Origin of the sequence: Chitinophaga sp. LS1, from assembly GCF_034274695.1 — a bacterium.
Classification (GTDB): Bacteria; Bacteroidota; Bacteroidia; order Chitinophagales; family Chitinophagaceae; genus Chitinophaga.
Genome location: NZ_CP128362.1, coordinates 7979612 through 8094954 on the forward strand (window position 1 = coordinate 7979612; position 115343 = coordinate 8094954).

96 protein-coding genes (2 of these 96 running past the window's edge) are annotated in these 115343 nt (G+C 44.6%); 49 read left to right on the forward strand and 47 right to left on the reverse strand.

Going from position 1 to position 115343, the window contains the following annotated elements; translation table 11 throughout:
• Both QQL36_RS32690 and QQL36_RS32695 read left to right on the forward strand, forming a co-directional pair.
• Positions 1-1104, forward strand: the 3' portion of a protein-coding gene (locus QQL36_RS32690; RefSeq protein ID WP_321568146.1) for a sulfatase-like hydrolase/transferase. The gene continues 243 nt to the left of window position 1, outside the view; 1104 of the gene's 1347 nt are visible here — the last part of the coding sequence; its start codon lies beyond the left edge, outside the window; it ends in the stop codon at positions 1102-1104.
• Between the two features lie 136 nt (positions 1105-1240).
• The gene (locus tag QQL36_RS32695; RefSeq protein ID WP_321568147.1) at positions 1241-2200 is read left to right on the forward strand and encodes a hypothetical protein; all 960 of its coding nucleotides are present in this window, start codon (positions 1241-1243) and stop codon (positions 2198-2200) included.
• 141 nt (positions 2201-2341) lie between these two features.
• Here QQL36_RS32695 and QQL36_RS32700 read toward each other — a convergent pair whose 3' ends face one another.
• Positions 2342-2821: a DUF4157 domain-containing protein gene (locus tag QQL36_RS32700; protein WP_083729939.1), complete on the reverse strand. Its 480-nt coding sequence runs from the start codon at positions 2819-2821 to the stop codon at positions 2342-2344.
• Positions 2822-3045: 224 nt separating this feature from the next.
• Here QQL36_RS32700 and QQL36_RS32705 point away from each other — a divergent pair, with 224 nt between their 5' ends.
• The 7 genes from QQL36_RS32705 to QQL36_RS32735 all read left to right on the forward strand — a co-directional run bounded on the left by QQL36_RS32705 (position 3046) and on the right by QQL36_RS32735 (position 13215).
• On the forward strand, positions 3046-3714 hold the full coding sequence (locus QQL36_RS32705; protein WP_321568148.1) for an FAD-binding oxidoreductase: 669 nt from the start codon (positions 3046-3048) through the stop codon (positions 3712-3714).
• Between the two features lie 65 nt (positions 3715-3779).
• A complete protein-coding gene (gene tkt / locus QQL36_RS32710; protein WP_321568149.1) occupies positions 3780-5801 on the forward strand; it encodes a transketolase in 2022 nt (673 codons plus the stop codon).
• A 199-nt stretch (positions 5802-6000) separates the two neighbouring features.
• Positions 6001-6600: an RNA polymerase sigma factor gene (locus QQL36_RS32715; protein ID WP_320576403.1), complete on the forward strand. Its 600-nt coding sequence runs from the start codon at positions 6001-6003 to the stop codon at positions 6598-6600.
• A 63-nt stretch (positions 6601-6663) separates the two neighbouring features.
• The gene (locus QQL36_RS32720) at positions 6664-7671 is read left to right on the forward strand and encodes a FecR family protein (RefSeq protein WP_321568150.1); all 1008 of its coding nucleotides are present in this window, start codon (positions 6664-6666) and stop codon (positions 7669-7671) included.
• 128 nt (positions 7672-7799) lie between these two features.
• Positions 7800-10919 (forward strand): SusC/RagA family TonB-linked outer membrane protein, encoded by a 3120-nt coding sequence (locus QQL36_RS32725; protein WP_179091354.1) that lies wholly within the window; start codon positions 7800-7802, stop codon positions 10917-10919.
• A gap of 9 nt (positions 10920-10928) precedes the next feature.
• Positions 10929-12326, forward strand: a complete 1398-nt coding sequence (locus QQL36_RS32730; RefSeq protein ID WP_321568151.1) for a RagB/SusD family nutrient uptake outer membrane protein — start codon at positions 10929-10931, stop codon at positions 12324-12326.
• 4 nt (positions 12327-12330) lie between these two features.
• On the forward strand, positions 12331-13215 hold the full coding sequence (locus QQL36_RS32735) for a glycerophosphodiester phosphodiesterase family protein (protein WP_083729945.1): 885 nt from the start codon (positions 12331-12333) through the stop codon (positions 13213-13215).
• A 701-nt stretch (positions 13216-13916) separates the two neighbouring features.
• Here the strand turns inward: QQL36_RS32735 and QQL36_RS32740 are convergent.
• The 6 genes from QQL36_RS32740 to QQL36_RS32765 form a co-directional block, all read right to left on the reverse strand.
• Positions 13917-16472, reverse strand: a complete 2556-nt coding sequence (locus QQL36_RS32740) for a prolyl oligopeptidase family serine peptidase (RefSeq protein ID WP_321568152.1) — start codon at positions 16470-16472, stop codon at positions 13917-13919.
• On the reverse strand, positions 16472-18469 hold the full coding sequence (locus QQL36_RS32745) for a TlpA disulfide reductase family protein (protein ID WP_321568153.1): 1998 nt from the start codon (positions 18467-18469) through the stop codon (positions 16472-16474). The genes QQL36_RS32740 and QQL36_RS32745 overlap by 1 nt, the downstream gene beginning before the upstream one ends.
• Before the next feature lie 75 nt (positions 18470-18544).
• Positions 18545-19903 (reverse strand): RagB/SusD family nutrient uptake outer membrane protein, encoded by a 1359-nt coding sequence (locus QQL36_RS32750; RefSeq protein WP_321568154.1) that lies wholly within the window; start codon positions 19901-19903, stop codon positions 18545-18547.
• Positions 19903-23439 (reverse strand): SusC/RagA family TonB-linked outer membrane protein, encoded by a 3537-nt coding sequence (locus QQL36_RS32755; protein WP_321568155.1) that lies wholly within the window; start codon positions 23437-23439, stop codon positions 19903-19905. The genes QQL36_RS32750 and QQL36_RS32755 overlap by 1 nt, the downstream gene beginning before the upstream one ends.
• Before the next feature lie 248 nt (positions 23440-23687).
• Complete coding sequence (locus tag QQL36_RS32760; RefSeq protein ID WP_083722030.1) at positions 23688-24821, reverse strand: FecR family protein; 1134 nt, start codon at positions 24819-24821, stop codon at positions 23688-23690.
• Between the two features lie 54 nt (positions 24822-24875).
• The gene (locus QQL36_RS32765; RefSeq protein WP_321568156.1) at positions 24876-25460 is read right to left on the reverse strand and encodes an RNA polymerase sigma factor; all 585 of its coding nucleotides are present in this window, start codon (positions 25458-25460) and stop codon (positions 24876-24878) included.
• A 210-nt stretch (positions 25461-25670) separates the two neighbouring features.
• On the opposite strand from QQL36_RS32765, the gene QQL36_RS32770 reads away from it, so the two are divergent.
• The 3 genes from QQL36_RS32770 (at position 25671) to QQL36_RS32780 (ending at position 27626) form a co-directional block, all read left to right on the forward strand.
• Positions 25671-26465: a HipA family kinase gene (locus QQL36_RS32770; RefSeq protein ID WP_321568157.1), complete on the forward strand. Its 795-nt coding sequence runs from the start codon at positions 25671-25673 to the stop codon at positions 26463-26465.
• Positions 26443-26826, forward strand: a complete 384-nt coding sequence (locus tag QQL36_RS32775; protein WP_321568158.1) for a DUF3037 domain-containing protein — start codon at positions 26443-26445, stop codon at positions 26824-26826. The genes QQL36_RS32770 and QQL36_RS32775 overlap by 23 nt, the downstream gene beginning before the upstream one ends.
• 68 nt (positions 26827-26894) lie before the next feature.
• Complete coding sequence (locus QQL36_RS32780; protein ID WP_083722034.1) at positions 26895-27626, forward strand: T9SS type A sorting domain-containing protein; 732 nt, start codon at positions 26895-26897, stop codon at positions 27624-27626.
• On the opposite strand, the gene QQL36_RS32785 is transcribed toward QQL36_RS32780, so the two are convergent.
• Positions 27612-29972: a GAF domain-containing protein gene (locus tag QQL36_RS32785; RefSeq protein ID WP_321568159.1), complete on the reverse strand. Its 2361-nt coding sequence runs from the start codon at positions 29970-29972 to the stop codon at positions 27612-27614. The two genes, QQL36_RS32780 and QQL36_RS32785, sit on opposite strands and share 15 nt — an antisense overlap.
• A 79-nt stretch (positions 29973-30051) precedes the next feature.
• On the opposite strand from QQL36_RS32785, the gene QQL36_RS32790 reads away from it, so the two are divergent.
• A complete protein-coding gene (locus QQL36_RS32790) occupies positions 30052-31227 on the forward strand; it encodes a serine hydrolase (protein WP_321568160.1) in 1176 nt (391 codons plus the stop codon).
• On the opposite strand, the gene QQL36_RS32795 is transcribed toward QQL36_RS32790, so the two are convergent.
• Entirely contained in the window at positions 31213-32460 is a 1248-nt protein-coding gene (locus QQL36_RS32795; protein WP_321568161.1) for an ectonucleotide pyrophosphatase/phosphodiesterase, read from the reverse strand. The two genes, QQL36_RS32790 and QQL36_RS32795, sit on opposite strands and share 15 nt — an antisense overlap.
• A 224-nt stretch (positions 32461-32684) precedes the next feature.
• Between QQL36_RS32795 and QQL36_RS32800 the strand changes: the two genes are divergently transcribed.
• Entirely contained in the window at positions 32685-34682 is a 1998-nt protein-coding gene (locus QQL36_RS32800) for a glycosyl hydrolase family 8 (RefSeq protein ID WP_321568162.1), read from the forward strand.
• A gap of 45 nt (positions 34683-34727) precedes the next feature.
• On the opposite strand, the gene QQL36_RS32805 is transcribed toward QQL36_RS32800, so the two are convergent.
• From QQL36_RS32805 to QQL36_RS32885, 17 genes are all read right to left on the reverse strand, one after another.
• A complete protein-coding gene (locus QQL36_RS32805) occupies positions 34728-37163 on the reverse strand; it encodes a hypothetical protein (RefSeq protein WP_321568163.1) in 2436 nt (811 codons plus the stop codon).
• 16 nt (positions 37164-37179) lie between these two features.
• Entirely contained in the window at positions 37180-37638 is a 459-nt protein-coding gene (locus tag QQL36_RS32810; protein ID WP_083722040.1) for a hypothetical protein, read from the reverse strand.
• Position 37639: 1 nt separating this feature from the next.
• Positions 37640-38494, reverse strand: coding sequence for a hypothetical protein (locus QQL36_RS32815; protein ID WP_321568164.1), 855 nt, complete (start codon positions 38492-38494; stop codon positions 37640-37642).
• Complete coding sequence (locus QQL36_RS32820; protein ID WP_321568165.1) at positions 38491-38976, reverse strand: hypothetical protein; 486 nt, start codon at positions 38974-38976, stop codon at positions 38491-38493. The genes QQL36_RS32815 and QQL36_RS32820 overlap by 4 nt, the downstream gene beginning before the upstream one ends.
• On the reverse strand, positions 38973-39815 hold the full coding sequence (locus QQL36_RS32825; protein ID WP_321568166.1) for a hypothetical protein: 843 nt from the start codon (positions 39813-39815) through the stop codon (positions 38973-38975). The genes QQL36_RS32820 and QQL36_RS32825 overlap by 4 nt, the downstream gene beginning before the upstream one ends.
• A gap of 14 nt (positions 39816-39829) precedes the next feature.
• Positions 39830-40126: a hypothetical protein gene (locus tag QQL36_RS32830; RefSeq protein ID WP_143708782.1), complete on the reverse strand. Its 297-nt coding sequence runs from the start codon at positions 40124-40126 to the stop codon at positions 39830-39832.
• A complete protein-coding gene (locus QQL36_RS32835; protein ID WP_321568167.1) occupies positions 40113-40406 on the reverse strand; it encodes a hypothetical protein in 294 nt (97 codons plus the stop codon). The genes QQL36_RS32830 and QQL36_RS32835 overlap by 14 nt, the downstream gene beginning before the upstream one ends.
• Positions 40403-40627, reverse strand: coding sequence for a hypothetical protein (locus QQL36_RS32840; protein WP_083722046.1), 225 nt, complete (start codon positions 40625-40627; stop codon positions 40403-40405). Before QQL36_RS32840 ends, QQL36_RS32835 begins: the two co-directional genes overlap by 4 nt.
• 4 nt (positions 40628-40631) lie before the next feature.
• Complete coding sequence (locus QQL36_RS32845) at positions 40632-41096, reverse strand: hypothetical protein (protein WP_083722047.1); 465 nt, start codon at positions 41094-41096, stop codon at positions 40632-40634.
• Between the two features lie 6 nt (positions 41097-41102).
• Positions 41103-42140, reverse strand: coding sequence for a hypothetical protein (locus QQL36_RS32850; protein ID WP_321568168.1), 1038 nt, complete (start codon positions 42138-42140; stop codon positions 41103-41105).
• Positions 42141-42671, reverse strand: a complete 531-nt coding sequence (locus QQL36_RS32855) for a DUF6046 domain-containing protein (RefSeq protein WP_321568169.1) — start codon at positions 42669-42671, stop codon at positions 42141-42143.
• A 2-nt stretch (positions 42672-42673) separates the two neighbouring features.
• Entirely contained in the window at positions 42674-44533 is a 1860-nt protein-coding gene (locus tag QQL36_RS32860; RefSeq protein WP_321568170.1) for a tape measure protein, read from the reverse strand.
• A 200-nt stretch (positions 44534-44733) separates the two neighbouring features.
• Entirely contained in the window at positions 44734-45045 is a 312-nt protein-coding gene (locus QQL36_RS32865; protein ID WP_083722051.1) for a hypothetical protein, read from the reverse strand.
• A 36-nt stretch (positions 45046-45081) separates the two neighbouring features.
• Positions 45082-45504, reverse strand: a complete 423-nt coding sequence (locus QQL36_RS32870; protein ID WP_083722052.1) for a hypothetical protein — start codon at positions 45502-45504, stop codon at positions 45082-45084.
• 34 nt (positions 45505-45538) lie between these two features.
• Positions 45539-46708 carry a DUF2586 family protein gene (locus QQL36_RS32875; RefSeq protein WP_321568171.1) on the reverse strand — a complete coding sequence of 390 codons (1170 nt, stop codon included), beginning with the start codon at positions 46706-46708 and terminating at the stop codon, positions 45539-45541.
• 39 nt (positions 46709-46747) lie between these two features.
• Positions 46748-47179, reverse strand: coding sequence for a hypothetical protein (locus QQL36_RS32880; protein WP_083722054.1), 432 nt, complete (start codon positions 47177-47179; stop codon positions 46748-46750).
• Positions 47180-47264: 85 nt separating this feature from the next.
• Positions 47265-47507 (reverse strand): hypothetical protein, encoded by a 243-nt coding sequence (locus QQL36_RS32885; protein ID WP_321568172.1) that lies wholly within the window; start codon positions 47505-47507, stop codon positions 47265-47267.
• Positions 47508-47744: 237 nt separating this feature from the next.
• Here QQL36_RS32885 and QQL36_RS32890 point away from each other — a divergent pair, with 237 nt between their 5' ends.
• Positions 47745-48233, forward strand: coding sequence for a hypothetical protein (locus QQL36_RS32890; protein ID WP_143708783.1), 489 nt, complete (start codon positions 47745-47747; stop codon positions 48231-48233).
• A gap of 203 nt (positions 48234-48436) precedes the next feature.
• On the opposite strand, the gene QQL36_RS32895 is transcribed toward QQL36_RS32890, so the two are convergent.
• From QQL36_RS32895 to QQL36_RS32905, 3 genes are all read right to left on the reverse strand, one after another.
• Positions 48437-48748, reverse strand: coding sequence for a hypothetical protein (locus QQL36_RS32895; protein WP_083722057.1), 312 nt, complete (start codon positions 48746-48748; stop codon positions 48437-48439).
• A 190-nt stretch (positions 48749-48938) separates the two neighbouring features.
• A complete protein-coding gene (locus QQL36_RS32900) occupies positions 48939-49940 on the reverse strand; it encodes a type IX secretion system membrane protein PorP/SprF (protein ID WP_321568173.1) in 1002 nt (333 codons plus the stop codon).
• Positions 49941-49944: 4 nt separating this feature from the next.
• Complete coding sequence (locus tag QQL36_RS32905) at positions 49945-52536, reverse strand: gliding motility-associated C-terminal domain-containing protein (protein ID WP_321568174.1); 2592 nt, start codon at positions 52534-52536, stop codon at positions 49945-49947.
• Positions 52537-52765: 229 nt separating this feature from the next.
• Here QQL36_RS32905 and QQL36_RS32910 point away from each other — a divergent pair, with 229 nt between their 5' ends.
• The 5 genes from QQL36_RS32910 to QQL36_RS32930 all read left to right on the forward strand — a co-directional run bounded on the left by QQL36_RS32910 (position 52766) and on the right by QQL36_RS32930 (position 59283).
• Positions 52766-53326 (forward strand): Crp/Fnr family transcriptional regulator, encoded by a 561-nt coding sequence (locus QQL36_RS32910; protein WP_083722060.1) that lies wholly within the window; start codon positions 52766-52768, stop codon positions 53324-53326.
• Positions 53327-53422: 96 nt separating this feature from the next.
• Positions 53423-54457 carry an efflux RND transporter periplasmic adaptor subunit gene (locus tag QQL36_RS32915; protein WP_321568175.1) on the forward strand — a complete coding sequence of 345 codons (1035 nt, stop codon included), beginning with the start codon at positions 53423-53425 and terminating at the stop codon, positions 54455-54457.
• A gap of 8 nt (positions 54458-54465) precedes the next feature.
• Positions 54466-57525, forward strand: coding sequence for an efflux RND transporter permease subunit (locus tag QQL36_RS32920; RefSeq protein ID WP_083722094.1), 3060 nt, complete (start codon positions 54466-54468; stop codon positions 57523-57525).
• The gene (locus tag QQL36_RS32925) at positions 57515-58837 is read left to right on the forward strand and encodes a TolC family protein (RefSeq protein WP_321568176.1); all 1323 of its coding nucleotides are present in this window, start codon (positions 57515-57517) and stop codon (positions 58835-58837) included. Before QQL36_RS32920 ends, QQL36_RS32925 begins: the two co-directional genes overlap by 11 nt.
• 11 nt (positions 58838-58848) lie before the next feature.
• Complete coding sequence (locus tag QQL36_RS32930) at positions 58849-59283, forward strand: DUF2147 domain-containing protein (RefSeq protein ID WP_083722063.1); 435 nt, start codon at positions 58849-58851, stop codon at positions 59281-59283.
• A gap of 152 nt (positions 59284-59435) precedes the next feature.
• Here QQL36_RS32930 and QQL36_RS32935 read toward each other — a convergent pair whose 3' ends face one another.
• The 7 genes from QQL36_RS32935 to QQL36_RS32965 form a co-directional block, all read right to left on the reverse strand.
• Positions 59436-60731, reverse strand: coding sequence for an HTTM domain-containing protein (locus QQL36_RS32935; protein ID WP_321568177.1), 1296 nt, complete (start codon positions 60729-60731; stop codon positions 59436-59438).
• Positions 60732-60928: 197 nt separating this feature from the next.
• Positions 60929-61810, reverse strand: coding sequence for a DUF5777 family beta-barrel protein (locus QQL36_RS32940; protein WP_321568178.1), 882 nt, complete (start codon positions 61808-61810; stop codon positions 60929-60931).
• A gap of 5 nt (positions 61811-61815) precedes the next feature.
• The gene (locus tag QQL36_RS32945; protein WP_321568179.1) at positions 61816-62358 is read right to left on the reverse strand and encodes a YceI family protein; all 543 of its coding nucleotides are present in this window, start codon (positions 62356-62358) and stop codon (positions 61816-61818) included.
• 11 nt (positions 62359-62369) lie between these two features.
• Complete coding sequence (locus QQL36_RS32950) at positions 62370-62777, reverse strand: cytochrome c (RefSeq protein ID WP_321568180.1); 408 nt, start codon at positions 62775-62777, stop codon at positions 62370-62372.
• A gap of 11 nt (positions 62778-62788) precedes the next feature.
• Entirely contained in the window at positions 62789-63208 is a 420-nt protein-coding gene (locus QQL36_RS32955; protein WP_321568181.1) for an OB-fold protein, read from the reverse strand.
• Between the two features lie 34 nt (positions 63209-63242).
• Positions 63243-64736: a hypothetical protein gene (locus QQL36_RS32960; RefSeq protein ID WP_321568182.1), complete on the reverse strand. Its 1494-nt coding sequence runs from the start codon at positions 64734-64736 to the stop codon at positions 63243-63245.
• Positions 64724-65266 (reverse strand): RNA polymerase sigma factor, encoded by a 543-nt coding sequence (locus QQL36_RS32965; protein WP_235643557.1) that lies wholly within the window; start codon positions 65264-65266, stop codon positions 64724-64726. The genes QQL36_RS32960 and QQL36_RS32965 overlap by 13 nt, the downstream gene beginning before the upstream one ends.
• 193 nt (positions 65267-65459) lie before the next feature.
• On the opposite strand from QQL36_RS32965, the gene QQL36_RS32970 reads away from it, so the two are divergent.
• From QQL36_RS32970 to QQL36_RS32980, 3 genes are all read left to right on the forward strand, one after another.
• A complete protein-coding gene (locus tag QQL36_RS32970; protein ID WP_083722071.1) occupies positions 65460-66275 on the forward strand; it encodes a hypothetical protein in 816 nt (271 codons plus the stop codon).
• 18 nt (positions 66276-66293) lie between these two features.
• On the forward strand, positions 66294-66509 hold the full coding sequence (locus QQL36_RS32975; protein WP_083722072.1) for a DUF6965 family protein: 216 nt from the start codon (positions 66294-66296) through the stop codon (positions 66507-66509).
• A gap of 131 nt (positions 66510-66640) precedes the next feature.
• Complete coding sequence (locus QQL36_RS32980) at positions 66641-67573, forward strand: helix-turn-helix domain-containing protein (protein ID WP_083722073.1); 933 nt, start codon at positions 66641-66643, stop codon at positions 67571-67573.
• A gap of 66 nt (positions 67574-67639) precedes the next feature.
• Here the strand turns inward: QQL36_RS32980 and QQL36_RS32985 are convergent, their stop codons facing one another.
• The 8 genes from QQL36_RS32985 to QQL36_RS33020 form a co-directional block, all read right to left on the reverse strand.
• Positions 67640-68218: a hypothetical protein gene (locus QQL36_RS32985; RefSeq protein WP_321568183.1), complete on the reverse strand. Its 579-nt coding sequence runs from the start codon at positions 68216-68218 to the stop codon at positions 67640-67642.
• Between the two features lie 329 nt (positions 68219-68547).
• On the reverse strand, positions 68548-69081 hold the full coding sequence (locus QQL36_RS32990; protein WP_083722075.1) for a YceI family protein: 534 nt from the start codon (positions 69079-69081) through the stop codon (positions 68548-68550).
• A 256-nt stretch (positions 69082-69337) separates the two neighbouring features.
• Positions 69338-69964: a hypothetical protein gene (locus QQL36_RS32995; RefSeq protein WP_083722076.1), complete on the reverse strand. Its 627-nt coding sequence runs from the start codon at positions 69962-69964 to the stop codon at positions 69338-69340.
• 26 nt (positions 69965-69990) lie between these two features.
• Positions 69991-72399 (reverse strand): beta-galactosidase GalA, encoded by a 2409-nt coding sequence (galA, locus tag QQL36_RS33000; RefSeq protein ID WP_083722077.1) that lies wholly within the window; start codon positions 72397-72399, stop codon positions 69991-69993.
• Between the two features lie 216 nt (positions 72400-72615).
• Entirely contained in the window at positions 72616-74814 is a 2199-nt protein-coding gene (locus QQL36_RS33005; protein WP_321568184.1) for a multicopper oxidase domain-containing protein, read from the reverse strand.
• Positions 74815-74870: 56 nt separating this feature from the next.
• Positions 74871-75185: a hypothetical protein gene (locus tag QQL36_RS33010; protein ID WP_321568185.1), complete on the reverse strand. Its 315-nt coding sequence runs from the start codon at positions 75183-75185 to the stop codon at positions 74871-74873.
• A gap of 8 nt (positions 75186-75193) precedes the next feature.
• Positions 75194-75574 carry a LytR/AlgR family response regulator transcription factor gene (locus QQL36_RS33015; RefSeq protein WP_321568186.1) on the reverse strand — a complete coding sequence of 127 codons (381 nt, stop codon included), beginning with the start codon at positions 75572-75574 and terminating at the stop codon, positions 75194-75196.
• On the reverse strand, positions 75571-76566 hold the full coding sequence (locus QQL36_RS33020; protein WP_179091044.1) for a sensor histidine kinase: 996 nt from the start codon (positions 76564-76566) through the stop codon (positions 75571-75573). Before QQL36_RS33020 ends, QQL36_RS33015 begins: the two co-directional genes overlap by 4 nt.
• Positions 76567-77206: 640 nt before the next feature.
• Between QQL36_RS33020 and QQL36_RS33025 the strand changes: the two genes are divergently transcribed.
• From QQL36_RS33025 to QQL36_RS33130, 22 genes are all read left to right on the forward strand, one after another.
• Positions 77207-77797: a DUF4255 domain-containing protein gene (locus QQL36_RS33025; RefSeq protein ID WP_083722082.1), complete on the forward strand. Its 591-nt coding sequence runs from the start codon at positions 77207-77209 to the stop codon at positions 77795-77797.
• 7 nt (positions 77798-77804) lie between these two features.
• Positions 77805-79082 (forward strand): hypothetical protein, encoded by a 1278-nt coding sequence (locus tag QQL36_RS33030; RefSeq protein WP_083722083.1) that lies wholly within the window; start codon positions 77805-77807, stop codon positions 79080-79082.
• 35 nt (positions 79083-79117) lie between these two features.
• Complete coding sequence (locus tag QQL36_RS33035; protein ID WP_321568187.1) at positions 79118-80524, forward strand: phage tail sheath family protein; 1407 nt, start codon at positions 79118-79120, stop codon at positions 80522-80524.
• Positions 80525-80549: 25 nt separating this feature from the next.
• Positions 80550-81548, forward strand: coding sequence for a hypothetical protein (locus QQL36_RS33040; protein ID WP_321568188.1), 999 nt, complete (start codon positions 80550-80552; stop codon positions 81546-81548).
• A gap of 17 nt (positions 81549-81565) precedes the next feature.
• Positions 81566-82618, forward strand: coding sequence for a hypothetical protein (locus QQL36_RS33045; protein WP_321568189.1), 1053 nt, complete (start codon positions 81566-81568; stop codon positions 82616-82618).
• Positions 82619-82652: 34 nt separating this feature from the next.
• The gene (locus tag QQL36_RS33050; RefSeq protein WP_083722095.1) at positions 82653-83123 is read left to right on the forward strand and encodes a phage tail protein; all 471 of its coding nucleotides are present in this window, start codon (positions 82653-82655) and stop codon (positions 83121-83123) included.
• Positions 83124-83125: 2 nt separating this feature from the next.
• The gene (locus QQL36_RS33055) at positions 83126-83590 is read left to right on the forward strand and encodes a phage tail protein (RefSeq protein WP_083722087.1); all 465 of its coding nucleotides are present in this window, start codon (positions 83126-83128) and stop codon (positions 83588-83590) included.
• Between the two features lies 1 nt (position 83591).
• Complete coding sequence (locus QQL36_RS33060) at positions 83592-83774, forward strand: DUF5908 family protein (RefSeq protein ID WP_083722088.1); 183 nt, start codon at positions 83592-83594, stop codon at positions 83772-83774.
• Complete coding sequence (locus QQL36_RS33065; protein ID WP_083722089.1) at positions 83764-84459, forward strand: hypothetical protein; 696 nt, start codon at positions 83764-83766, stop codon at positions 84457-84459. Before QQL36_RS33060 ends, QQL36_RS33065 begins: the two co-directional genes overlap by 11 nt.
• Positions 84459-86231, forward strand: a complete 1773-nt coding sequence (vgrG, locus tag QQL36_RS33070; RefSeq protein ID WP_321568190.1) for a type VI secretion system tip protein VgrG — start codon at positions 84459-84461, stop codon at positions 86229-86231. Before QQL36_RS33065 ends, vgrG begins: the two co-directional genes overlap by 1 nt.
• A 1-nt stretch (position 86232) precedes the next feature.
• Entirely contained in the window at positions 86233-86526 is a 294-nt protein-coding gene (locus QQL36_RS33075) for a PAAR domain-containing protein (protein WP_083722091.1), read from the forward strand.
• A 15-nt stretch (positions 86527-86541) separates the two neighbouring features.
• Entirely contained in the window at positions 86542-86967 is a 426-nt protein-coding gene (locus QQL36_RS33080; RefSeq protein WP_083722092.1) for a GPW/gp25 family protein, read from the forward strand.
• 13 nt (positions 86968-86980) lie between these two features.
• Complete coding sequence (locus QQL36_RS33085; protein ID WP_321568191.1) at positions 86981-91300, forward strand: hypothetical protein; 4320 nt, start codon at positions 86981-86983, stop codon at positions 91298-91300.
• Positions 91301-91310: 10 nt separating this feature from the next.
• On the forward strand, positions 91311-97589 hold the full coding sequence (locus tag QQL36_RS33090) for a hypothetical protein (protein WP_321568192.1): 6279 nt from the start codon (positions 91311-91313) through the stop codon (positions 97587-97589).
• A 3-nt stretch (positions 97590-97592) separates the two neighbouring features.
• Complete coding sequence (locus tag QQL36_RS33095) at positions 97593-99047, forward strand: contractile injection system tape measure protein (protein ID WP_321568193.1); 1455 nt, start codon at positions 97593-97595, stop codon at positions 99045-99047.
• Entirely contained in the window at positions 99038-100225 is a 1188-nt protein-coding gene (locus QQL36_RS33100) for a hypothetical protein (RefSeq protein WP_321568194.1), read from the forward strand. Before QQL36_RS33095 ends, QQL36_RS33100 begins: the two co-directional genes overlap by 10 nt.
• Entirely contained in the window at positions 100225-104310 is a 4086-nt protein-coding gene (locus tag QQL36_RS33105) for an eCIS core domain-containing protein (RefSeq protein ID WP_321568195.1), read from the forward strand. Before QQL36_RS33100 ends, QQL36_RS33105 begins: the two co-directional genes overlap by 1 nt.
• 11 nt (positions 104311-104321) lie before the next feature.
• Positions 104322-104744: an SMI1/KNR4 family protein gene (locus QQL36_RS33110; RefSeq protein WP_179091045.1), complete on the forward strand. Its 423-nt coding sequence runs from the start codon at positions 104322-104324 to the stop codon at positions 104742-104744.
• A complete protein-coding gene (locus QQL36_RS33115) occupies positions 104744-105511 on the forward strand; it encodes a ParA family protein (protein WP_083722100.1) in 768 nt (255 codons plus the stop codon). Before QQL36_RS33110 ends, QQL36_RS33115 begins: the two co-directional genes overlap by 1 nt.
• A gap of 10 nt (positions 105512-105521) precedes the next feature.
• The gene (locus tag QQL36_RS33120) at positions 105522-105773 is read left to right on the forward strand and encodes a hypothetical protein (protein ID WP_083722101.1); all 252 of its coding nucleotides are present in this window, start codon (positions 105522-105524) and stop codon (positions 105771-105773) included.
• Positions 105774-105791: 18 nt separating this feature from the next.
• Positions 105792-107108 carry an ATP-binding protein gene (locus QQL36_RS33125; protein WP_321568196.1) on the forward strand — a complete coding sequence of 439 codons (1317 nt, stop codon included), beginning with the start codon at positions 105792-105794 and terminating at the stop codon, positions 107106-107108.
• A 104-nt stretch (positions 107109-107212) separates the two neighbouring features.
• Positions 107213-108166 (forward strand): DUF3829 domain-containing protein, encoded by a 954-nt coding sequence (locus tag QQL36_RS33130; RefSeq protein WP_179091046.1) that lies wholly within the window; start codon positions 107213-107215, stop codon positions 108164-108166.
• A 96-nt stretch (positions 108167-108262) separates the two neighbouring features.
• Here QQL36_RS33130 and QQL36_RS33135 read toward each other — a convergent pair whose 3' ends face one another.
• Positions 108263-109678, reverse strand: coding sequence for an RtcB family protein (locus QQL36_RS33135; RefSeq protein ID WP_321568197.1), 1416 nt, complete (start codon positions 109676-109678; stop codon positions 108263-108265).
• Between the two features lie 185 nt (positions 109679-109863).
• Between QQL36_RS33135 and QQL36_RS33140 the strand changes: the two genes are divergently transcribed.
• Both QQL36_RS33140 and QQL36_RS33145 read left to right on the forward strand, forming a co-directional pair.
• Entirely contained in the window at positions 109864-110214 is a 351-nt protein-coding gene (locus tag QQL36_RS33140) for a DUF6799 domain-containing protein (RefSeq protein WP_321568198.1), read from the forward strand.
• A gap of 583 nt (positions 110215-110797) precedes the next feature.
• The gene (locus QQL36_RS33145; protein WP_083722106.1) at positions 110798-111436 is read left to right on the forward strand and encodes a class I SAM-dependent methyltransferase; all 639 of its coding nucleotides are present in this window, start codon (positions 110798-110800) and stop codon (positions 111434-111436) included.
• Between the two features lie 123 nt (positions 111437-111559).
• Here QQL36_RS33145 and QQL36_RS33150 read toward each other — a convergent pair whose 3' ends face one another.
• The gene (locus QQL36_RS33150; protein ID WP_083722107.1) at positions 111560-112360 is read right to left on the reverse strand and encodes an FkbM family methyltransferase; all 801 of its coding nucleotides are present in this window, start codon (positions 112358-112360) and stop codon (positions 111560-111562) included.
• A 27-nt stretch (positions 112361-112387) separates the two neighbouring features.
• Entirely contained in the window at positions 112388-113263 is an 876-nt protein-coding gene (locus tag QQL36_RS33155; RefSeq protein WP_321568199.1) for a hypothetical protein, read from the reverse strand.
• Between the two features lie 402 nt (positions 113264-113665).
• Here QQL36_RS33155 and QQL36_RS33160 point away from each other — a divergent pair, with 402 nt between their 5' ends.
• Positions 113666-114895, forward strand: a complete 1230-nt coding sequence (locus QQL36_RS33160) for an acyltransferase (RefSeq protein WP_321568200.1) — start codon at positions 113666-113668, stop codon at positions 114893-114895.
• Positions 114896-114939: 44 nt separating this feature from the next.
• Positions 114940-115343: the 5' portion of a polysaccharide biosynthesis/export family protein gene (locus tag QQL36_RS33165; RefSeq protein WP_083722109.1), read on the forward strand. Its footprint extends 361 nt past the window's final position; 404 of the gene's 765 nt are visible here — the first part of the coding sequence; the start codon lies at positions 114940-114942; its stop codon lies off the right edge, out of view.

Genomic DNA, 115343 nt, shown 5'->3' on the forward strand with positions numbered 1-115343 from the left:
CGTGCTTCGCTGTTGACCGGCCGTTATCCTCAACGGGCAGGTCTGGCTGGCAATGCCAGTAGCAGTCATGGCGAAGAAGGCATGCCGGGTAGCCAGTTTACCATGGCAGAATTGTTTAAAAAAGGGGGATATAAAACCGCGCATATCGGTAAATGGCACCTGGGGTATGCCACTGAAAGCATGCCGAATCAACAGGGATTCGATTATTCGTTCGGGTTTATGGGTGGTTGTATCGATAGCTACTCTCATTACTTTTACTGGAATGGGCCGAATAGACATGACCTGTGGCGCAATGGTACGGAGATATGGGAACCGGGGCAATACTTCCCTGACCTGATGGTGGCCGAAGCAGGTAAATTCCTCGAAGACAACAGGAACACCCCATTCTTTATGTACTTCGCCATCAATATGCCACACTACCCTTTGCAGGGAGAAACCAAATGGCTGGAATACTACAAAGACCTCTCCAATCCAAGAAGGATGTATGCCGCTTCCATCTCTACCATGGATGAAAAAATCGGCCTGTTGTTGAAAAAAGTAGATGACCTTGGACTGAGAGAGAATACCATCATTGTATTCCAGTCAGATCAGGGGCATTCGCAGGAAGATCGCACCTTTGGTGGTGGTGGATATGCAGGACCTTACAGAGGTTCAAAATTCAGTGTATTTGAAGGTGGCGTGCGGGTGCCGGCTATCATCAGCTGGCCGGGGCATATACCTGTTAATACGGTACGTAATCAGTTTGCTGCAAACATTGACTGGTTCCCTACACTGGCAGAATACTGTCATCTTACATTGCCATCCAATAAATTAGATGGTCTGAGCATCGTAAAGGTCATCGCAGGCGCAAATCAGAATTCCCCTCATAAAATCTTCTTCTGGCAAAGCCAGGGAACCAAAACCGATCCTCAATGGGCAGTGAGAGAAGGCGACTGGAAACTGCTGCATAGCCCCTTTCAGGGGAAAGAAAATGAAAAGCTGATGCTGGTGAATATGAAGACAGACAGTTCAGAAACGACCAATGTGGCGGCACAACATCCTGAAATTGTACGTAGCCTGCAAGCGAAGTACGATGCATGGATCAAAGAAGTAGAACAACAGTAATGATCATATTCGTACAGACTGTTATGTTTTCGCACAGGCACTATCCAAACTACCTTCCAGATTAAATCATTGCCTTACCTAATTAAATACAAATAATATTTAATATCTGTACCTTTGCTCCCTATTTAATATCCCTATGCTAACAACTAAAGAGAACACCACACCTCTCTCTGAGGAGGCTATTATCAAAATTAAAGAGTTCCGCTACGACTTCTGGAAATTCTTCCTGGGCACCTTCATCATCGGAGTAGCCGGCATTATCACCACCTGTATTTATAAAGGCTATGAGCTAAAGATCTCTTCCCGCCAAACGGAGAATGAATACCTGAACTCCTACATCACTCAATACAATAACCTGTATACCTCCGACTCTCTCGGTAAATACGACAAGATCGCCGAGATGTTCGAAGTACTGTCTATCGCCACCACCGATGCTGATATGCAACAGCGATGGGATTCACTAAGACGTTATTTTCAGGGAAAGATCCAGTTGATCACTGATTCTATCGGCAGGTACAAAGATTCTGTTGCGGTGGCGTCTATCAAGGTAGATAGCTTTAAACAGGTGCAGCAGGACCTGGAAGTAAAGATCAATACCCTCGCCAAAACGAAGTCAGAAGGGAATAATGAAAAGATCGTAAAACTACAGGTACAACAGGAACAGTTAAGAGACAGTGTTTCGACCAGGCAATTACAACTCAACAGGTTTGCAAATATCAAACTGAATGCGGAGAAGTATGCCCAGGAACGCATGATCCATCCACCTACGTCCTTACCTGCTGCTGAAAAGAATTATGAAATTGTATATGACCTGGATCGATATACTGCACTGGGTAATACAAGTGAGATCATTGAAGGGATTGCAGTGAAGATAAATAGTATCAATGAGCAGACAGGCGCTATTTCAGTAACGGTGGATAAGAATGATCACAATGCACAGACACTGGAATTGAAACCCGGAAGTAGTACGCCTATGCTGACGTTCGGAGATGATACCTTCCAGGTGAAGATTACGATGAAGAGTTGTGAGGCACACATTATGCCCGGAAAGAAAGTAGCGAAGTACCAGATTATTGTACAGAAGCTGAAAGCGTAATTACCATGAACGCATATTAGCCGGATACCAGATTATTATATAAAAACTGAAAGCCTGTCACACAAAGGCTAAAGCCACAACCTTTCACACAAAAGCTACAACCATCAATACCATAAATGCATCAATACTCCCTTGGTGCATTTACTCCTTCTCCTCCTCCAATTTAAATTGCATCGCCTTATCCGCTTCATCCTCCAACTTAAACTGCATCGCCTCAGCCCCCATCTTATCAGCCTCTTCTTCCAACCCCGCATCATCATTCACCGGCACCCCAGCCTTCATCTGCATGGTAGCCTCTACCCTGCCCTGCTTCTGCTGTGCTACATGCCACGCCTCATGTGGCAAATGCCTTTCCTGCCCGGGTGCAATATGAATATCAGTTCCCTGTGCATAAGCATGGGCCTGCAACTGTGCAGGCTCTGAAGAGTTATAATGCACATTCACATCATCCATAGAAATACCAGATAGATTTTCTACCCCTGCCTTCAGGTTATCGGGTAAACCAGTATTATTTTCTTTTAGTTGAAAAGGCTGCACCGCCTCGCGGGATATACCAGATGAACCCTGGCGATCTTCTGTAACAGTAGGATTGTGATGCGTTATTTGAGGTTCGTATGCCATATAAAAAGAATGTAAAGTAATGTACTAAAAATTCTCTGAATTCCATAATAACATATACTACTATAGGGTATTCTTCACTTCAAAAAAAATTACTAATTTAATAAAAACATTACTGATCAGTGCGAAAGAACCCATTTGTTGTAATTTCCAACCAATTTCTTGTATAATCTATTGTTAATGAATTTGTGGCATCCTATATGCTGCCAATTCCCCAAATAGGAATTATGGAATCACATGCCGTTAAGATCATCGAAATCCTCGATGTTACACACGATGTAAAATGCTTCAGACTGGAAAAGCCCACAGGATACAACTTCATCCCGGGACAAGCTACTGAGATCTCCCTTTCCATCCCCGGCTGGGAAGAAGAACGCCGACCGTTCACCTTCACTGCACTGAACGAAGCACCCTACCTGGAATTCACCATTAAGGGATATCCGGATCAAGATGGTGTCACAAAACGCCTACATGAGCTAAAACCGGGAGACACAATCAATATACACGATGTATGGGGCGCTATCTCCTACAAAGGTCCCGGCTACTTTATCGCCGGTGGTGCTGGTATCACTCCTTTCATCGCCATCCTGCGACAACTGTACAAGGATCAAAAAATAACCGATAATTATCTTTTCTTTTCGAACAAAACAGCCGCTGATATCATTTATGAATCAGAGCTGAACCAGATCCTTGGCAAAAACATCCGCCACACCCTGACGAAAGAAAAGAAAGATGGCTTTGACAACAGGAAGATAGACGCCAGCTACTTAAAAGAACAGATCAAAGATTTCAATAAACACTTTTATGTATGCGGTCCTGACCAGATGGTAAAAGACATCAGTGCCGCACTGGAAGAACTGGGCGCCCAGACAGATGCCGTCGTATTTGAAAAATAATGACGCCCTTTTTTACCAACCTGTAGATAAACTACACATACACTCACTCACAATTAATTAATTTTATGACTGACACTTCAGCAACAGTAAAGTCTACCTCCATAGACGCTCTTTCTGTTAATACCATTCGCTTTTTATCCATTGATGCTGTTCAAAAAGCCAATTCCGGCCACCCCGGCCTGCCATTAGGCGCCGCACCTATGGCGTATGTATTATTTAACCGTATCATGCGTTACAATTCCAGTGACCCGAAATGGTTTAACAGGGATAGATTTGTACTCTCTGCAGGACATGGTTCTGCTTTATTATACAGCATGCTTCACCTCACCGGCTATGACCTTTCGCTCGATGACCTGAAACATTTCAGACAGATCGGTTCTAAAACACCCGGTCACCCTGAAAGCATGCTTACCCCTGGTATTGAAGTGACCACAGGTCCATTAGGACAAGGCCTCGGCAATGCCATCGGTATTGCGATGGCCGAAGCACACCTCGCCGCTAAGTATAACCGGCCTGATCATAAAATTATAGATCACTTTACCTACGTAATCGCCAGCGATGGTGATATGATGGAAGGAGTGGCCTCTGAAGCTTCCTCTCTGGCAGGCCACCTGAAATTAGGCAAGCTCATATGCCTGTATGATGATAACAAGATCTCACTGGATGGTCCTACCAGCCTCGCCTTCACTGAAGATGTGCTGAAAAGATATGAAGCATACGACTGGCATGTGCAAATCGTTGAAGATGGAAATGACCTGAATGCCATCGAAGCTGCTGTGCAAAAAGCACAACAGGTCACTGACAAACCTTCTATCATCGCCGTACGTACTATCATTGGTTATGGTAGCCCGCTGGCAGATTCCAATAAAGTACATGGTAGCGCCATGGGCGAAGAAAACGTGCGCAAAACAAAAGAGTTCTATGGCGCAGACCCCGACAAACAATTCTATGTGCCTGCCGAAGTAAAAGAGCACATGCTGTTCCGCACTAAAGAAGGAGCAAAACTCCAACAGGAATGGAACAAACAATTCGATGCATATAAATCCGCTTTCCCTGCCGAAGGCAAAGAACTGGTTTTAAGCTCCCATGATGAATTACCAGAAGGATGGCAAAAGAGCCTGCCTGTGTTCACAGAAAAAGACGGCGCATTGGCTACCCGCCAGGCGCATGGCAAGGCGCTGCTGGCCTTAAAAAAGGCCATTCCTTACATTTTTGGAGGTAGTGCAGACCTTGCTTCTTCCAATGACATGCCGCTGGATTCAAAACTGAGTTTCCAGCCTGATCATTATGAGGAAACAAACATCTGGTTTGGTGTTCGTGAACATGGAATGGGATCTATCCTGAACGGAATGGCAGCACACAAAGGTGTTCGTGTATATGGCGGTACCTTCCTCACCTTCTCCGATTATATGAAAGGCTCCATTCGTTTAGCTGCCCTCACTAAAGCACCTGTCATTTATATTTTCACCCACGACAGCGTTGGCCTTGGTGAAGATGGTCCTACCCACCAGCCTGTCGAACAGGTAGCTGCACTGCGTGTTGTGCCCAATCTCGTGACTATCCGTCCCGGTGACGCGAATGAAACGGTACACGCATGGCGACTGGCACTGGAAAGAAAAGAAGGCCCTGTTGCGCTGATCTTAAGCCGTCAGAAATTACCGGTATTGGATCAGTCAAAATTCCCTTCTGCCGAAAATGTGAAGAAAGGCGCTTATGTACTGCAGGATAATGGGGAGGAATTACAACTGATTTTGATCGCTACCGGCTCTGAAGTGTCTCTGGCACTGGCTGCTCAGGAACAACTCAGTAAAGAAGGTATAAGCAGCAGAGTTGTAAGCATGCCTTCATGGGAACTGTTCGAAGAACAGGATGCCGCTTACAAAGAAAGTGTACTGCCTAAAAAATTAGTAAAAAGAATATCTATCGAAGCCCTCACACCTTTTGGATGGGATAAATACGTGGGTACGGAAGGAAAAGTGTTAGGCATCAATCGCTTTGGTGAATCCGGACCGGGAGAAGAAGTGCTGAAAGAACTGGGATTCTCTGTTGAGAATGTGGTCGCTGAAGCAAAGAAACTGATCGGTTAATGGCAAGCATATGAAAAAGGGAAGGCGCCTCATGGCTGCCTTCCCTTAATTTATTTAACCACATACTTCACCTCTGCCTTTTTTTAAAAATCGTAAAGCGTCAGCTTACGGATTGTGAAATATGGGAAGGCCCGGATGTAATATAAATTTACAATTTCATAACTTACAACCCATATTCCAATCTGTACTTTTGCAGTATATGGATGGGGCCAAAACAGAAATATCTTTACTCCATGATCTTGCCAGCGGAAGTTTTGCTGCTTTTGAAATATTGTATCATCAGTACAAGCAGGCTGTATATGCGAATATATATAAGATGATAAAGCAGCCGGCAGCAGCAGAAGATATCTTACAGGAAGTATTCCTGGCTCTCTGGCAGAACCGGGAAAAGATTCATCAGGATAAATCTGCAGGGGGATGGCTTTTTGTGGTGAGTTATAATAAGGCAGCTACTTATCTTAAACAGCAATTAAAATCGGCTATAATACTGGATGAATATCCTGAAAACCTTCCGCAGGAGGAACAGGATGATGATGAGCTTTACAATATACAGCTTTCTATAGTAGAAGATGCCATCAACCATTTACCCGCCCGTAAGAAAGAAGTATTTCGTTTATGCCGCCTGGAAGGCAGGCCCTATGAAGAAGTAGCAGAAATAGTAGGTATCTCAGTGCCATCTGTAAAAGACTACCTGAAACAGTCCACACGTTTTATTAAAAGTTATGTACAGGACGAATATACTACCGCCAGAAGTCTTACTTCCTTATCCCTGCTGATTATTTTCCTCGAAAATTACTGAGTTAACAATCTGGTAACATTAGAATCATCCCCTTTTATCCTCTCCGGGAGTATTTACTATTGAATGGAAGATATCCAACATCTAATAGAAAGATTCTGGGCAGGTAAGCTTACCGCCGTAGAAAAAAAACAATTGTTCGAGTATATGAACAGTGATGAAACTGCGTGGAAAGAATATATGGAGCAGGCATATACCGACAATCATGAAGAACTGCTAAGTGAGCCGGCAGGAGAAAGAGTATTACAGGGAATACGTGAGCACCTGATAGTCCCTAAGAAGGTAGGCATTATAACTATGTGGAGCCGTTGGGCAGCAGCGGCGATGATTATTATTATAGCAGGATGGGGATTCTTTTATGTAAATAGGGATACTCATTTGCCCGTGAAGCAGACAGCATCTGTAGCGCAATTATTGAAGTACAGTAATACCGGCAGACATATGGAGGCACTCTCACTATCAGATGGTACTGAAGTGCAGTTACAACCAGGCAGTACACTTCGCTATTATCCATTATTTGATAGCCTGGAACGTAATATATTGTTAGAGGGAACTGCGTTGTTTAAAGTAGCAAAAGATAATAAACGTCCTTTCAGTGTTACCGCGAAAGGATTTACTACTACAGCTTTAGGAACAGTTTTTTCTGTAAGTACTTCACAGCCGGATAAACTGTTAGTAAAGCTACTGGAAGGAAAGGTAGTTGTAAAGGCCGCAAGGGGCAGTGATCTTGTAATGAAAGAAATGTATTTAACACCAGGACAGGAATTCGTTGTTAACACGGTACTGAAACAATTTCATGTTGATAATACGATACTGCCCAAAGACGTACATGCAAGAGAGCATATCATTATCATGTCATTTAATAAATCGAAGTTGCAGGAGGTATTTGCTCAACTGGGCAGCTATTATCATGTACAGTTTGATTTAGATACTGCAGCAATAGAAGGATTGTCATTCACAGGAAAATTTGAAAAGTCAGACTCCCTGCAGGTGGTATTAGCAGCCATATGCAATATGAATGATCTTACATTCAGTAAAGAGGGAAGGAAAATAATCATCAGCAAACCACAGTAAATCCGGATTTATAAGCATACTGTAACCGCTTCATGGGCGGAACAGAATACCTATTGTCAAAATTATAAAAGAAAAAAATGCAACATCACAGGTTTTTTCGACATTTTATAACACTCTGTCTATTATTAATGAGTCTTAGCGTACAGGCACAGCAAACTGCCAGGATCAAGGGAATGGTGGTGAATGAAAAAGGAGAGAGTATGCCTGGCGTTACTGTTCAGATGAATGAAACCGGCAGTAAGGATATCAAAGCTACTATGACCAATGAGAAAGGGATTTATACATTTGATCATTTAACAGTAGGTAGTAAATACGATTTTATTTTCACTGCTGTTGGGTATGCAAAATATATTTCCAATGCTTATCTGATCAATGACAGTGATAATAACTCCTTACTGGTAAGAATGAGTATTGCTACAAAAGCATTGGGAGATGTAGTGGTGATTGGTTACGGGCAACAATCAAGGGCTAGAGTAACCGGCGCTATCTCTCAAGTGAAGTCGAAAGAACTCAGTAGATATAACGGGAGTAGCTTTGCGCAGCAACTGGCAGGTAAGGCGGCTGGTGTAGTTATCAATGATGCATCCGCACAACCAGGTACAGATCCCCAGATAGTAATCCGTGGTATAGGTACATTAACGGCAGGAAGAAGTCCGTTAATAGTAGTAGATGGATTTCCATTATCAGAAGGATCTTCTTTTAATTCCATCAATCCACAGGATATTGAATCAGTAGATATCCTGAAAGATCCTGCTTCCGCTGCCATCTATGGTTCCAGGGCCGCTAACGGCGTGATCTTAGTAACAACAAAAAAAGGAAAAGCAGATCAGTTTAAAGTATCATTGGATGTATATGCCGGTACACAGCAAAGAGCAGATCGTGTTAAATATGCAGATGCTTATGAAGCGGCTACCTTTTTTACAGAGGCAAGAGACTGGGGATATGTGTCAAAAAATCCGGCTAACAGAAGCATTAACGACGACAGGGCTACACGTATTGCAAAAGGTGGTAGTTTGCGTGAACTACGCCTGAATTACCTGGATCCCTACCTGGCAAAACAACCAGGGCTTACTAATACTAACTGGCAGGATGAGGTATTCAGAGATGCGCAGATGAGCAGTTACAACCTGGCTATCTCCGGTGGATCTTCAAAGACAAATTATTATGTGGCGGGTAATTATTTAAATCAGCAGGGAATTGTAATCAGTAACGGATTAAAACGCTATAGTGGTACCATCAAACTGGATACTAAATTATCTGACCGTTTTGATATGGGGGTAAGCATCAATCCTTCCTGGAATTCACAAAATTACTTTGATAATAACACTAACTGGTCTAATGATCCGATAGCTGATATCTACATTATGTATCCGTTTTTCAGTCCGCGTAATGCAGACGGATCATTAGCGATTAGTAAACAGATTATCGCCAATACACCTGAAGATGGTGCATTGGGAGAAAATGCAGTAGCACTGGCTACAAAGATTAAGAATAAGAGAGATTTTTTCAGAACATTTGGTAATGGATATCTTTCATATAAATTACTGGATGGGCTGAAACTAAAAACAATGGTGGGTGCAGATGTTGTCAGTAATCTGTTCGACTTTTATAATCCCTCCGATATAGGACAATACAGAGGTGCTGCACCTAAACCAGCAAGTGCGATAGAGACAAGAAACATGAATGTGAATTACCTCTGGGAAAATACATTGAATTATTCAAAAGGCTGGGGATCTCATAACCTGGATGTACTGGCAGGTTATACTTTCCAGAAAGAAACAGGATCAACTACCATTGTAACAGGTTCAGGTATTGCAGATAATAATATTACTAACATAGGAGGTGCTAGTGCATTTACGGCAGTCGCAACCCGTTATACATGGGTACAGATTTCCTACCTGGCCCGCGCACAGTATGCTTACCGGGATAAATACCTTTTATCTGCCACAATAAGAAGGGATGGTTCTTCCCGTTTTGGTGATGACAGAAAATGGGGGAATTTCCCCTCTGTAACAGCAGGCTGGATATTGAGTAGGGAACGATTTTTCCCGCAATCAAATGTACTGACCTTTACCAAACTGCGTGCTACATATGGGCAATCCGGTAATAACCAGATAGGATCATACAGCTCAAAAGCACTTGTAAACGCTTCTAATTACGTATACGGTAATACACTCGGAGCTGGGTTTGCTGCCACTACTACTCCCAATCCTAATCTATCCTGGGAAACAAAGACATCCACCAACCTGGGTATTGATCTGGGCTTATGGAATCATTTTAATATTACAGCAGACTATTATAGTGCTATTACAAAAGATCTGCTGCTGAATGTACCCGTTCCAGATGCTTCCGGCTTCAGTAACTCTATACAAAACCTTGGGAAGGTTAAAAACTCAGGTTTTGAAGTGGAGTTATCTGGCACAGAGATAGGCCTGGGGCCGGTAAAATGGAGCTTTAGCGGAAACCTTGCTACTAACAGGAATGAAGTAATGGCATTGGCGCCAGGTCAGCAACAGATTATTTCAGGCGCTGAAAGTAATTTCCTTACAAGAGTAGGCGGACCAATAGCTGAATTATATGGATATAAAGTAACGGGCGTGTATAAGACACAGGCAGATATCGATAACACCCCTCACATGACAGGCACACTTACAGGAGACTATAAAGTGGAAGATATTAATCATGATGGTAAGATTGATACAAATGACCGTATGGGGTTTGGTACCTACAATCCTAAATTCACCTATGGGTTCTCAAATAATTTCTCTTATAAGGGACTTGAATTGAGTGTTGCTTTTCAGGGAGTTCAGGGTAGAAAGATATATGACAGGCAGATAGCTTTGTTTGATGAAGCAGGAGAAGGATTTTCTGTACCTAGTAAATATTATTATGATAACCGTTATCATCCTGTTGATAATCCTAACGGATTCTTAGCCCAGCCTAATCTTGGTAATTTATCCAGCAACAGGAAGTTGACACGCGCATCCAATATGTTCTTTAAGAAAGCAGATTATCTGCGACTGCGCAATATTCAGCTGGCATATAACCTGCCGGCAGCATGGACTTACAGGGTAAAAATGTCTGCTGTAAGAGTATATGTTACCGCCAACAATCTATTCACTATTACCGATTTCAGAGGCTACAATCCGGATGCAACGTCTACAGACAATGTATTAACTAATGGATTGTCAATGGCCAATTATCCTGTAGCAAAATCATTCATCGCAGGCTTTAACGTCACCTTTTAATTACTTATCATGAAGAAGATCAGCTTTATTATATTATTGTTCTTATGCAGTTCCTGTACAAAGGAATTATTTCAGAACCCTTCTACTGACAAAGAGTCAGGAAGTTTTCTAAGTACCGAAACAGAGGTAGAGGAGTATGTGAATGCAGTATATGCCAACTTACAGTTCAACGGGTTATATGGCCTGTATATGCCTGCGCTTACAGAGATCCCTTCTGATAATACTTTTGATGAAGTACCTGCCAATGATGATGGTATTTACGGACAATTGGACCAGTTTACCCTGATCCCTTCCAATGCTATTATTACGGCTGCCTGGCAGGACTCTTACAAGGCTATCCAGAAGGCTAATGTAGTACTGAACCGTATTGATAATATTCCATATGCAATACCTGCTACTAAAGAAGCCCGTAAAGGAGAAATGAAGTTCATTCGTGCATTGCTCTATTTTAACCTGGTAAGATTATATGGAAATGTACCTTTAGCACTGAAAGAAACAACAGATCCTAATGTATATTTCGGACAGGGTCGCACTCCGGCAGCAGATGTATATATTCAGATAAAAAAAGATCTTACAGAAGCAATTGATGAACTGCCGGTTTCTTCCACACAGCCAGGGAAAGTAATCAAAACGGCTGCACAGTCATTACTGGGGAAAGTATACCTGACACTGAAAGAATATACCAATGCGGAAACAGTGCTGATGGCAGTCGTTAACTCAGGTAAACACCACCTGATAACAAATCCGGCAGATGTTTTCAGTATCAGTAATGAGAACAATGCAGAGATTATATTTGCAGTGCAGTTTGCATCGGGGATAAATGGAAATACCGAAGGAAGTACGATGTTTCAGCAGTTTAGCCCTTCCGGTACTCAGTCAGGAGCAAAAGGACACAATCTGCCAACAAAAAGTTTATACAATCTATATACCCCTACTGATAAAAGAAAAGGAACATATATTGATGTTACTGCTTCAGGAGTACCTTATTGTAAAAAACTTTCCTTGCCAGTGACTGTTATTACAGATGGAGGCAGTGATGTGGTTGTATTACGCTATGCCGATGTATTGCTGATGCTGGCAGAAACAGAGAATGAACTGGAGAAAACCGCTGCCGCTATCTCTTATCTGGACTCCATCAGAACAAGGGCGGGCCTTACTGCCACCAATGCTATCACGCAGGTCGATGTAAGGAGCGCCATAGACCTGGAAAGAAGACTTGAACTGGTAGGAGAAGGGCAACGCTGGTTCGATCTGGTACGCACAGGTACTGCCATAACAGTAATGAATAAATGGTTTAGTGATAATGGCATACTGACCACAATTGACGCACATAATCTTTTAATGCCTGTACCACAGGGACAAATAAACACAGATCCTACAGTAAAACAAAATGAAGGTTATAATTAATCATATGAAACAACTGCTCACTTTTTTATTATTGTTATCCGCACTGTCGGGCAAGTCACAGGTGAATGCTATTATCAGTGAATTTAAGAACCCGGCAGGGAAAGAAGTACTGGTAGCCGCTCATAGAGGAGACTGGCGCGATGCTCCGGAGAATTCTGTTGCAGCTATTAAACTGGCCATCGCAATAGGCGTGGATATAGTAGAATTAGATGTACAGAAAACCGCAGATGGTCAGCTAATCATTATGCACGATGAGAAAATAGACAGAACCACTACCGGTAAGGGAAAAGTGGGAGATTTTACACTCGACTCCCTGAAGAAACTGTATTTAAGAAACGGATGCGGTGTTCCTACTCAACACAGGATTCCTACACTGGAAGAAGCAATGCTGGCTGTAAAAGGAAAAGTAATGGTGAACCTGGATAAATCTTACAGGTATATCAATGAATGTTATGTAGTACTTGAAAAAACAGGTACTGTTGAACAAGCTATTTTTAAAGGAGATGCACTGGCAGCTAAAGTGAAAGATGATTACGCTGCTGTATTGAAAAAGATATATTACATGTCTATTGTATCACTGGATGATGCAGAAGCATTCAACACCATCCACGACGCAATAACACAGATAAAACCAACCGCTTTTGAATTGCTATTTAAAAGAGATACTTCTGCTGTTTTATCCCATCTGAAAGAAATCAAACAATCAAGATTATGGGTAAATGCCTTATGGCCTAGCCTGAATGGCGGTCATTACGATGATATGGCTTTTGATGATGGCAATATAAAAGATAGCTGGCAATGGCTGCTGGATAAAGGCTTTAATATTATTCAAACAGACAGACCTGCTTTATTACTCGCCTATTTAAGAAAAAAGGGACTACATAAGTAATCTTCGAATTATCCAACTATTAGTTGAAAATCTCTTTATTCCTCCATCATTACAGATATACCTTTGTTTTTATAGAAAGCCTCAGACGAAGGGTCTGAGGCTTTCTTCATTATTTAATTATAAACTCATTGTTATGCATTTTCAATTTTAATTTTGTAAGAACTTTATGGAGGTAAATTAAAAAGATAATCATAAAATTGTATAAAAAAAGTGCGGAAAATGCACGTAAATTCTATACCAGGCCTCATGGCGCTACACTACAATCAACACGTCCATAAATCTTCTCTCAGTAAGTAGGACACAGTATAGGCGACAAACAAACTTTTAAAAATTTCGCCGAACAAATTCTACGCTACAGTATCAATGTTGGGTCGGATCCTGGTCTTTACTTCAATTAAACATACAATAATTCTATATAAAAAAAATTATCACCTAATTTTTACTGAAATTATTTTTCATTCAATAAAAAAAGCCACTACCTTGAAAGGTAGCGGCGGATCATTTTATCAACCAAAATCAAATATTTAAAATTAATCTCCTATTAAAATGAATTATCCATTTACCTATCTAGAACTCATTTCACAAATAGGCATTTGTAATTGATAATCAATACTTAAATGGTAATTTTGAAATGAGTTCTAATTGTATTATTCAGGTATCTGCATAATTCCTTTTCCGTCAGATCAATCATTTTTCCTCCCTTAATATTTCTGATCTACATTTCTCTCATCCACACTTATCCCCTCACTCATCCATCCCGGCATTGCCGTCTTCTTCAAATAATGATCAAAGAAACCTTGCATACGAATCGTAAAATCCTTCTGCGCCGGCAAATCTTCCAACGTATGATTACCACCTTTATAATTCAGTAACCACGCCGGACGCTGCAACCTACGCATACTCAGGAACAGATCCAGTCCTTGTGTAAAAGGTACTGCTCCATCTTTATCGTTATGAAAGATCATCAATGGTGTATGTATCTTATCAGCATTAAAAATAGCAGAATTGCTAATATACCCTTCCTTATCTTCCCACAGGCTCTTCCCCATTCTATACTGCTCTGATTCAAACTTAAACAGACATGGCGCACCATTCTGTCGCATCGCCGTATAGTTGTAAGTCATATTCACCACACCCGCACCAATATTCGCACATTTAAATACATCCGTTCTTGTCACGAGGTAAGCGGCTTCATAACCACCAAAGCTATGACCCTGTAAACCAACTGCATCTTTATTAGCAATTTTTTTATCAATCAGAGATTTCACCCCACTCACCACACAATTATACACACTCTCACCCGGCTTACCTATCACATAATGCACATCCGGACGAAATACCAGGTACCCATTGCTTACATAGGTACTAATATTGATCGTACTTGTGCTATACTCAGGTACAATATATTCATGCAGATCCTGGGAATGTGTTTCATAGAAATCTACAATCATAGGATAAACTTTTGTTGAATCATATCCCTCCGGCAGGTACAACAAACCTTCGTCATCTCTGCCATCAAAAGTTTTCCAACTTACTACCTTCACATCACCCCATTTGTAATCTTCCTGTTGCGGATTAAAATCAGTCAGTTGCCTTGTTTTCTTAAAATCAATATCACCATACCATATATCCGGGTTGACCTGGTAACTTTCCTTTGTAAAGATGCAGGAACGACCATCACCTGATATAGAACCAATCTTCACATTATAATCCGGATTATCTGCTACGCTTTCTACTTTCCCCACAGATTGCAATTTGTACAATCCACGTGACTTTGTATTTTCATTGAAACTACGCAGCAATATAGGCTTGCTCAGATCCATCCGTTCCATATATTCCGCTCCGTTCAGGCGCAACACCACTTTATGCTGACGGCCATACTGACCTGTCAGTGAATAAGGTTTGCGCTGACCTGTCAGGTCTACCGCCCACATATCATACCTGTCATAGAATACCGCCGTATTCCCACCATCCAGGTAGCCTGCCAGCCCATAAGCAGGATTACGCCCCGGTTGGTCCCACTCCTCATCATTCACAGGAAAACCAATCTGATCAGAGATGTTTATAAAATTGCCTGTACTCAGATCAATCTTTTCCCATATCTTTTTCTGTGTATCATAGTAAATAGCGAATTTACCATTCGGGCTCCAACCCGGCGTTTCATAACTATCTTTTGCAATCAGTCTTTTTTCTCCTGTATGTACATTTACCAGGTAAATGTCCACATTGCTATTATAGCGGTAATCGATATCCACTTTGTAAGGAGCCGGATCCAATGCAAGCACATAATCAAATGCTTCGCTGGATGGTGTCACCAGCTGACCATACATTTCAGGTGCTACTTCTACCACCGTCTTTGTATCGATGTTATACACAAACTTCGCCTGGTTCATCATGTTCTTGTCATACACCCCCCTGCGTTGCAAACGTTGTGTCACCGGCTCATTCCATGTCCACAGTTCCAGCTGGAAACCGGTATTCTGTGGTTGCGGACGCATCACAGGTTGCGCTGTACGCATTACATCAAGTACAAACTGTTTGGTTCCTGCTGTAACTGGCGGCGCCTGTTCGTTTACGCTATAACCTGCAGGTGCTTTTACGTCCCTGTAATCAAACACGAAGGTGGCCTTTCCACTTTTTATAGAAAAATAATACACCTTTTTGTCAGACAAGACCGTCCCCTCTTTCCTGCCCATATTAAAGTTAAAATCATCAATCGGTCCTGTAAACAACACCGCATGTTTTCCCTTTAACGGACCTGCCAGCAACTGGTTTCCCTTGACGTAAATAACCCCGCCGTCATAGAAATTACACCTGCCTACACCATTCAGTACAGTGCTGTCGCCAGTGTTTATATCTACGACTACCTGTTTACCGGAAGCGCTGTAACTCAAAGTCGTACCATTGTCATTACCAACAAAATAGCTACTCCGGGTCCAGTATTCTTCATGTCCGTCTTTCAAGCGTCTCAGCACAGTGGAATCATTTCTGGTGAACTTTATCCACTTTCCCCTGCCTATAAATTCAGGACTGTTCATATTACTAAAGGTGGTCGCTTTGCCACTCGCCGTATTCACCAGGTACTGTAAGCCCTGCTCATCTCCGCTATAGCGGTACAGCATCCACTGACCATCGTAGGATAGGGATGGCGTTCCAATTCTTTTCCATTCGTTATACGCAGTCGTATCGATTGTTTTTTTCTGAGCGACTGCGACCTGCATTCCCAGCAGTGCCACCAGCATTAATTTCCCTTTCATCAATTCTCATTTTTTAACAGGTCAATTACATAGCTCAGTTCATCCACCAGTTTGCTCGCACTACCACCATATCCTTCTGATGTCCAGCGGATCACGCCATTCTTCAGCACCACCTTGCGTGGAATACCAGATGACCTGAACACCGATGCCATAGATCTGAATACCTGGTCCTGTGCACCTTTGCTTGTAATTTCATCCAACAATACATTGAAGCGGTAACCTGATTTGCTAATATAGCTCTTGATTTCCTCTTTATAGTTTTTATTGGCAGCCTGCGTAGCAATAAAATAAAATGCGACATGCTTATCTTTCGCATATTTATCTACCACCATCTGCATACCGGGGAATGCTGATTTACAAGGTGTACACCACATGGCCCAGAAATCTATCACTACTATTTTATCTTTAAAATCTGTAGCACTGCTAACCGTCCTGCCATTTAAATCTTTTAATTTAAATGGAGTATATTTTTCACTGATCAGGTGAGACTTAATTTCAGATCTAAACTTCTCTACATCTGCTGCAGGTTTCAGACTTTCCATATATGCATCAAAACCATCTTCCTTCCCATTCTTTGCTACATATTCCTTCTTCAGTTTCTCAATCATACCCGGCGTAGCTGCATTATTACTTACACCTGTTTCCAGTACTGCCGCTGCCTGTGCTGCATTGCCGGTATGCTCCAGGATATCGATATGTGCATCATTCAGTTTTGCATTGGTGTAGATAAAGGCTGGAGAGATCATACGCAGATAGGGCATCGCTTCTGCATAGCGGCCCATTTTGTCCAGCATGCGTACCTGTACAGCCAGTTTTTTATCCAGCTGACTCATTGCAAATTCATCTGCCTGGTTGGGAGTAAAGCGCAGGTTTTCATTGTAAGAGCCATCATGTACTTTGCTGATCAGTTCTTTCATCATGGCATTTCCTAAAGGATATATACTATCCAGCGGCATACTGTTTGTCATGAAATGACGTTCTACATTCCAGCGATAAATTTCTACCAGGGAAGCGAAGTCCATTTGTGGCAGCAATGCAATCAGTTTATCGAATTGTCCTGTTGCCACATAGCCAACTGCGAGTTCCCTATAGATGCCGTAGTACATATACTGCTGTTCAGCACCGGAATCTTTGCGCATTTCTGCAACCGGGAAGTCCTGCAAAAATTTCTCCATCTTACCCAGTTTAGCATCGTTCTGCTCACTATTATAAGCAGCCGTATATGCCTGATGGCGTGCCTGACGACCATGAGGGTATTTAGCTAATAATACTGCTTTTACAGAATCCCCTTTGTGGGTATCTTTCAGTTCAAACTGATAAGTGCTAAAGATCTGGTAATAGTTAGATTCATCGATGTCTGGTAAACCTGCCAGACGAACGAGGTTTCTCTCCACCTTTTCATTGTATTCATCACCCAGGCTCATTTTCAGCATAGCCAGGTAATCACCGAAATAACGTGGCATGTACTGGGGATAATTTTTCATTTCCTTACGTATCCACATTTCCAGCGCTTCATCACTGATATTGAATTTTTCGAAGTATCCCTGCGGCGCATGACCGAAGGAAGGTTTACGGAATAAACCCCATGCCAGTGCGCCACCAGGCAGCGCTACACCCTGTTTATTAATAGTGGTTTCTGCAAAGCCATAATCACTATTGTTATCATAAGCGGCGATCTGACCATCCTGTTCTACATAGAATTTGAATGCTACAAACGCACAGTTCTCCGGCACTAAATATTTTGCATCATAGGTGCCATTGTGCAACTGCAGGTTCACATCATCCAATCCCCATCTGTAGTTGCGGTAGGTGTACACCATCCCACGGATATGCTCCTTTCCTGCCAGCGGACCGCCAGCGGGATTGTAATGAATGGTCAACGTATCGCCTGCTACGGGCACACCACTTTTTTGTAACCTGCTGCTATCTGTCTGGCTAAAGCCAACACCTGGCACCGCCAGCATCATAGCCAGCGCACTGATCCATGTATACTTCATTGTTGGGTTGTTTGTAAGGCGTACGGGAGAGAGCTGTGACACTCTCCCCCAACACCTCATTATGGTTGGTTTTTGTTACTCTGGATTTTGTTCTATCTCTGGATTTAACAGGATATACTTGTTGCCAATCGGGAAAACATAGCGATTACTGTTTGGCAATAATGTAGTGGTGACACCCTTAAAAGTGCGGGATATTGTTACCTGGTAGGCCGCATCTTTGTTCAGGCGTTTCTGGTCAAACCATCTGAGACCTGTACCGAAAAATTCTCTTCTTCTTTCTGCGATCACGAGTTGCATCGCGTCTGCACCGGTAGCTGCATCTACTGCTACGTAGTCGGTAGTAGCAAAACGTTTTTCACGGATGGAGTTGATCATACTCACAGCAGTGCTGGCATCATTTGAGCGGGCAGCTGCTTCAGCTATGATCAGCATCATTTCAGGCACGTTTGGCCCCTGGTAGAGCGGATAGTACTCCCGTGTATACATATAGCGGGAGTAGCCGTAACCATTGAATGTAGGATAGAAGTTACTACCTGGCCTTACGAACAGCTTATAACGCAGATCATTTGTACCCAGCAATGTGAGCAATGCTGTATCCAGCTGCATACCCTGGTAATATCCATTGCTGACCTTAGAGAAGATCACTTCAGGATCTTTCAGACGCTGTGGAAAGCCGGAAGTACTGGTCTGGTAATTACGCAGGTCAAGCAAACCATTCTGCAATGCCAATGCCTGTTCTGCATAACTACGCGCTTTGTCAAACTGTCTTATGCACAGGTATACCCTTGCCAGTACAGCATATACACCTGCTTTGGATGGACGGGTATTATAGTCTGGCAAAGATGGCAATGCATCTACAGATGCCAGCAGGTCAGTCAGTATCTGGTTGTACACAGTCTGTACAGAAGCCCTCTTCAAACTGGCGTACAAATCAGTAGATACCACCATCGGGATACCCAGGTCAGTAGAAGCTGTTGTACTGTCATACTGTTTACCATATAGATTTACCAGTACCCAAAAGGTATATGCACGATGTACCAATGCTTCAGCATAAATCTGCTTTTTATCGGCATCTGTACCTTTTGTACTGTTCAGCACACCTTCCAGCGTCAGGTTACAGTTGTAAATGGTTTTATACATTTTATCCCAGTCAGCATCAGATTGTGCATCTGCCCAGTATTGAGATTTCCATTGATAAGCATTGTAATAGATATCAGTCATCTGGATCTGTTTGTTCGTATCCAGGAACCGGGTATCATCGTTGGAATAGGTAGCCAGCCCGAAACAGTTCTCCATTTCGCTGGAGTTATCCATCAGCGCCCTGTAATCACTGGTATAGGTCAGCACCCGCTGTCCTATCTGATCGATCTCCACGTATTTGCGGCAACCTGTTGCTAACAGTGCAACCGCTATATAGAAAATTACTTTTTTCATTAGAATGATGCATTAATGTTAAACAAATAGCTGGTCACCGGAGGCGCACTGTAAAAACTGCTGCTGGCGTTCAGGTACTGCGGATCATATTTTTCCTTGTTCGCTGCCCAGATCATCCCCAGGTTACGCACATTGCCACTAATGGAAAGGCTCTTGATCACCTTCTTAGGCAACATGCTTTGTGGGAAATGATAACCCAGTGAAATCTGCTGCAGGCGGATATTGTCGCCACTTCTTAACAGCTTATCTGAAAATTGATAACGCTGGAAGCTATTGTAGTTCAGGTTATCGAGGCCAGGCACTATCGTGTGTGCTTCGTCACCTGCTTCACGCCATCTCTTTGCAAAATCTTCCTGGCGACCCAGTACACCATAGAAAGAAGAGTACTGAGGATAACCATTCACTGATGGTTTCATAAACTTACCACCCATGTAATAAGTAATCTGTACCTGCAGGTCAAAATTCTTATACCTGAAGTTGTTCAGGAATCCCCCATAGTAAGGAGCAGCTTTCACACCTGCATATTTCAGGTCATCTTTACTAAAAGTGGTTGGAATCGCTTCTGTACTTTTGATGATCTTATTATTCTTATCGTAGATCTGCGTCTGACCGGTTTCATCCAGGCCTGCAGAACGGTATACAAACTGAGCTCCGATTGGATAACCATCCAACGTCTGTGCACCGCCTAAGAGAGCATTCACAGTAAAATTGTTGTAACGGCTGTCTGTTACCTTATTAGTGCTGTAAGCAAAGTTGATGTTAGACCTGAAGGTCATATCTTTTGTATCCATCCAGGTGGCTGTCAGCCCCAGGTCAATACCATGGCTCTGGAGTTTACCTGAGTTGAAGTATACGTAAGACCATCCATAAGTAGAGTTGTACGGCTGGTACACTACAATACCATTGCTCCATTTATGATATACATCGATGCTGGCAGTGAGGCGGTTGTTGAACACGCCGATATCCAGGCCACCATTCAGGGTGCGGGTAGTTTCCCATTGCAGCTGCTGGTTAGCCGGATTGCTGATAGTACCTGTTGGCAACTGTGTGTTATTGTCAGTAGAGCCCAGGGTAATGACGGCTATATTATAACCTGCCAATGGAACAGAACCACCTGTACCGTAAGTCAGCCGTGCACTCAGGTTACTCAGCCAGCTGAATGACTGCATAAAGTTTTCCTGCTGAACGTTCCATTTACCACCTATAGACCAGAAAGGTTTCGCACGTTTGCTGCGATCAATACCTAACAGGGTATAATCATCAAAGCGGGCACTACCAGACAGGTCATACTTCGCTTTGTAATTGTAAGCCACATTACCAAAGTAAGACAGGTAACGGTTCCTCTGCTCTGTGATGGCACTCAGGTTATTACCAATCTGCTGGGTGTACCCATACATTGTATTGTAATAGGTGGATGGATCGATGGAACCAAAGGTATTTGCATCCTGATCATATCCATAACGGGTACTCGCATCACCTTTTGTATACGTCTGGCGTATTTCAGAACCTGCCAGCGCTGTAATGTGATGATAACTGTGAATGGTTTTATTGAAATTCAGTTGTCCGCGCAGTGCATATTCACTGTTCATAGACTGCTGGATATAATAAGTACCCCCGTAAGGAATACTATACACTGGTCTGCCCGTAGTAGAAGATATAGTAGTAAAAGTATTCATATTCATACGACCCACATAGCTGTCTATTTCATTGATCGTGCTCAGGTAATAGTTATAACGCTGATACTGACCAGATACATCTGCTGTCAGCCATGGCGTGATCTTAACATTGATACCGGAATTGAATCGGGCTGTATTGGCAGTACTCTTGTTATTGCTATAGTTTAACTCCTGGATAGCGTTATAGGTAAAGGGAAGATAACCAAGGTTCGTCAGGCTGTCTGCAAATTCCGGACGGAATTTAATAGAACGTTGTATCAGGCTACCATCGCTGTTTACCAGCATATCGTATGGACGAAGAGATGTGGTAGTAGCGCCCAATGCATCTACTGCGGCCTGGTTCGTTTTTGTATTAGCAATCTGGTAGCTAAAACCTGTACTGATCGTCACCCTGTTGTTCCACAGTTTATTGGAGAGGTTAGCTGTCAGGTTAGTATTGTCAGCATTGTTACTTCTATAAATTGGATTATCCCTGTTATGGTTGGCAGAGATGTAATAAGAATTGACATCATTACCACCGGAAATAGACAGGTTATACTGCTGTGAGATTGCTTTGCGTAGCAGGTATTGCCTGATCTGTCCTTCATTACTGCGTTTAGAAATTTCATCTATGGCCGCATCCGCTTCTGCCTGTGTCGCTTCGCCACGCTGTACTTTGAAGAGCCATTCCTGCACTTCACTTGGATTACTTGCATACAAAGGATCATAATAATCACTCTGCTTGGCATCAGTAATAAATCCCTTGTTCACCAGGTCTTTTTCCAGGTCTACATACTCAGCAGTGCTCATCCAGTGCATTTTGGAAAATTTTGGCGCAGACGCCACCCCAACGGTGGAAGAAAAGTTCAACGTAGGTAACCCTTTCTTACCGTGCTTGGTCGTGATCACGATCACACCATTCGCACCTTTTGCCCCCCATACAGAAGTGGCTACCGCATCCTTGAGGAAAGTGATCTGGTCAATATCTTCAGGGTTGATTTTAGACAGTACAGTATTGTTGGCCATCTGGGAATTACCAATGGAGGTCAGTCTTTGGTTATCACCGACAGCAATCATGGGGAAACCATCTATCACCACCAGCGGTTCTGAATTAGTAGCATAGGTATTGGTACTTCTGATCTGTACAAGACCGGTGTTCACATCTATTTTCACACCCGGTACCTTACCTTCCAGTCTTTGCATGATATCAATTGTAGGTGTAGCTGCAATTTCTTTTGCAGTGATCACACCATAAGACCCTGTCGCTCTTTCTTTGGAAATCGTCTGGTAACCGGTGCTCACACTCACAGTAACTTCATCTACATTCACCACCTGTCTTTTCAAAGCAATATCAAGTGTGGTGGTATTGGTGATCTTTATCTCCTGTGGCTCAAACCCTACAAATGTAATTACCAGCACATCGCCCACTTTTGCATTCAGGTCAAAATACCCTTTTGAATTGGTGATCACAGACACGGGGCTATTCTTCACCTTCACAGTCGCACCTTCCAGCGGGTATCCACCGGCCTCGTGCACGATACCTTCTACAGGTACAGTACTGATCACTTCAGGTACACCAGGCAGTTTTATCTTCTTACTCACGAAGATCGTCTGCTCGCGGATCAGGTATTGCAGGGATTGATTTTTGAAGATCAGTTCCAGGAACTGGTTCAGCGGCATGTTAGTCGCTGCTACAGAAACCGGAGCGGCTTCAGACAATAATTCACGGTCACAGAATACGAGATATCCTGTTTGCGTACGAATAGTAGAAAATGTTTTTTCCAGCGAAATATTATTGCCGGACATTGTCACTGATTGAGATCGACCACTTGCATAAACCCCCATGAATGCAACGGTCATTAATACGATGGTTAGCTTCATAACTAACATAATTTTGGCTGACAACCGGCTTCCATAAAGCCGGTAAAAAGGCATGACACGGTCGGCCCGGTCACAAAAAGCAATTTTTTGCATACCTTGCATTTGGTTTGGTTGATTGAAAAATTCAGTTGTCCCTAAATAATTGTCTATTCAGTGCATCCGGACCTTAGCCGCTCAGAATCCTACCTCTGGGCGGTTTTTCGTTTAGACGAACTTATATTGAAAAACAATTCACATGGTTGTGGTGCTTACGGTAATACGATCAGCCGTTTACCTTCAATTCTAAAATGTACCCCTGATAGTTTTAACCCTTCCAGTACCTGTGCCAGGCTTAGGTTACGACCTATTTCGCCATAGAATCGGCTGGTTGGAATACCCTGTTCATAAACCACCTCGATATCATACCATCTGGCCAGCTGATGCATGACCGCCTCTACTCCCAAATCATCGAAGTTGAAGACCCCATCTTTCCAGGCTGTTACCTGTGCTGTGTTTATGTGACTGTTTACTGTGATATCATCGTTCACCTGCGCCTGTTGGCCCGGTTGCAATACAACCGCTGCGGCACCTTTGTTCACCCTGATACTTCCCTGTATCAGGGTCGCTTTGATTTGCTGTTCGTCAGTATAGGCATTGATATTGAACTGTGTGCCCAGTACCTGTACTTTCATTTGGTTGGCTACTTCTACTACAAAAGGATGAACTGCATCTTTTGCTACATCGAAGAAGGCTTCACCCGTAATCGTGACGGTCCTATCACTACCTGTAAAGGCGGTGGGATATTTGAGGGAACTACCTGCATTGAGCCATACAGTGGTACCATCCGGCAATACCAGTTTGAACTGCCTGGCATTCGGCGTATGGATCATGTTGTAGCTCACGGAGGCGGCTTTGTCTGCATTGTAGCTCAGACTACCATTCTTTAATGTCACCGTGGTTCCATTCTGGTTGGCAATCACCCCATTACCGGTACTATCCAGGGCTATGACCTGGCCGTTCGCGAGGGTGAGCACGGCACCACTTTTACCGGGTTGTACATCATTCACTGTTGCGACTTCCATTGGTGGTAAAGGTCTGCGTTGTGGTTTGAAAACGTACCAGGCGGAGGCGCCCAGTACAATGATGGCCGCTGCAGCAGCAGCGCGGCGCAGGAATGGCATTCTCCTGACTACCCCTTCTTTATGTTGTAAGCGCTCCTGCATTGAAGACAGAAACGCAGGCGACGCTGGCACATAATCCACTTCTCCTGCCTGTTGCAGGATACGATGGAACGCATCGGCCTCCACTTCAGCATACCAGCTAAAAAAAGCCAGCTCCTCCGCTTCGGTCAGTGTACCGCTCCTGTATTTATGAATTAAATGGATGATCTGCTCGTCGCTCATATACTAGAGACGAACTCGTGAAAGATTCGTATACGCTGTTTTGAAAAAAAAATGCTAATGGCCCCTGGACCAGACGATGAGGAGGAAGGTAAATACACCACCATGCTCATTCAGAAGCTTTTTGAGGGTATGAAAAGCTGCGTAAAAATGTTTTTTGACGGTGACTACAGCGATCCCGCATTTGGCGGCAATTTCTTCAAAACTGAGTCCTTCCTGTGTGCGCAGCAGGAAAATCTCCTTTTTCTGAGGATCGAGGGTATCGATGGCACGGGTGGCAATGTCATGGTATTCTTTATAAACCAGCTGATGATCACCACCGGTAGTGGCATCGTCCTGATGCCGGAAGATGGTGTCGATGGCTTTCAGGTGCACCTTTTTGCGCCGGAGGAGGTCGAACAGGAGGTTTTTGGCTACCCGGAAGGCGTAGTCTTCAAATGACCGTACCAGTAATAACTTCTCTTTTGTTTTCCAGATACGGAGGAAAGTCTCCTGCAGGATCTCTTCGGTTTCGTCCTTATCCTGGGTAATAAAGGTAATGGCAACCTGCAGACGGGGGTAATGATGGGTATATAAATAACCATATGCCAGCTGATTTCCGTCCGCCGCTTCTCTTACCCATGTTGTGAATTGATCCGTCAAATGATTAATGCAAAATTATGGTGCAAGATACATCGAAAAGGAGTAAGAAATAAGAGTAACCCATACATAAATCGCCCATAAGCCGTAGATAAGCCGCCTCTATATAGATGCGGCTTATCTACGGCTTATGGGCGGGTTATAGGCGGCTTATAGGCGGGTTATCTCCCTGACTGTATGAAGGGTATTACCTCTTTTACCTAACTTGCGGGTATGAATCAACAACCTGAGCTTAGAACCGTTAGCGTAACAAGATATGTCACGCCGCTTCGGGAAGGTGGCTCCCTACCCGCCATCGCTGAAGCGGATGACGGTTTCCTGTATGTACTGAAATTCCGGGGTGCCGGCCAGGGTATCAAAGCCCTGGTAGCCGAACTGATAGGAGGAGAAATAGCCCGCGCATTAGGATTGAAAATGCCGGAAATCGTGTTTGCCAACCTGGATAGTGCCTTTGGCCGTACGGAACCCGATGAGGAAATACAGGACCTCCTGAAGGCCAGCGTTGGCCTGAACCTGGGTGTCCATTACCTGTCAGGTGCTGTCACCTACGATCCGGTGGTGACTAAAATAGACCCTGAACTGGCATCGCGTATTGTATGGATGGACTGCCTGCTTACCAATGTAGACCGTACCCCCCGCAATACCAATATGCTTATGTGGCACAGAGAGCTTTGGCTGATAGACCATGGCGCTTCCCTGTACTTTCACCACTCCTGGAATAACTGGGAAGAATCTGCCAAAAAGCCGTTTGTACAGGTCAAAGACCACGTACTGCTGCCACAGGCCAATATGATCGCGGAAGCAGATACGCAACTGAAAGCAATACTGACACCTGAAAAGATCAGGGGAATCGTGAACCTGATCCCTGACGTATGGTTGCAGGAATGGCCTACCGGCGAATCGCCGGATGATGTAAGACAGGTATATTATAATTTCTTAACTACACGCCTCGCCGTGTCTGAAATATTTGTAAAAGAAGCACAACATGCAAGAGAAGCACTTATATGAGTATGCTGTCATTCGCGTAGTTCCCAGTGTGGTACGCGAAGAGTTTCTCAATATAGGTGTGATCCTGTATTGTAAACAACAGCGGTATCTGCAAACCATTTATACCCTGAACGAGGAAAAGATCAGGAGCCTGGCGCCGGATATCGATTTGGAGGAACTAAACGCATACCTGGTTGCCTTTGAACAGATTGCCGCAGGACATCGTGATGCGGGACCGATTGCCAAACTGGACCAACCCTCCCGTTTTCGCTGGCTGACTGCAACAAGAAGTACGATTATTCAATCATCTAAAGTACATCCGGGATTGTGTGGGGACCTGCCTGGAACATTGCAGCGCTTACATGCACAATTAGTTTTATAATAAAATATTTTTTATTGCGTTATGTAATAGCCGTATTCCATATCTCTTATTGATATTAAAACCTATCCATGAAACTTTACTTACTGTGCTGTATATCATTGCTGACGGCTATCCTGTCTGTACAAGCACAGGATACCATTCCCCCTGCACCCGTAGGCAGCACGATTTACCTGCTCAACGATGTCTGGCTCATGTCTGCCGCTGACAGGTATGGCCCTATGAAATGCGATCATACCTCCATCAGCGCCTCCGAACAATTTATAATTGTCGATGCCGGTGACAGCACCATCGCCCTGCAGGGTAGTAACGGTCGCTATGTTACATCTACCAGCCCAATGCGTTGTACCAGCACGATGATTGATCACAACTCCCGTTTTAAATGGGTAGGCCTGAGCAACAATACTGTTGCATTGCAAAATTTAAAAGGAGAATTTGTCTTTATGGAGAGCAACCTGCTGAGCCTGAACTGCAATGCGAAAGAGATCAATACCGGTACGACCTTTACATGGAGCGCCGTGTCTGTCTCCTCACAGGAAGAGAAAACCGCCGCCGCCGATCTGACAGTCTTTCCTAATCCCGCATCCGGCAATGTCAATATTAAGTATGAATTGCAAACCGCTGCTGAGGTATTAATTGAATTTTACAATAGCCGGGGTGCTTTGGTGAAATCTTTCCTGGGTGGTTTGCAGGAAGGTACCACCCGCCTGAATGTGGGCATCAGTGACCTGGAGGCTGGCATGTACCTCGTGCGACTGACTTCTAAAGGCATTAAAGAAACGAAGAAACTAATCGTTCAGTGAAGATTCGTACACCACACCTACACGCAAAGCCTTGAGACCGCTTAAGCCCTGCAGATCTTCCAGCAACAGGTATTCCAGGTCCCTGCAAAGGGTGTCCTTCTCCTGTAGATATTCGATAAAGGGCAGGTAATCATCCACATCCTTTTCATCGAAATAGATCAGCACGATCTTATCCGGTTGGGTAAGGCGCTCTTCTGTATCCTTGACGCGCACTTTGTCAATGCGCTTCTTGATCATCTGGTAACGGATATTGTAAGCGCCTTCCACATCAAAGCGTCTTTCGTCTGCCCTGAAACTGATATCAATAGTATGGTTGTGAACAAAAATGAGTTGGGTGGTGTGTAAAACCTTAGGCATGTTCGGTAGTAAGGCACGCGTAATGCGTGCAATCGCAGCCATACTGGATAGTTGCCAGAGGCGTAAGTTCTTCAGATGAAAATGATCGAAAGGATGCTGAGGTGCAATAGACTGTCCGATATATGCATCGTACTCTACCCCATCCGTTCTGAACTTTTCAAAGTAACAGGGGTACAGGCTTTGTAACTGGATCTTCTCTATTTCAAAATATTCGTTCACTGCTTCATTGATCAACTGCATAGATACTTCCAGTGAATATTTTTCACCGGTCGTACTGTTGTTAAAAGTTTCCAGCACTTTCAGGTATTCATCTACCAATGGTTTGCTTTCCGGGTGTCGCACGGCCAGGTGCGAGAGGAATGGTGTTGTTTCTTTTCTTAAGAAACCATTCAGCTTATCTTCGTCATTGGCATACAACTGGTCTGATCCCAGTATTTCCTGCCACTTACAGCACTTGTAAATCATCTCCTCCAGCAGGGATGATGGATAGCGTTCCTGTAAGGTATTCAGGGTACCACCCAGTAATGACAGGTGAGCATCCAGGTCGGCTACAATAGCTTTGTTCCGTTCTATAGTAGAGTTGCGGATATCTACCGCACCATATAATGGATAGACATTGTCAAAGTGAATATTGAATTCCTTATCCGCTAAATGGCGTTTTTTATCATGCAGGTATTGCCAGGCCACTTCGTTGAACTTCCATTGCACGGCTGGCTGGATAGAGGTAAATTTTTCTTTGATGATGCCTTCTATTTCATAGTTGAACTCATCAATATAGATCTGTAGCAAACGGCCGATGGCTGCCATGGCTGGTTGCAGCAATACAATAACCTTCTCATCAAAAGAAGCGTTCTCCCAGGTATGGATTGCCAATACTCCTACCGGTGTACGATTGTGAAATACCGGCATCAGTGCCAGTGAGCGCACACCCAGTTTACGGAAGTGATCCAGGTGGTCCTGCTGCTGCTGTTTTTCAGAAAATATATCAGGAGAGAAGAAGAAATTTGGATTGGAGAAATATCCTTTGGCCTGCCGGCGGAACTCTTCGGGAGATACACGACCTTCTCCCCATACTTCGGAGAGGATACCGGTACCGCCATTTACATAGCCGTATACAGGTTCATTGTTCACCCTGACAAACGGGAAGAGATCAAACTCGATCTGGTTATTTTTAACCAGTGTCTTCAGTGATTTGATCACATACCTGTAGTTCTCTTCTTCCTTGTCAGGTGTACGGTTCAGGCGTATCCGCTCTATATTATCAATGGCTTTTTCGGCGGTGACGTCTGTGAGATTCAGGATACAGATCCCTCTTATTTTGAAGAGAGACAATGGCAGCATTTCCAGCAGGATGTCATACCCCTCCCCTTCACTCATACGCATATAGAGTTCACTGAAATCCAGCTCAGGCAAAGGACCTTTGGCAGTGACTTCAATGTAATCCATGTTGATCTGCATGGCATAGTATTGCAACAAACCTGTAGCTAAGTTGATACCTGCATGTACATCCGGCAGTTGCGTAGGTGCCTGGAAGTTATACAGCTTCTGCAGTACAAAGGAATATAATGATTTGAGACGATTGTGTTGATAGTCGTCAGCGTTCTTCGTAGTCACATAAATATCGTGGTCATCCCGACGGTTGCGCATCAGTTCATAAAACAGGGTGGTACCGTAGAAAATAATTGGCTGAAAAGGCATGTTCATGGCCCATGCCAGCTCCCTTTCGTTCGTCATGGCAGGCGAAAGACAGGCATACATCAGGTCCAGAAGGGCCTCGTATTTGTCAATATCTGTCAATGGAATTCCCTCCTGCGACAGGTTGTATGTTTCGTAAGTGGCCAGCACCTGCTCATACAAAGTTTTCTTTGCCGTTTGCTCGTTCCTGATCCTGTCACGGAGGCGATTGATAAACGGCTGGAATGATATAGCGGCATCCAGATCCATGCTGGATACCTCAATCCCCGATAAGTCCTGTATTATTTTTTCCATTGGTAGTTGAAGATAGCGAAAACCTGTATACGTATAGCAAATTTAACACCAACCATTCAATTCTTCTTATCTTGCAAGTATGAAATCACCTATCCTTCTTTTCCTGCTCGTTAGCATTTCATGGCAAGGATTCGCTCAATCCAAACAGGGGTATTTTCCTCCCAGGGGCGAATGGCAACAAAAGGTGCCCAAAACCATGGGCCTTGACCCTGTCAAACTCGATTCAGCTATTGCCTATGCAATACAGAATGAATCCAAAGCACCCAGAGATATGGAGCTGGCACAGGCTATTTCCTTTGGCAAAGAACCTTTCAGTGCAGGTGTCGGACCTTTTGCAGAAAGAGGTGCGCCCACAGGTATCATCGTATACAAAGGATATATCGTAAAGACCTGGGGAGATCCTGACAGGGTGGATATGACACATAGCGTAACCAAGAGTTTTCTGAATGCCGTCATAGGCGTAGCTGTAGATAAAGGGCTCATCCGTAGTGTGAATGATACCGTGGCCAGATACGTACCTCCTATCGAAGTATATGGATCAGGGGAATTAATTTACCCTTTCGCAACAGAACATAACCGCTCCCTTACCTGGGATGTAATGCTGCGCCAGACGAGTGACTGGGAAGGTACCCTCTGGGGAAAACCAGATTGGGCAGACAGGCCTGAGGGTAACTATACCGAATGGATGAAAAGACCGAGACATACACCCGGTAGCGTGTGGAAATACAATGATGTTCGGGTGAATGCACTGGCGCTGGCTACTACCAGCGTATGGCGGCAACCATTACCGCAGGTGTTGAAAACGCAGATCATGGATCCTATTGGTGCTTCGAATACATGGAGATGGTTTGGCTATCGTAATTCCTGGATCGTGCTGGATGGCGCCCCTGTTCAGTCAGTAAGCGGCGGTGGTCACTGGGGTGGCGGCATGTTTATCAATGCATATGATATGGCAAGATTTGGATTGCTCACTTTGCACAGGGGTAACTGGAACGGCCAACAGTTATTGTCGGAGCAATGGGTGAAACAGGCATTGACACCCACGACTGCGAATACAGGTTATGGCTATATGAACTGGTTCCTGAATACAGACAAGAAGATGCTGCCCAGTGCACCGGCCAGTGCTTTTGTACATGTGGGAAATGGCAGCAACCTGATATATGTAGATCCGGAGCACGACTTAGTGGTCGTGATGAGATGGATAGAGTACAAAGCAATGGATGAAATGATAAAAAGAGTTTTATCTGCCCTTTAATATAGGTTGTAATACTTCGAGCCGGCCATCGACCGGTTCTGTGATTTGCAGACCCAATATTTCAGCTACCAGCGGATACACGTGTATATTGGCAAATGTACCAATCCGCTGGTGCGCTTTAAATGCAGGGCCCCACGCCATGAATACGGCATTCATATCCGTGAGATTATTATCAAATCCATGATGACCGGTATGTTGTTCGCCCCGTTTAGGCTGCGCGAAAATATAATACGCATCAGGTACTATTATGATATCACCGATACGGTTGTATTTATCTTCTGTTCCATAATGCCATCTTGCAGGCATTTCATTTTTCCTATAAGCCCTGAAGTGGTCTTCGTGAGATTTATAATATGCATACGCTTCGTTTACCTTTGCTGTATCATCACTGTAAAACATTGCTTTCTCACCACCCCACGACATTTTTAATCCCATATCTTTCAGTTGTATAAGGTGCATTGTATCTACAGCACTCATACCATGATCTGATACTACGATGTAGTTCACAGGCAGGTTCAATGCACTCACTGCTTTCACCATTTTACCGATGCTTTCATCGACAAACTGTACCTGTTGTTTTACCTGTTCTGACTCAGGACCATAGCTGTGCCCGGCATGATCTACCTCAGGGAAGTAAAAGGTGATCAGGTGAGGTCGTTGTGCTGCCGGCAGTTTCAGCCAGTTTACGACAGACTGAATACGGTTGTCGATACCTGTCTTTTCCTGGTAGCGGTATGAGTAGGTAGGGCGTGTATTTTGAATAGGACTTTCCGAACCTACCCAGAAATAACTGGCGCTGACCATATGTTGCTTTTCAGCCATTACCCAGAGCGGAGTTCCGCCGTACCAGGTACCATCTTCCACCGCGTCGCGGTTCTTCATTTCATAGGATTGTTTGCGATTCCTGTCATAGAAGGAATTGTCTACCAGCCCATGATGGGCAGGATACAAACCGGTGATCAGTGTATAGTGGTTAGGAAAGGTCAAACTTGGATAAGAAGGCTGCATGGCAGTGGCTTTCACGCCTTCGCCGGACAGTTCCAGTAAATTTTTTGCCTGGTACTTTTCTGCATAATCGTACCTGAAGCCATCGATAGAGATCATGATGACATAAGGTTTGGCTTCCTGCTCTTTGCTGTTGGTGCGTCCTTGAACAATATGCTGTGAAGTGTCCTGTGCAAAAGCGAAATGCGCCGATAGCGTGATCAGCATCGCCAGGCAAATGTGTTTCATGTTTGTTTAGATTTCCTGAGAGGCAAAGGTCGGGAGGATTTTTTAACAATTGGGTTAAATAAGTGTTGTTTCTTTTATTTTGCAATCGTTTGCAAATTCCCTATTTTTAAGATGACTATACTGACTGAGAAACTGTCCTCTTTTACGAAAACCTTAAAAATCCTTATTCGAAAACCTTAGAAATTCCGGTAAAACCTATATCAGTCACCCTTAAAATTAACCACATGATCCTACGATCTGCTATATTGGCGATCAGCGTATGCTGTATTGTCAATAGTTCTGTACAAGCGCAAAACAAACCTTTTCCACAGGCAGTCACTTATGCCAATTGTATCAAACCCAGTAATGTAACGCAGGCTTCGATGAATACCAGTGTTGCGAGTTATTATGATTACTGGAAATCAAAGTATGTAAAAACGTTGTCAACTCTCTCCGGTGGTTATTATATCAAGGGAGAGATCAGCGGGGATGCAGAGGGTTATACCCCTTTGGGTTCTTCTGAGGGGCAGGGTTATGGCATGGTAATTACCGTGCTGATGGCGGGTTATGACCCGAATGCAAAAACTATCTATGATGGGTTGTTTAAGACGGCGAGAGCATTCCATAGCTCCATCAATACGAATCTCATGGGTTGGGTAGTGGCGGATGCCACCGGTGCGCAGGGGCATTTTGATTCTGCAACGGATGGTGATGTGGATATTGCGTATTCCTTGATTTTAGCCCATTATCAGTGGGGTTCCAATGGAACCATCAATTACCTCAATGAGGCAAAGAAAATGATCACTAACGGGCTAAAAGTGGCCAATGTGACCAGTACCAATCGTTTGAACCTGGGTGACTGGGATAGTAAGAGTGCACTCAATACCAGACCGTCTGACTGGATGCTGAGTCACTTACATGCTTTCTACCAGGAAACAGGAGATGCCACATGGTTGACACTGATTAATAACCTCTATAGTGTGTACAATTCATTTACTGCCACCTATTCGCCAAATACAGGGCTGATCTCTGACTTTGTGGTAAAGAATCCACCTGAGCCAGCGCCACAGAATTATATCGATGAAGGACCGCAAACAAACGAGTATAATTACAATGCCTGCCGGGTGCCATTGCGGGTAGTGATGGATTATGCATTGTATGGTTCTTCCAGTGCATATACACTGGCGAATAAAATGGCGTCATGGATTATTACTAAAAGTGGAGGCAATCCTTCCAGTATTAAAGATGGGTATAAATTGAATGGTACTACTACTGGTTCTGATCCTGAGGCCGTATTTGTAGCGCCTTTTGTAGCGGCGTCTGTGGTGAATAGCAATAATCAGTCATTTTTGAATAGTGGCTGGACTTTTTTGACTACTAAGAAATCCGGGTATTATAGTGATTCTTATAGTTTGCTTTGTCAATTGTTTATTTCCGGTAACTGGTGGAAACCAGAGGCGACTGCGGGTACCTGTGTTCCGGTGAGTGCCAGTGGGGATGATGGCAATGTAGCGGCGAATGTACTGGATGGTAGTTTAGATACGAGATGGTCTTCATCCGGCGACGGGCAGTATCTGCAGTTTTGTCTGGATGCTGCGACGACGGTGACAGGTGCGGATATTGCATTTTATCAGGGAAATACGAGAGTGGCAACTTTTGATATCCAGACAAGCACAAATGGGAGTACATGGACGAATGCTGCGACTGGTTTAAAAAGTAGTGGTACTTCAACTGCATCAGAGAGCTTTCCTATTACACCTGTAAGTGCGAAGTATGTGAAGATCGTAGGGCATGGAAATAGTGTGAATGCATGGAATAGTATTACGGAAGTGCAGATTAAGAAAAGTGGTAGCAGTGTGCCACAGCTTGTAATTAATACTTCACCGGCTAAAAAAGCAGCAACAGAGGATGTATCACTCTTAAAAACGGAAAATGTTTCACTGTTAAAAACAGATAATGTCTCCCTTTTAAAAACTGCTGTTGAAAAATTATCTGTTGTCAATGTTTATCCAAATCCATTCTCTCAGCGTATGACAATTCAATTCACCTTGCAGGATGCAGGGCAGACTTCGCTGATTGTGTATGCGATTGATGGACATCCTGTGCGGGTATTGGCCAATGAGATATTGAATGCGGGGCAGTATACAAGGACTTTTAATGGTGCGGGTGTTCCGGCGGGCATCTATTTATTAAAGCTGGTGCATAATGGAAAGATGATCAATAAAAAGATCGTTAAAAACTAAATATAAACAAGGCTGCTGACCGGACAGCAGCCTTGTTTTACTTCATTAACCATATAAGAAAGGAAATCTATACAACCCAAGGTAAGGTGCAGTTTCTCCTAATAAACGGTTCGTACCACCTGCCACAGCATCTGTAAATGGCGTGAACGCCACTCTTCTCACCGTCATAGCCTGGTGATGCCATGCAGCCACACCTGCGGAGAGTTGTTCCGGATCAGGTAACCATGGACTGAGGCTGGATGGTTTGGAAGGAAAGGACAGACCAAATGAAAAACGGCCCGCGATGTCAGGTACATAGAAAGGATTGTTCTGGATCAGCACACCATCAATGTAGTATTCCACCCTGTTCGCATACCAGTCAATTCTAAATTCATGGAATGCATCGTCCCAGATATCTTTTCCTGCTGAAGCGCGCATTTCAAGGAACTCTTCCTGCTGGTTATCCGGTGTCTGTGTAAAACCGACACCTTCACCCAGTTCACCTCGTGCATTTGTTATTTTCAACTGATCCCTGCGGGGTTGTTTTAAAAACTGCATTTCATCGCTGAACTTTGTCCAGCTGGAAAGCTGGTTTGGAGCGGCAGGTGTGTTTAGCTGGTAAGTACCATTGTTTTCATCGGTATCGTATTGTACGATCACCTTCATACCTGCATAGGGGTTGATATAACTGGCCGTCAGCATGGCGTTGACTGTGTAAAAGGACCAGACTGCATTGTTGGATGGTAGTTCGAGAGACCACTCGTTCTTCACTTTTACAAAGTAGCCATCCCCCTCGAAGTAATTACCCTGCTGATGCAGACCGCTGGCAATGCACTGGTCGTAAAACGGGTCCTGGAGTTTAGCGCTTGCATGATGGTATAGGCGGAAGAAGGGAGATACGCCAAATTGTTTGGGTAGTTTTGCTTCTACTATATAGCGGCCGTATCCACAGTATCTCTGGGTAGTGACAGCTGCCCCTACACGGGTGTTCCAGTACTCTCCTATTAACGGGTCGCCTGATTCTGTATGTTTTTTGGCAGCGCCATCGGTATCTACGCCATGTAAGAGGCCGTCATACCAGTCGCCATGTGCTTCGAGTACGAGCAGGCCATCTTTGAAGTAGATGTTTTTGGGAACGACGCCACCATCTGCACCGCCATCGAGGTTTTTCGACAAGGCATAGTGATTGACCTGGAACATATCGATGGTATTACCATTGTCATCAGCGAGTGCGAAGTTGAAATCATATGCACTGGTTTGCTTTGAGATGTCGTTCACGTAGATGCGAACAGGGGTCGTTGTACTGGTGTTGTTGTTATACTTTACATAGAAATCATAACTACCATTTGCCAGGCTCTGTGGCAGTGTAAAACTGACCTTGGTGCTGGTAACTTCAATCAGGTTCTCGTGAGGAATAGTGATTACATTACCCGCATTATAGGGATCCTGTAAATAACCTACAGGCGGAGCCAGAACGGAGAAGCCGGAATTGTCACCCAACTGGGATAAACCTGAGTTAACAAATATATTCCTGAAAGTTCCTTTGCCAATATTTCCTGTTCCCCAGGTACTGGCGCCTATAGTCAGTTTCGTAGTGGAGCTGATCGTAGTCGGGATTGAATTTTCGGTGATATTACCGTTACCTACAGACGCACCATTCAGGTACATGTAGTTAAGCTGATTTGCGAGTAGGTTGTCAGCACTTCTTCCTATCAGCAGCTTGTTCCAGCTGTCAGGAATGATGGCAGTAGAAGAGGTGATACTTTCGCTTTCGCCTTCATCTACATTTTTCTGCTGCCAGATTATCCTCTTGCTTACATTATTTACATATACCCCAATGCCATTTCCATTATTGTCCAGGCAGGTCATGAGCGGCCATGTACCAGTTGTAGCAAGGTCTGCACTGCTGACATAAAAGTAGATACCCAGACCATACCCGCTCTTTCCATCGCTACCCAAAATATCTAACATGGAGATATCATCCAATGTAATTTTGCTTGTCTGTGAGTCAAGATACACGCCAGTATACCCGGATATTCTTTTCAGTACAGGGTTATCGGGCAACCGGACATTTCCATAGTTACCAAAATAGTCTTTGAAATCATTCTCCAGTGTGTAAAACAGCTTGCCACCTGGAGGGATCATGCCGGTTAGAAAGTTACCATCTTCTTTCACACAGTCTATCCTTGCATTAGGTGCATATTGTCCGCTGAGTGCATCATATACCAGTTCATTCGGTGTAGTATATAGTACATCCAGACTTCCGCCAGTTACATCACTATTCGTAAGCCGGAATACATAAGGCGTTTCATTTTCCAGCCCTTTGATGAGCGGAGGGTTCACTATCGTACCACTCGTGAGTACAAACAGGCTGTCGGTAACCAGTGTATAGCTATCTGCTACATCCGGAGCATCCTGTCTGCGAAAGCTCAGGCTCATTGTTTGCGGGGAACCTGGCGCCTTTCCATCCGACCACATCACTTTTGTTAGCTCAATATTCATTTACTAATTTTTAAGTTTATACATAGTTATCTACTTCTATACCCGCCATTACGCCAGGGCTACCAGTCAGAGAAGGTCTGATCATATACAACCGGAACCATGCATTGGTCGTATCGTCATACTTCTCGTATACTTCGCCGCCCTGCGAAATGGAAGGACATATTACCTGTGTGCCTTTAGTTGCAGTTGGGTACTGGGCATTCAGGTAGTCATCAGACAGGGAGATATTTACATCCAGCCTCCATATTTTTTTCATGGAGCCGGCTACTTCCTGGAACTGCTGATAGAGTGTATTGAAGGCTTCGAAGTCAGCTTTGTTATCCAGCAGGGTGCGAAGGCCAGAGATGTTATCCACACCGATGGTGTCTTCTGATTTGTGGAGAAAGCTGTCCAGCCAGTCCCAGAACTGATCCTGCGTGGGATAGGCGCCGGTTTGAAACCATCCTTTTAGTTTATTTCGTTCGCGTATTGCCATGTTATTTTATTTTCTGGATGTAGAGTGTAGCTATGAAGGGAGGACGGTTTTCATGGGGTTGGTTTCCTCCGGTGGTGGCCATACCACCGGTAAACGTACCGGCGGTTGGTGAGTAACCACCTGAGATACCATAGGTTTTGGTGGTTAATACTCCGGTTTGCTCTACGGCTACTTCAAAACTATGCTTGTGCTTCGGCATCTGCGACTCAATCAGTGTAACGGTTTCCAAACCACCGGTTTTACCCACAGGACTATAATCTGTCCTGCTTGGGTCGTAACCTACAGGGAATTTACCCATCCGGTTTTGGGTACCATTATTACCGTTACAGATTGCCCAGCCGTCTCTTTCATTAACACCCAAACCGGTACTGGTGAAATTGTCTGAAATGTATTGGGCATCACAATCCACTTCGATAATATCTCCTTTCTTCCACAGTTTATTTATCTGCTGTGTAAATGAAGCCTGCATATTGGCAATTGTATCTCTCAGACTCAGCAGGGTTTCTATTCGCTGCAGGTTGCCATAGGCAATACCACCAGATGCAAAACGTGCTCTTTTTGTGAAGTATACATTCCTTGTCACCTGATCAGCAAAGAGCCTGCTTTCAGAGAGTTCTTCTACGATCCATGTGGATTGTTTGGGTCCTCCTACAAATGGCAGCAATTCTCCATTATAACTGATCCAGCCGTCTGCTACATTATTACCTACTTCTTCCATACCTGACACGATCACCCCATTGCCGATCATCTTCGATAACCCTGCCAGCGCATCGTGGTAGGACGACTGCATAAAGTCAAGCGTATACTGGGTCATGGGGAAACCACCCAGGTTTGTTAATTGTTCTATTTTGTTCATACTCTTTGAATTTTGTAAGCCATACCAGCCAGCTTATAGGTATCGATCAGTGCAGACATCTCATTTTCATTGAAGGTAATGGTGGCTGGTACCAGTACATAAAAATCTACAGGTTCATTGCCAATTTCGGCTTCAGTAAAGAGATAGATAGGTTGTGCTTCTGTTTCGGTATACAGGAACTTTGGTTTGGATTCTTCTTCCTGATATATTAAGGTCACTTCATTACTCACCGCATCTACAATACGGATACCTCTGTCAGCCAGATCATACCGATCATTGAGCAATTTTTCCATATACACTACCTGTGGTGTAATGCTCAATCTATACAGGTTGGCATCACGATTTCGCCGGAACTGCTGATACAATATGTTAACAGGATAGGTAATAGCCTGCAGCCATGAAATATGTAATATCTTTCTGAGCCGTGGCGGCATCATTAACCTGATCAGTTTGTGATAGTCAATGTCAAATATGCTGCTCATCGGATCGTGCTTTGAGGAGTGAATGAAATATCCAGGTCTTTCTCATCTACTATCCGCAGATATCCGGCATCGGGGTTATACTTTACATCAAAAGCGGTGTAGGGCAATGTACCATATTGTGCCTGCGCCTGTACGATATGTGGGATCACCACACCGTCTACCTGTTGCAGGGCATCTACCAGGTAAGCCAATACCAGTGTACCATTGAAAGGTAAGTTCTTCAGGTAGTCTTTGACACGTGCACGGACAGGGTCAGGATTCGTACCATCCAGTCGTGCACCGTCACTTCCCAATACCAATGGATTATAGTAGATGATCAGTTGCAGCTTCAGACTATCAGGAGGCAGGCTTTCCACAATAAGCGGTGTTACACCTGCATCCTTAATTTTGCTCATATATGTTGCGAATGATTCCAGCTGTTGTGCCGTAAGCGCCTTCAGATCGCCTTCCACAATGCGGGCTACTTTCAGCCGCAGACCTTTGGCCTGCTCGACTACAGCACTATACGCAATGATCTTTTGTTCGGCCACCTGATCGTCTGTTAGTGCAGAGTTATCGTAGTAATCCGCTTCGTAAGCCAGCTCCGATCCATATTGAAAGTCTCTTGCCTTGTTTGCATACCAGCGCAGACTGTGTGGTGCTTTCTCATTGATCAGTGTCGTTACTTCAGACTTATGCAGATCAAAAAGATTCTCCAACGCCCAGATGCTCACGGCTACAATATAGGTCCAGAGCCTCCATACGGCCACCTTGCTACTGCTGTTGAGCATAGAGAGCTCTGTTGTACCTGTGATACGGCTGATAATATCATCCTGTATTTCGGTGATTGTTCTTGCCATAATTGTTTTAATTTTTAACTGATGCGGAAGTCCAGCTGTACACCCATGTAGCCGATGCCTCCCATTACGATGGCAGCGTCTTCGGTGGTGTAACCATTAGAAGGGACCACGCCTTCTTCCTGCAATTCCTGCCATACACGCATATCGATGATGTCGATATCAGGGATGAATAGTGTTTCACCAGCGATGCAGTCATCTGTAATGCTGCGGGCATTGGCGACAGCAAAGTCGAAGAGGGCGGCTATGCTTCCTTTTTCCTGCATGGAAATGTCTAGCAGGCATTGATGGGGTTTTACATTAACTGTCTCCATAGGTAGCATCGATGTTTAACTGACCGGCGTCAGAAAGGGTGATTTTTTTAACAGTCATACCGTCGGCGATGAACTGGGTACGTATTTCGGCGAGCAGGGAATGGTAGTCATTGTCCTGTAGGAAACCGAAAGCGTCTATACCTGTATCGGGAGATTCCTTGAAGGTGGCCCGGTTGTTCATGAGGAGAATTTCCTGGTGCTGAAGATCGCTGAAGCCGGTAACGAAATCACCGTTGCGGACGTCGAGGTCCAAGTCTGTGTTGTATAGGATGTCTTTCATGATAAAAATCCGTTAAAAACTCCGGTTACAGGCCCGCCTACAGAATCCTGCAACCCGGGAGGGATATAATTGATTTGAGCTGTTTTGATATAAGTATCAATCGCTTCTGCCAGCTTGCCAGACAATGCATTCAGCGTTTGCTCTTCATCACCATCCGTATTCTTCATATTTTTGAAAGCATTTTTTATCGCTGCTTCCAGCATACTTTTATTCAGTGACATAGGTTTATTTTAATAGCTTCGCTAATCGTTTTTTAATATTCATGAAAGCAGATTTATTCATCGGCGCATAAATAGTTACAATCTCATCCAGCAGGTCATCCAGGCATTTCTTCAGGGATTCATCACCCGCACTCACTTCGAGTCCGTCTTTATCCATCTCAAAGAATTTATCTTCTACGAAGTATTGGATCTTATCCACCTTTTCCATACTGATCACTACAAAGTAATTGCTCTCCTGTATCCGTGCCATGAGCACACTGCTATCTACCTGTGGAAAAATCAGTACGCCGTCATTATCCCCTATCACAGACCGCAGTCTTACATCTGCTATTTCCAAACCAGTGGCAGTGGCGGCTACAATGGTGCCTTCCTCCTCATCTACTTCCTTTACAATAGCCGGAATAATAATGGTATCAGTATGCGACAACTTCTTCAGCGCATCTATCAATTCACGTTGTGTCTTCGTCATAGGGTTTTAAATTTTAAGACCTATTTCAGTCAGCCGCCGGCCACCCGACGCACCGAAAGTAACTTCTGTACTTTCGACGCGGTAGGTGCCATTACGGACAGGGAACTTCGTATCTGATATCGCAGCCTTACACCCGGGAAAAACATAGGGTTGCAGAAACGCCACCAGCTTACCTTCATAGCCATCATATTTCAGTGTTTTCAACTTATTTTCTGCGGCTTTTTTCAGGGCATTCATATCTTCAAAATGAGAGATATGGATCGTGGTTTCAGCGCCGTTCTTATCACCAGCTTCGGCGGTGTAAGGTTTGTTCTTTTTATCAATGTAGATGGCTTTGACCAACACATGCGCATCACTGGCTTTCCTGAATTTGAGCTCATCATCCCTGATCACAGTATAACCGATCTGATAACCAGCATCGTCCTTCACGTCCTCGTAAGTCAGTGCATCACCGGCTTTGCGGCCACGGACGTATTTGCCTGCTTTCGGATTTTTGAGATGATCAAAACCGGCATACAATAATTTGCCTTCGAAATAGACGTTCAGGTACAGGTTCTTTTTCAACCAGTCGAGAATATCGGTGCCTGTCATACCTGAGAAATAAGCCTGGTTCAGGTTAAGATCGGGTATTTCATTACTCAGGAGGATATCAGTGCCAGCCGTAATTTTAGTGAGCAGCTTTTTCAGGGTGATGGCTTTGTTACTATCCAGTATACCTTTTTGTTGCAGTTGCCAGCTATAGCCTTCGCACTCTATTATACAGGGAGTGGCAGCATTGATCCTCCTGACGAATCCTTCAAATTCCAGATTAAGTACATCGTCATAACCCAGCCAGATTTCAACTTTATTGCCTTCTGCAAACTGATCGGCTGAATTCACAACGGACTTTGTTGGCAGCTTACCGGTATATCGCAACACAGCAGAAGCAGGAATAGTAATAGTGGCAGTATCAACGAAGGAATGCAGGCTGCGTTTGACTTTGACTTCTTTTACGGAATAGAATGTGTAGCTGCCGATCTTGATTTCACATTTCAGGATAAACATCTAAGCTTTGTTTAAGATGAATTTCAAATCGCTGATGAGGTTCATTTCATAAGCTTGTATATTTTTTGTACCTGGTGATGGAGGAAAAGAAAGATCGGTGATCACTACTTTTTCACCTTCGTCAAAGATGAGCGAGGTCAGTGCGCAGACAATAGGCAGTGCTTCGTTCCTGTTATACAGGTCCAGCAGGTCGCTGATTTCACCATCAGGAAAAGCGTTGTCCTCGCGGAGAATAATGCCTTTGATGTTTATTTTATAATCCTCTTTGCTGATCATTTCCTTCACCGTACCGGACCGGTTTACCAGTGCTGTTTGTACAATTGTCTTTTGATTGCTGATACTGATAACGGGGTTATACAGTTCAAGTGGCCCGATCTTTACCGCCATGAAATAGGCTTTGTTCCAGGTTTCTTTGCCAAAGTAACTGGTGCCCCGTTTGTTCATATCAGGCTGTGTGAGCACATTAAGGGTTTCGGGGGTATAGCCAAAGGTGCTGGTGAAGGTGCTGCTGATATCGATATTTAGTGCCATAATTAAGCTTGTTTTAAAATATTAAGCAGTGCATCTGTCACCTGTTGCTCCATGTTGGTAATGCCTTCGCCCACAGTGTTGGTGGTAATGTTGATGGTTTCGAAGAGCTTTTGCAGGGTGATGTTTACAGTACGTGCGCCGCCGGTGGTGATGCCAGACACTGTGTCTTTGGTATTGTCCATTGACATCTTTTTGCGGGTGGCATCAGGTTCAAATGAAACAACGGGGGCTTTGTCGGTTCCTTTGCCGGGAGGAAGGGGTGGTAACGAGGAGTAGGATGCACCAGTGCCACTGGCTGATCCGCCTCCGAAATTTCCCTGCCAGCTGCCGGAGCTACCATTGCCGGGGCCTGCATTTGCCTGATCTTTTTTCTTATTGACCTCAGCATTGAAAGTATCGGCGACCTTATCGCCTAGGCCCATGATGTCATTAACATCTTTTTTCATCGCTGCTGCGGTGCCGGAGAAGGTCAGCCCATCTATCGCCTGCTGGCCTGATTCCATGGCCTTGCCCCAGTCACCGGAGAAAACATACCACACTGTTTTTGCTAAGCCCCACAAACCGGAGAGCAGATCTTTGATAGGTTCAATGGTATAGTCCCATATAAACTGGCCAAAGGTTTTGAGCACTTCCCATGCAGCCATGATACCACCTCTGAACCAGCCGAAAGTATTCCAGGCATAGATGATGATACCGATCAATGCACCGACAGCCACGAAGATCGCTCCTATCCCACTGGCCATCATAGCAGGTCCTAATAATTCAGCAGCGAGTGTCCATGCTTTGTAGCCGAGGACCACGCCAGCGACTACAGTGGTGAGGAAGCCTACCAGTTCTGAGTTTTCAGCGATCCATCCTGCTGCGGCACTTAACCAGCCGACGAGCGGTATCAGTGTGTTGTCAATAAAGTTGCTGACGGTAGGCATGAGGGCATTGCCGATCGTACCTCCTGCTTCGCTCATTTTTTCCTGCAGGTAGTGCCATTTTCCGGTAGCAGTTTCGCTCTGTTCTTTCATCACGCCGAAGAACTCTCCACCTTTGGACGTAGCGGTCTGTAAAGCGGCTACAACGCTTTCTGTAGAGACTCCTCCTGCTGCCATGGAAGCCTTTAGTTCTTCAATGGATTGGCTACCGTTTGCAGCCATCAGCTCAAGTGGTTTGAAACCTGCTTCGTTCATGGCTTTCAGGGAATCTTCGGTCAGATGACCTACCTGTTGCATATCCCCAAAGGCTTTGGTAAGGGAGTCCATTTTTGCCTGGTTACTGCCGCTTACATCACCTAGCATATTCATGGCAGGCATCAGCTTTTCGGCAGCGACACCACTTTCAAGCAGGGTCTTTGCATTTTCCTGTAGCTTGTCATTGTCGAAGAAAGAGGTGGCTGCCATCTGGTGGATATCTTTCAGGATGTTGGCGGCGGCGGTGGAGGAACCTGTGAGCCGTTGAAAACCGAGTTGTGCCTTTTCCGCTGCCATGCCCATTTCGAGCAGGTCTGGCGAGGCTTTGATCATTTTGTCAAGACCAGCATCCGTTTTCTTTGTGATGTTCTCTTTCCATCCTTTTTTATTGAGAAAGTCGCTTCGATCCTGTATATCCTTTTTATCTTCTTCCCACTTGAGTTCTATTTTGTCAAGCCGGGCGATGGTGAAAGGACTTGTTGTTTTCTTTTTCAGGTCTTCGATCCGCTTAAACTTGTCTTCAATATCACCTAATGAGGCGCCAAGCTTTTTGTTGGATGCTACGAATATATTGTTGTCATCGATCGTATTCTTCATCCAGGTACCGATCTTACCGAAAGCAGCATCTGCTGCTTTCAGTAAGTCTTTATAGGTATCGGTTGTAATAGTAGTCAGGTCTGCCATTGTTTATTATTTTACACCATGCTATCGGGACAGCAACGACAATCCTTTCAATTCCCGTTGCCGGATATCATGCAGTTGTGCAAATTTCTCTGCCCATTGGGCGTCGGATAATTGCGAGGTGTCAACCTGGGGCAGATAATATTCGAACAGCGTTTGAATATAACCGAAAGGGTTGCTATCAAAATCGCCGGACGCCTCGCTTAGAGCTTTTCCACTTCTACTTTTTTCGCTTCCAGCAGTTTATCCAGCTGCCCGCCCAGACCGTAGAGATAGGATTTATCTTCTACGATCTCCTCATCGCCACCCAGCCAGGTAGCTTTGAGAATAGTTTCGTGGTACGCCAGCGGATCGCCGGAGATGAGTGTCATGGCATAGCTGACTTCATCCCTGTTGGGTTTTCTGCAATAGCCTACTTTACCGTCGGCAGCTGTGAGTTTGAATACATCTTTGTGTTTTTTCTTCCATGCATCGATGTGTTCCTGGCTAACGGCAAGCGATTTTTCTACTGTCATGATATAGGTTTAAATAATTGTGGTGAGTTTAAAAAATTAAGCGTTTTGTTTCAGGCCCATGAAGATGATGGGTAGTGTGAGCTCCATGAATTTGGCGCCCTGTTCCCAGCCTTTTTCAAATTCCTTGAACTGGAAGCCCTGAATGATATCAGTGCGGGGTACGGAGGTCGTGTCTTTTACATAGGTCACTACGATCTCGGCGCTGAGGTCGAGGATGTCTCTGCCGCCTGCATTCTTCACAGCATCGGCGAGGATATCGTATTCAAATTTCAGCAGTTTGATTTCACCTTCATAGATACGTTTACCACGCTGGATGCCGATAGGTTCATCGCCGGCGCCATGCAGGTGTTCTTTCTCCTGGGATAATTTGTATTTAATACCCCGTATACCGGTCAGTTCTTTACCGAGCAATACTACTTTCATGTTTGCCCAGGTCACTTCTTTGGTGTCAAAAATCATGTTGTTGTCTTTTAAATGTTGGGGTTAACAGCCATTACTGGTTCAGTGCAGGATTGGTGAAGCCCAGTAATATTTCGATGGTTTTGGTGTAGCCTACAGGTACGATAGCGGCTTTCACTGTGATTTTACCGGTGCTCAGTACATTCTGATTTGCATCAACGTAAGCGCTAAAGGAGCTGATTTCGTCAGCCATAGAGGTGTTGACAGCTGTTTCAATCCTGCTTTGCAGGTACTTGATAACAGGCACGCTGAGTTTACCATCGGCGTCGATGGCCACTTCGTCATTCAGTTCTTCTACATAGGTCTGATAACACAATGTGATAGCCTTGTCTACAACACGACCGGATGCGAGCTGACTGTAATCGTCGGTGGTCGGGGCACACATAGGATCGTCGTTGATGTAATAACCGGAGCGACCTACGAATGTGCGGAAAAAGATGTAACCTTTGTCATGCAACGCATCAACGCCAGTGATGTCTTCAATCTTTTTACCGGCGATATAAGCGCCTGTAATTGGTAATGCACCATCTTTGACACGACCCAGGTTACGCTGTACCGGCACAGCTGCTGCACGACCCAGTACAAGGCCCACAGAAGCGCCATTGGTACGTGCACTACCGATTACGATACCGACGCGGTTATCAGAGAAGGTACGCAGATTTTTCAGGGTCTCAGGATGTTCGATGTCTGCATTGACACCTTCCAGTAAGATCCGTACAGGCTTGAATTGTGCTGCATAAGTTTCTGCAAGCTGCTGTGCTTTGGGCACCGCATCAATCGTACCAGCGTCTAATCCATCTTTCATGAGTGGCAGGTAAATGTCGGAAGGAGTGAAACATACACCCAGCAGTCTGATACGTCCCTGTGCAGCATTCAGCAGCTTCACAGCTCCTTCCGCATTGGTTGGATCTACAATCGTTGCCTGGTTTACACCGTCGCCAACAAGCATGATGTACAACTCTGCACCTTCACCAGCCAGGTCATAAAATTCCTTGATGCGGGCGTATGCATCAAAATTTAAATTGGTGTCTTTGATACCCAGGTTTTCGGCATCGCTCAGGCTATAGATCACCTTGGGTTGATTCAACGAAATCAATCCGTTTTCTAAACCCGTCAGAATTAAACCTGCAACCCCATCATCAGTCACAACGGTTCTGCCAAGATTGCCGTTGCCTAATGTAATTGCTACTTTTGGTAATCCCATTTTTTACTTTTTTAGGTCCATTTAAATTGTGAAAAAATATTACTTACTATTGCTGTAGCTCGCCTGGCTAAACAGATCATAAATATTCTGCTTCTTTGTATTGCCATCCAGCTCACGCAAAATGATACTCTGCAATTTTTGTAACACAGCATCCTGCAGATCGGGAGATACTGTTGATAATGCGCGGACAAAACAAGCTATTTTGCCTTCCAGTGAGGTTTCCTCTTTGCAGGTTACGAGAATGCTAAGGGTATCGATACCTGTTTCGAGTGCTGCCAGTACTTTGTTTTTAAGGATAGTATCTGCATCACCGGGGATGATCGCTTCCAGGAGATCTACCACGGGGCTTTCCAGGGCAGCTTTAATAATCCTGGTAACGCGCAGCGCTTCTTCAGCATGTGCTGCAATAAAAGCGTCGAATTGTTGTAATGCGTGTTTGATCTTTGTTCCTGTTTTTTTACAGAATGCCATAGGTATATATTATTTAATTGGTGTACTTTTTTAGAAAGCCCCCTCTTGACAGAGGGCGCTTTTGTTTTTAAATAGGGGGACAATACTAACGTCTCTCCAGTACGCTTTCCAGGCGCTCCATGACCTTTGTATTATTTTCTATCACTCCCTGCATTTTGTCACGGTCATCGTTGAGATATTGGGTGAGACGATCTTCCAGTTTGATCTGGCGTTTCCACAATAACCATGCAATGCCGATGAGAACGATTACAGAGAAGGCCTGGTCTCCAAGCCGCTGGTAGAGAGCGTTTCCGGGGCTAACATCAATGAATTCATTTAATAATAACATCTGAGGGTTAACAATTTAGGTTTTAAAAGGATCGATGCTTTTTCGTGTGTGTTGCAAGCGATAACAATACAAAGGAACAGCTTTTTCGTACGGTGAAAAAATCGCGAAATAATGCTTATACTTTTATTGTGCATTTAGATTTCAGTGTCTGTATAATCATTGATGCGATGAATTTTTAAGATGCAGATTAGATCGATATTTACAGTGTTGTTAACTCTTAAAAAATATAAAAAAGAAATGAACAGTTTATTTGCGCAACTTTTTACATCTCTGCAAACCCACATCGCTACAGCAGTTCCGGAGATACAAGGTATTTTACCAGAGATGGGGCAAACAGAAATTTATAGCAGTGTACCTGCTATATGGCCATGTGTATTTATTGACTTCAACAGTGTCACTTTTACAGAAATACTCAATCAGGGACAACGGGCAAATGGTGAGCTCCAATTGAGGTTAGTATATTATGTACTCGCTGATGATGGGGTTACTTTTTTAGACACGACGACCGTGATGGGTTATTATGAAGTAGAAAGAAAATTGCACGAAGCATTGCAGGGATGGAGTAGTGATGGCATCAATCCGCTGAGTAGAATTAAAGTAAATACGGAGGTAAGATCGGATGCATTCAGGGCAAGGGTGCTGACGTATAGTCTGGATTTTGAGGAGTATTTGCCTGTGAGTACGGTCCCAGGTTCAAAACCACAACTGGCAATTAATGTACTTTGAGTGTCAGCAACAATATACATTACGCCCAAATGAAAAAGAGGTCATAAATAAATAAAACCGCTGAGAATCGCATAAATGGAGACCTGGTTCCATTAGGTATCCGAATTAAAAGAGCGTGTATCAATTAAGGTACACGCTCAATAAAAAAAGCCTGTATCAATTAAGATACAGGCTTTTTTTTTCAGGGTTAACAATCGTTGACATTACCACGTCAACCATGGATAGAGCAGCCGTAGTTGCCTGAGGTCGGGTTGTTCTTTTTTCATAATGGTTTCCAGTCGGTCACTGTTACATTGCATCCGGTAAATAATATTACTGTTCTTGATGTAGAACTCTTTGGATAACTCCTGTACAGCGGCATCATACCGTTTATGCTGCAGTTTGATGTAATAATAATACCGGTGCAGCAGGCATTCGTCTCTCAGGGCGATCATATCGGCAGAGCGGCCTTTACGCACTGTTTTGGAGACAGGATTTTCTATGAAATGATTGAAAAGGGTGTTTTGTCCTCGCATACGTTTAATTTCTTTGTTTGTGATTGATTAACCGCCGTGCTGCATGGATGCCGGTAAATGGTTATTTTGTTCTTCAGTATCAAAGTTAGCAGGTCACTTACTATACTTTCTGCGTAGTGAGGGGTATGTGGATAAAGTTATCCACATATTTCCAGGGTTAAATATGCATTGAAAAACAATCAGTTGTATATTAAAAATGACGAGGGCATTGTACCTTATTCATGCTGGCGCTACTGGGGATGGTAATGCCTAAAGAGAGCTCATGTGACCCCCGTTGATATCGTGAAATTCCACTGGTCGAAAAGTCGTAAGAATAGCCAATTCTGAAGTTGTCATTTGCATAGACCTCCATCATCAGGCTAAAGGCATTGTTAGGGTCTAAATTGGGCTGTAAATTCGTATTTCCGGGATAATTGAACCCTGTACGGTAAGAGGCACCCAGCCACAAAGTCTCCTGCAATAAAACGAAGACATTCACATCGACATTTACAGGTCCTTTAAAGTCGCCTTTTACCATGATGGAAGGTTTTAACTGCACTTCCTGGTTTAGTGAAAATATGGTACCCGCGGAGAGATACAGGTGCCTGGATTTGCGTAAGGTAGAATACAACAATCCATTCCCTAAAAAGATCTTGCCGCTGGTATAAGCAGAAAATAAATTCAATACAGACACACCTACAAATGAAGTAGCGGAGTTATAATAAAGGCCGACCCGTGCATCAGGTACTAATGTAGATTGACGACCCAGTATTACGTCAGGATCATCTGCATCTACATATTTACGATTGCTGCCATCCACACTGTAATTCGTGACACCGACACCCAAACCAACTGCCAGTGTTTTTTCACCTTCCCAATCCATAGGCATACGGTATGAATAGTTCACAAACAGTGCTGTGGAAGATTGCGGACCTAATTTTTCAAAAGCCGTTAACACCCCCCATCCGACTCTTCCATCTGAATAATCTGTCAAACCATCCGCCGAGATCGTACCAGTGACCGGTGCCCCCGGAAACCCTGCCCACTGCTGCCTGTAGCTACTGTGCAGGTATAGTTCTTCCTTGTATCCTGCATAGGCAGGATTTACACTCAGTCCGTTAAAAACGTACTGACTGAACTGCACCTCCTGCTGTGCGTGCGCCCGCAGGAAGAACAGGAAGAAAACTAATATGGTGATACTCCTTTGTTTCATTCTCCTATCTCGTAATCAGTTCTATATATCCCTTGTATAACTGTGGCCCACCAGCCATATTAATCCTGAGCACATAGTAATAAATGCCTGCACTCAGCCCCTCTCCTTTCCAATTGTTATTGTAATTCTCACTACGATACACCTGGTTGCCCCAACGATTAAAGATCTCCAGTTGCGATCCGGGATAGAGGTCCAGTCCTTTGATCACGAACTGATCGTTCTTTCCATCGCCATTGGGAGTGATCACATTAGGTACAAAAAAAGTCGCACTGATGGCAGGTGTGGCCACTGTACTTGAATTATTTGAATTGTCAGGATCTGTTTCGCTGGCAGAAACAATGGCCGTATTTTGCAATACACCCGCTGCTGTAACACGGGCCCTGAATGATAAGGTAGCTGATTTCAACACCTTCAGTGTATCGATGTTCCACACTACTTCATTCACGGCCGCATTGTAGGTAACATAACCTGTAGAAGGTGTAAGTGCTGTGGCAAAAGACAGGTTGTATGGAAAATCATCTGTGATGATCAGGGAAGTGGCATTGTCCAGTCCTTTGTTATACACGGTGAGCAGGAAGGAAATTTCATCCCCGATACCGATGGTGCCGACTGTTTCCAGTGTCTTCACAATGCTTACATCCGCGGTGGGTGCTTCGGTGAAGGCTACGTAACGGGTACAGGTTGCTTTTGTACTGGCGTCGGTGACAGTAACATATACACTGCCATTGGGTTGTGCGTTGGCAGAAATCGTACTGTACTTACCGTATGCATCTGCATGGGTACTGGTAGTAGTGCCATCAGGAAAGCTCACGATGACAGATGCATTGGGGAGTGTAGTGCCGGTGATGACAATCTGCCCACCTACCTGTTTTACAGGTGTGTTGATAATAAACAGCGAGATCACAGATACCAGCTTTACCCTGATAGCCGCAGAGCAGGTATTCGCATCTTTTACAGTGATGCTGTAAGTACCTTCCGGCAATCTGCCAATGGTGCTGGTAGTTGCTCCTGTACTCCATTGCAGCGTATATGGCCCTACCCCACCAGTCGCAACGGCGGTCAGGCTACCCGTCGCATCGCCGGGGCAACCAACGGATATTTGTGATACGGTGATACCGATTACATCCGGTTCTGTGATGATGGCAGTTTGTGTATTGGATACACAACCATTGGCACCTGTTACCGCAATACTATAAGTGCCGGGAGCCAGTCCTTTGAATACAGAGTCTGTCTGCCATGCACCGCCATTAATGGCATATTGATTTCCGGTGCTGGAAGCAACTACCCTGATAATACCATCTTTCAACCCATTACATGTCACGTTTGCAGGTGTGAGGGTGAAAGTAGGGGCAGAGGAGACATAGACTTTCTTTGTCGCAGAGTCAGTACAACCAGTTGTCACGACCTGGTATTTAATCGTGGCGATGCCTCCTGATATCCCATTTACGGTGCCACTGCCATCTACAACGGCAACGGGGGTATTATTGCTACTCCACGTACCTCCGGCTACCGATACGTTTAGGGAAATCTGGTTATTTTCACACAGGGTACTGTCTCCGGTGATGGTAATGGCAGTAGTGGGTACTTTATCTTCATTGGCTACGATGTGTACGATTTCGCCGGCAGCTACAGAAATAGCATTTACGGTGGCTGTGGAGCCATCAGGATCATAAATGGAATAGCTGCTTAGCTTCCAGCCACAAACACCTGTGGCGGTCAGGTTATAGGTGCCGGCAGTAACTGGTATAATCACACTATTATCTTTCTGAGTAGTCCGGATCCTTTCGCCATCCAGCCAGCTGGTAGTGGTACGGCTATAGATCGTGGTATTGTTACTGCTCCAAACAGCACCATCATAGGCGGTCGTTTTAGTCAGATCAGATTTTGCGGTGGCATCTGTGGTCCAGGTGGTGCCATTGTAATAAGCTCCATTCGCATAGATGTAACTTTGGCCATCAATGGCGATATCGGTGTATGCCGTGGTACTTATATTCGTAGGCGTACCGCCGGTAAACGGAATAGTATATACCCCGTTCCCTACATAGACAACGGTGCCGGTATAAGGCTGAATATCCAAACGGGTAGCTGCGGCACTGATACCCAATAGTTGCGCCCAGCTATCGCCATAGGGTGCGGCAGTACTGGTATTCGTCAGGATACTGCCATCTCCCCTGGTAATGGCGATACGGCCACTGCCATAGGCGATATCCACCGCAACAGTACCTGCGTGAAAAGAAGGGCGATAAATTGTATTGAGGGTAGTACCGTCGAAGAAGTAAGCCGTACCGGTAGCATCCACACTTACAAACTGACCGGTGCCGGCGCCATCGATGGCCACTGCCTGGTAGCTCGTACTGGTCCACTGACTACTTCCTGAAGGACGACGATAAACGGTATAGCTGGATTGGAGACTGGCCCATAGCTCTCCCCGCTCACCAGCGCCAATGTCGCTGATGGGATTCAATGTAGAAGGAATGTCATTGAGAATAAAATCCGTGCTTCCATTCAGTGAGAATTGGAAATCGGGCGATATGGTATCATCCTGGCTGTTAACGTGTAAGTAGATGTAACCTTGCTGTGGGTATGCTGCTTGCACGAAAAGTAAGAATATAAGTGACCATAATGTACTCCAGGCAGGTCGAGGCATAACTATATGGTGAATAAGCGGGATGATGGGATAGCCCCCCCTTTCTAAATACACAGTTCTCAAAACAAAGATATATTATTTGATACAATTATACAATATGATTAAATAATAATATTAATTTATTGAGGCATAGACAACAACGAAAATTTTGCAAGCTAATTTTTCGGTAAATTGCATCATGGATTTATTAGGTTTTCTGCGTCAGGAATTCGATCTGCCTGCCAACATCTGCTCAGAACTGGAACTGGCTTTCACCTGCGAGACCCTTCCCAAACACCATAAACTTCTGCTACCGGATTCTTTGTCGAAAAAAGTATACTTTATTGAGTCCGGATTGCTACGGTCTTATTACACAAAAGACGACAAAGACATCACCCATTTCTTCTTTTCTGAGAATTCGTTTAGTCTTTCAATTGAGAGCGTCTTTTATAACACGCCCTCCCCCATCGGCCTGGAATTGTTAGAACCCTCAACCCTCCGCTGGATCTACTTCAATGACCTGGAAATTTACATCAACAAATATAACCAACTGGAAAAACTGATGCGGATACTCCTGATTGACGTCATGAAAAAATTGTCAGAAAGGTTGTATATGACTCAGTTTCAGTCGGCCCAGGAAAGGTATAAAACCATACTGGAAAAGCACCCTGACATACTATTGAGAGCCCCATTAGGTCATATCGCATCTTACATCGGCATCACCCAGCAAAGACTGAGTGTGATCAGGAGTCAGAAATAAGCACAACAATATCCTGTATCGGCATGTTTTTTAATATAGATTAAAAATTACTCCGGAATCTTATTGAAATTTTGCCATATAATTAATGTAGTGCTTATGTTACAGAAATGTACCTGCTGGCTAGCTGCCATCGTCATCTTTACCAGCAGTTGTCATACAGGAGGCAAACCATCCTCCACCCAGGATGCTGCCATTCCCGTGATCACCCAGACCGTTCAGAACACCACCGCCAGCCATGCCATCAACATCAGCGGCAATATAGAAGGTAGTAAAACCGTACATCTTGGTTTTATGGTAGCCGGGAAGATCAATTATATCGCTGCCGACGAAGGACAGACCATTGCCAGCGGGCAATTACTTGCCAGTCTCGACCCGCAGAACTATGCCATTGCCAAGGAAATGGCGGATGCCAGTACCAACCAGGCACAGGATGAATTCAATCGTCTGAAACTCATGTATGACCGCAAGAGCATCAGTGAGAGCGACTTTAGCAAGATCACCAATACCCTTGCACAGGCACGTGCACAGCAAAAACTACAAGCCAAGAACCTTTCCGATACAAAACTCTTTAGTCCTATCAGCGGGGTTTTACTAAAGAAGAGCGCTGAAGCGGGTGAGATCACCAGTGCAGGAATGCCACTCTTCACCGTGTCAGATATTCGTACTGTGAAGGTGAATGCCTACATCCCGGAGAGTGAACTGAATAATGTGAAGCTGGGACAGGAAGCTGCTGTACTGGTAGGCGCCGTGAATGAAACCTTCCATGGTAAGGTTACTGAAGTGGGTGCTGCCGCCGATGCAGCTGCCCGCGCCTTTACGGTAAAGATCACCCTGGACAATCCTCACCTCCTGATCAGACCGGGTATGATCGCTGAAATCAAACTGGCCAGCGGCAATGTGAGCAATATCCTCGCCATTCCGGTGGAAGCGGTGATGCACGACATCGACGGACAAACCTACGTGTACGCAGTAGATCCGCAGCGCCACCAGGCTTTCAAAAGAAAAGTAAGCGTCGGCCAACTTAATGGCAACCTGATGGAGATCACCTCTGGCCTGAATGCCGGCGAACAGATAGTGACCGGCGGTCAGCAAAAACTCAATGACGGTGCTGTTGTTTCTCTCTCTAAATGATCTTCATCATGAATCTTGTACAATCTGCTTTAAAATATAAACAGGTGACGTTATCCGTACTACTGCTCGTATTTGCAGTAGGCGTGAACTCCCTGCTCACCATGCCCAGAAGGGAAGACCCGAAAATCACGATCAGGCAGGGGCTGGTGATCGCTTACTTTCCCGGCGCCAATTCTGCGCAGGTGGAAGACCAGGTGACGAAAAAACTGGAACAATACCTTTTTCAATTTGAAGAAGTAAGAAAGGATAAGACCTACTCTACCTCACAGGATGGCATGGTCATCGTGAATGTAGAACTGGGAGAAAAAGTAAAGAACCCGGATGTATTTTGGAGCAAACTGCGGCACCAGTTATTGGTAGGTAAGTCTATCGACTTTCCGCAAGGTGTACGCGGACCCATTGTGAACTCTGACTTTGGGGATACGGAAGCACTCGTGATTGGTATTGAAAGTGATGCCGCGACTTATACCCAGCTGAACGAATATGCACAGAAGATGGAAGATGCCATCCGGACCATCAAAGCATCTTCCAAGATCAAACGTATTGGCGAACAGAAAGAACAGATCACCGTTACTTCCAATTCTGAAAAGCTGGCACAATATGGTATCAATGTAACACAGGTAACACGCGTGTTGCAATCACAGAATACCATTATGGCGACAGGGGATGTAAAAACAGATGTGACCAAGGCACCACTGTATACGACTGGTTACTATAATACAGAAAACCAGATTGCCAACCAGATTGTGGGTACGACGAGAACAGGTGCGACTGTGCGTTTGGGAGATGTGGCCAGTATCAATCGTACTTATGCAGATCCTTCTTCGCTGATCACGGTGAATGGACACAAGGCCATGATGCTGACCGTGCAGATGCTGGAAGGCAACAACATTGTAAAATTTGGTGAAGCGGTGCAGCAGAAACTGGATGAGGTATCCAAGCTCTTACCATCCAATGTACATATCACTACGGTTGTGAATCAGCCGGGGTTGGTAGATGAAAACGTTTCTCACTTTATCAGGGAGTTCTTCCTTGCGATCATATCAGTCGTGATCGTAGTGATCTTATTGCTACCATTACGTATTGCGGCAGTAGCTGCTATGGCCATTCCGATGACCATTGCGGTGACATTTGCCATCATGCACCTCCTTGGGATAGAGTTACACCAGGTGTCACTGGCCGCATTGATCGTAGTATTGGGGATGGTGGTGGATGATGCGATTGTAATTGCAGATAACTACGTAGAATTACTGGATGAAGGAAAAGACAGATGGACGGCGGCGTGGAAAAGTGCAACAGACCTGGTAGTACCTGTGTTGGCAGCAACGGTAACGATCATCGCTTCTTTTATGCCGATGGTAATGATCACAGGTGCAGTAGGTGAATTCATTGTAGCGTTGCCGATTACAGTAGCCGTGGCATTGGGATCTTCCTTTATAGTGGCGATGGTGCTGACACCGTTGTTGTGCTTTACTTTCATCAAAAAAGGGTTGCACAGTCCGGAGAAAACGAAGAAGAGAAAGTCCTTGCTGGACCGAATGCAGCATGCATATAACAGTGCATTGGACTGGTGTGTGGTGCATCCGAAGACGGTGATCATTGGTAGTTTATTGACGATTCCATTGGCTGGTTTATTGTATACAAAAGGGATCAGACAAAAGTTCTTCCCTGCAGCCGAAAGGAACCAGTTTGTAGTAGAGCTGTGGATGCCGACAGGCACCAGACTGGAAAAGACGGATGATGCGATACACAGGCTCACTGCATTGATCAAAAACGATCCCCGTGTTACATCATATGCTACGTTCTCAGGTACGAGTGCGCCGCGTTTCTACTACAACTATTCACCGGAAGTACCTGTGAGTAACTACGGACAGATTTTAATTAACACAACTACAGAAGCAACTACCAATGCCCTCTCTTTGGAGCTGGAGCAAAAGGTAGCTGCTGCTGTACCGGAAGGTTTGCCACAGGTAAAACTGATGCAACAGGGCTCTGTGCTAAAGTCTCCGGTTGAAGTGCGTATTATAGGAGATGACATCAGCAGACTGAAACAGATTGGAGAAGAAGTGCAGAAAATCGTTCAGAATACCAAAGGTAGTTATCTTGTAAGAAGTGATTTTAGGGAAGACTATTATGGCGTAGGCATTCAGCTGAAAGATGAAGCCAACAGGCTTGGCTTTGCGACAGCCAGCATAGCACAATCAGTTTATACAGGTTTTAGTGGTTACCCTGTATCTACAATGTATGAGGGAAACAACCCGATTGACATTGTATTGAGGCTGGATGAAAAAAGCCGTCGCAGCTTTAGTGACCTGGAAAACATGTACCTGGAATCTCCGGTTACAGGTGCCAGTGTCCCCCTGCGTCAGATAGCTTCCCTTATTCCTGAATGGCAGACAGGTAAGATCATGCACCGTAATGGTGTAAGAACATTGACCGTGCTGAGTGAAACGGCAGACAATGTATTGCCTGCCGACCTGCTGAAAGCCATTCAACCAGCTATCAGCAAACTCACGCTGCCACCGGGTTACCAGATTGTATATGGTGGTGAAGATGCGAATAAGAAAGAGACATTCAGTCAGATGATGGTTGTACTGGCGATCAGTCTTGTAGCCATCTTTTTCATACTGCTCTTCCAGTTCCGCAACCTGAAAGAAGCCACCATCATCATGCTCACTATTCCGCTCAGTTTATTTGGTGCCATGGCAGGGTTGTACATGACGCATAACAACTTTGGGTTTACGGCTTTTGTAGGCTTAATCAGTTTGTCAGGTATCGTAGTGCGAAATGCCATCATACTCGTAGATCATACCAATGAACTATTGAAGCATGGCATGGACATACGCACAGCAGCGATTGAATCAGGCAAGCGCAGGCTGCGACCTATCTTCCTCACTGCGATGGCTGCTGCAATCGGGGTATTGCCTATGATCATTTCCGGCTCTCCTATGTGGAGTCCGCTGGCCAGTGTGATTGCCGTAGGGGTGGTATGGTCTATGATCGTCGCCCTGCTCACCGTACCCGTTTTATATATCGTATGGATCAAACCGACTTCCGATGAAAAGTAGATGCCTTCTCACACTCATTATATTCCTGCTCACGGCACCGTTGCTGCATGCGCAGCAAACGATGCCACTCGATTTGCAGCAGGCCATTGATCTCGCTTTGCAACATAACAGGGCACTGCACATCAAGCAACTACAACAGTCAGAGAAAACAGCGAAGCTGCATGAGGATGCCATCAGGCAATATCCTGCTGTCACTGTCAGCTCTGCGTATCAATATAACCAGAACCTGGGTGCATTGAATATTCCTGCCGGGTATTTTGGATCCATCCCACTCGGGGGGACCAATATTAACCTGCCGAATGAAGATGCTTCTTTTGAACTGGGCAAACATAATAACTTCAATGCAGGTGTGACCGTATACCAGCCCATTACCCAGCTGGGTAAGATCAAAGCAGGGATGGAAGTGAGTAAGACGGATGTGTTGATTGCTGAACAGGAAAGCAGAAAGGTTTCTTTGCAAATAAGGCAGGCGATAGAAAAACTCTACTATGGTTTATTAATTAATCAGCAACAACAGATCACGGCCAATGCTAATCTGCAATTAGCGCAGATGAAGCAGTTTGATATAGAGAGCGCACTGTTGGCCGGGAAAACTGTTGATGCCAGCAAAGCTGGTCTGCAGGCAAATGTAGCAGATGAGGAACAAAACCTGCTGAAGTTACAGATACAGGCAGATGATTATATGGCCGATCTGCAACAGCTGACAGGTATCACTGCGGACAGTGTGGTACTGGCGGAGGTAGATTACAATCCACAACCTATCAGCGATAGTATTTCAGGTGATAACAATGTGGATATACGGCTGGCGAATTTGACCCGGGTTAAAACCGAACAGGCGATCAAAGCAGCGCAACGTAGCTACCTGCCTGATTTTGGGTTGATGGCAGGGTATACTTATCAGACAGGGAATGTGCTGTATCCCAGCAGCAATCCTTTTATCGGTGCATCATTTAAATGGAATATACAGGATATCTTTTCCAATAAACAGGTATTGCATCAGCGCAATTTCCAGCTGCAACAGTCTGCCGAAAACGTAGCGAATACACAGGAAATTGTAAACCATGATATTGCGAAAGCTAAAAGGCGTATAAATCAGGCAATAGCCCTGATCGCCGTAGCACAAAAAGCTGTAAATTTCAGGCAGGATGAGCTAAAAATACAGCAGGACAAAAAAGATGCTGGCCTGAATATTGAAGCTGATCTGTTGACCACAAAATCAACGCTGGCCAAAGCGCAGGCAGACCTGCTGAGTGCTAAGCTCAATTACAGGATTGCCTTATCTGATCTGCGCATTTTGACTGGCGTTTATTAAAAAGTACTCACATGAAAAGGATCGCATTTTTATTAATTACCTTATTATTTTCCACGCAGGTATTGCTGGCACAAGACAAAATACTCGGTAACTGGCTGAATGAAGAAAAAGACGGCCGTATAGAGATTTATAAAACCGGGAATCAATATTTCGGGAAGCTGGTATGGGGGCGTGACCTCATGGAAGCGGATGGGAAGACACCCCGGAAAGACAGGACGGATACCAAGAATCCTGATGCTAAATTAAAGAGCCGGCAGTTATTGGGGCTTGTTCTTTTGACCAACTTCAAGTATGATGATGGGGAATGGACAGGCGGGAAAATTTATGATCCCAAGAGTGGGAAGACTTATAGTTGTACGATGAAATTCAAAGGAGAGAAACTCGAAATAAGGGGGTATATCGGTATTTCCATGTTTGGAAGAACGACTGTGTGGACGAGGGGGTAAGTTACCCGTGTTCCAGCTGGATAGTCCAGAATGAATGGACGAGGGGGGTAAGTTACTCGTGTTCCAGTGGTACAATCCAGAATGAATGGATAAGAGGGTAAGTTACTCGTGTTCCAGTGGTACAATCCAGAATGAATGGATGAGAGGGTAAGTTACTCGTGTTCCAGTGGTACAATCCAGTTTGCATGGCGGTACGGCTCCCATGGCGTATTGGCCAGGTCCGTTTTCGGATCTACCAATGGTTGTGGGTGCCGGCCATTCAGACTCACTGAACTGACTGCATATATAGAGATGTTATGTATGCCTTCTTTTGCATAGATTTCTTTGATATGCTGTGCATACTGCCAGATCATATCAGGGAAGCCTGGCAGGCTGTTCAGACTTGCATAATTGAGCCTTGCTTCCGGCTCGTCTATCCATGATTTATGTGTGTCATTGTTTACTATCTTAAAATACACCCATCCACTTTTATTGCGTGACATCATTCTCCAGCTCATGCGAAATCCTTCTTCTGACCAGTAAGGTTGTGTACCAAACAAGAGATAACGTATGGGAAGTAATACCTGTATGAGGAGGTAAATGCCCATGGCATATACGGCCAGTTTTTTCCATATAGTTAATGAGGCATTATTGGCTTTGGGTTTTAATTCAGGCCACCTTAACAATTGTCTGATCACATCTGGCGGATAAAAGAACAACATGGCAGACAAGGCCAGGAATGGGAAGATACCGATAGTGAAAACAACTGCATTGGTAAGATGGAAAATGCACGCTGCTGCCATTCCCCAGGTACGGGTACGACGGAATAACATCAGGGGTGTAATGAGGAAATCGAATATTATTCCTATGTAGCAGAGAAAATACCTGATCCAGTTGCTGGTCAGCGTACTTTCCAGATAACGACCTGATAACCAGTCTGGGTAGAGTTTTGCAATAGCAGCATACGTATACACAATGCCAAACTGTGCGATGAAGAACCAGCTACACCATTGTGGACAATAGCTGGATTTGATGGAGGGACGGCGCCACACATCAACAGAGAGGCGGCGGTGTGCAGGCATCATGCACATGAAGGAACATATGAGTATGATCAGGTAATAGTGGTTGTTATAGCCACATTTTTGCATGATATAAGTGGCGGTCCAAAGTAGTGTATAGCCGATCATTGCTACCCGGTAAAAAGCTCCCAGCATGATCATGATGGCCAAAAGGCCCATCAACAGAAAATAGAAATACATACCATTCCCGGGCAGTGGCCGCAACCATTCAAATCCCATAAATGGGAAGGTGAAGGCAGGCTCTATGAACAAAGTGCGTACCCTATCCGAGAAAATATCGTTGATAGATTGAAAGAACAGGAGGAATCCAAGGAGGATGCGAAAAATTACCAGTGGAGTATTGTCCACCGGCTTCCAAAAGCGGGAAGTCAGGCTATCAGCATTGGTCATATAGCCGGAAAAATAATAGCTATCTTACATTAGTAGAGGGAAATAACGACCAAACCGGAAATTTTGTAGGTAAATATTGCAAATTATATGGCTACCTGCCAGGCAGGCAGCCATATAATTTGGGGAGTCCCTGCGGGGAGCTTAAATAAAATTGGGGGAGTCCCTGCGGGGAGCTTAATCGGAAATAGTTGCGTAGCTTACTTTTTGAAATTGAAATTTCTCGTGATATTGAATCCAAAATAGATATCTCCTTTACCCCAGCTACCGTCAGTTTTAGCCAGATAATAAGGACCTACCATGCCAGCGGCATTGGTAAATACCAGCTGGAATACGTGACCTCCCGTTTCGATATCAATACCACCGGATATGGCATCATATACTTTCGTACTTACTACCTGGTTACGCAGCAGGTAGTTGTACTCTGCGTTTACGCTCATCCGCTTCGTAAATTTCAACCGGCCACCTGCAGATACCGCGAAGAGATCGTTCTTATCTTCCGGCGTTGGCGTGAGGTTATAGTGAATCCAGGATGGCACGACTTCAAATGAGAATGCAGATGAAAACTTTTTAGCAATGATTACCTGTGTTGTGTAGGCTGTGCGATAGCCTGCATCGAGGTAAGGCTTGTCCGTATAGCGTTGTGTATAGTTTGTGATCAGACCATACAGGCTTACAGAGATGGGCATACCTGTTTCTTTTTGCTGCAGGAGTTTATACTTCAGGGAACCATCGAAAGTTTTGTCTACAGAGCTACGGCCCAACCCAACAGAGAAGCGGTCGGTGATACCGTAATCCAATGCAAAACGAATGGAGGCATTATCCAGACCGAAGAGTTCATAAGCACCACCGTTTAGTTTACCGAAACGGTGCATGATCATAAATTGCAGGCTTTTTTTTCCTGGCGACTCTACAGTAGGCAGGTTTACAATCTGTGTAGCCTTAAAGGTACCGGTTACCACCTGTCCTTTTTGTGATTCAGCTACGGCATCGTCCATCATTTTCATCAGACTGCTGTCCTGCGCCATCATACGGCCGCATACGAGTAATAAAAATATGGTTTGAATGATTCTTCTTTGCATATCCATTATTTTGATAAAGCAGTACAGGCAGCAACTACCTGAACTGAGATTTCTGAAGCAATTTTATCTTTTACCAGCGAAGGAATTTTAATATCGAAATCGGAAGGTTTTACCTTGAAGTCAGCTTTACCTGTTACTTTGCCATCGGCCACTTCAAATTCCGCAGGTGCACTCACTGGTTTGGTTACACCGTGCAGGGTGAGGTTACCACTTATCTGTACTTTGTAAGTACCGGGTGTGGTGCCTACATTGCCGGTGATCGTGCCTGTGAACTGGGCTTTGGGGAACTTGTCACTTTCTACATAGTTCTCGTTGTAATGGTCCTGCATCAGTTGCTTTTCAAACAGGAAGTTCTTTTGCAACAGGGTCAGGGCCACGGTCTTTTTCCCCAGATCGATGGCTGCCACTACTTGTCTGTTTTCCGCTTTGATATCTTCCAGCGGTGTTTTGGAATAGAAGTTCACCTTTCCATTGCGCGTCATGAATGTCTGTGCTTTGGCAGGCAGGTATAACAAACTGGCCAGCGCCATTACATACATTAGTTTCATATGTTCCTGTTTTAATTATTTTGAGCGCCGCGGGCGATCCAGTCTTTAATAATGTTGATATTGCAATCAGAGAGTTTGCTACCCCCCTGTGGCATGGCAGGATATCCGCTCGCGTGAGTGATGGTACCAATCAGGTTACCGTTGTTTACCTGTGTTAATACTTTTGCGTAAGTGTCGAGAGAGATACCGCCGCTGGCGCTACCATTACCATGACAGCTATAACAATTAGCTGAAATAATAGGCTGTACATTAGCAGCATATTTCATGTTTACGGTATCGCAGGTAGTGCCACCACCGGTTCCGGTAGTATCGGTGCCTGTGTTGGTCAGATCCTTTTCATTGTCTTTCGAGCAGGATGTTACCATGGTCAGGCAGTATACGATTGCGATTGCTGACAGGAGAAAGAATACACGCTTCATAATTTATAATTTTATTTAGTTGAGAGAATGGTCGCATCTACCAGGCTTACGTCCATCAAAAAGCCTGTGCATTTGCCTTTAACACGGATGGTTTCACCGTTTTTAGGTAGTTGATCAGAGTTGTCTGCAAGGCTGCAGTTAACCCCACCGGGATCTGTTTCGCCAGCGGAGAGTAGTACAGAAACTTCCTTACCGTTTTGTTCTACATTCATGACGATGCCTGTAACTTCCAATACTTTGTTCTCGTACAGTTTACCGGCAGTCTTTTCATCTTTAGCATAAGTGCCATACAGTTCTCTGGCAGTCACACTATCATCTGTGTGGGCTTCGGCAGCGGTGGTTCTTGGTTTGTTGTACAAGTAGTAGCCTGTTCCTCCTGCCACAAGGCATAGGAATACCGCTGCGAAAAGGATTGTCTTTTTTCGCGTCATACAATTTGGATTTTAAAGTTGGAAGCCTACACGATTAACGGATAGATTTCGTGATGCCAATATTGATACCCATACTGGTAATGGGCAGGTCTCCGATACCGAGTCCTTTGGCAGGTATTTTCAAATATGGTTCTACACGGAGCTTACCTATTGCGCCGAGGTTGTGCTCCAATCCTACTCCCACGTTTATTATAGAAAACCAGTTTTGAGTTGCATTCTTATAAGCCCAGGAGCTGTTCTTCAGGTCTCCGGAGGTGGTCATGTATTTATAAGCATAGTCTTCTTTCTTCATCAGGTAAGATGATACACCTGCGTTAGCGTACCAGCTTGTATTTTGACCATTTTTAATAAAGTAGCGCACATTCACTGGTATCTCGTACATATTACAATAGCCATTTACGTTAATGATCTTCCAGTATTGGATGTAAGGAATTTTTTCCTTGCTGAAGTAGCTTCCTTCAGAGTAGTAGTTTTTGTGATCATAGAGGAGACCGGTTTCCACAGCAAAGCTGCGGGAGATGCGGTAACCGACTATGATACCGGCGCCATATCCTACTTTATCCACGTGTTGCATTTTTACAGTGCTGATGTCAGGACTGGCGATAAGGCCGAAATAGAGGCCTGTCTGCACTTTGGCAGGGGACTGCTTTTTCTTTACTACTGGTTCTGCTGGCGTTTTCTTTACCTGCTCTTCTGCTGTTTCCTTTATTACTGGTTCAGCTGTGCTATTTACCACTGGTTCTGCTGTTATTGGCAGCGGAATATCCTGTACTGGTGTGGTGATCGTTGGCGTTGTAGTGTTACTGTCCACTGGTAATTTTTCCTGCACATTTTGCACAGGTGGAGTTGTAGGCTCACCAGCGAAAATGGAGGTACCCGAAATTGATTTATTGACGTCTTGTTTCTTTGTATTATTTGTTACAACACCAATAACGGAGGTTGATGTATGCTTATTGTTTGTCTTTGTTGTTTTATCAGAATTAAATCTATTATTGGTTAACCTAAGAGTAGGCGAAGCAAAAATAGAATTGGGAATAGTAGTATGAGTCGATGATTTTATCGGTGTTGTTGTATTTGTTATTGTATTGGCAGTATTATTAGTATTTATTGTATTAGTAGTGTTGGTATTATTATTAGTATTTATTTTATTGGTAGAAGTATTAGTAGTATTGGTATTATTGGTAGTAGTATTAGTATTTGTTGTTATCGCTGTTGTTGTTGTTGCTAAAGAATTAGTTGTTATTGCTGGTGTTGTCGTTATTGTTGTTGCTATTCCTGTTCCAGTACGCGGCAGCTTACCTGTTTCCAGAGGTGGCGCGTAGGATATAAAAAAAAGTATAGTCATTAGTATGCTTATACCCAGCCATACCCACTTATTACCCCGCACGCCTTCCACTGCAGCCGGTTGTGGCTGTGCAGACTGCAGGCGACTACTGAGAGCATCCCAGTCCGCACCATCCGTTTTTAAGGGATACTGCGACGCCGCATTGCGGAATAATTCATCCATATCGTCATCTAAAAGCTGCATATATCAAATTCCCGTATGCCGTTATTTAATTTCTTTCTTAAATGTTCTCTTGCTTTTGAAAGATTTGATTTTGAAGTGCCTAAACTGATATTCAGCTTGTCTGCAATTTCCTGATGGGAAAACCCATCTATTACATACATGTTGAATACAACCTGATAGGAAGGAGGTAATTCTTTGATCAGGATGATCAGTTCTTTATAATATAACTTTTGTTCTGCGGATTGCCCCATATCGGGTGTTTCCCATACGTATTCCGGGATACCCCCTATTTCAGGGATCATATTCTTCCTGCGCAGTTCATCGATGGCCGTGTTTACCATGATCTTGCGCATCCACCCCAGGAGCATTCTTTCCAGATCCTCTCCTTCTTCATAGGTAAACCTGTCAAACCGGTTGAATAGTTTTACAAATCCGTCATTCACCACCTCAGTCGCTCTCTCATACCTGTATATATACCTGAACACAATTTTCAGGGCATATGCATAATACCGTTCGTACAGCAGCCGCTGGCACCTGGGCTGTGCATGCATACACCCTTCTATTATGGTCTTAAGTTGTTCCAAATGAGTAGCCGTCTGTATTTAATCTATACTATTATAATACGGAATCTGTTATCCAATGGTTGCCTGTGAACAGAAATATTTTTTATCTTATAATTATCAAGTACTTATGTAATATTCTGGGATATTAAACCTGAACGATGAAATACAGTTCTAAGCTAATATGAAATTATCACATGCTATCAGCTACTGCTCCCTTTTGCTGGCACTGGGCACTAGTTGTAACAGAAATATAGCTCCACAGGAGCGTTTTCAATCCAGCCCTATTGATCCAGATGGTAATGCCTCCGAGTGGACGATGCCATTGCGCTATGCTAACAGCCAATATACACTGTCTTATAGTATTACCAATGACTCCCGGAATATTTATATCTGTGTCATGACTTCAGACCCCGAAATGAAACACCGTATCATGAAGGCGGGTATGAGCCTTTATTTTGATCCAAAGGGCAAACAGAAGAAAAAAATGGCCCTGGTATACCCGGAAAGGAACATGGATGGCATAAAAGTCCCAACTGTTTACAATACAGATGGCTTTCTGAATATGGAAAACGGGCAGCATAACCTGACGGATAAGATGACGGGGATTAAAATTGGATTAAATCCGATGGCTGATAGTGGCCTGGTATATGAGGCAGCGATACCATTGAACAGGGTGCTTGCCAATGGATTGTCAGAAAAAGCCCTCAGAAAGAGCTTTAGTGTGGGAGTTATGGTGAACCAGCTGCCTGGTAAGCGGGGTGGTCCGGGTGAAGGACAGGGTCAGGGTCAACGTCGTGGCGGTGGTGGCGGTTCTCCCAGGGTGTCATTTGGCGGAGGTATGGGCATGGGTGGCATGGGCAGCGGCATGGGTATGGGTGTAGGTATGGGCATGGGTGGTATGCGTGGCGGAATGGGTGGTGGCCGTGGGGGTGCACAGCAGGTGGAGGAAGATGTGACCTGGACTACTTTCCGGTTTTCGGCGGAAGAAAAAAAATAAAATCGCCATCTTTGCGCCATGAAATATGCCGACAAAGAGATCCAGGAGCTGGAAGAGTTCTATAAAACAGCGTCCTTACCCGATTCTATAGAATTATTCCATAGTACTACTATTACCGATGTAAAGGCTTTTGTACATAGCCATCTGCAGATTATGAAACAGCGACAGGGTGTACCAGTTTTTGAAGGGTTTTATGACAGGCTGGTTTTATTGAAGGAGAAACTTTCACAATAGTCGAACTCTGCTATAGTACTAAAACGCTTTTGCCTTCGGCAAAAGCGTTTTAGTTTATGGGATGAGGAGGATGGGGGGAAATAACCTGCGGTAAGCTTTAAAAGAATTCCCGTAATTTTACCGCCTTAATTATGAACACGCAGACGCCAATACTGGACATACCATCCACCATAAAATATTACCTGTCACTGGACAAAAAGGTCGCGCAAAGTTTTGGAATGGATAAATATGATGAGCTCCTGCACCCCGACAACTTCGCTATATTGAGCAACGAAGGCAGTGTTAAAAACGGAGCCCCCATTAAAACAGACCATTACGCCCTGATCCTTTGTATCAGGGGCACCTGCACAAAGACGGTCGGGCCTTTCACCTTCCAGGTGACACCACAGTCTTTGCATATTGTCTCGCCACGCTTTATCAATTCTTTTGAAAATGCATCTGAGGACCTGTTGCTCTATATGGTCATGTTTAAAAAAGAATTTATTTCCGATATTTTTATCAAACAAAGCGTACTCGACCCTTTGATGGACCTGCACCCTGAGTGCCCACCTATCTATAGTCTTTCTGACCACAACTTCCAAAAGATCAAATCACTCTATGAGAAAATAGACCTGGAGTATAAAGAAGAAAATCCTTTCTTTCTTCAGATGATCCGGTTACAACTGGTGGAATTACTCTATGAGGTGAACAGAACTTTTGAGAAATGTACGGACAGCCGCACGCACTACCAGCTGACACGGCAGTATACGCTTTTCATGAACTTCAGGGATCTTGTGGAAGAACATTTTCTCACGAAGAGAACGGTGCAGGAATTTGCCGACCTGCTACATGTATCGGCCAAGCATTTGAGTGAGGTGGTGAAACAGGAAACGGGGAAAAATGCGTTGCATATTATTCATGCGAGAGTATTTTTAGAAGCGCGGTTATTGCTTACGACTTCTTCTCTCAGTGTTAAAGAGGTGTCGGACCAATTGAATTTTGATACCAGTTCTCACTTCAGCAGATTCTTTAAGAAGTTTGCGGACGAGAATCCTTCTGCTTACAAAAAAGTAGTTACGCCATAAAACGAAATAGTCGTCCGACATGCTAGCGGACGACTATTTTCACTTAACCATAAACCCCTATACAAACTAAAGTTTAAATGCGTATGCTACTCTGACACCTATTACATTGTTGGATGTTCCACCATCGACAAATTTAGAGTTGCCATCAAATTTCACGGCAGCATCCAGGTAATTGCCTTTGCCCAGTGGAATCAGGTAACCTATCTGCGGTGTGTACACGAAAGCTGCTGACTTATCGTTGTACACGCCGGTGCCATTGGTAATAAAGCTTACGCCCGCCTGACCCTGTATGTATACATTGTTATTGCTGAACGGATAATACTTCAAACCTAATTTTACCGGAATTAACTGCAGATCATCCAGGCCTGGTGTATTGTCGGCAAATATATTGGTGTAACCTGCGTTCAGGTTAATGTACAATGTACGTTTTACCAATGCATAATCTGCCTGTACAGAACCACCCAGGGTCCAGTTGTAATGATCTTTGAGATTACCTAATGGAATGCCGGCCTCGGGGCCTACGCTTAATAGAAATGCGGGTCTGTCTGTCGTAACCTTATCATCCTTGCTCTGTGCCTTTGCGCCTACTGCTACTGCTAAAAATAAACCTAATGTAACAAGTCCTTTCATTACTTTCTTTTTCATCGTCTTTCGTTTTAATCTTTGTCTAATGTTTATTGTATCAATCTTAAATTCTTATTGTAATGTGAGATAATCGAGATTGAATTAAGCATTCATTATCAGGATGCAATTAATCTTCAGTCCCATCTTGCATCATTCATGCATCAATCTTGTATTCTTTCTTTATTGGCCTTTAGTGGATCGTGTATAGATCAATTATCAGGATGCAATTAATTTTCTTTTCCACCTTGCATCATTCCTGTATCAATCTTGTATTCTTTCTTTATTGGCCTTTAGTGGATCGTGCATAGATCAATTATCAGGATGCAATTAATTTTCTTTTCCACCTTACATCATTCCTGTATCAGCTGTATATTTGCCTCGAGCTGTACATCCTCTCCCAGCAACAATCCGCCAGCTTCCAGTACAGCATTATATGTCAATCCGAATTCCCATCTGCTGATGTTTCCCTTCACTTCAAAACCCATTTTCCTTCTGCCATAACCATCTACAGCTACGCCACCATATTCTGCTTCCAGTTCTATGGGACGACTCACGCCTTTCATGGTCAGTGTACCTGCCAGGCTATATTTATCGCCCTTCATTTTTCTGAAGTAAGCGGATTGAAATGTTATTTGTGGAAAGTGTGCCGCATCAAAGAAATCGGCGGACTTTAAGTGGGTATCTCTTTGTTCCTGGTTGGTATCTATACTGTGTACATCCAGTGAGAAATGAACTTCTGCATTGTCGATCTGGTGTGGATCGGAGAAGGTTGCACCACCATTGAAGTTATTGAAGGCACCGGTTACATTCGAGATAACAAGGTGTTTGATCTTAAACTGAACACCTGAGTGATCAGGGTCAATGATCCATTTCTTTTGATTCATAAACTTGCGCGATTTGTCATTAATTCCATACAAAAGTAGAACGTCTGACGCGTCGCATCAATTCCAAAAAAGCACAAAAAAAGACCAATTTTCCCTGTCGCCGGCGAGGCAGGAAAAATTGGTCATGTATTCCGATTTATTGGTTTCATTCAATGAGCCATTACCTTCTACCTTTGCACCGCAATGAAAATTGCAGTTTTAACAGTTGTAGGTTTAAGTAATAGCCGTTTCGCCTCTGCGTCATGGCTTTTTTTATTTACAAACCATCCAGCTGCATTGCTTCCAATATCTGGCAATGATAAATGTAATCATACACAGAAGTCACTTCTGTCGGGTAATTGAGTCCATATGGCCAGAAGTGCTGACTATCTCCATACAATACTGCTGTTGAATTACCAGTGAGTGTTCGCAATGTCTGCGTGGCATAGGTACCTGTATAGGTTCCACTTACGATCAGGGTATTCCACCATACACTCGTAGTGCCTACGCCTACTGTATGTGCTATTTCGTGCAGCGCAGTGGCCAGGTTCATATAATACGTGTTGGAGCCAAAACGGATACTTCCATTAATATTGCCATCGGCAGTGGATACCGAAGGCACATAGGTCACAGTGATCGCTTTGGTGTAGGTGGTATAATGATTCATATACCATACGGCGCTATCCATGGCAGCAGTGATGAGGGTGTACGCTGCCTGCTCTGTGGACGTAGGACTACCCGATCTGACCAGCGTATAAGTCACGTTGCCAGTGACAGCAGCTTCGCTACTGGTACTGGCAACGTTATTAGATTTGATATCGGGCAGGTCTTCTGTTTTTTTACAGGCAGCTATTAAGAGCATTACAAGGCTGATTGCTACTAGCAAACGGGGTTTTCTTTTCATTTTTGAGGGTTTTAAAAAATTACAGATTAAAATGTAACGGTAGCTGCCTCCAATCCATTTCCTGTAGCTTTTAGTACCACTGCTCCGGGTTTGTTTCCTGCTTTGATGATCAACTGAGCATGCCCGTTGAAGAGGCTGCGTTGCCATGCACCTGGTACACATTTATCAGGTTCATGACTGCTGGGATCACCATTGCCGACACCGATGATGTCTGCCTGGCCATCCAGTGAGAAGTGGATCATATCGCCGGCTACGGGCACTATTCTGCCCTTATCATCCACTGCACTCACGTTTACTACGACAGCGTCTTCGCCATCAGCCTGCAAAGTTGTCTTTGAGGGGGTTAATACAATCCGTTTAGGAGCACCGGTGGTTTCTACCTTGCTGGTGATCTTTTTACCTTTCTTATAAGCTACCGCTTCGAGGGTACCGGGTTCATAGTTCACGCTCCAGCGGAGGTGTCCATTGACCGGCATATCTTTTTTTCCAAGGCTTTTGCCATTGAGGAAGAGTTCTACATTTTCTGCATTGGTATTGATCCATACCAGTACGGGCTGTCCTTCTTTTCCTTGCCAGTTCCAGTGTGGGGCAATGTTCAGCACATCTTTGTCCGTCCACCAGGCCTGGTAGTAGTAATATACATTTTTAGGGAAGCCGCACATGTCCATGATACCAAAGTGAGAGTTGATATTTGGCCAGCTGTAGGGCGTAGGTTCACCACGATAGTCGAAGCCTGTCCAGGCAAAACCACCCATAAACCAGGGGCGTGCGGCGGCCAGTTTCCACCAGATCTCCGCAGTAGATGCCCAGGATGGGTAGGTGCTGTCATAGTCAGGTACATAGCCGTTTACGGTATCTTTTATGTAGATGCCGCGGGTGGTGACAGTGCTGGCTACTTCTGTGCCTATTACCGGTTGTTCAGGATGATCTTTGTGATAGCCATCGATGCCGCCGAGGTTATAGTTGAAACCACGTACGGGAATTACTTCGTTCACACCATGAAATATGTTCGGCATATTTGCAGCATAGGTGCTGGTGCGGGAAGGATCCAGCTCCTGCTGTACGAACAGGTTGTGTTGGGCAATGCGCTTGCCTATGTCGGTATATTGGGTTTGGAATTCTTCATTACCGATAGACCAGATGAAGATGCTTGGATGGTTTCTGTCTCTCAGGATCAGCTTGCGCAATTGCCCTTCGTATTCAGGACCACTGTTTAGTAATCTGGTTTCATCCATTACGATCATACCAAGGCTATCGCAGGCATCCAGTAACTCAGGGGTAGGAGGATTGTGGCTGGTGCGATAGGCGTTGGTACCCATTTCTTTCAGCAATCCAATTCTATAGTATTGGAGGTAGTCGGGTAAGGCGGCGCCTACGCCGGCGTGGTCCTGATGACAACATACACCCTGTACTTTGATGTTTTTACCATTGAGGAAGAAGCCTTTATCCTTGTCCATTACGATGGTGCGAACACCAAAACGCACTTTCATACTATCGATGGTTTTACCATTTGATTGTACGATAGCGACGGCACGGTATAGATAGGGGTTTTCCAGTGACCAGAGTTGTGGTTGTGTGATGGTTAAAGCCTGTGAGAGCTTTTTGCTTTCATTGATGGCGAGGGACAGTGGTTGTGGTTTGCTTTGTGCCAGTGTCTTGCCTTCCCTGTTGGTGATCACGGTGTATACAGTGGCATTGGCAGGGGTGATATTTTCATTCTTTACAGTAGTTTCGATGGTGACGATAGCATCGTTTCCTTTTTGTGTGGAGTGAACAAATACGCCACCGTCTGTAGCGATGTGAAGGTTGTTGGTGACATTGAGCCATACATGGCGGTAGATGCCAGCGCCTTCGTAGAACCAGCCTTCATTTTGAGTGGCGTCGGCGCGGACTACGAGGACGTTGGGTTTGTCGAATTGTAATACATCGGTGATGTCGTAGGAGGCGCCTGTGTAGCCGCTGAAGTTACCGCCGAGGTAGTAGCCGTTTACCCATACTTTGCTGTCGCGGTATACGCCGTCGAGTTGGATGACGAAGCGGTTGCCGGAGTCGGCGCGGGCTATGTTGAAGGTTTTGCGGTACCAGCCGATGCTGTTTTCGGGGAAGCCGCCGCCTACTGGTTTGTAGCCTTTTCCTTCGAGGTCACCTTTTTTTGAATATTGGAATGGCAGGGCGACAGCCCAGTCGTGTGGGAGTTGGATGTCTTGCCAGGTGTTATCGTTGAATTTGGGTTCGATGCAGGTGTTGATTGCGGAACCCGATTTTGAGAAGGAGGTTTCAAGGCCATAGTTGAAATCTCTTTCTGCGTTGCCGGCGTGGCCGAGGGAGAATTTCCAGTTTGAGTCGAAGTTGATGTGTCTGCGTAGTGGTGACTGCGCAGCGGCGGTGAGGCCGATGGTTAGTGCTGAGAATAAAAGCAGCAGGTCTTTTTTCATGATAATGATTTTCCTTACGTGGTGAGAGGAGAGCAATATAGGAATTAATAATTGTAAAAAAGACAGTTTTTATCATATATAGGGGCAAAAAAAATCATCAGCCTTCGGCAGATGATTTTTTTTCGGGAGCGGAAGAAACCTGTATCAGCAGGCCTCTCCGCAGATTATTGTAGCAGATCACAATGACAAGTAAGGTTAATATTTGCGTAGCATTAGTTAATATCTAAGCGTGACACCTGCGCCAAAACCCATGTCGCTATCGTAGTGAGTAGATAAAGCCAAGTAATTTGTCCAGATATACCGGAAGCCGGCCATGTATTCGCGATCTGTGTTTGCCATGAACTGGAAGCGTAGCCGGCGGGTGATAGGAATATCTTCGCGGCTTAGTTGCAGTCTGAGTTTGCCATCGGTATCGATGGAGGCATCGGCAGTAATCAGCATGGGTAGCGTATATTCGAGACCTGCATGCAGTACACCGCGTTTATTGCGGGTATTGGTCTGGCCGAATAAGTTTTTTTCTGGTTGTTTTTCACGGCGGTAGCGGAAATCCCAGCCGATATAGGGGAATAACCATTGCATGCGGCCGAGGTAGCGGCCAAAATGGCTTTCTGTTTCATAGCCGTTTTCTGCGTTGAGGCCGACTCTCCATTCTGTTTGTAAACGGTAGCGGGTATTGGCAAATTGTATGGTACCATCGCTGCCATTGCTTTCTAATCCGACTTCTGCCATCGTATGAATTTGCCTGTCATCAGCTTCTATTTTCCGGTATGACTTTTCAGGATTTGGGAGTTCAGGATTGACAGGTGAATTTTCGTAACTGAACACACGGCCCATGCCGCTCATCATATGGTATAAGATGTGGCAATGGAAGAACCAGTCACCGCTTTCTGTGGCGGCAAATTCGATGGTATCTCTTTCCATTGGCATAATATCAAGGGTGTGCTTTAGGGGCGAGTAATCGCCCTGACCATTCAGTACACGGAAGAAATGACCGTGTAGGTGCATGGGGTGGCGCATCATGGTATTGTTGTATAAAATGATGCGGACGTTTTCTCCTTTTTTAATGAGGATCTTATCTGATTCGGAAACGGTTTTGTTATTGATTGTCCATACGTAACGGTTCATGTTGCCGGTGAGGTCGAAATGGAGTTCTTTTATGGGACCGGCGGGCAGGGTTGTTTTTTCGGTAGCACGGAGCATGCTGTAATTGAGGGTGACAAGGTCATCGTTATTGCTCATATTACCCATGTCGCTCTTATTCTTGTCCATATGCATATTCATATCCGAATGCATGTGGTCCATATTGCCAGCAGGCTTCTTTTTGCGATCCAGTTCAGGATACATCACTGTATTCATATCCATCTGCTGTGATGACATATTCATCCCCATATCATCCATATCTCCATTCATCTTCATCATGCCATTCATCATCTTCATCCCTTCAAAATATCTTAATCGGGGCAAACGATCTGCTGGCATGGCCATCCCACTTCCTAACAGCACAGAAGTACTATTCGTTCTATCTTCTGAAGTAGCGAGAAATTCATACTGCATATCTTCAGGAATCGTTACTACCACATCATATGTTTCTGCTACACCTACAATTAAGCGATCTACTTCCACAGGTGCTACATCCTTTCCATCATTTGCTACTACGGTAATCTTTCCGCCTGAATAAGTGAGCCAGAAATAAGTAGAAGAACTCCCATTCACCACACGCAATTTCACTTTATCTCCCCCTTTGTATTGTAGCAATGTATCTGTGATCTTTCCATTCGTCATGAAATGATTATAATATACATCGCTCACATCCATTGCCAGCATGCGTTTCCATTCATTCGTTACTTTGGTACCGAATTTACCGGCTTTGATCGCCTCTCCATAACTTTGCACACTATTCTTTTTTACAGAGAACCAGTCTGACGCATTATGCAAATATCTGTCTACCGTATGTGGATTCATGTGGGTATAATCACTCAGCAGCATGGTATATTCATTCTGTGGCTGTTCCTTCCTTTTATGAATTACAATTGCGCCATACAGTCCACTCTGCTCCTGGAGCATGGTATGTGAATGATACCAGTAAGTACCATTTTGAATAACAGGAAATTTATATTCATGGGTTTCTCCTGCTTTGATAGGCGCCGTGGTGAGATAGGATACACCATCGTATCTATTGGGCAAAAGAATACCATGCCAGTGAACAGACGTTTCCATCCCCATCTGGTTGTGTACGTAGATCAGTGCGGTATCACCTTCTGTAAATTCCAATACAGGGCCGGGGCTTCCACCATTAATGGTCATTTCATGGTGCATGTGACCATGGGCAATATACAGGTCATATCGCACAGTTCGCTGTGCAAAGGCTGCTGTATAACACAGCGACAGTAAAAGTATAGATAATAGATTCCTCACCTGATAAAGATAAACCAGGAACAGGTATAGAATTTCAGGGGAGTTGTATAAAATTATTAGTTCTTACTGAAGGGTATCCTGATAAAGTGAGATTCCCATTGTTCAATGTCATGCTTATACATCTCTTCCACCTTAAAGTGTGGGCTGGTTGGAGACTGTTCCGGAGCAGGCGCCACACGGCAGTGATGCTTATATTCCAGTATGATCCCTGTCGAGACTATACTCTTTTGTATCACTTTAGGTGTGGGCACCTGAGGTTCCGAAACTATAAAAGGCCCCCCTTTCTTTCTTTTTCTAAATAACACCATCGAAACAGCGATGGCTACAACCGGCAGAAGGAATAATAGTTCCTTCGTCAAGTTACTTTCCATAAAAAAAACTAAAGTATCCCTGTTTGCTGCAAAATAGCTACCTGCATGGCGGCCTTGTCTACGGCCTGCAGGAAACGGTCATACTGAAATGGTTTTAAGAGAAAATCGGCTGCCCTGGCATTGAATCCTTCGATCGCATATTCGCTGTAAGCAGTTGTAAACACAACTACCATTTTGCGGGGTAATGATTTATAAAAGTCCATTCCTGATACGTTTGGCATTCGGATATCAATGAACAATACGTCTATCAAATGCTCTTCCAGATATTCTAATGCTACTGCCGTGCTGGTAAATACTTGTTCCAGGCTTATAAGATCTGTTTTATTACAATATGTTTTGATAACCTGCAGTGCAGGTGGTTCATCGTCTATCGCTATTGCTTTCATCATGCCAGATCCATTGAAAGTTGTACAGAAAATTCCTCTTCATTCTCTGTTATATTTAACTGATGTCGGGAGGGGTATAGTAATTGTAACCTTTTGATGGTGTTCTCCATTCCTATCCCCTCCCCGTCTACCTGTCTTTTGCTCACTTTTCTATTGGTCACATGAAGGACCAGTTGTTGTGCTGATAACTGAATAATGATATTTATATCTGATGGGGCATCCGGATTTACACCATGCTTAAATGCATTTTCTATGAAGGAAATCAGGATGAGCGGTGCTATCTGCAAATCATTTGTACCTACCTGTACCTGGCTATGAATAGGTGCTGTATTTCCCAGTCTGGCCTGTTGTAGTGAGATATAACTGGTAATATACTTGATCTCACGTTCCAGTGGTACCTTGTGTTGGTTGGCATCTCTGAGCACATAGCGCATCAGTTCAGATAACTCTATAATTGCATCCGGTGCGGCATCGTCCTTGATCAATACCAGAGAATAAATACTATTCAGGGTATTGAATAAAAAATGCGGGCTGATCTGTCCTTTCAGATGCATGAGCTCATCATTGTACCGGGCCGTCTCTGCCAGAAACCAGCGGTTTCTGATACGCAGTAATACTGATGTAAGTATGACGATAGCGAAGAGGAATATATGATGCCTGATCTGCTCAGGAAAACTTCCTCCGTTCGGCATAGGTCCCATCCCATGTGCATCCGGCATTGGCATCGGTGGTACAGGCGCAGGCTGCCAGGGTATATGTCCCGTAAGCAGGGAAGGCAGTACACAAATCATAATGAATGCCAACACAATACCTGTCAAATATAATGCATACCTCCGCTTAAAATATATGACGGGGATCAGCCAGTAATAATTGAGATAAAATACAAGCAGCATGAGTGCATTGCCGATCAGGTCCCTGATATCAGGACGGGAAAAGTATCCCGTTTCCTCAGGCGGCCTGGGAGAAAGCAACAGGGGTACGAACAAAAATGCCATACTCCCAAATATGTGGTACCATATGTACTTGCGGTCCCTGGCCATGAATGCTGATACTTTTTAATTTATCCCTCCCGGTAAATACCTTCCCCCCGGAAGGCAGTTATGGATACTATGCAATTTGCCAATTTTACAGATTCCCAAATGAGGAATGAGGTAAAATGGCATTTTTTGTAGGTATAAAGTTGAATTTACCGTATTTCTACGCATGAAGTTCCGGAGAAATACTGGCTCTATATTCATAGTATGGATGTAACTTACGTGGAAACTAATCGAACATGGAAAAAAATTAAAGCAAAGGATTTGTTTGAATTTCAAGATTTAGTTTTAATTTCACGACATCATTTACCTTTTTACCCCAAAAACGATAGATAGCATATTGACAAACCTAAAAGGTAAATGAATCACAGCATCCATTTTTTGAAAGAACCTGGTAATTTTCAACTGACTTATTTATTTACCCCAAAACACAACTATTCAGTAATGAATTATCACTGATTTTTCATAGAACTGTAGCGCGTCTGTGAACAGAGAGTTCCCCACTATAAAGGGAATCACGCATCTATTACTGTACTTTACGCATATCATCCTGCATGATATAGTGTCTGGTTATTCCATGTCGTTAATTAATCAATTAACAATGATTGATCGTGCACTTTTGTTGTTGAAAGAAGAGCTGGAATCTTATCTGAGCATTACTGATGCTGCAGCGACTGTTGTTATTGACAACATCGGTCTTTTTGAAACAGCTGCCGGTACACAACTACCGGACAACATCGTACTTACCCTTGTCAACCTTGAGGAAGAAAGTACGCTAAAGAATAATACACCTCTGAAGAAAGGCAGCAGTAGTGCTATATACCAGAATCCACCGGTGTTCCTGAACCTGTATGTACTGTTTGTATGTAACTACGGTGGTAGCAAATACGTAGATGCATTGAAGCGATTGAGCTACGTGATCCAGTTTGTACAGGGGAAAAGTTCTTTTCACTATGCTTCCGATACCGGCAGTTTGCCACCCGGCGAAGATGTCCTGGATATGAAGTTTACCCTGGAGCTTTATACCCTGACCTTCGAACAGATCAACCATCTATGGGGATCTCTGGGTGGCAGACAAATGCCATTCGCTATGTATAAACTCCGCCTCATTGCACTCACGTCGAACAACAGACTGAGAGAAGTACCACTCATTGAAGAAATAGAAAATAATAACGCCCCCATAAACAGGTGATCTAACCATGCAAACTATATATAAGATATTGTTTGAGGTAAAGGTGCTGCATGAATTCTATCTCACCAATCCAAAAGGTGATTCCATATTTGATCTGGACAACCAGGCAGACCGCCTGGTATTCCTCATTGACAGGAGGGATAAAGATGCTCCGGCTGTCAATAGCGATATCAGCTTTGAAGTGCCATCTGCACTGAATCAGCTGTTCAGAGATCATCATCTGCGCCTGCTCCCCTCTTACTCCGGTTGTAAAGTTGGTATTGAAGTCACTGCCTCTTTTCTGCCGGACGGCACGCGGGTATATACACCCAAAATACCGCTGCCAGCGGATTTGCCGGTCACAATACTCCTCAGGGTGAAAAATCCCGGCTTTCATACCATTACCAATTCACGTATTGTTAATCCTGTGCCAGCCACCTATTACTTTAGTAATGATAGTGTGCTCAGTGCGCTTAATTTTCCTGCGCTTAGCAGCCGCATTGCAGACTTTACTGCGGGGTATGCATATGAACAGGGAGAACTCGCGACGATCGCCCCCAACAGCGTTAAGGCATATTATATTGATAATAATGCAGACAAGTGGTTGCCATTGCATGGCAATGATTACGTGAATGAGGGTGATCGTTGTTTGCTGCCACTGAGATTTAATTTTACTTTTCCTGCTGGTGCAAATGTGACACAGGCCACCTTCACACTCAAAGATAGCGGAGGAAATGTGGTGAATACTTTTGTTGCTCAAAATGCGGGTGGTTTACAAAAAGTAGCACTCAACTACAGCGATCTTTCCCTGGTTAACTATATTAAATATTCGCTTGAAGTAGCAGGTGACAATAGCTTTGCCTGGCAACATGCTGTGATCTTTTCCGATACAAACAGCTGGGCGACCCTACAATTCAAACCACGTGTAACGAATGCGGCGTTCAATCTGCTGGATGATCAGGGTTACCTCATCACCCGCAAACCACCGGTGGGCAATATTAACGACCCACCCGTGTTCGAGCTGAGGATTCCCAGCAGGTTGACCTACTGGCGTTATGTGCATGCAAACAGGTTACCATTTGATCAGACCAATTACCCCGATGAATTATTGAATTACCAGAACGGATCACTCATCAGCAAAAGCCCCAGGAATTCCACTTATCAATCCACTTATTTTCAGAAACCGGACAATTCATTTTTCTTCCTGCCAAACCCGGAAGACTATGGCATGATTCGTAGTGAAAATAAACAGCTATTCACAGAGATTATGCTACCCACTTCAAAACTCTTTCCGGTAGCACCTTAAACCTTCAATCTTTAAAATTTTATAAACAAGAACATATGGCAGAATATAAAACCCCGGGCGTCTACATAGAAGAGATTCCCAAATTGCCCCCTTCCATCGCTTCCGTAGAAACAGCTATTCCTGCCTTTATCGGCTATACGGAAAAGGCCCAGTGGAAAGTGGCCGGCGACCTCACAAACAAACCATGGCGCATTGAATCCATGCTGGAATACGATCTGTATTTCGGCGGCGCCAAACCTGATGCTGGTATTGAAATCACCGTCGATACTACACAGGGCAAAGTAGATATTCAGGGGGCCATCAATGCAGAACTCAGCTCCAAATACCTGATGTATTATTCCCTGCAAATGTTCTTTATCAATGGTGGCGGACCATGCTATATCACTTCGGTAGGCGGTTATTCCGATGGAGATGTGATCCTCGATGCCGATCTGCAGGGTGGTCTTGCTGAAGTAGAAAAAATAGATGAAGTAACCCTCTTACTTTTCCCTGATGCGATCAACATGGTCAGTGCAGGTAACTACTATGCATTGTATGCCCTTGCTATTGCACAGTGTGTAAAACTGAAAGATCGCTTTACTGTACTGGATGTTTATCCTGATCCTGCAAATGCCGGCAACTGGCGCCTGGATGTGGATTTCCTGCGCAATACGCTCTCAGGTACAACGGATGATCTGAAGTATGCCGCTGTTTATTTCCCCCGTATTTATACAAGAACTGATTTCACTTATAACGAAGGTGATGTAAAGATCATCAGCAATGGCGCAGGCGATATCGGAGCTACCCTCACTGAACTCAAATCAAATAACAACGCTTACTACAACATGGCCCGCGGCGCTATCAACGATATCCAGATGCTGCTGCCTGCTTCGTCTGCTGTAGTAGGGGTATATGCGACTGTCGATAACAACCGCGGTGTGTGGAAAGCACCTGCCAATGTAAATATCGAATACGCAGTTGCTCCTGAAATGCTCATCACGCAGGAAGATCAGGAAAGCCTGAATGTAGACACTACCGCCGGTAAGTCTATCAATGTGATCCGTTCTTTCCCGGGCAGGGGGCCAGCTATCATCTGGGGTGCACGTACCCTTGCAGGTAATGACAACGAATGGCGCTACATTCCTGTACGCAGGTTCTTCAACATGGTAGAAGAATCGACCAAGAATGCCGCTCAGCAATTCGTATTCGAGCCCAATGACCGTAACACCTGGATCAGGGTACGATCTATGATCGAGAACTACCTCACCCAGCAATGGAAGGCCGGCGCACTGATGGGCACTACCACCCGCGAAGCATTTTATGTAAGGATTGGTCTTGGTGAAACCATGACTGAACAAGACATATGGGAAGGCCGTATGATCGTGGAAATTGGATTGGCGGTAGTAAGACCTGCCGAGTTTATCATACTCCGGTTCATGCATAAAATGCTGACGGAAGCATAAAATTTAACCTTTCAAACGATTTGTTATGGACATACCGCAAAAACAACAATCCACCAATACAGATAAATGTAAGGACAAGGATAACGCCACCCAGAAGAGCATCAATACCCAAAGAAGTATTGTGTGCAGCAATCTCTATGATACTGCTGCGTCGCTGGGTAAGGCGGAGAAAAAATATGACGGCGTCAGCGAGCTGCTGAATGAAAAGAAATGTCTCTTTGTAAAAACAGAAGACAACTACCGCCGATATCGCAACCTGGAAATGACCACCGCCACTGAGCTGCTCATAACCAATGAATCACTGAAGTCTAACATGGACACCTACAAAAAGTGGAATACCGCTTTGGGGGCTGCCCTGAAAGACATTGCGAAGAAAGCAAAAGAAGTAAAAACAAAATTCGCTGACCTGAAAGATGCTGCCGGTAAACTGGACAGCGCTATCAATGACAGTTGCAACTGCTCCCAGTACAAAGCACTTACCGGCAAGAGCCGTGAGAACTGCAACTGTGGCGAAGGTGGCAAACAGGTGATCGCTGCCTGTGCTCAATCAGAAGAGATCCTGAATGATCTGGTGAATATGCCGAAAGCACTGGCATCAGACATTGACACCATCTTCCAGAGTGCCGCTGATGTAGCAGGTATCCAGCTCTTTTCTAATCTCGAAACATTAGAGCCACTGGAAAAAACCCTCTCTGATCAATCTAAACTGTTTGAAGCACACATCAGTGGTGTGATGAAAACACGTAAGACAGACCTGGATAAACTACAGGATGATGTGGTGAAACAGGTACAGGAAGTGACCAGGGCTATAACCGATCGTCATTATCAACGCAGTATACTGGAAGGCTATTACGATGCGGCAAGACATCTGTGCTGCCCTCCTTGCGATTGCGTACAGGTAGGCGAAAGCAACTATTCACCCCGGCTGAAAGGATGTAGTGATGCCATCTGCAACATCTGTGATGAAGTAAAAGATGCCTTCTGCTGTAAACCTGTCAACCAGGAAGAAGAAGCTAATTGTTAAATTCTAAAACCCCGCAAATGTCTACTACCTATAATTACGATGCATTGGCAGCTGGCTGGGACGCAAAGATCGCCGATTGCTGCAACACCAACACCTCCAGCGATGGCGGTTGTACTGACTGTTGCTACGACACCTGGCAGGATCAGCTGAAAGACGTGACGCAGCGCTCTGCTTCCGTTACTGAAAAAACTACACAGCTCCAGAATAAGATCGCCTTTATTTCAGACAGACGCAGCCGCTATAAAGGATGGCTCGATGAACTGGATAAAGCTGAAAACCTGGCACGCAATATCTGTCACCAGCTGGAAATCATCGCTACCCAGGCAGACAAGATCTGGTACAATGCCAGCAAAGCCTGCAAGGCGATTGAAACCCTCTTCTGTATGATCAGGGATTTCTACGGCCAGGTAGATTATGTAAAGAAAAGATACGATGACCTGCAGATCTGCATCCAGAAGAATGACGATCCTGCCCTTGAAAAAGGCAAAGGCATCCTGAAAGCGCTCGATGACTATGGCACCAAACTGAATGCCATTATCGCTACCCGCGACGCCCTGATTGCACAGGCCATCGAAGCTGTAAAACTTGCTAACCTGATCATCGACGCAATAACCAGCAAAGACTGCACCTGCGATTTCAAACCATGTGATGGTAATTACCAACCATTCAAAACACAGCATGACGGTAAGAACTACTATGGTCTTAAAACCGTCATTACTACCTGGTATAGTGTATTGGGTTGTGCCAGCGGTTGTCCTGGCGAGGGTACGAATCCTGCAGCAGCTACCACCGCACCCGTGAAGAAGAACACCGGTCCTTCATCCGATGACGATTGTGGTACTGATAATGGCAACGATACCTGCGAACTGACTCCCATCCTCTCCTTCCCCATCTGTGCGGATAGTTACCGTACGACAGTAAAAGCCCTTTTTGACAAAGATGATCAATCGCTGCTGACCCTGTCTAAAAAGCTGAAAGAAGCCAATAAAGACAAGGAAGCACTAGACGCCTGCAAGAGTAGTCTCACCAACGCGATTGCAGTAGTAGATCCAAAATCAAGGTGTAATTAATCAAATTTTATCACGCTCAAAAATATAAATGCATATGGCAGCTAAAGGCGATTACCCAATTCCTAAATTCCATTTCCAGGTAGAATGGGGTACAGATTTCAGGATGGGATTTACCGAAGTAAGCGGTCTTGATTTCGAAACCGAAGTGATAGAATACCGCGAAGGTAACAGCAAGAAATACAATAAGTCTAAACAGGCAGGCTTGCGCAAGTTCAGCAATATAACGCTGAAGCGCGGCACCTTTGAAGGGGACTTTGACTTCTATAATGAATGGTCCAAGACCTATTACTTCCAGGAAGGTAACAAAACAGGCTCCAAATACCGCAGAACGGTTACCATCAAACTGCTGAACGAAAACCATGAAGCCATCATCACCTGGAAACTGCTCAACGCATGGCCGTCCAAAGTGCAGTCTACCGACCTGAAAGCCGATGCCAATGAAGTGGCCATCGAGACAATGGAACTGGTACATGAAGGACTTGAAATCATGGAAGCTAACAACTAATCATGGCAGAAAATGTAGCAAATTCCTTTTATCAGGCCGTGAACTTCCACTTCAGGGTGGAGTTCGTAACCGACAAGGAGAACATTGATGTGCGCTTTCAGTCAGTAAGCGGACTAGATGCCACGCTGGATACGGAGACGATAAAGGAAGGCGGCGAAAACCGCTTTGAGCACGTGATTCCGGTGAGAAGAAAGTACGGCCCCCTCGTATTGAAGAGGGGGCTGTTATCTCCCTCGCAAAGCGCGATGCTGACCCAATGGCTGAAAGACGCCTTTGATCATGAGCAGGTGAAACCCATTCAACTGCTACAGGTATCACTGCTGAATGAAGACCATGAAACACTCATGCTCTGGAAACTCAGCAATGTATGGCCACGCAGCTGGAAGATAGGTGAGCTGAATGCTGAACGGGGAGAGGTACTGATCGAAACACTGGAACTCAATTATAACAGATTAATCTTCGAATAACATGCCTATAGAGATCAGAGAGCTGGTGATCAAAGCCACCGTGACCGATGATGCAAATGCAGGCAGCGGCAGTGCCGGCAAGTCAGGCAGCGGTGATAACAACAGCGTATCACCAGGCGAAGAAATGATAAAGGATACCCTGGACAAGATCATGGATGCTATAAAAGATAGAAATGAGCGATAATAATCACCTGGTAAAGCTGAAGATACACTCCTTCCCCAACCGTGACTTTACGGGTGCAGAAACGGTATTTACCGTGCCTGTAAACCCGGAGTCGTTCACCAAAAACTACAAGGTTGACCTGGATGAAAGAAGAGGGCATGGCAACAGTGGTACGGATGTACGATTCAAATCGACTGCACCTGAAGAGTTGCGGCTTGAATTTATCCTCGATGGTACCGGCACTATGGAAGGTTACCTCGATGCACTGAAGACCGTGCCTGTACACGACCAGCTACAGTCATTTCTGAAATGCGTGTACAACATGGACGGCAATATTCACCGCCCACGTTTCCTGCTCATCATCTGGGGATCAGAGATTAAGTTTCGCTGCGTACTCTCCAATCTTGATATCAATCATACCCTCTTTACACCAGAAGGTAATCCACTGCGTGTAAAGCTGAATGCCACCTTCCTGAACTATGTAGCCAGACAGGAACGACTGGCACAGGACAGGCAAAGCTCCCCTGACCTGACCCACTATAGAAAGGTAGTACAGGGAGACAGGCTGGACAACCTGACCAATACTATTTATAACGATCCCGCCTATGTGATGCAGGTGGCGAAGGTAAATGGCCTGAGCACCATCCGTAGCGTCAAAGCAGGTTCCGAACTTTATTTTCCACCCTTTGACCAAACTGAAAAGTAATGGAAGAAATACTGATACCAAACGACTCACAGCATGATGTAGCTACCTATACGCTACTCGTGGATGGTACAGCAGTATCACCGGACTACCAGATCCTTTCCATTACTGTTACCAAAGAAATTAACCGCATTCCCATGGCGCGTATTATTCTGCGCGATGGGGAAGCTGCCGATAAAACATTTGCCATCAGTGATGAAGACCTGTTTGTACCAGGCAAAAGTATTGTGATCCGGATAGGAAGAGATGGCGACAATCAACAGGTATTCAAAGGCATTATTACCCGTCATGCCATCAAGATCAAAGAGAATGGCAATGGGGAACTACATATTGAATGCAGGGACGATGCCATGCGCATGACACTGGGCAGGCATAGCCGCTACTTTGAACAGGTAAAGGACAGTGAGGTATATGACACACTCATTAGCAAATATGGGCTTAGCAGTGACACACAGGCTACTACCCTTACACATAAAGAACTGGTGCAGCATCACCTGAGTGACTGGGATTTCATGCTGCTGCGCGCAGAAGCCAATAGCATGCTGGTGAATGTAGACGATGGAAAGGTGACTATTAAAAAACCGGATACCAGTGCAGCTCCAGTATTACAGGTCAGCTATGGTTCATCCGTTCTCGAATTTGAAGCAGACATCGATGCGCGCAGGCAATGGAAAAACGTAGCTGCCCGCTCATGGGATTACAGCAACCAGCAGGTATTTCAGGCGGATACGGACAGTGTTTCCTTTTCCGAACATGGTAACCTGAGTGGACAGGATCTTTCTACAGCCATGAAGCAATTGCCTTTTGAGCTGCATCACAGCGGTCACCGACTGGAACAGGAATTACAGGATTGGGTGAAGGGTACTATGCTGAAAAGCCGTATGAGTAAGATCAGGGGGAGAGCACGTTTCAGTGGTTTTTCCACCATCAAACCCGGTGATATGGTGAAACTGGATGGCGTAGGTAACCGGTTCAAAGGCAATGCGTTTGTAACAGCAGTCAGACAGGAACTGGGCAAAGGTATGTGGGATACGCATATTCAGTTTGGCCTCGATCCGACCCCTTATGCTTTTGTACACAATGATATGAACGATGCCCCTGCCGCAGGACTGGCAGGCGGTATCAGTGGCTTACAGATTGGCGTAGTAGTGCAACTGGAAAATGACCCTGACGGACAGGATCGTATCCTGGTACGCATACCCATGATAGACAATGATGCACAGGGTATATGGACACGGGTAGCGAGCCTGGATGCCGGCAAAGACAGAGGCGCATACTTCCGGCCGGAGATAGGTGATGAGGTGATTGTAGGGTTTATCAACGATGATCCCCGCGATGCCGTAGTATTAGGGATGTTGCATAGCAGTGCCAAGCCCGCACCTATCAAAGCACAGGATGCAAATAATGAAAAAGGATTTACCACCCGCAGTAAAATGCACATCTCATTTAACGATGATACCAAAACCATCAGCATCGATACGCCAGCCGGCAATAAGATTGTACTGGATGAAGCAGGCCAGCAAATCACCATTACAGATCAGAACAGCAATAAGGTGACCATGGATTCGCAGGGTGTGAGCATGGAAAGCCCGATGGACATCAAGCTCAAAGCAGGTGGGAACCTGAGCCTGGAAGCAGCTGCATCTTTAAGTATTAAAGCGGCTTCGCTTTCTATGCAGGCCAGTGCAGATGCACAGATTTCCGGTGGAGCAAGTACCAAGCTTTCATCCAGTGGTATTACTGAAATAACAGGATCATTAGTTAAAATAAACTGATATGCCGCCAGCAGCAAGAATATCGGATATGCACACCTGCCCACTGGTAAATCCGGGTCCGGTGCCACATGTAGGTGGTCCTGTAACCGGGCCGGGTATACCTACCGTAATGATTGGCGGTATGCCAGCAGCGGTAGTAGGCGATATCCTGGTATGTACCGGGCCGCCTGATACCATTGTGAAAGGCTCTGCCACCGTGCTTATAGGAGGACGACCTGCAGCACGTATGGGTGATAATACAGCCCATGGCGGCGTGATTGTAGCAGGTTTTCCTACTGTGATGATAGGAGGATAATTAAAAAATGACAACATGAGCACAATAGTAAACTCATTTCTTGGCCGTGGATGGTCCTTCCCTCCCACCTTTAACCAGCAAACGGGTGCGGTGGAACTGGTGAGCGACTATGAGGATATTCACGAAAGCCTCAACATCCTGCTGAGTACCAGCCTGGGAGAAAGAGTGATGCAACCCAAGTATGGCTGTAACCTCAATGACTATTTGTTTGAACCTCTGAGCAGCTCGATGATCGGTTATATCAAAGACAGGGTGCAGACAGCCATCCTGCTATATGAACCCCGCATCATTGCTGATAAGATTGCTGTGACGGCAGACAGCTCTTTTGACCTGATAGAAGGCCGGTTCACCATTTCGATTGAATACACCGTACCTGAAACAAATTCCCGTTTCAACTATGTGTACGATTACTACAAGAACGAGGCATTAAAGCCAGTATAAAGAATCAATAACTATGGAATGCATTCATCTGCTACATCCATTTCAACATGATCCCGGCACCAGCCAGCATCAACGTGTACTGGACGATCTATTGTCCAGCACTACACAGATTGATGGCAGGCAGTTGTCCGATCTGCTGGATTATTTCGTACAGTTGTCCCGGCACGTAAACTATTACGATGCCCAGGGCGATGTACTGATCAATGCCGGCGACTGGCAGGCTTTTTTCAGAAATAGTACGCCCTTTACGCTGAGTGCGATCAATAAATACAACCTGCCTGGTAAGAAAGAAAAACTGGACGGGTATTATTATCTCTTTGGTAAGAAACCCTCTGCCAGAGGACTACAACTACTTTTACAATACACGTGGTATTATACCATCAGTCGTGTAGATACCTGGTACCAGCAGGTAAAAGATAACGGATTGACATTGGAGCCGCTATTGCTACATGTGATCAAAGATAAACTGCACAATAGCCTGGTAGAATTTATTGCGCTGGATAATGCGGCCGCTTCCCTGTTTGCCATTAAAAGAATTGATTTTCGTCCTTACTATGAAAGTGACTATTGGGATCTGGAAATAGACGATCTGTATGGGGTATCATCATTGACCAGTATCACTGATATTGCCGCTGCTGTGGTGAATGTATTCAATAGCTGTGAGCAGGTGATAGATAGTATCAGCACTGCAGCTGCGGCTGATATTGAGAATAGCTTATTGCCATTAAAAGCAGTGTTGCAACAGCAGCACACACCACACCTGGGCTTGTTGTTTGCTTTCCTGAAGTTGTTCCATTATTTACAGGATGATTTGAATAGTTTTGCGAAGAAACACCTTGACTTCTTTTATCAACAGGTATTACAACTAAAACCACGACCAGCACAACCTGACCAGGTGCATATACTTGTAGATATTCAGCAGCAGCTGGAGCAATACAGGTTGCAAGCCGGATTGCTGGTAAAAGATGGGAAAGACAATAACAAAGCAGAGGTACTCTTTTCGCTGGACAATGAGCTGGTGGCTAATAAAGCGCAGGTCGCAGATGTACGTACCCTCTTTGTGAGCAATGGCGTGTATATGGCGCCGAATGCACTGTTTGCTGATGGCGTGTCGAAGGGTACACCAGATAGCTGGCCTACTATGGGCAGTCATTTTAGTAAATACATTGACCCTGAACAGAAATTTACTTACCCATATCCACATGCAAGGTTAGGGTTCATATTAGCTTCTCCTGTGTTGCTGCTGAATGAGGGAAAGCGTACGATTACAATAAAATTAGCTTGTACTTTAACAGATGCTACGGATCTATACAGCACTGTAGCAGGGTTGATTCAACAGACTTACTATTATATCAGCAAGCCTCTTATCGGGCAGGCGGTAAAACGGGGTATCAGCTCCGCACTGGAAGCCAACCTATTTACCTTCCTGCTGGAAAAACCTACCCAAACGCTGTGTTATAACCCACAGTTGAAATACAACTACGATGCACTGATCACCAAAGCGGAATTTGACGGTCTGAATACCGGTGATACACTGAAAGATATTTTCCCGCCACAGAAGGCGCTGAATGTATCTTTCAGTGGAAAAGACAAATGGCTGGATGCAGATGATCTGAGCATTACACTCGATCCGGCATTGAATGGGGATCAGTTTTCTATTACCATCAATGCTATACTACAACCTGCCAGTCCTGCCATCGCCTTTTACGACAAGGACAAGTTAAAAGAAGACTTTAACACCACACAACCAGTAGTAAAGGTATTGCTGAATGACCTGATCGCCATGCGGCTACCAGGGAGTAAGCAGTCTGAAAATAACTGTTGTTTGTCGGTGCCGCCCACAACGGATGATGTAGAGGTATCGCTGTATTATTTCTTCAAGCATGTTATTTTAAAAGATAACAATATTGATGTGACCGTATGTGGGTTGAAGAATTTCATTGTGCAGAATGACGATAGTCCGATGGACATCAATGGAATTATCTATCCATTCAGTTCAAGGCCACGGTTGGGTTCACATTTTATTTTGAGTTCCAAAGAGATCTTTAATAAGAACTGGACAGCCATTAACTTAAGGCTGAACTGGAAAGATAAACCGGCTAGCCTGGAAACTTATTATCATGGGTATGAAGATCTGACTACCACCCCTATTATCAACACAGCAGATTTTAATGAAAATAATTTTCTCTTCTCTGCGGATTTCCTGGATCATGGTAGCTGGAGGGCGTATAATGCTTCCAAAAAACTATTTAGCAGCGACACGCCGGGTGATAAATTCTGTGGCAATGATGGACCTTTGTACTTCTTCAATTTCAAGAGGAGCAACTTTACCGGTGTCAATGCCTATAAAAGGAATGATGACCTCAGTTATACAGATGCAGTTTATACCAATGCGGCACAGGATGGATTTCTACGCCTGACATTGGCTTCTGCCAAAAACCTGGATTTCCAGCATTCCCGGTATTCTTATGTATTGACCAGGCAGATGCTGGCACTGGGTAAATACCCTGAAATATATGTAGGACCTGTTTATGATGGCATTTCTCCAAGTGGCACCTCTACGGCACAGGTATTGACCTTTGATGAGGTATTTGACGCTGTAAAGCACTCTTATGAGCTAACAACGAACATTCGTAACAGAGCAGATCAGCTGATCGATAAACTGTGGACGAAATATCCGGATACACCCAATACGCCTATCGATTTCTCTGATGGGGAATATAAACTGGCATTAGGTGATCCACCTCCTGCGGGGAAGCTACCTTTTCCACCTGCTGCTTTCCCTTTGTATCCGAATGGTGTACCTGACAATGCACCGCTGTGGGATGGATACAATCTAAAGCGCATGATCGACTATGAAGAAGATCAGATCTTAAAACCTACGTATGATAAGATCGTAAAGTTGCAGAATATTCGGGTAGTGATCCCTAATGAGCCGTATACGCCACAGATCAAAGGGATCTCGCTGGATTATACTGCTACTGCGACGATCAAAGATATTGACCTGATACATCTGCATCCATATACAGGCACGTATCAGCCGGTGAGTAACACATCCAGTCCTACGCTGTTTCCGTTATTCACTGATGAAGGAAATTTATTCATCGGCCTGAAAGACCTTCAGCCGGGCAATAACCTGAGTGTATTGTTCCAGCTGGCAGAAGCTACCGCCGATTCTGAAGCCGAACGGCAGACCGTGCAATGGTACTACCTGGACAACAACCAGTGGAAGCCTTTGCGTACAGGGTTTGAAGTGCTGGATGATGCAACTGACGGACTGACCACATCCGGCATCATCCAGTTCTCCCTGCCGGCTAATATGACGAACGAAAACACCATTTTGCCTTCCGGACTGCACTGGATCAAAGCGGCTATTCCATTCAACAGCAGGTCAGTGGCAGAGACTATTGGTATTCATACACAGGCGGTGAGGGTAACGTTTACAAACGATACCGCCAATGATAAAATGCGACTGGCCACACCACTGGATGGCAACCAGATCTCCAAACTGAAAGATGCGGATGCAAAAGTGAAGAAGATCTCCCAGCCTTATCCTTCTTTTGGTGGCAGTGTACCGGAAGAACAGGGTCAGTATTATGTAAGGGTGAGTGAGTTGCTGCGTCACAAAGGAAGAGCTATTCAGAAGTTCGACTATGAGCGGATTGTACTCGATGCTTTTCCACAGGTATTCAAAGTAAAATGCATCAATCATAGTCATGCACTGGATGCCGCAGCATTTACCAACGACTTCCCGATGGCACCGGGGCATGTGCTGGTAGCGGTAATTCCTGATCTGAACAAGCTAAAGGCATCGCAGGCTTTTGAGCCTAAAGCACCATTGAGCCTGTTGGAGAAAATACAGGAAAGTCTGCAAAAGGTATCCTCACCTTTTGTAAAGCTAAAGGTGATGAATCCCAGGTATGAAAAGGTGAATGCCTGTATACAGGTGAAGCTCTATCCCGGAAAAGACAAAGGTTATTATAAAGATAAACTGGCTGCCGACCTGCGGGAATTCCTGGCACCATGGGCGGTAGGTGTGTATGATAAACTCAGCTTTGGACAGTGTATATATAGATCAGATATTGTCTATTTCCTTGAAACAAGAGATTATGTAGATTATGTACAGGACCTGCGGCTATGGCATGCAGGGGATCCTAATGGTACTGATGTCACGAATGTGTGCCCCATTACCCCACGTAGTATTCTCATAGCCGGCGATGTGGAAGTAAACATCCCGGATGATGAAGATGAAAACTGGGACCGCGAATTTACCTGCGGTAATCAGCCTACGCCTGTTATGCAATATTGTGAAGATTCCGTAACCCCCAAATAAGTAAGCCCCCATGGCAGATGTTTTAAACGATACGACAGTCATCAGTAAGCAAAATGCCGGCTTCCCGGACTACCTGGATTTTACAAGGTTGAGATCGGAAGGGATCGGTTACCTCGCACAATTATCCGGTAAGATCTGGACGGATCATAACGTACATGATCCAGGTATTACTATACTGGAAACACTTTGCTATGCATTGCTGGATTTGGGTTATCGTACCAATCTGCCAGCGGTAGATCTGTTTACACCGGCGCCCGGCAGTGGTGCTAAGGATAGTAACTTTTTTACCCCTGCGCAGATATTAGGTTGTAATCCTTTGACTATACTGGATTACAGGAAGATGCTGGTAGATATTGATGGTGTGAGAAATGCGTGGCTGGAGGTAGTAGATGATTTGAATGTACAGCAGTTTTGTGGGAATTACAATGATGAACGAAATGCAAGGGTATCGCTGAATGGGCTTTACAATGTATATATAGAACTGGAAGAAAACGTAGTGGAAGAAAACGTACTTGCGGCGGTAAAAAAGAGTCTGCTGGCACATCGTAACTTCTGTGAGGACTTCCTGAAGATCTATATTTTATGCCGTCAGCCGCTGGGTGTGACTGCGGATATAGAATTGGGGAATGGTGCTGATCCTGAAAAGACGTACCTGGACCTGATGCAACGGTTACAGCAGTTCTTCTCTCCTGCTCCGCAATTTTATACATTGCCTCAGTTGCTGGACAAAGGTGTTTCTATGGATAAAGCATTTGCAGGCAGACCTTATAATGTGACCAGTAGTCATGGTTTTGTGGATACTACGGAGTTTGAACAAATTATTTTAAGAAAAGAGATCCATACTTCAGATGTATACAATGTATTGTTGTCTACAACTGGTATCAGCCGGTTACAATCCCTGAGAATAAAATTCTGTGATCGTGATGCGGATGAGCGCTGGAAGATATTCCTGCCTGAGAATCATATCCCCTTGTTAAACCCGGCTTGTTGTGCGTTCAGGTTTACAAGAAATGGGATACCTGTAGCATTTGATTTTTCGAAGTACAATGATCTGTTGTTAGTAAATTTCAGGTATACGGGTAAGATCACCTATCAGAAAGAGCAGTTGGATGCAGCGATTCCTACAGGGGTATATAGAAAAGATCTGGCAGATTATTATTCTATTCAAAATGATTTTCCACGGGTGTATGGTATTGCCAAAGGAGGGCTTTCAGCAAGTGCACCAGCCATGCGTAAGGCGCAGGCTTTGCAGTTAAAGGGGTACCTGTTATTCTTTGACCAGTTGCTGGCGAACTACCTGACCCAGCTGCAGCATATACGTACGCTGTTTTCTATGTCTGCTCCGGAAGAGCAGCATACCTATTTTATCAATGGGCTGGATAGTGTGCCAGACCTGGATAAATTACAACGATTTAGTGATGGGTCATTGGGAAATACAGGTGATACCTTGTGTTATCCCATTGATAGATCTGTTATTGATACAGCCGATCTGCAGACGATTGATATTGGCCAGCTGACACCGGCTACTTTTGAAACAACGGCTGACAATGCGATTGCGATTGCGCAACTGGAAGATGATTTGCGGAATAATAATGCCACTATTCATGTCATTACACAAAAAGATGGTTGTTGCTTTTACTACATCACCAGTTCTGCAACTGATTTTGTATTGATCAGTAAACGTTATTATCCGGATGCAACATCTGCTAATAATGCAGCGACAGCATTGCTGTACATGGGTACATTTGATAGTAACTACAATGCATTTTTATATGCGGCGAATACCCGGTATTCATTTGAAATCAGTTTTAACCTGAGTAATTATTCGGCGTATCTGCAACAGATAGCTGAGGATGAGAATCAATATGCGGCGCGGAGACAAGGTTTCCTGGATCATTTGTTGTCAAGATTTGCCGAGCAGTTTACGGATTATGCGCTTTTATCCTATGGGCAGGAGCAGGACCAGGTTCAGGCGAAGGAAAACTTCTTAGGTAATTATAGCGAACTCAGTGCAGACAGAGGTACTGGTTATGATTACAGCCAGGTAATAGATATTTCTGGTTTTGAACAACGTTTTCTTGCGTTAGCGGGTATAACTGATCATGCCCGGCATACGTTGTGCAACTTTGAGGTGGTACAGTATGCAGAACAATACCTGTTCACATTGCCTGTTGGTGAAAATGATTATTTCCGTAGTACACTGAAATATGATACAAGGGCGGAAGCGCAGGAAGCTGCAAAATCCTTGTTGACACAGCTGGGAGATCAGCAAAACTATTCTACTGAATACCTGGCCCATGAACAGGCTTATGTGATCAGGGCGAACAACGCGATTTTCTCTGTGAAGCAGCCTTCGGCAGAAACAGCGAATACGGTTATTAATGGATTACAGAGATTATATACTACAGACATCGCCTCTGATGATGTGTATATCTACACATATCGCTACAATGCTATATTAAAAGACAGTGCCGGGAATAAGGTGAGGATCTTTATTGCCCCTTCGCCGGAAGAACACCAGGCACATACGGTGGCGGTGCAGGAGATCAGCAAAATCAATGATAACACTTTTTGGGAGGATACAGAGGCCGCATCTGTGCCTATCGGTATATTGGCATTTGATGAAAAGCAGGCGACGACTTTTATTGATACAGAGGCTTTCAAGATTGGAGATAATGATATCATTGATAAGCCGGATAAGATGTCTTATACATTGGTAGAGAAGAAAGGGAACCGTTTCAAATTCACCCCGCTTGCGGAGTTTGACAATAAGGAGCAGGTGACTGTGCATGCGTTTAGGTTGCTCGTGCTGATGCTGGATACGGCGAATTATTCTATTGCGCAAGAAACGGATGGAGATAAGTACCTGTTGTCAGTAAAAGATGGTGAAACGCCCATGGCTGTATGTGCGATGGAGACTAATTCAGCAGCAGCGGCTCAGGCATTGCAGGATAAGATCTGGCGGATTGTGAATGAGTTCAGGTATGATATGAGTATCAACCAGGCTCCTGATACATGGAAGTTTAATTATACGATTGGCTATCACCCTTCTCAAAAATATACTTTCATTAGCGAGCAGGCATATGATACACAGCCAGCTGCGTTGGAGGCTGCCAGGAAGTTTACAGCTGCGCTGTCTCAATATAAGCTTAATGGGGGTGCTTTAACAGCAAATAAGATCAGTAGTAGGTTAGCTGAGGTACGTGCAGGTGCGGCGGCTGATCGGTCAGCAGCCGTGAGTGCAGGTACGGTTGGGTCAGCAGAGGTGGCCAGTGATGCACCAAATGAGATGGCGGGTGATGCGCCGACTGAGGTATCAGGTGAGGTGCGGGCCGATAGTAGTATCAATTCATTGTTGAATATCCGTAAGCATATTGACAGTTTACGCAGTGCTACAGATACGAAGGCCTATGATGAGTATGTGCAGGTAGATGAGATCAGTCAGTGTGGGCAATATGTGTACAGACTGGTGGATAAGGATCATCCTGTAGCTGTGTATAATGGGATTATCGATGCACGTAAACAGGTGATTCCGGATTACCTCGAAATTTACCCTGGAGGGGATATCGTAGTACAGGATGGAAAATTATTCTATTACCAGATAAAGTCTGTGAATCGCAATGCGCCTGACAAAGAGTTAGTATTATACAGAAGTTTGACTGGTTACAGTAGTCAGGAGGAGGCATTGCAGGCATTTAAGACTGATTACCTGCAGGTTTTACAAGGTCGTATTGTTGCTACGCCGGGGATGGATGCAGAAGCAGCGGCGAAATTAGCGAGTACCTACCCTATTAAACAATTATTCAAAAGAGCGGATTGTGATGAGTTCTATCGACGTTTTTATCCTTGCGATCCCAATCCATGTGCTGATATAAAATCTCAATGTTGTTTTACAGAGCCGGATGAAGCAGTTTATTATTTCTCATTAGGCGACTGGCAGAGTGTGGAGTATTATAGTGATCCGGCAGCGGCGATGCAAGGGTTTAGGTTTTTCCTTATTCTCTTGCAGTATGCAGGTAACTATACCAATACCTGTGATTGTAATGGTGTGACCCGTACTTACCTGAGAGAGGTACTGGCAGAAAGTACAACCCGTTTTCTTACGCCTGATGATGCATGGGGAGAACAAGGGGTACAATTGTTTATTAATACAGGAGAATTTCAGCGGTATAGTCATTCATGTGCGTACAGCTTCTTTATGGGGAGTGCGGACCAACTGATTATACATCCCTGTGAATATGATGATGTAGCCAAAAGAGATGCGGCAAAAATTGCTTTATACAATCAATATAAAAAACTGGCAGCAAAGAAGTCTTTTGTTACCAGCGATGAGAATGGCAACAGTATTCTCAAAGATAATAACGGTGTACCATTTGCTACAGTACTACAGGGGCGTGTCTGCAATTGGGTGGATGTGATTGAGGCCTTGCAAAATGAAAAAAATATTATAGCGAGTACAAAGCAAAATGATTATTACCTCACCAATGGGAATCAGCAACGACTGTTGACGGCTTATGCGGCTGTCAATGCCATTTCATTTGATACCTGGAAGCAGCAATTACTGGCTGTATTCCAGTATTATAATAGCCTGATCAGGTTGGGTGAGGACAAACAATACTATATCAACATTCCTTTCTTACAGGATAATAACAATGCTGATTATTCACTGAGCAGTGATGTATGTGACCGATGGCTGATCAATAATGGGTTTGCTACTTACAGGGATGCGGTACAAAAGTTATTGAACATACTGGCGATGCTGGGTGATTATGAAAACTATCGCGGTAGTTTTGATTGTAGTTGCGGACCATATGGGGTGACATTTTATGCACCGAGGTATAGCTGTGGATGTAGTACTCCGGATGGACAACCTAATCAGCAAGCTGTCGGTTTGACTGCGGCAGATGGACAACCTAATCAGCAAATGGTAGGTTTGACTGCCGCGGGTGAAATGCTTGCCTGGAATCCTCAATTGTATACCACTTCTGAGATGGCTTGTGAGGCGGTGAAGAGAGCACAGAAATTGATCAATAGGGAGGGGCTACATGTAGTAGAACATATTCTGCTTCGACCTCATTGTGAAAATAATTGCGGGTGTTATTTGTTACCGCATCAGGCGGAGCTGTTCCGTCAGTGTGATTTTCCTGATCTGGTGGCAGGGTATGACCCTTATTCGTTTATTGCTACCGTTGTATTACCTGCATGGCCGGAGAGGTTTAGAAAGGATGGTAACAGGCAGGTGATTGAAAATATGCTGCAAAGGGAAGCGCCTGCGCATGTATTGCTACGTATTACCTGGTTGATGCCGAAAGAATTCTGTCAGTTTGAAAGTTATTATAAGCAATGGATCAGGTGGATGGCGAAGAAAACAGTGTGTAATGGGCCGTTTGATTTTGACGGGTTCTTACAGGTGTTGACGAGGGATGTGGAGACACAGGATTTTCAGGAGCAGGTGAATGAGTTGTTTGATTGGAAGACGTCTTGTGAAGAGCAGGGGCCTGTGATAACGGTGGCGGCTGAGGGCAAGGTTGCAGTGGAGAGTACGGCTAAGGCGGTAAGTGCAGTTACGACTTCCGATAAGGCTGTCACTGAAGCAGCAACGAAACCAAAAATCGAAGATAAAACAAAGCCTGTACCCGAAGCAGCAACGAAACCAGTAATCGAGGATGAAACAAAGCCTGTATCCGAAGCAGCAACGAAACCAGTAACCGAAGATAAAACGAAGCCTGTATCCGAAGCAGCAACGAAACCAGTAACCGAGGATGAAACGAAGCCTGTACCCGAAGCAATAACAAAACCAGTAGCTATCGCTGAACCGAAATCTGTAGGTCAGACCACCCCACTTGCCTACATTGACGCAAGCAATAAAGCCAGAATTGTCAATGGCCGTCTCAATGCCCGCAAGAAAGCCATCAAAGAACTGGCTGCCGACATTAAAGACAAACAACTCGCTGGCATGATCACCACCTTCTCCGAAGCTGCTGACCCCTCCTTAATACAATACCAGCAGGTAGTTGACAAAATTATAGCCGACTGGCCCAGTGGCAAAAAGAAGATCCTGAATAAAAAACAGGCCACTTCTCTCCTCAGCCTACTCACCGGTAACTATCTGGATAAATACACTTTCGGTGGCAAAGACATCAGTGGGCTCACTGCTGCCAAACCTATCCTGGACCAAATCAAAACCAAAATGTCACTGGCAGACATCTATAGAGAATGGAATGCTGCTACAGTGAAAAAATACGAACCTTCATTAGACATGACCCAGATTGAAAATCTCTTTAAATAATACATGGCAGCGGAACAACTCCATATGATCCGCAGACAGGTGCTGGCTTTGAAATTTCCAAAGTCAGCACCTGCTTTCGAATGGCAGCACGAGATGAGCAGGTATTACCACCATCATCTGGTGCCGCTGTTAGAAAAAGCTTGCAATGAACTTTGTGTCGAAGGCGAAGTAATACAACTGGATAGTGTTACCATTGACCTGGGTATCCTCCGGATCAAAGACATGAAGGCAGGCAAAAGCGAAGAAATAATCTATGCACTCCTGCTGGAACAACTGCGAAAGCACATTCCCACCGCATTGCGTATTTCGGCAAAAGCAGGTAATACCATCCGCCTGTCTGTAGCCCGGCAGTGGCTCTTTTACATGCAAAAAGGTTACCTCCCATGGAATACATTAAGGGCAGACTCCGTTTGGTACAATTATGTACTGGAAGCATTTGCTACTGACTTCCATATGGTCACGCTACTCAGAGAGCAGTTATTGCATGATCCTGTCGTATTACAGCGAGTGATCACTGATCACCCAGTTCCTTTTCTGATTCAATTAGTGGAAATATTGACTGCCACCAGTCAGGCGAATATACTAACCGTATTTCATGAACTGGCTACGCTCAAAGCTTTTTCAAAAAGTGAAAGCCCGTCCCGTTTCCTCCCATCATCATCTTTTTCCATTCCAGTTGTTATGAGTCATCAGCTCTGGAAACTGGTATTTAAGATGGCGGCCGGTCCCCATGGGAAAAACCTTTCCACATCCCAGGTAGCAGCGGCTTACATACAGCAGGAGCAAATGGCAATGGAAATTTCTATAGCGGAATTAAGTGAAGAGGTAATAAACGTACTACCGGTATGCTTTCCCTTATTAAAGGAGATGTCTGTTTCAAATGTAATTCATCCGGTTGCTTCCAATTCACAAAATAACGCAATCAGTATTGAACATGAAGATGACGCCATCCCATCCGATGGCATCTTCCTCATCAACACCGGACTTGTCCTGCTCAATCCCTTCCTTTCCACCTTCTTCAAAAAACTAGGCCTGTTAAAAAATAACGCCTTTGCTGATATCACCGCACACGAAAAAGCATTGTACCTGCTGCATTACCTCGCTACAGGTGAAACCGAAACCCCAGAACATGCCTTAGTAGTGCCCAAGTTACTCTGCGCATGGCCATTAGGTAAAAACCTTGCACAGGAAATTGTATTGACACCCGGGGAGTGTGAAGAAGCAGACAACCTGCTGGAAGTCGTGATCGAACACTGGGAAAAGCTACAAAATACATCTGTCGATGCATTGAGAGGTAGCTTTCTGCAACGCAACGGAAAGATCTTTACCCTCAATGAACAAACATATATCCAGGTTGAACAACAACCCCTAGATATCCTTTTAGATTACTTGCCATGGAGTATCAGTCATATCCGGCTGCCATGGATGAAAAATATTTTAAGAGTTGAATGGCGATGAAAAAATACAACCAATGTAAGAAACCTTCCCCTGTCACAGAGGAAACTCCTTTTTTCGGATCACAATCTGAAAGCAGTTTCTTCACGCCCACTATTCAACGCAGCCCGCTCAGTGAAAGCGTCAAAAACAGCTGGGGATTCGATGGCAATAAAGGAAACATCTTCAATATACTCAGAACCAAATGCCCCTGTAAAGACCCGGACCTGGATCAATACATCGGCAGTATCTTCCCCATTATCAGCGACGATTGGTGGCTGGCTACAACCATCATGCAATATGGTCCCGAGCCCTTATGGCCACATGAGCTACTGGTGGAACGTAATAAACGATCCAGGGAAAACAACTGGGGATCAGAACCAGGAAATATCGAAGCCAGTATGGGCAAGGAAGGCAAGATCAAAGCTTACTATTTTCCCGGTACCAGCGATCGTCGTGCGATGATCATTGGTGGTGTACATGGCAGTGAGCGGGGTGGTGTGGAAGTAGTGAATCATCTGCTGGAAATCATGCGGGGTCCGATGGCACAAATGCCATATTATTCTGTGATCATTGTACCCAGCCTCTTCCCTGACAATGTCGCTATTGGCAGCAGAGAAACGCCAGTAAAAGGCGCCGTTGACCCTAACCGACAATTCCCAAAAGTGGGGAGCAATGCCGATTTCAATGCTGATAAAAACTGTACGGTAGACAGTACCGGGAAAAGATGTGTTGAAGATAACAACCTCGTATTAATGGACCTGGTAGACCGCTTCAAACCTGAGCGCCTGGCCAGTGTACATGGTCATAGCAATTTAGACGAATCGACCATGAATGAACTGGGTGGTCCAAGTATCACCACCGATCCAAGACCTGGCAATGAAGCAGCTGATGAAGCACTGGCACTTGAGATGGCGAAAAAAGCAAATGACCTGAAGGTAAGAGTACCCGCCAATAAACTGGGTAAAAAGGATCAACATGTTCGTTACCCCAACAAAACAGCCAAGCGCTCTACTGAGGGTGTCACCTTTGGCAACTGGGGTTCGCATGCCACTCCTACCCGACCAGCGATGAATATGATATTGATTGAAACCTATGGTAATGCCACCAGCAAAGGCAACAAAACCAGACAGGCAGAACTGGAATCATTAGCAAGTGTGCTGCATGATATATTCCTGGCGCCTCCGAAGGAAACTAAATAATGGAAAAAGCTACCCCAACATCCGTCGCGACTTCCGCGAAAACAAACACCCCCTTTTTTGGAAAAGAAGGTGGGGAGGATTTTTTTTCGGGGACTGATTTTTTTGCTGATGTGCAAAGGTGTGCGTGTGATGAGCAGGAGGAAGAGATTCAAAGGTGTGCGTGCGACGAACAGGAGGAAGAAATTCATACTAAAACAGAAGAACAAAAACCAGATCCTGCACCTACACCCCCACCACCTGCAGCGCCTACGGAAACGGTAAAAGAATCGGAAGAAGAGGAGGAAGACCCGGAATCAAAGGAAGAAGTTCAAAAGAAACCCATCTTTGAAACCGAAGCGCCCAATGATATACAACGCAGTTGCCGGGAATGTGAAGAAGGGGAAGTAGTATACCGCCACCCAGCTACAAACATCCAGCTATTGGATGATGTAAAACCTGATGGCAGCCGTGATTCTATCATCACCGCGGCCAGAACTATGCTGGATAAAATCCAGGCCAAAAACAACGATGGCAGTGGCAAAAGAGTCGGTGCCCAATACCTTTTAGAGATCTTTCACCTCGCCGCCCCCGGGGTATGGGATGACACCACCATCGAAAACATCGGCGGTCAGCTTCCCTCCTGGTGTGGTATCTTCGCCGTTTGGGCACATAAAAAAGCAGGCAAAAACATAGGTGACTGGCAAATGGGTAAAGGTGTCTCAGCCTTCCATACCCTTACCCAAACCACTGCTCCTCAACCCGGTGATATCGGTTACATAGACCAACCCTACCAGCACCACTGCATAGTGGTAAAAGTAGAAGGCGACACCGTTTACAGCATCGATGGTAACAGCGGCCTTTTCAGTGAAGTAAAAGAAAATGTCAAACCACTCTCTAACTATTCCGGCTTTTTTACAGCCTTTGCGACCAGCACGAGCAGTGTGGTTCAAACCAAACTCACCGTTGGCCAGCCCGATGACATATACGAAAAAGAAGCTGACAGTGTCGCCACCCAGGTCATTCAGCGTATGGCAACTCCTATTATCCAGCGCTCCATTGCTCCTGTAAAGATCCAGCGTAAGCCCATCTTCGAAAGCAACAGCCCTGAACACCTGCAAAGGAAATGTGCCGCCTGCGAACAAAAAGAAAAGATGTTGCAAAAGAAAGGTGGCCCATCAGCAGCACCGCCTTCTGTAGAATCTACACTTGCAGGAAGCAAAGGCAGTGGTAGTCCGCTTCCTTCACACATACAACAAAGTATGGGTAGTGCTATGGGCGCAGACTTCAGTGGTATCCGAATTCATACGGACAGCAGCGCTGTGCAGATGAACAAAGACCTGCATGCACAGGCCTTTACCCATGGCAATCACATTTACTTCAACAGTGGTAAATACAACACGGCGCATAGCAGCGGTCAGCACCTGCTGGCGCATGAGCTCACACATACCATTCAACAAGGCGCTGCGGGTAAAGCCATCAACCTGCTCACGGCAGAAGAACAAACTTCTCACGCCAATGATGTATATGATGCACTGGATGGCTGGACCTCCAGCAATGACAGCGCCATCATCTTATCCAAATTCCAGGGACTGAGCGCGAATGATGTGGATGCTATCCTGAACGCCGTAGCCGCCAGGGCAGAAGAAAACGTACTATATGTGTATGACTGGCTCAGTGCTGACTGTGTTACTTCTGACTGGAAAGCATTGCTCCGCATCTTCATACAGGTACAATCTACCCAGATCACTGAGCTCATAGCAAAAGAGGTTTTGAATCGTCTGAATGGATACACCTCTGATGACGACAGCAAAGAGATCAGGGAACTGCTTACGGGGCCTACCGGTGGTACGATGGACAACATTCTCGGGGAGATGGAGACACAGGGGGAATACCTTCCTGATGACATGGCTGTCTTCCTCTTTGGAGATTTACAGGATATGGATGCGCACAACCTGTCGCTCGCCTTCTTTGGCAGTGGCAGTGTAAAAGCCCTGGAATACGCCACTCACTGGTATGCCCATAAGATTAAAAACCTTATTTCAGGCTGGACCAGCATGGCAGACAGCAACTCTATATTACTCAACTTCCGCCGGTTGCCTAATCACATGGCGCGAGTGGCAGTATATGCCAAACTTGGGGAACTCACACAGGCCGAATGGAATGAAACCGCGGCCTTCTCTCTCATGGACGATATGCAGCAGGGAGATTACAATACCTTACGCAGTGAATTACTCCCCGAACTGCCTGTGTATAGTATTGAAAGAAACTTCCTCCGGCAGGCATGGGATTTTATCACTGATGTAGGTGATTACCTGATTGGTTTTGTAGAATATGTAGTTTGTGGAGTAGCTGGTGTCATCGCGGGTATTTTTGATGCCATTGCAAGCATTGTAAGTGGCATAGTTGACCTCGCGGCAGGTATTGTACACTTCTGTGGCTGGTTACTTTTTAAAGCCAGCGGCGGGGCTATATGCAGGGAATCTGCTGATAAGGTACACGACTTCGTGGCTTCTATTGGTCAGGCTTTTAATGCGCCCGGTGAAATGATTTCCAGGATGTGGGAAGAAACAAAACTGGAAGCTTCCCTGATCGAAGGTCCATTTGAAGAATGTCAGCTCGCGATCTTCTGGGTGAGAAAGGTGACTAACTTTGTGGTGAACATAGTCTTACTCATTGTTGCTGGCTATGGTGCCGTCAAAGCGGCGCTTGAAGCCATCGAAACCATCAAGACCATCAGCACATTCGGCGAGTTTCTCACAAAAGTGGGCGAGGTACCTATCCGTTTACTGCGCAGCATGCGGCAATTGCCAGCCAGCCTTGCCAGCGGTGCAGCCAGGATCGTGAGTACGATCCGTAATATTGATGAAATCATTTCGGCAGTCCGAACCACGATAGGTTTTATCCGACTCGCAGTTGCTGATGAAAACTTCTTTACAAACTTACGAGCTGCAGGTACTGAACTGGCCAGGGAACGACTCGCCGCAGAAAGGGAGTTCTGGCGCAGGCGCCGTGAGATATGGCGAGGTGCTACTGATGCGCAGGAAACACGCCTGGGAGGTATTGAAAACGCCACTGATGATGCGATTGCCACAGCCGATACAAACCGTCAGGCTGCCGAAGCGCAGATACTAGAAGCAGAAGCGGAAGCCAATACTACCAGAACTGCCGCCAATGCGACTGAAACTGAAGTAAGAACAGGGCAACCTACCGATGAACCTAACAGACCTGTTACTCCTGATGTTCCGAATCCGGAAGCACTGGCATGGGAACAGAGCCTGAGTCCTGAAACCCGTGCCATGCTCGATGCCGATCCTGAACTCCGCAGGATGTGGCACAACATGGATCCTGATGTACGTCGTGCACTTACCTATTGTAATTCCCCCTGTATCCCGGTCAATATTTCTCCACAGAACCTGACCAAGGTACATAACCTCATCACCAGGCTCAACCTGTCTTCTGATGACCGTGCACTCAGGGAATACCTGCATATGTTCAGAGACAACCAGACAGATCTTGCCAACGCCATCGACGCACTCAATGGTGTCACCAATGGAACAGAGCTGCAGCAATTCATGGACAACCGCCTCATTTCAGCGATACAGGCCAGGGCAGGTGTAACATTGCGCAGGGGTGTTGGCGGATTGTGGGAATATACCCGGGCTGATGGCGTAGTGATCCGTGAATTTGAATTCAATACCCACGGGTTCCTGACTGACAACAGGGGTACGAACAACTTCTTCCAGTCACACCACGGTATACAAGATGCCTGGGCAAGGGAACGCTTTGCAGGTATGGGGGTTTATGGCAGGGATGACGCTCCGGCTTTGTTACTGAGAACACGTAACTTCGCCGACGGCGCCCGTGGTACCCCACATGGATTGATCAATGACCTGCAGGGCGCCAGAAGAGCAACGGTCGCTACCCGTACCTTTGCAGAAGAAAGAGCCTTCCTGGTAAGTGATATGAATGCAATAGGCATACCTGCCGGCGTGCAGGGGCCTTACCTCGCAGAAGTGGATGCCTACTTTGGAAGGATCTACAATACACTCAGAACAACTTTAACCAACGATCAGCTAACTGCTATCTTTGGCACATGGACCCCATAAAAAAAGATCTTATGAGTACAATTATTGGTCCCGACTGGGATAAACAAAACCCGGCTACGGAGCAAGATATACAATCGCTGGAAGCTGCTTTCGGGGCAATACCGGAAGACTACAAAGCCTTGTTATTACAATCCAACGGCAGTAGTCTGCGTGGTAAGAAGACACCATTCATCATCTATTCCGTTTCTGAAGTACTGGCATTATTCAGAGAGAAAGATCTGTATAAATTCATTCCGCAATCCCTTGTTTTTGGTGGGGATGGTGGGGGTACTATTTATTGTTTTGACCTGCGCCCGGGAAAGGAACAGGCTGTATTTTTCATCAGGGAAGAAGATGCCGGTTATGAGCCGAATGCATACAATTATGTAGTGTTTAATGGCACGACACTTACTGACACCATTCAGCGCATTGTCAACAATGAAAAGCTCAACTAATGCCTATCATTTCCATAGCCATCCAAAAGGGAGGCGCTGGCAAGACCACTACCTCCATTAATCTTGGTGCCGCACTGGCAAGAGCCGGGAAGAAAGTGCTGCTGGTAGATGCCGATCCACAGGCCAACCTCTCCCAATCACTGGGTGTGCCGCCGGAGCCGGCGCAAAACCTGTATACTGAATTGAAGCGGGAAATGACAGGAGAAGGCAGCCAGATCAGGGATGCGATTATCAACATCAAAGAAGGACTGGACCTTGTTCCATCGTCTATTGAACTGGCAGGTGCAGAGCTGGAACTGGTGAGTGTATATGGCAGAGAACAGGTACTTAGCTGGCTCTTACAACCTGTAGCAGCTGATTATGATTTTATTCTCATTGATTGTCCTCATGCTGTAGGAATGCTCACTGTGAATGCGCTGGCTTGTAGTGACTATGTGCTCATTCCTCTGCCGGCAGAGTTTCTGCCATTGAAAGGGGCATATAGTTTTATGCAGCACTTTCAGACGATCAGAAAAAAGCTGAACCCCAAACTCAATCTGCTGGGCATGGTCCTCACCAGATTTGACGAGCGGAAAACAATGAATCAACAAGTCAGACAGGAACTGACTGATAAATACAATGGTCAGGTATTCGGCACTGTCATTCGTACCAATATGCAACTGGCCAAAGCACAGGAAGCAGGTAAAGATATTTTCAGCTATGACCCACAGGCCAATGGTGCAAAAGATTACGCCAGACTGGCAACGGAACTACTTAGTAAATTATAAATGACTCCATATGCCCCGTTCAATTCGCCTTCGCCCCCAGGAACAGGCTACACAATCCGGTTTCTTTCAAAAAAAGGAGGACCCCTCTTTTTTTAAAGTCAATGAACCGGATGATAAACATGAAAAAGAAGCAGATGCTGTAGCGGACAATACCATTCAGCGACTCGCTACTCCTGAAGATAAACAGGAGCCGGCTACCAACGAAGGCCGGATGAAACAGGACAAAGATATTCAACGCTGTCCCTGTGAAGAATCTGAATAACATTTTACAATAAAAAACATGCAGGTATTACAGGCGTACGCCAAAGTTTTGTCAGGATTAATCAGTCATCGCATGCAAACGCCTGAAGCTGATCTGGTCATTAACGTTCCAATTGATATGGATCAGGAGGATCCATTCCTACAATTTATCAAAGCACATTCATTAACTACCTATGAACAGTTATTACTCTTCATGGCCCTCATCCCCCATTTACAACCCGACTACTTCGATACCGAAATACAGAAATATCTTCCGGGCAAAGGCGACTTTCCACAAATAGGCGGTACCCGCAGTAAACAAAGCAGGGGCTTTCTGCCCACAGGAGAAACAGCACTGTTCTTACTAGGTGGCAATGACTGGGGTACACGTATTGAAATACAACAGATCTTCTGGCCAGATCACTTCTTCAGCCGTTCAAAAGTACTCTGGCTGGAAGAGATGCCGGGGGGTGAACCCACGATGAGCGGACGATTGCTTTTATCGCAGGATCATATCAACATCTTTACACATGGCAAACCAGTACCCCCACATTTCAGTAGTAGCTTTCCTGCCAAACCAGTAACGACCGAATTAACATGGGATGACCTGGTCATCAGCAATGACCTGAGATCACAGATTGATGAGCTGATAAGCTGGGTCAACCTCAATGCGAAGCTGATGAACAGATGGGATATGGAAAAACGCCTGCGCAAAGGATACAGAGCCCTCTTCTATGGACCACCGGGTACAGGAAAAACATTCACAGCAGGATTGTTAGGGAAGTATACAGGCAAGGACGTGTATAAAATAGACCTCTCTATGATTGTGTCTAAATACATCGGTGAAACAGAAAAGAATTTAGAATTATTATTCAGTCGTGCTGAAGACAAAGGATGGATTTTATTCTTTGATGAAGCAGATGCACTCTTTGGAAAACGCACCAATGTGCGGGATGCGCATGACAAATACGCCAACCAGGAGGTGTCTTATTTATTACAACGTATTGAAGACTATAATGGACTGATCATTCTCGCTACCAATATGAAGAATAATATAGACGATGCATTTATACGTCGTTTCAATGCGATCTTAAAATTTACTTTCCCCGATGCCAATGAGCGGGCTTTGATATGGCGCAGAACTTTTCCATCTAAATCTACATTTATAGGCGGGGATATTCCTGATATGGTTAAACGATATGAACTGGCAGGAGGCAGTATCCTGAATGTAGTGCACTATGCCTGTCTGAAGGCAATAGAGAAACATACGGATGATAAGGAAGAACTGGAAATTTATGTCAATGATGTACTGGACGGCATCAAGCGGGAATTTGTAAAAGAAGGCAAGCCCTTCTGATAATGAAAAATTATATATATTTGCCCACTGTTTGTGAAAGAGGACAATATACCACATTAACTACCAGTACTTTATTGAATTTGTTTAACCAAAAATACCCTTACATGAGAACATTTATCTGTTCATTCCTTGTCATTGCTATGTTCGTTAGTAGCACATCCTGTAACAATACCAGCGGCAAGAAACCCGGCGCTTCCGAATACAGCGAAAACTCAGCTGAATCAGCCAGCCACATTATTGAATACACGAACCTGATCGTTGATATGTCGAACAAACATAACAGCTACCTGGAAGATGTTGTAAACAATACCACCAAGCTGGAAGAAGCACTGAAGCATCCTAATGACCACTATCGTTTTATCACGATCAATAAGCCATTCTCTGCACCGGATTTCCATCAATTCAATCAGAAAGTCAAAATCGACGAACCTGTAAAAGAACTTAGTTCTCCCGACAAAAAGTTCTTCAAAGACAGCATTACGAAGTACCAGGGGCTTTTTGCCACTATGCAGGCGACTAACAACCGTATGCACGAGTACATCACTGCAGAAGATTACAAAGACGATAAAGGTTCGAAAGGATACGCTATCATCGATACGCTCCGTGGCCAGATCGCTCAATTATATAGTCTGAAAAGCGCTATTGTAAAGAAAGTTGAAGTAGTAGCTGACGCAAGCGAACAAATTATTCTGAAGGATAGTCCGCTGAAAGAATACATCATCGCGATGAAGAAGGATATGGGCAATATCCGTTCCTTCATCGATCTGCTGGGTAGTGAGGAAAAATATGCTGGTATCGAAGCGAAAGCCAAAGCCCAGTATGATTCACTGGAAAAAGCACAGGCTGAACATGCACAGATCAATATCGACAATGCGAAGAAAGCAAACGAAGATCATAGCTTTAATACTTTCTACGATGATTTCCATAAACTACTGCTGAATGCCAGAAAACGCATGCGTGATGCTGGTGAAAAGGGTCACTTTGAGAGTTATGACCTGGAATCACTGGATAGCGATTACGATTCACTGGTAAGAGATTATAATAATTTCAATAGTTAAGAAATAAAAACATTCATGAAAGAGGGAATTCACCAGCGAAGATGAAGACCATTTTCAGATAAAACGGGCTTGCCTCACACGGCAAGCCCGTTTTATTTAGTCTTCTCTACTTCCATCATCCGCCATTCTCACAATTCGAGGCGAGAACTTCGCCACCACATCCACCAACGCTTCCTGTGCCGCCATCACTGTATGGATGTCCTTATACGCCATTGGCGCTTCGTCCAGACCTGCACCGATCAATGTCACATTGTTAGCTGCCAGTACCGCTACCATATCTACTTTCGAAATCTCTTTTTCCGCTCTGGTACGGCTCAATTGTCTACCCGCACCGTGAGATGCTGAGTTAATCGCCGCTTCTTCTCCCTTACCACGTACCAGGAATCCAGGCGTCGCCATAGAACCAGGAATGATACCCATCACACCTTTACCTGCGGGCGTTGCACCCTTTCTATGCACGATTACTTCTTCACCATTCAATTGTTCCTTCCACGCAAAGTTATGGTGGTTCTCCACGGTTGCCAGCAACTGGCCACCTACCAGGGCTGCAACTTTACGGTGTATTACCTCGTGACATGCTGCCGCATAATCACCGGCCAGGTTCATCGCCATCCAGTATTCCTGACCTTCTGCCGTATTCATATCCAACCATGCCAGGTTAGCTGCTTCTTTTGGCAGTTTACACAGGTCCTTGGCCAGTCTGGTATAATAACCGGCTACTGTCGCACCAAAACCACGGGAACCGGAGTGTGATAACAGCGCCAGGTATTTACCTGCATTTATATTCAGCGCTTCGTCTCTCTGCGCAAATTCAATCACACCAAATTCCACGAAGTGGTTACCGCCACCTGATGTTCCCAGTTGTGACCAGGCTTTATCTTTCAGTTGTTTTACAAACGGTGTCATATTAAATGCATCGTTATCCAGTACGGCGTGTTCTGCACGATATTTACCGTGGAAACTTTGTCCTGCACCAAATTTTGTTTCATCCAGCAGGATCTTTTTCAACTTCGTTTCATCCATGGCAGTATCCGGAATATCATAGATGGACAGCGCCATTCTACATCCGATATCTACACCTACACCATAAGGGATCACAGCGCCTTTGGCAGCTAATACACCGCCGATTGGCAGGCCATAGCCCTGATGTGCATCGGGCATCAATGCACCCCCCACCGTTACCGGCAGCCGCATAGCGAAATCCATTTGTTTGATGGCACCCGGATCGATGGCTGCTTCGCCATAGATCTTATAATCAGCTGCTTTATCGTTGAGGGATATAGTGGTATCTAGAGGGGCGGAAGCTTCTTCAATCATTTTAGTCGCAAGGTCTTCCAACACCGGATGGTCCAGGTACATTTCTGGTGCTGATCGCAGGTTACTCATCAATGCAATAAGGCTTGCATGGTCCATATCGCTTAAATGCGCTTCGATTACGGCCAGCGCTTCACCTACTATTTTACCTTGTTTAAAACCTGCTGCAATTAGATCAGCTCCATTAATCTTGTTCATACATTGATCAATTTAGTATAATTGAATTGATGATACAAATATTCAAACCGATGTGCGCAAGGTTAGTGCGTAGTTGAAAAAAACTTTCTGGCACCATACGTGTATATATCCTTATAGAAAACCTTTATATATATACAGCTGAGACAGCTGTAGTTTCAAACCTGTAATCTCAAAAAAAATTAACAATGAAAAAACTACTTATTTTGTCCGCCTCTCTGCTGTTAATAACAGCCAGTGCTACATTTGCACAAACTCCCATGACTGATACTGCCATGCATCAACATAATGGTATGCACAAGATGAAAGACTGTGTAGCCATGAAAGGAGGCAAAATGTGGGTAATGAAAGGTGGTCAGAAGTCAGAAATGACAAAGACCATGACCATGACTGATGGTACGATGGTAATGGCAGACGGTACTGTTAAAAATAAAGATGGTAAAACGTGGATGCTGAAAGATGGGGAGATGATAGATATGAATGGTAAAGTAATGATGAAGGATAAAATGAAAAAGGCCAAATCAGACGGTATGAAATAGTACCATGATAGTTAAAAGGAAAGGGCAGCCACTACCGCTGCCCTTTTTTCTTTTCTTTTATTGATTAGTCGATGAACAACTGTGTAACTGCGGCTGCATCTTTCGCCCATACCGTAGTATAGGCTTCATCAGATGCCTTCTTCATCTAAAGGTTGATGTGTAAAAGGGCGTTTTAATGTGGGTATGTATAGGGCCTGTTGGCGTAAGGAAACTTTCAACAATGCTTTTAGCTGTTCCATGCTGATTTGTATTAAAAAGAAAGGTCCGGAATTTTGTAACTGTTATCAGATTAGAAGTAAGTTACAATTGACCAGGACCAAATATCTAACGATACAAAGATATCACCACAAGTGCGCAATTTTTCTGCGCAGACAGAATTAATCTTACCAAAGGTAATAAATAATTTTATTTATTATATATAATATTTTGAAAGGTGAGTATAAAGTTGTCTATCTCCTAATCAATTATTTTTCTTATATTGCTTAAAACAGTATTAAGACACAAGACACAATAGCCTGGACAATCAGCACATTTTCTCCTGTTTTCCCACTACCTCCATGTACCTTATTTAAACCCATCAACTATGAGTAAACTTTATGTACAGTATGGCTGTGGCATGTCATCACCACAGGGCTGGAAGAACTTTGACGCCTCCCCCACGCTCCGTCTGCAGCAATTACCTCTTATAGGGAATTTGCTTAAACAACGCATGCATATTGCTTTCCCCGACAATGTGCTACAAGGGGACATCATCAGAGGTTTACCTGGCATCGCCGACAACTCTGCTGATGGTGCATATTGTTCGCACGTGTTGGAACACCTTACGTACGAAGATTTCCTCATTGCTGTGCGCAACACCTACCGGATACTGAAACCCGGCGGTATCTTCCGCTGTGTAGTACCCGACCTGGAAAAAGCAGCCCGCGAATATGTGGAAGACCTTACGAATCATGACCAGGAGGCCAACGCAAAATTCCTGCAAAAAACACGGTTAGGAAAAACGCATCGTCGCAGGGGTATTAAAGGACTGTTGCAAAATACATATGGCAACAGTGACCACCTGTTTATGTGGGACACTTTATCGTTATCCAATGAACTGTACAGGGCAGGCTTCAGTTATGTACGTCCTGCCACATTTAATGATAGTGAAGATGAGATGTTTAAACTTGTGGAAAGTGAAGGACGGTTTAACAATGCTGTTGCACTTGAAGCGCGTAAATGAAAATAAAAGAGCGTGCATCAAAAGTAAGATACACGCTCTATTCATTCGGATACCTGATGGAGCCAGGTTTCCATGTATGTTGTTCTAAGGAGGTTCATTTATTTTTCATACATCCTGATCCCATTACTTCAGTATAGCTACGATATTCTGAAATGCAAATATTTCAAATGCGGCTACATTATAATGTCCCAATGGCATCAAACCATCAGGCAGCATGCGATAAAATGAATAATCAGGCAGCAGGTCAATAAAGTCTTTAAAGAAAGTGCGGGATATTACATTCATTTCGTTGAACTCAATCTGGATCACTTTTACCTTTCTTCCTTGTATTGTATGCATTGCACCCCTCAGCACATTCAGCTCATGACCCTCTGTATCTATCTTTAACAACGCTACTTCGCTGATATTGCGCTCTGCGACAAATTCATCAATGGTGGTAATATCAATCGGTAATTCTTCTGCCTCACTGTCTCTGAAACCAGTGATCACCTCCTTGTACATACTGGCATGTTCAGAACCACCATTGCCAGCATAGTCGTAGATGACGGCCTGTGACACTTTGTCTCCCGCACCACGCTTTACAGGTATAAAATGATGCGTGGCAGCTGCATCCTGCAATTTGTTGAAAGCCTTTGGATGTGGTTCAAATGCATATATTGGCAGACTTACATTTTGCCTGCGCAACATGATGGAGTAGTGACCCACATTTGCCCCTATATCGAGTATAGCTCCGTTATCAAAATAATGATACTTCTTCATGTATTTTACAAAGGCCTCTTCTCCACTTACACGATCATTTTCATGATTCATGATTCCAATTCCCCGCATACTTAACTTATACATCAGCAAATTGAAACGATACAATGCTTTTCGTGCAAATACAAAAACATACAGATCTTTAAATATTGTTGATACAGGATTCATTGAGGTTTTATTTTACATTCATTTTAATCAAAGTAATTCTGTTTCTCCTGTTGCCACATTGATCACAGGCATTCCTTTTATACACTCGTATCGCTGTGTACCTCTTAAATAATTCAGCTGGCCCTTCTTATTCCTGCTTTCCCTGAATTGAGATTCCACATACCCCTCTTCTACACTTAGTGCTTTCAACTCACCCAGCCGATCGTTTCTTACAAAATAGGCGTTGTTACCAACAGCATTACATCCCACCAGGCTATATCCTTTCTCCTCTGCCAGCACATATAATGCTTTTAACGAAGCGCCAAAATACAAGTAGCTATAATGTTCAGCGGATCGTACAAAATCAGGTTTGTAAGGTACTGTCACCGGACGGTGCTTCCCAAATACACTATTATACTCTGCTACAACAATCACAGGTTGTACCACTTCAATCGCTTTCCAAACCCAATAGTCATTACCATCTATATCTACACTCAGCAATCCAATCTCTCCATTGATTCCCCTGGAAGAAATGAGATCATTAATATTGTCCCTGGTGATAAAAGCTTCCAATGCCTGCAGATCATGCTGATAATAAATGTCATCGGACATTATATAGTCAATTGCCTTCCGCGATCCATCTATGACCAGACCGGACCAGTTATCATGTCTTAATAAAAATCGGGTATTCGATTCTACATAATTTTCAACTCCAAACTCGATAAATATTTTCAGAGGAATTTGAACTTTATGAATCAGATATTGTATTATCCCATCGTCCCCTGCCTGACTAAACACTTTAAATTCAGCATCTGCGATGTTGTCCAAAATTGGTAATGCTTTATTTTGTCTTGCTAACAATGCTCCTAATAACAGAATATCGGTTTGTTGGGACTTTCTGATGTTATACAAATAATGGTGCATAACATTAAATAACTTTCTAATGCTTTTCATCTATTACGGGTCAATTTTTTTTCGAGGCTACAGCTAGGATTTTTTTCTCCCATAAATACATAAATAATACAAATATTGTTCATTTTTTAATAATTTATAACGTGTATAACTATCGTATTTAGTATTGCACTTGCCCCATTTTCCTAACAGTCTTATACTGGAAAAATCTTTACTATAGCATATTATAGCGAACATCCACTGCTCAGGTCACTACGCCAGGGATTTTTTTTCAATTTTGTGCAAATGATATTTTTGATTTAACTTGCCCTCGTCTGAGAATGCTATAATCAATAAAAAACTGGAAATAACTCCACTCTAATAATGACCAAAAAGTCATTAAGGTTTTTTATTGTTTTATATTATCACCATTCCATGACCTCGAATAAGCCCTCATCATTATACTTTTTTAGTCTGGATGCAATCAGGGGATTTGCGGCACTCATTGTCGTATTATGCCACTGGCAATTCTTCTTTTATAAGGATTATACTGTTCAGACAGCTCCCCTCGAAGATTTCCATTTACCGCTATATTCCGTATTCTCCATCTTTTATCATCATGCATTTTATGCAGTAGACCTCTTTTTCCTGCTGTCAGGTTTTATATTTTTCTGGTTCTATGCAGATAAGATCGCAAAGGGGGCAACCAGTTTTAACTATTTCATTACCTACAGGTTCACACGCCTATATCCTGTGCATGTTCTTACGCTCCTGGCCATTATACCATTGCAAATGCTGATGGTGAAACAGTCAGGACATACCTTTATTATACAAAATAATGACTACTGGCATTTTCTGCTCAACCTGCTCGTTATCCACAGCTGGGGGTTTGAGAAAACACCGGCGCTCAATGGATTTAACGGGCCATCATGGTCTGTATCCGTAGAGTTGTTGCTCTACCTGGTATTCTTCCTCATCGCATGGCGTAAACAACATAACAGAAAAGGATTATTGATCTTATTGGTCGTTGCTGGTGCTATTGTCCAGGCTATTTACCCAATGATCGGTCAGGGTATCTATTCTTTCTTTTTGGGGGCACTCGTATATCATATATACTCCTGGTTGTGCACTAAAAAATATTTCGGGAAACTGACCCGCAATATTGCCATTGTTGCTGTGTTGTTATGGATGTATATCCTTGCCGAATATTATTTTTCGTTTACTCATCGCCTGTTCTTCTCTGTTACACACAAATTACTGCCAGCCTGGACGGATGAAAAAAATGAAAAGATCTTTTACCTGGCGACTAATACATTTTTCAGAACGATTGTGTCTCCTGTTACCGTACTGGTATTAGCCATGGCAGAGACGATCAAAAGCGGCATCAGGGCCAGGTGGACACAGCTACTCGGAAATGCCAGCTATTGCCTGTACCTGATTCACTTTCCGCTCATGGTTGCTGCCGCCGTACTGGTCAATGCGCTGGGTTTACCCAAAACAGTATTCCAGTCTCCCCTCACCTTATTATTATTCTATGTAGTTCTGATCACACTAAGTGTTTTGGGCCACTACTATTTCGAGCTCCCTGTACAACAGACTTTACGACAGAAATTAATTAAAAAAAGGACGAGCACTGTGCCTGCTGCCATCATTCCGGAAGCATAATCTATTCAACCATCAAATACACACGATCTATAATTAAATAACACATGAAATCCAAAATCCATTTACTGTTAATTAGCAGTTTGTTCTTAATGGCCAGCTGCATTGAGACCAAAAAAATAACCTATTTAAACGACATTCAGCAACAAATGGGTGAGGAAAACGGGCATTCCTTACAGCCACTTAAAGTTCAACCCGGGGATGTATTGCAAATTACTGTTACGACCATTGACAAAGACATTTCCCAGATTCTGAATCCTGCTGCCGTATCCGCTGTTTCCACTACTGCCAATGGTATTGATCCCGGTTATATCGTAGATAGTGACGGCTACATCAATCTCCCGATGGCAGGCAGGGTTTATGTAAAGGATAAAACAACGGCAGAAATCAACACTGTCATTACTACAGAACTGGACAAAAGTATCCGTAATGCCTTTGTTTCTACCCGTAT

Excerpts from the sequence above, each read along its gene's own strand:
- QQL36_RS32695 (WP_321568147.1), top strand. The coding sequence starts at position 1,241 with ATGCTAACAACTAAAGAGAACACCACACCTCTCTCTGAGGAGGCTATT.
- QQL36_RS32700 (WP_083729939.1), bottom strand. The coding sequence starts at position 2,821 with ATGGCATACGAACCTCAAATAACGCATCACAATCCTACTGTTACAGAA.
- QQL36_RS32705 (WP_321568148.1), top strand. The coding sequence starts at position 3,046 with ATGGAATCACATGCCGTTAAGATCATCGAAATCCTCGATGTTACACAC.
- tkt (WP_321568149.1), top strand. The coding sequence starts at position 3,780 with ATGACTGACACTTCAGCAACAGTAAAGTCTACCTCCATAGACGCTCTT.
- QQL36_RS32715 (WP_320576403.1), top strand. The coding sequence starts at position 6,001 with ATGGATGGGGCCAAAACAGAAATATCTTTACTCCATGATCTTGCCAGC.
- QQL36_RS32720 (WP_321568150.1), top strand. The coding sequence starts at position 6,664 with ATGGAAGATATCCAACATCTAATAGAAAGATTCTGGGCAGGTAAGCTT.
- QQL36_RS32725 (WP_179091354.1), top strand. The coding sequence starts at position 7,800 with ATGAGTCTTAGCGTACAGGCACAGCAAACTGCCAGGATCAAGGGAATG.
- QQL36_RS32730 (WP_321568151.1), top strand. The coding sequence starts at position 10,929 with ATGAAGAAGATCAGCTTTATTATATTATTGTTCTTATGCAGTTCCTGT.
- QQL36_RS32735 (WP_083729945.1), top strand. The coding sequence starts at position 12,331 with ATGAAACAACTGCTCACTTTTTTATTATTGTTATCCGCACTGTCGGGC.
- QQL36_RS32740 (WP_321568152.1), bottom strand. The coding sequence starts at position 16,472 with ATGAAAGGGAAATTAATGCTGGTGGCACTGCTGGGAATGCAGGTCGCA.
- QQL36_RS32745 (WP_321568153.1), bottom strand. The coding sequence starts at position 18,469 with ATGAAGTATACATGGATCAGTGCGCTGGCTATGATGCTGGCGGTGCCA.
- QQL36_RS32750 (WP_321568154.1), bottom strand. The coding sequence starts at position 19,903 with ATGAAAAAAGTAATTTTCTATATAGCGGTTGCACTGTTAGCAACAGGT.
- QQL36_RS32755 (WP_321568155.1), bottom strand. The coding sequence starts at position 23,439 with ATGAAGCTAACCATCGTATTAATGACCGTTGCATTCATGGGGGTTTAT.
- QQL36_RS32760 (WP_083722030.1), bottom strand. The coding sequence starts at position 24,821 with ATGAGCGACGAGCAGATCATCCATTTAATTCATAAATACAGGAGCGGT.
- QQL36_RS32770 (WP_321568157.1), top strand. The coding sequence starts at position 25,671 with ATGAATCAACAACCTGAGCTTAGAACCGTTAGCGTAACAAGATATGTC.
- QQL36_RS32775 (WP_321568158.1), top strand. The coding sequence starts at position 26,443 with ATGCAAGAGAAGCACTTATATGAGTATGCTGTCATTCGCGTAGTTCCC.
- QQL36_RS32780 (WP_083722034.1), top strand. The coding sequence starts at position 26,895 with ATGAAACTTTACTTACTGTGCTGTATATCATTGCTGACGGCTATCCTG.
- QQL36_RS32785 (WP_321568159.1), bottom strand. The coding sequence starts at position 29,972 with ATGGAAAAAATAATACAGGACTTATCGGGGATTGAGGTATCCAGCATG.
- QQL36_RS32790 (WP_321568160.1), top strand. The coding sequence starts at position 30,052 with ATGAAATCACCTATCCTTCTTTTCCTGCTCGTTAGCATTTCATGGCAA.
- QQL36_RS32795 (WP_321568161.1), bottom strand. The coding sequence starts at position 32,460 with ATGAAACACATTTGCCTGGCGATGCTGATCACGCTATCGGCGCATTTC.
- QQL36_RS32800 (WP_321568162.1), top strand. The coding sequence starts at position 32,685 with ATGATCCTACGATCTGCTATATTGGCGATCAGCGTATGCTGTATTGTC.
- QQL36_RS32805 (WP_321568163.1), bottom strand. The coding sequence starts at position 37,163 with ATGAATATTGAGCTAACAAAAGTGATGTGGTCGGATGGAAAGGCGCCA.
- QQL36_RS32810 (WP_083722040.1), bottom strand. The coding sequence starts at position 37,638 with ATGGCAATACGCGAACGAAATAAACTAAAAGGATGGTTTCAAACCGGC.
- QQL36_RS32815 (WP_321568164.1), bottom strand. The coding sequence starts at position 38,494 with ATGAACAAAATAGAACAATTAACAAACCTGGGTGGTTTCCCCATGACC.
- QQL36_RS32820 (WP_321568165.1), bottom strand. The coding sequence starts at position 38,976 with ATGAGCAGCATATTTGACATTGACTATCACAAACTGATCAGGTTAATG.
- QQL36_RS32825 (WP_321568166.1), bottom strand. The coding sequence starts at position 39,815 with ATGGCAAGAACAATCACCGAAATACAGGATGATATTATCAGCCGTATC.
- QQL36_RS32830 (WP_143708782.1), bottom strand. The coding sequence starts at position 40,126 with ATGGAGACAGTTAATGTAAAACCCCATCAATGCCTGCTAGACATTTCC.
- QQL36_RS32835 (WP_321568167.1), bottom strand. The coding sequence starts at position 40,406 with ATGAAAGACATCCTATACAACACAGACTTGGACCTCGACGTCCGCAAC.
- QQL36_RS32840 (WP_083722046.1), bottom strand. The coding sequence starts at position 40,627 with ATGTCACTGAATAAAAGTATGCTGGAAGCAGCGATAAAAAATGCTTTC.
- QQL36_RS32845 (WP_083722047.1), bottom strand. The coding sequence starts at position 41,096 with ATGACGAAGACACAACGTGAATTGATAGATGCGCTGAAGAAGTTGTCG.
- QQL36_RS32850 (WP_321568168.1), bottom strand. The coding sequence starts at position 42,140 with ATGTTTATCCTGAAATGTGAAATCAAGATCGGCAGCTACACATTCTAT.
- QQL36_RS32855 (WP_321568169.1), bottom strand. The coding sequence starts at position 42,671 with ATGGCACTAAATATCGATATCAGCAGCACCTTCACCAGCACCTTTGGC.
- QQL36_RS32860 (WP_321568170.1), bottom strand. The coding sequence starts at position 44,533 with ATGGCAGACCTGACTACTATTACAACCGATACCTATAAAGACTTACTG.
- QQL36_RS32865 (WP_083722051.1), bottom strand. The coding sequence starts at position 45,045 with ATGACAGTAGAAAAATCGCTTGCCGTTAGCCAGGAACACATCGATGCA.
- QQL36_RS32870 (WP_083722052.1), bottom strand. The coding sequence starts at position 45,504 with ATGATTTTTGACACCAAAGAAGTGACCTGGGCAAACATGAAAGTAGTA.
- QQL36_RS32875 (WP_321568171.1), bottom strand. The coding sequence starts at position 46,708 with ATGGGATTACCAAAAGTAGCAATTACATTAGGCAACGGCAATCTTGGC.
- QQL36_RS32880 (WP_083722054.1), bottom strand. The coding sequence starts at position 47,179 with ATGGCATTCTGTAAAAAAACAGGAACAAAGATCAAACACGCATTACAA.
- QQL36_RS32885 (WP_321568172.1), bottom strand. The coding sequence starts at position 47,507 with ATGTTATTATTAAATGAATTCATTGATGTTAGCCCCGGAAACGCTCTC.
- QQL36_RS32890 (WP_143708783.1), top strand. The coding sequence starts at position 47,745 with ATGAACAGTTTATTTGCGCAACTTTTTACATCTCTGCAAACCCACATC.
- QQL36_RS32895 (WP_083722057.1), bottom strand. The coding sequence starts at position 48,748 with ATGCGAGGACAAAACACCCTTTTCAATCATTTCATAGAAAATCCTGTC.
- QQL36_RS32900 (WP_321568173.1), bottom strand. The coding sequence starts at position 49,940 with ATGAAACAAAGGAGTATCACCATATTAGTTTTCTTCCTGTTCTTCCTG.
- QQL36_RS32910 (WP_083722060.1), top strand. The coding sequence starts at position 52,766 with ATGGATTTATTAGGTTTTCTGCGTCAGGAATTCGATCTGCCTGCCAAC.
- QQL36_RS32915 (WP_321568175.1), top strand. The coding sequence starts at position 53,423 with ATGTTACAGAAATGTACCTGCTGGCTAGCTGCCATCGTCATCTTTACC.
- QQL36_RS32920 (WP_083722094.1), top strand. The coding sequence starts at position 54,466 with ATGAATCTTGTACAATCTGCTTTAAAATATAAACAGGTGACGTTATCC.
- QQL36_RS32925 (WP_321568176.1), top strand. The coding sequence starts at position 57,515 with ATGAAAAGTAGATGCCTTCTCACACTCATTATATTCCTGCTCACGGCA.
- QQL36_RS32930 (WP_083722063.1), top strand. The coding sequence starts at position 58,849 with ATGAAAAGGATCGCATTTTTATTAATTACCTTATTATTTTCCACGCAG.
- QQL36_RS32935 (WP_321568177.1), bottom strand. The coding sequence starts at position 60,731 with ATGACCAATGCTGATAGCCTGACTTCCCGCTTTTGGAAGCCGGTGGAC.
- QQL36_RS32940 (WP_321568178.1), bottom strand. The coding sequence starts at position 61,810 with ATGCAAAGAAGAATCATTCAAACCATATTTTTATTACTCGTATGCGGC.
- QQL36_RS32945 (WP_321568179.1), bottom strand. The coding sequence starts at position 62,358 with ATGAAACTAATGTATGTAATGGCGCTGGCCAGTTTGTTATACCTGCCT.
- QQL36_RS32950 (WP_321568180.1), bottom strand. The coding sequence starts at position 62,777 with ATGAAGCGTGTATTCTTTCTCCTGTCAGCAATCGCAATCGTATACTGC.
- QQL36_RS32955 (WP_321568181.1), bottom strand. The coding sequence starts at position 63,208 with ATGACGCGAAAAAAGACAATCCTTTTCGCAGCGGTATTCCTATGCCTT.
- QQL36_RS32960 (WP_321568182.1), bottom strand. The coding sequence starts at position 64,736 with ATGCAGCTTTTAGATGACGATATGGATGAATTATTCCGCAATGCGGCG.
- QQL36_RS32965 (WP_235643557.1), bottom strand. The coding sequence starts at position 65,266 with ATGCATGCACAGCCCAGGTGCCAGCGGCTGCTGTACGAACGGTATTAT.
- QQL36_RS32970 (WP_083722071.1), top strand. The coding sequence starts at position 65,460 with ATGAAATTATCACATGCTATCAGCTACTGCTCCCTTTTGCTGGCACTG.
- QQL36_RS32975 (WP_083722072.1), top strand. The coding sequence starts at position 66,294 with ATGAAATATGCCGACAAAGAGATCCAGGAGCTGGAAGAGTTCTATAAA.
- QQL36_RS32980 (WP_083722073.1), top strand. The coding sequence starts at position 66,641 with ATGAACACGCAGACGCCAATACTGGACATACCATCCACCATAAAATAT.
- QQL36_RS32985 (WP_321568183.1), bottom strand. The coding sequence starts at position 68,218 with ATGAAAAAGAAAGTAATGAAAGGACTTGTTACATTAGGTTTATTTTTA.
- QQL36_RS32990 (WP_083722075.1), bottom strand. The coding sequence starts at position 69,081 with ATGAATCAAAAGAAATGGATCATTGACCCTGATCACTCAGGTGTTCAG.
- QQL36_RS32995 (WP_083722076.1), bottom strand. The coding sequence starts at position 69,964 with ATGAAAAGAAAACCCCGTTTGCTAGTAGCAATCAGCCTTGTAATGCTC.
- galA (WP_083722077.1), bottom strand. The coding sequence starts at position 72,399 with ATGAAAAAAGACCTGCTGCTTTTATTCTCAGCACTAACCATCGGCCTC.
- QQL36_RS33010 (WP_321568185.1), bottom strand. The coding sequence starts at position 75,185 with ATGGAAAGTAACTTGACGAAGGAACTATTATTCCTTCTGCCGGTTGTA.
- QQL36_RS33015 (WP_321568186.1), bottom strand. The coding sequence starts at position 75,574 with ATGATGAAAGCAATAGCGATAGACGATGAACCACCTGCACTGCAGGTT.
- QQL36_RS33020 (WP_179091044.1), bottom strand. The coding sequence starts at position 76,566 with ATGGCATTTTTGTTCGTACCCCTGTTGCTTTCTCCCAGGCCGCCTGAG.
- QQL36_RS33025 (WP_083722082.1), top strand. The coding sequence starts at position 77,207 with ATGATTGATCGTGCACTTTTGTTGTTGAAAGAAGAGCTGGAATCTTAT.
- QQL36_RS33030 (WP_083722083.1), top strand. The coding sequence starts at position 77,805 with ATGCAAACTATATATAAGATATTGTTTGAGGTAAAGGTGCTGCATGAA.
- QQL36_RS33035 (WP_321568187.1), top strand. The coding sequence starts at position 79,118 with ATGGCAGAATATAAAACCCCGGGCGTCTACATAGAAGAGATTCCCAAA.
- QQL36_RS33040 (WP_321568188.1), top strand. The coding sequence starts at position 80,550 with ATGGACATACCGCAAAAACAACAATCCACCAATACAGATAAATGTAAG.
- QQL36_RS33045 (WP_321568189.1), top strand. The coding sequence starts at position 81,566 with ATGTCTACTACCTATAATTACGATGCATTGGCAGCTGGCTGGGACGCA.
- QQL36_RS33050 (WP_083722095.1), top strand. The coding sequence starts at position 82,653 with ATGGCAGCTAAAGGCGATTACCCAATTCCTAAATTCCATTTCCAGGTA.
- QQL36_RS33055 (WP_083722087.1), top strand. The coding sequence starts at position 83,126 with ATGGCAGAAAATGTAGCAAATTCCTTTTATCAGGCCGTGAACTTCCAC.
- QQL36_RS33060 (WP_083722088.1), top strand. The coding sequence starts at position 83,592 with ATGCCTATAGAGATCAGAGAGCTGGTGATCAAAGCCACCGTGACCGAT.
- QQL36_RS33065 (WP_083722089.1), top strand. The coding sequence starts at position 83,764 with ATGAGCGATAATAATCACCTGGTAAAGCTGAAGATACACTCCTTCCCC.
- vgrG (WP_321568190.1), top strand. The coding sequence starts at position 84,459 with ATGGAAGAAATACTGATACCAAACGACTCACAGCATGATGTAGCTACC.
- QQL36_RS33075 (WP_083722091.1), top strand. The coding sequence starts at position 86,233 with ATGCCGCCAGCAGCAAGAATATCGGATATGCACACCTGCCCACTGGTA.
- QQL36_RS33080 (WP_083722092.1), top strand. The coding sequence starts at position 86,542 with ATGAGCACAATAGTAAACTCATTTCTTGGCCGTGGATGGTCCTTCCCT.
- QQL36_RS33085 (WP_321568191.1), top strand. The coding sequence starts at position 86,981 with ATGGAATGCATTCATCTGCTACATCCATTTCAACATGATCCCGGCACC.
- QQL36_RS33090 (WP_321568192.1), top strand. The coding sequence starts at position 91,311 with ATGGCAGATGTTTTAAACGATACGACAGTCATCAGTAAGCAAAATGCC.
- QQL36_RS33095 (WP_321568193.1), top strand. The coding sequence starts at position 97,593 with ATGGCAGCGGAACAACTCCATATGATCCGCAGACAGGTGCTGGCTTTG.
- QQL36_RS33100 (WP_321568194.1), top strand. The coding sequence starts at position 99,038 with ATGGCGATGAAAAAATACAACCAATGTAAGAAACCTTCCCCTGTCACA.
- QQL36_RS33105 (WP_321568195.1), top strand. The coding sequence starts at position 100,225 with ATGGAAAAAGCTACCCCAACATCCGTCGCGACTTCCGCGAAAACAAAC.
- QQL36_RS33110 (WP_179091045.1), top strand. The coding sequence starts at position 104,322 with ATGAGTACAATTATTGGTCCCGACTGGGATAAACAAAACCCGGCTACG.
- QQL36_RS33115 (WP_083722100.1), top strand. The coding sequence starts at position 104,744 with ATGCCTATCATTTCCATAGCCATCCAAAAGGGAGGCGCTGGCAAGACC.
- QQL36_RS33120 (WP_083722101.1), top strand. The coding sequence starts at position 105,522 with ATGCCCCGTTCAATTCGCCTTCGCCCCCAGGAACAGGCTACACAATCC.
- QQL36_RS33125 (WP_321568196.1), top strand. The coding sequence starts at position 105,792 with ATGCAGGTATTACAGGCGTACGCCAAAGTTTTGTCAGGATTAATCAGT.
- QQL36_RS33130 (WP_179091046.1), top strand. The coding sequence starts at position 107,213 with ATGAGAACATTTATCTGTTCATTCCTTGTCATTGCTATGTTCGTTAGT.
- QQL36_RS33135 (WP_321568197.1), bottom strand. The coding sequence starts at position 109,678 with ATGAACAAGATTAATGGAGCTGATCTAATTGCAGCAGGTTTTAAACAA.
- QQL36_RS33140 (WP_321568198.1), top strand. The coding sequence starts at position 109,864 with ATGAAAAAACTACTTATTTTGTCCGCCTCTCTGCTGTTAATAACAGCC.
- QQL36_RS33145 (WP_083722106.1), top strand. The coding sequence starts at position 110,798 with ATGAGTAAACTTTATGTACAGTATGGCTGTGGCATGTCATCACCACAG.
- QQL36_RS33150 (WP_083722107.1), bottom strand. The coding sequence starts at position 112,360 with ATGAATCCTGTATCAACAATATTTAAAGATCTGTATGTTTTTGTATTT.
- QQL36_RS33155 (WP_321568199.1), bottom strand. The coding sequence starts at position 113,263 with ATGCACCATTATTTGTATAACATCAGAAAGTCCCAACAAACCGATATT.
- QQL36_RS33160 (WP_321568200.1), top strand. The coding sequence starts at position 113,666 with ATGACCTCGAATAAGCCCTCATCATTATACTTTTTTAGTCTGGATGCA.